The 115,343-nt window shown below is 43.4% G+C and carries 91 protein-coding genes and 4 tRNA genes (2 of these 95 running past the window's edge); 45 read left to right on the top strand and 50 right to left on the bottom strand.

Annotated elements, in window-relative coordinates:
* The 8 genes from ACTQ9T_RS09150 to ACTQ9T_RS09115 form a co-directional block, all read right to left on the bottom strand.
* Positions 1–4,492 carry the 5' portion of a DNA repair ATPase gene (locus tag ACTQ9T_RS09150; RefSeq protein WP_440464846.1) on the bottom strand. It extends 1,697 nt beyond the left edge of the window, so only the first 4,492 of its 6,189 coding nucleotides appear in the window; the start codon lies at positions 4,490–4,492; the stop codon falls past the left edge of the window.
* 373 nt (positions 4,493–4,865) lie between these two features.
* Positions 4,866–6,875, bottom strand: a complete 2,010-nt coding sequence (locus tag ACTQ9T_RS09145) for a hypothetical protein (RefSeq protein WP_440464845.1) — start codon at positions 6,873–6,875, stop codon at positions 4,866–4,868.
* Between the two features lie 336 nt (positions 6,876–7,211).
* Positions 7,212–7,862, bottom strand: coding sequence for a hypothetical protein (locus ACTQ9T_RS09140; protein ID WP_440464844.1), 651 nt, complete (start codon positions 7,860–7,862; stop codon positions 7,212–7,214).
* A 199-nt stretch (positions 7,863–8,061) separates the two neighbouring features.
* Entirely contained in the window at positions 8,062–9,078 is a 1,017-nt protein-coding gene (locus tag ACTQ9T_RS09135; RefSeq protein ID WP_440464843.1) for a Xaa-Pro aminopeptidase, read from the bottom strand.
* Between the two features lie 160 nt (positions 9,079–9,238).
* Complete coding sequence (locus ACTQ9T_RS09130; protein WP_440464842.1) at positions 9,239–9,727, bottom strand: META domain-containing protein; 489 nt, start codon at positions 9,725–9,727, stop codon at positions 9,239–9,241.
* Between the two features lie 613 nt (positions 9,728–10,340).
* Positions 10,341–10,472 carry a hypothetical protein gene (locus ACTQ9T_RS09125; RefSeq protein WP_264623034.1) on the bottom strand — a complete coding sequence of 44 codons (132 nt, stop codon included), beginning with the start codon at positions 10,470–10,472 and terminating at the stop codon, positions 10,341–10,343.
* 173 nt (positions 10,473–10,645) lie between these two features.
* Entirely contained in the window at positions 10,646–11,749 is a 1,104-nt protein-coding gene (locus tag ACTQ9T_RS09120; RefSeq protein WP_201593517.1) for a lipase secretion chaperone, read from the bottom strand.
* Between the two features lie 29 nt (positions 11,750–11,778).
* Positions 11,779–12,855, bottom strand: a complete 1,077-nt coding sequence (locus ACTQ9T_RS09115) for an esterase/lipase family protein (protein ID WP_010196527.1) — start codon at positions 12,853–12,855, stop codon at positions 11,779–11,781.
* Between the two features lie 296 nt (positions 12,856–13,151).
* Here ACTQ9T_RS09115 and map point away from each other — a divergent pair, with 296 nt between their 5' ends.
* Positions 13,152–13,946: a type I methionyl aminopeptidase gene (map, locus tag ACTQ9T_RS09110; protein WP_440464841.1), complete on the top strand. Its 795-nt coding sequence runs from the start codon at positions 13,152–13,154 to the stop codon at positions 13,944–13,946.
* A 228-nt stretch (positions 13,947–14,174) separates the two neighbouring features.
* Positions 14,175–16,922 (top strand): [protein-PII] uridylyltransferase, encoded by a 2,748-nt coding sequence (gene glnD, locus ACTQ9T_RS09105; RefSeq protein WP_440464840.1) that lies wholly within the window; start codon positions 14,175–14,177, stop codon positions 16,920–16,922.
* Between the two features lie 180 nt (positions 16,923–17,102).
* Here the strand turns inward: glnD and ACTQ9T_RS09100 are convergent, their stop codons facing one another.
* Positions 17,103–17,774 (bottom strand): hypothetical protein, encoded by a 672-nt coding sequence (locus ACTQ9T_RS09100; protein WP_010196520.1) that lies wholly within the window; start codon positions 17,772–17,774, stop codon positions 17,103–17,105.
* Positions 17,775–18,030: 256 nt separating this feature from the next.
* On the opposite strand from ACTQ9T_RS09100, the gene dapC reads away from it, so the two are divergent.
* The 6 genes from dapC to ACTQ9T_RS09070 all read left to right on the top strand — a co-directional run bounded on the left by dapC (position 18,031) and on the right by ACTQ9T_RS09070 (position 25,481).
* On the top strand, positions 18,031–19,245 hold the full coding sequence (dapC, locus tag ACTQ9T_RS09095; RefSeq protein ID WP_440464839.1) for a succinyldiaminopimelate transaminase: 1,215 nt from the start codon (positions 18,031–18,033) through the stop codon (positions 19,243–19,245).
* A gap of 135 nt (positions 19,246–19,380) precedes the next feature.
* The gene (locus ACTQ9T_RS09090) at positions 19,381–21,321 is read left to right on the top strand and encodes a DUF294 nucleotidyltransferase-like domain-containing protein (RefSeq protein WP_440464838.1); all 1,941 of its coding nucleotides are present in this window, start codon (positions 19,381–19,383) and stop codon (positions 21,319–21,321) included.
* A gap of 51 nt (positions 21,322–21,372) precedes the next feature.
* Complete coding sequence (locus tag ACTQ9T_RS09085; RefSeq protein ID WP_440464837.1) at positions 21,373–21,978, top strand: 3'-5' exonuclease; 606 nt, start codon at positions 21,373–21,375, stop codon at positions 21,976–21,978.
* A 118-nt stretch (positions 21,979–22,096) separates the two neighbouring features.
* The gene (locus ACTQ9T_RS09080) at positions 22,097–24,238 is read left to right on the top strand and encodes a D-alanyl-D-alanine carboxypeptidase/D-alanyl-D-alanine-endopeptidase (protein WP_440464836.1); all 2,142 of its coding nucleotides are present in this window, start codon (positions 22,097–22,099) and stop codon (positions 24,236–24,238) included.
* A 43-nt stretch (positions 24,239–24,281) separates the two neighbouring features.
* Positions 24,282–24,797: an ABZJ_00895 family protein gene (locus ACTQ9T_RS09075; protein WP_210541542.1), complete on the top strand. Its 516-nt coding sequence runs from the start codon at positions 24,282–24,284 to the stop codon at positions 24,795–24,797.
* 144 nt (positions 24,798–24,941) lie between these two features.
* Entirely contained in the window at positions 24,942–25,481 is a 540-nt protein-coding gene (locus ACTQ9T_RS09070; protein ID WP_440464835.1) for a DUF421 domain-containing protein, read from the top strand.
* 239 nt (positions 25,482–25,720) lie between these two features.
* Here the strand turns inward: ACTQ9T_RS09070 and ACTQ9T_RS09065 are convergent, their stop codons facing one another.
* Entirely contained in the window at positions 25,721–26,167 is a 447-nt protein-coding gene (locus ACTQ9T_RS09065) for a DUF2147 domain-containing protein (protein WP_201593523.1), read from the bottom strand.
* A gap of 250 nt (positions 26,168–26,417) precedes the next feature.
* Here ACTQ9T_RS09065 and rlmH point away from each other — a divergent pair, with 250 nt between their 5' ends.
* The gene (gene rlmH / locus ACTQ9T_RS09060; RefSeq protein WP_010196493.1) at positions 26,418–26,906 is read left to right on the top strand and encodes a 23S rRNA (pseudouridine(1915)-N(3))-methyltransferase RlmH; all 489 of its coding nucleotides are present in this window, start codon (positions 26,418–26,420) and stop codon (positions 26,904–26,906) included.
* Positions 26,907–27,150: 244 nt separating this feature from the next.
* Positions 27,151–28,053 carry a DODA-type extradiol aromatic ring-opening family dioxygenase gene (locus tag ACTQ9T_RS09055; RefSeq protein WP_440464834.1) on the top strand — a complete coding sequence of 301 codons (903 nt, stop codon included), beginning with the start codon at positions 27,151–27,153 and terminating at the stop codon, positions 28,051–28,053.
* A gap of 33 nt (positions 28,054–28,086) precedes the next feature.
* Here the strand turns inward: ACTQ9T_RS09055 and ACTQ9T_RS09050 are convergent, their stop codons facing one another.
* Positions 28,087–29,580, bottom strand: a complete 1,494-nt coding sequence (locus tag ACTQ9T_RS09050) for an amidase (protein WP_440464833.1) — start codon at positions 29,578–29,580, stop codon at positions 28,087–28,089.
* A gap of 216 nt (positions 29,581–29,796) precedes the next feature.
* Complete coding sequence (locus ACTQ9T_RS09045) at positions 29,797–33,117, bottom strand: DNA translocase FtsK 4TM domain-containing protein (RefSeq protein ID WP_440464832.1); 3,321 nt, start codon at positions 33,115–33,117, stop codon at positions 29,797–29,799.
* 549 nt (positions 33,118–33,666) lie between these two features.
* Here ACTQ9T_RS09045 and trxB point away from each other — a divergent pair.
* The 3 genes from trxB to ACTQ9T_RS09030 are packed head-to-tail and all read left to right on the top strand — an operon-like array spanning position 33,667 to position 35,973.
* Positions 33,667–34,689: a thioredoxin-disulfide reductase gene (trxB, locus tag ACTQ9T_RS09040; protein ID WP_010197136.1), complete on the top strand. Its 1,023-nt coding sequence runs from the start codon at positions 33,667–33,669 to the stop codon at positions 34,687–34,689.
* Positions 34,690–35,508, top strand: a complete 819-nt coding sequence (aat, locus tag ACTQ9T_RS09035) for a leucyl/phenylalanyl-tRNA--protein transferase (RefSeq protein ID WP_440464831.1) — start codon at positions 34,690–34,692, stop codon at positions 35,506–35,508. It abuts the gene before it with no gap.
* Positions 35,509–35,541: 33 nt separating this feature from the next.
* On the top strand, positions 35,542–35,973 hold the full coding sequence (locus ACTQ9T_RS09030) for a MerR family transcriptional regulator (protein ID WP_415196446.1): 432 nt from the start codon (positions 35,542–35,544) through the stop codon (positions 35,971–35,973).
* A 63-nt stretch (positions 35,974–36,036) separates the two neighbouring features.
* Here ACTQ9T_RS09030 and rimI read toward each other — a convergent pair whose 3' ends face one another.
* From rimI to ACTQ9T_RS08975, 11 genes are all read right to left on the bottom strand, one after another.
* Positions 36,037–36,516, bottom strand: a complete 480-nt coding sequence (gene rimI / locus ACTQ9T_RS09025; protein ID WP_440464830.1) for a ribosomal protein S18-alanine N-acetyltransferase — start codon at positions 36,514–36,516, stop codon at positions 36,037–36,039.
* 304 nt (positions 36,517–36,820) lie between these two features.
* A complete protein-coding gene (tuf, locus tag ACTQ9T_RS09020) occupies positions 36,821–38,011 on the bottom strand; it encodes an elongation factor Tu (RefSeq protein ID WP_010201720.1) in 1,191 nt (396 codons plus the stop codon).
* A 436-nt stretch (positions 38,012–38,447) separates the two neighbouring features.
* Positions 38,448–38,522, bottom strand: a tRNA-Thr gene (locus ACTQ9T_RS09015).
* A gap of 119 nt (positions 38,523–38,641) precedes the next feature.
* Positions 38,642–38,715 (bottom strand) — tRNA-Gly (locus tag ACTQ9T_RS09010).
* Between the two features lie 81 nt (positions 38,716–38,796).
* Positions 38,797–38,880: transfer RNA gene (locus ACTQ9T_RS09005), tRNA-Tyr, on the bottom strand.
* A gap of 67 nt (positions 38,881–38,947) precedes the next feature.
* Positions 38,948–39,023, bottom strand: a tRNA-Thr gene (locus ACTQ9T_RS09000).
* A gap of 193 nt (positions 39,024–39,216) precedes the next feature.
* Positions 39,217–40,713: an anthranilate synthase component I family protein gene (locus tag ACTQ9T_RS08995; RefSeq protein WP_440464829.1), complete on the bottom strand. Its 1,497-nt coding sequence runs from the start codon at positions 40,711–40,713 to the stop codon at positions 39,217–39,219.
* 195 nt (positions 40,714–40,908) lie between these two features.
* On the bottom strand, positions 40,909–42,222 hold the full coding sequence (locus tag ACTQ9T_RS08990; protein WP_440464828.1) for an FHA domain-containing protein: 1,314 nt from the start codon (positions 42,220–42,222) through the stop codon (positions 40,909–40,911).
* 79 nt (positions 42,223–42,301) lie between these two features.
* On the bottom strand, positions 42,302–43,156 hold the full coding sequence (locus ACTQ9T_RS08985) for an RsiV family protein (protein WP_440464827.1): 855 nt from the start codon (positions 43,154–43,156) through the stop codon (positions 42,302–42,304).
* 313 nt (positions 43,157–43,469) lie between these two features.
* Positions 43,470–45,065 (bottom strand): peptide chain release factor 3, encoded by a 1,596-nt coding sequence (locus ACTQ9T_RS08980; RefSeq protein WP_010201724.1) that lies wholly within the window; start codon positions 45,063–45,065, stop codon positions 43,470–43,472.
* Between the two features lie 190 nt (positions 45,066–45,255).
* Positions 45,256–46,161, bottom strand: a complete 906-nt coding sequence (locus tag ACTQ9T_RS08975) for a hypothetical protein (RefSeq protein ID WP_240216465.1) — start codon at positions 46,159–46,161, stop codon at positions 45,256–45,258.
* Positions 46,162–46,470: 309 nt separating this feature from the next.
* On the opposite strand from ACTQ9T_RS08975, the gene ACTQ9T_RS08970 reads away from it, so the two are divergent.
* The 3 genes from ACTQ9T_RS08970 (at position 46,471) to ACTQ9T_RS08960 (ending at position 51,153) form a co-directional block, all read left to right on the top strand.
* On the top strand, positions 46,471–46,884 hold the full coding sequence (locus ACTQ9T_RS08970) for an Ohr family peroxiredoxin (protein WP_194621251.1): 414 nt from the start codon (positions 46,471–46,473) through the stop codon (positions 46,882–46,884).
* Positions 46,885–47,201: 317 nt separating this feature from the next.
* The gene (gene polA, locus ACTQ9T_RS08965; protein ID WP_440464826.1) at positions 47,202–50,168 is read left to right on the top strand and encodes a DNA polymerase I; all 2,967 of its coding nucleotides are present in this window, start codon (positions 47,202–47,204) and stop codon (positions 50,166–50,168) included.
* 448 nt (positions 50,169–50,616) lie between these two features.
* A complete protein-coding gene (locus ACTQ9T_RS08960; RefSeq protein WP_440464825.1) occupies positions 50,617–51,153 on the top strand; it encodes a hypothetical protein in 537 nt (178 codons plus the stop codon).
* 51 nt (positions 51,154–51,204) lie between these two features.
* Here ACTQ9T_RS08960 and ACTQ9T_RS08955 read toward each other — a convergent pair whose 3' ends face one another.
* Positions 51,205–52,509 (bottom strand): right-handed parallel beta-helix repeat-containing protein, encoded by a 1,305-nt coding sequence (locus ACTQ9T_RS08955; RefSeq protein WP_440464824.1) that lies wholly within the window; start codon positions 52,507–52,509, stop codon positions 51,205–51,207.
* 193 nt (positions 52,510–52,702) lie between these two features.
* On the opposite strand from ACTQ9T_RS08955, the gene ACTQ9T_RS08950 reads away from it, so the two are divergent.
* Positions 52,703–53,035, top strand: coding sequence for a hypothetical protein (locus tag ACTQ9T_RS08950; protein ID WP_440464823.1), 333 nt, complete (start codon positions 52,703–52,705; stop codon positions 53,033–53,035).
* A gap of 101 nt (positions 53,036–53,136) precedes the next feature.
* Here the strand turns inward: ACTQ9T_RS08950 and ACTQ9T_RS08945 are convergent, their stop codons facing one another.
* Both ACTQ9T_RS08945 and hemH read right to left on the bottom strand, forming a co-directional pair.
* Positions 53,137–53,976: a BPSS1780 family membrane protein gene (locus ACTQ9T_RS08945; protein ID WP_440464822.1), complete on the bottom strand. Its 840-nt coding sequence runs from the start codon at positions 53,974–53,976 to the stop codon at positions 53,137–53,139.
* 191 nt (positions 53,977–54,167) lie between these two features.
* Positions 54,168–55,187 carry a ferrochelatase gene (hemH, locus tag ACTQ9T_RS08940; protein ID WP_189582626.1) on the bottom strand — a complete coding sequence of 340 codons (1,020 nt, stop codon included), beginning with the start codon at positions 55,185–55,187 and terminating at the stop codon, positions 54,168–54,170.
* A 300-nt stretch (positions 55,188–55,487) separates the two neighbouring features.
* On the opposite strand from hemH, the gene metX reads away from it, so the two are divergent.
* From metX to ACTQ9T_RS08920, 4 genes are all read left to right on the top strand, one after another.
* Positions 55,488–56,996, top strand: coding sequence for a homoserine O-acetyltransferase MetX (gene metX / locus ACTQ9T_RS08935; RefSeq protein WP_440464871.1), 1,509 nt, complete (start codon positions 55,488–55,490; stop codon positions 56,994–56,996).
* Complete coding sequence (gene metW, locus ACTQ9T_RS08930; RefSeq protein WP_010201738.1) at positions 56,993–57,610, top strand: methionine biosynthesis protein MetW; 618 nt, start codon at positions 56,993–56,995, stop codon at positions 57,608–57,610. The genes metX and metW overlap by 4 nt, the downstream gene beginning before the upstream one ends.
* Before the next feature lie 402 nt (positions 57,611–58,012).
* The gene (locus ACTQ9T_RS08925; RefSeq protein ID WP_010201739.1) at positions 58,013–58,594 is read left to right on the top strand and encodes a tetratricopeptide repeat protein; all 582 of its coding nucleotides are present in this window, start codon (positions 58,013–58,015) and stop codon (positions 58,592–58,594) included.
* A 375-nt stretch (positions 58,595–58,969) separates the two neighbouring features.
* Positions 58,970–59,185: a hypothetical protein gene (locus tag ACTQ9T_RS08920; protein ID WP_440464821.1), complete on the top strand. Its 216-nt coding sequence runs from the start codon at positions 58,970–58,972 to the stop codon at positions 59,183–59,185.
* 120 nt (positions 59,186–59,305) lie between these two features.
* On the opposite strand, the gene ACTQ9T_RS08915 is transcribed toward ACTQ9T_RS08920, so the two are convergent.
* Entirely contained in the window at positions 59,306–59,650 is a 345-nt protein-coding gene (locus tag ACTQ9T_RS08915; RefSeq protein WP_440464820.1) for an ArsR/SmtB family transcription factor, read from the bottom strand.
* 197 nt (positions 59,651–59,847) lie between these two features.
* Between ACTQ9T_RS08915 and ACTQ9T_RS08910 the strand changes: the two genes are divergently transcribed.
* The 4 genes from ACTQ9T_RS08910 (at position 59,848) to trhO (ending at position 62,754) form a co-directional block, all read left to right on the top strand.
* The gene (locus ACTQ9T_RS08910) at positions 59,848–60,828 is read left to right on the top strand and encodes an acyl-CoA desaturase (protein WP_440464819.1); all 981 of its coding nucleotides are present in this window, start codon (positions 59,848–59,850) and stop codon (positions 60,826–60,828) included.
* On the top strand, positions 60,825–61,223 hold the full coding sequence (locus ACTQ9T_RS08905) for a hypothetical protein (protein WP_440464818.1): 399 nt from the start codon (positions 60,825–60,827) through the stop codon (positions 61,221–61,223). The genes ACTQ9T_RS08910 and ACTQ9T_RS08905 overlap by 4 nt, the downstream gene beginning before the upstream one ends.
* Positions 61,220–61,423: a DUF3885 domain-containing protein gene (locus ACTQ9T_RS08900; protein WP_440464817.1), complete on the top strand. Its 204-nt coding sequence runs from the start codon at positions 61,220–61,222 to the stop codon at positions 61,421–61,423. Before ACTQ9T_RS08905 ends, ACTQ9T_RS08900 begins: the two co-directional genes overlap by 4 nt.
* 242 nt (positions 61,424–61,665) lie before the next feature.
* Positions 61,666–62,754, top strand: a complete 1,089-nt coding sequence (trhO, locus tag ACTQ9T_RS08895; RefSeq protein ID WP_440464816.1) for an oxygen-dependent tRNA uridine(34) hydroxylase TrhO — start codon at positions 61,666–61,668, stop codon at positions 62,752–62,754.
* A gap of 210 nt (positions 62,755–62,964) precedes the next feature.
* Here the strand turns inward: trhO and serA are convergent, their stop codons facing one another.
* Positions 62,965–64,191, bottom strand: a complete 1,227-nt coding sequence (gene serA / locus ACTQ9T_RS08890) for a phosphoglycerate dehydrogenase (RefSeq protein WP_201593260.1) — start codon at positions 64,189–64,191, stop codon at positions 62,965–62,967.
* 336 nt (positions 64,192–64,527) lie between these two features.
* Here serA and ACTQ9T_RS08885 point away from each other — a divergent pair, with 336 nt between their 5' ends.
* A complete protein-coding gene (locus tag ACTQ9T_RS08885; protein WP_440464815.1) occupies positions 64,528–65,970 on the top strand; it encodes an FAD-binding oxidoreductase in 1,443 nt (480 codons plus the stop codon).
* An 86-nt stretch (positions 65,971–66,056) separates the two neighbouring features.
* Here ACTQ9T_RS08885 and ACTQ9T_RS08880 read toward each other — a convergent pair whose 3' ends face one another.
* On the bottom strand, positions 66,057–66,683 hold the full coding sequence (locus ACTQ9T_RS08880) for a BLUF domain-containing protein (RefSeq protein ID WP_440464814.1): 627 nt from the start codon (positions 66,681–66,683) through the stop codon (positions 66,057–66,059).
* A 615-nt stretch (positions 66,684–67,298) separates the two neighbouring features.
* Here ACTQ9T_RS08880 and ACTQ9T_RS08875 point away from each other — a divergent pair.
* From ACTQ9T_RS08875 to lspA, 4 genes are all read left to right on the top strand, one after another.
* Positions 67,299–68,936 (top strand): carbon-nitrogen hydrolase family protein, encoded by a 1,638-nt coding sequence (locus ACTQ9T_RS08875; RefSeq protein WP_210541170.1) that lies wholly within the window; start codon positions 67,299–67,301, stop codon positions 68,934–68,936.
* 120 nt (positions 68,937–69,056) lie between these two features.
* Positions 69,057–69,608 (top strand): protein disulfide oxidoreductase, encoded by a 552-nt coding sequence (locus ACTQ9T_RS08870; RefSeq protein ID WP_440464813.1) that lies wholly within the window; start codon positions 69,057–69,059, stop codon positions 69,606–69,608.
* Between the two features lie 433 nt (positions 69,609–70,041).
* Complete coding sequence (gene ileS / locus ACTQ9T_RS08865) at positions 70,042–72,903, top strand: isoleucine--tRNA ligase (RefSeq protein ID WP_440464812.1); 2,862 nt, start codon at positions 70,042–70,044, stop codon at positions 72,901–72,903.
* Complete coding sequence (gene lspA / locus ACTQ9T_RS08860; protein WP_440464811.1) at positions 72,896–73,552, top strand: signal peptidase II; 657 nt, start codon at positions 72,896–72,898, stop codon at positions 73,550–73,552. Before ileS ends, lspA begins: the two co-directional genes overlap by 8 nt.
* A gap of 115 nt (positions 73,553–73,667) precedes the next feature.
* On the opposite strand, the gene ACTQ9T_RS08855 is transcribed toward lspA, so the two are convergent.
* On the bottom strand, positions 73,668–74,357 hold the full coding sequence (locus ACTQ9T_RS08855) for a S24 family peptidase (RefSeq protein ID WP_440464810.1): 690 nt from the start codon (positions 74,355–74,357) through the stop codon (positions 73,668–73,670).
* Positions 74,358–74,395: 38 nt separating this feature from the next.
* Positions 74,396–75,055 (bottom strand): DUF1294 domain-containing protein, encoded by a 660-nt coding sequence (locus ACTQ9T_RS08850; protein WP_440464809.1) that lies wholly within the window; start codon positions 75,053–75,055, stop codon positions 74,396–74,398.
* Between the two features lie 150 nt (positions 75,056–75,205).
* On the opposite strand from ACTQ9T_RS08850, the gene ACTQ9T_RS08845 reads away from it, so the two are divergent.
* Both ACTQ9T_RS08845 and ACTQ9T_RS08840 read left to right on the top strand, forming a co-directional pair.
* Positions 75,206–75,703, top strand: coding sequence for an FKBP-type peptidyl-prolyl cis-trans isomerase (locus ACTQ9T_RS08845; RefSeq protein WP_010201752.1), 498 nt, complete (start codon positions 75,206–75,208; stop codon positions 75,701–75,703).
* Between the two features lie 62 nt (positions 75,704–75,765).
* On the top strand, positions 75,766–76,806 hold the full coding sequence (locus tag ACTQ9T_RS08840; RefSeq protein ID WP_415196527.1) for an aldo/keto reductase: 1,041 nt from the start codon (positions 75,766–75,768) through the stop codon (positions 76,804–76,806).
* Positions 76,807–76,940: 134 nt separating this feature from the next.
* Here the strand turns inward: ACTQ9T_RS08840 and ACTQ9T_RS08835 are convergent, their stop codons facing one another.
* On the bottom strand, positions 76,941–77,741 hold the full coding sequence (locus ACTQ9T_RS08835) for a lysophospholipid acyltransferase family protein (protein ID WP_413189993.1): 801 nt from the start codon (positions 77,739–77,741) through the stop codon (positions 76,941–76,943).
* 323 nt (positions 77,742–78,064) lie between these two features.
* Here ACTQ9T_RS08835 and hflX point away from each other — a divergent pair, with 323 nt between their 5' ends.
* The 6 genes from hflX (at position 78,065) to ACTQ9T_RS08805 (ending at position 83,223) form a co-directional block, all read left to right on the top strand.
* Positions 78,065–79,525 (top strand): ribosome rescue GTPase HflX, encoded by a 1,461-nt coding sequence (gene hflX / locus ACTQ9T_RS08830; RefSeq protein WP_194620839.1) that lies wholly within the window; start codon positions 78,065–78,067, stop codon positions 79,523–79,525.
* A 175-nt stretch (positions 79,526–79,700) separates the two neighbouring features.
* Positions 79,701–80,054 (top strand): IS630 transposase-related protein, encoded by a 354-nt coding sequence (locus ACTQ9T_RS08825; protein WP_440464615.1) that lies wholly within the window; start codon positions 79,701–79,703, stop codon positions 80,052–80,054.
* A complete protein-coding gene (locus tag ACTQ9T_RS08820; protein WP_440464614.1) occupies positions 80,005–80,547 on the top strand; it encodes an IS630 family transposase in 543 nt (180 codons plus the stop codon). The genes ACTQ9T_RS08825 and ACTQ9T_RS08820 overlap by 50 nt, the downstream gene beginning before the upstream one ends.
* A gap of 307 nt (positions 80,548–80,854) precedes the next feature.
* Complete coding sequence (locus tag ACTQ9T_RS08815) at positions 80,855–81,283, top strand: CidA/LrgA family protein (RefSeq protein WP_189582666.1); 429 nt, start codon at positions 80,855–80,857, stop codon at positions 81,281–81,283.
* Between the two features lie 22 nt (positions 81,284–81,305).
* On the top strand, positions 81,306–81,995 hold the full coding sequence (locus ACTQ9T_RS08810; protein ID WP_010201757.1) for an LrgB family protein: 690 nt from the start codon (positions 81,306–81,308) through the stop codon (positions 81,993–81,995).
* 406 nt (positions 81,996–82,401) lie between these two features.
* The gene (locus tag ACTQ9T_RS08805) at positions 82,402–83,223 is read left to right on the top strand and encodes a lytic transglycosylase domain-containing protein (protein ID WP_010201758.1); all 822 of its coding nucleotides are present in this window, start codon (positions 82,402–82,404) and stop codon (positions 83,221–83,223) included.
* Positions 83,224–83,370: 147 nt separating this feature from the next.
* Here ACTQ9T_RS08805 and tsf read toward each other — a convergent pair whose 3' ends face one another.
* From tsf to ACTQ9T_RS08755, 10 genes are all read right to left on the bottom strand, one after another.
* Positions 83,371–84,255: a translation elongation factor Ts gene (gene tsf, locus ACTQ9T_RS08800; protein WP_010201759.1), complete on the bottom strand. Its 885-nt coding sequence runs from the start codon at positions 84,253–84,255 to the stop codon at positions 83,371–83,373.
* A 392-nt stretch (positions 84,256–84,647) separates the two neighbouring features.
* Positions 84,648–85,451: a 30S ribosomal protein S2 gene (gene rpsB, locus ACTQ9T_RS08795; protein WP_010201760.1), complete on the bottom strand. Its 804-nt coding sequence runs from the start codon at positions 85,449–85,451 to the stop codon at positions 84,648–84,650.
* Positions 85,452–85,900: 449 nt separating this feature from the next.
* Positions 85,901–86,350: a chemotaxis protein CheX gene (locus ACTQ9T_RS08790; protein ID WP_189582673.1), complete on the bottom strand. Its 450-nt coding sequence runs from the start codon at positions 86,348–86,350 to the stop codon at positions 85,901–85,903.
* A gap of 48 nt (positions 86,351–86,398) precedes the next feature.
* Positions 86,399–86,848 (bottom strand): chemotaxis protein CheX, encoded by a 450-nt coding sequence (locus ACTQ9T_RS08785; RefSeq protein ID WP_189582676.1) that lies wholly within the window; start codon positions 86,846–86,848, stop codon positions 86,399–86,401.
* Between the two features lie 30 nt (positions 86,849–86,878).
* Positions 86,879–87,241, bottom strand: a complete 363-nt coding sequence (locus tag ACTQ9T_RS08780) for a response regulator (protein ID WP_189582679.1) — start codon at positions 87,239–87,241, stop codon at positions 86,879–86,881.
* A gap of 20 nt (positions 87,242–87,261) precedes the next feature.
* Positions 87,262–89,505, bottom strand: a complete 2,244-nt coding sequence (locus ACTQ9T_RS08775; RefSeq protein ID WP_440464808.1) for an ATP-binding protein — start codon at positions 89,503–89,505, stop codon at positions 87,262–87,264.
* Between the two features lie 17 nt (positions 89,506–89,522).
* On the bottom strand, positions 89,523–90,395 hold the full coding sequence (locus ACTQ9T_RS08770; RefSeq protein ID WP_240216482.1) for a transporter substrate-binding domain-containing protein: 873 nt from the start codon (positions 90,393–90,395) through the stop codon (positions 89,523–89,525).
* A 419-nt stretch (positions 90,396–90,814) separates the two neighbouring features.
* Complete coding sequence (locus ACTQ9T_RS08765) at positions 90,815–92,074, bottom strand: multidrug effflux MFS transporter (protein ID WP_440464807.1); 1,260 nt, start codon at positions 92,072–92,074, stop codon at positions 90,815–90,817.
* A 244-nt stretch (positions 92,075–92,318) separates the two neighbouring features.
* On the bottom strand, positions 92,319–93,131 hold the full coding sequence (locus tag ACTQ9T_RS08760) for a crotonase/enoyl-CoA hydratase family protein (RefSeq protein ID WP_439292767.1): 813 nt from the start codon (positions 93,129–93,131) through the stop codon (positions 92,319–92,321).
* A 166-nt stretch (positions 93,132–93,297) separates the two neighbouring features.
* A complete protein-coding gene (locus ACTQ9T_RS08755) occupies positions 93,298–96,870 on the bottom strand; it encodes an ATP-binding protein (RefSeq protein ID WP_440464806.1) in 3,573 nt (1,190 codons plus the stop codon).
* A gap of 577 nt (positions 96,871–97,447) precedes the next feature.
* Between ACTQ9T_RS08755 and cysM the strand changes: the two genes are divergently transcribed.
* The 6 genes from cysM (at position 97,448) to ACTQ9T_RS08725 (ending at position 105,578) form a co-directional block, all read left to right on the top strand.
* Positions 97,448–98,407, top strand: coding sequence for a cysteine synthase CysM (gene cysM / locus ACTQ9T_RS08750; RefSeq protein WP_440464805.1), 960 nt, complete (start codon positions 97,448–97,450; stop codon positions 98,405–98,407).
* A gap of 24 nt (positions 98,408–98,431) precedes the next feature.
* Complete coding sequence (locus ACTQ9T_RS08745) at positions 98,432–99,256, top strand: 3'-5' exonuclease (protein ID WP_440464804.1); 825 nt, start codon at positions 98,432–98,434, stop codon at positions 99,254–99,256.
* A 68-nt stretch (positions 99,257–99,324) separates the two neighbouring features.
* Positions 99,325–100,866, top strand: coding sequence for a 23S rRNA (uracil(1939)-C(5))-methyltransferase RlmD (gene rlmD / locus ACTQ9T_RS08740; protein WP_440464803.1), 1,542 nt, complete (start codon positions 99,325–99,327; stop codon positions 100,864–100,866).
* 397 nt (positions 100,867–101,263) lie between these two features.
* A complete protein-coding gene (locus tag ACTQ9T_RS08735) occupies positions 101,264–103,816 on the top strand; it encodes a RelA/SpoT family protein (RefSeq protein WP_010201773.1) in 2,553 nt (850 codons plus the stop codon).
* Between the two features lie 63 nt (positions 103,817–103,879).
* Positions 103,880–104,830, top strand: coding sequence for a bifunctional DNA-formamidopyrimidine glycosylase/DNA-(apurinic or apyrimidinic site) lyase (gene mutM, locus ACTQ9T_RS08730; protein ID WP_440464870.1), 951 nt, complete (start codon positions 103,880–103,882; stop codon positions 104,828–104,830).
* A 307-nt stretch (positions 104,831–105,137) separates the two neighbouring features.
* Positions 105,138–105,578, top strand: a complete 441-nt coding sequence (locus ACTQ9T_RS08725) for a hypothetical protein (RefSeq protein WP_189582712.1) — start codon at positions 105,138–105,140, stop codon at positions 105,576–105,578.
* 191 nt (positions 105,579–105,769) lie between these two features.
* Here the strand turns inward: ACTQ9T_RS08725 and typA are convergent, their stop codons facing one another.
* Positions 105,770–107,617: a translational GTPase TypA gene (gene typA, locus ACTQ9T_RS08720; RefSeq protein WP_010201777.1), complete on the bottom strand. Its 1,848-nt coding sequence runs from the start codon at positions 107,615–107,617 to the stop codon at positions 105,770–105,772.
* 357 nt (positions 107,618–107,974) lie between these two features.
* A complete protein-coding gene (locus ACTQ9T_RS08715) occupies positions 107,975–109,252 on the bottom strand; it encodes an OmpA family protein (RefSeq protein WP_440464802.1) in 1,278 nt (425 codons plus the stop codon).
* A gap of 582 nt (positions 109,253–109,834) precedes the next feature.
* Between ACTQ9T_RS08715 and ACTQ9T_RS08710 the strand changes: the two genes are divergently transcribed.
* On the top strand, positions 109,835–110,560 hold the full coding sequence (locus ACTQ9T_RS08710; RefSeq protein ID WP_440464801.1) for a GspH/FimT family pseudopilin: 726 nt from the start codon (positions 109,835–109,837) through the stop codon (positions 110,558–110,560).
* A gap of 42 nt (positions 110,561–110,602) precedes the next feature.
* Here ACTQ9T_RS08710 and recO read toward each other — a convergent pair whose 3' ends face one another.
* The 6 genes from recO to lepA form a co-directional block, all read right to left on the bottom strand.
* A complete protein-coding gene (gene recO / locus ACTQ9T_RS08705; RefSeq protein WP_189582718.1) occupies positions 110,603–111,373 on the bottom strand; it encodes a DNA repair protein RecO in 771 nt (256 codons plus the stop codon).
* A 47-nt stretch (positions 111,374–111,420) separates the two neighbouring features.
* A complete protein-coding gene (gene era, locus ACTQ9T_RS08700; RefSeq protein WP_440464800.1) occupies positions 111,421–112,554 on the bottom strand; it encodes a GTPase Era in 1,134 nt (377 codons plus the stop codon).
* 198 nt (positions 112,555–112,752) lie between these two features.
* Positions 112,753–113,550, bottom strand: a complete 798-nt coding sequence (gene rnc, locus ACTQ9T_RS08695; RefSeq protein ID WP_010201782.1) for a ribonuclease III — start codon at positions 113,548–113,550, stop codon at positions 112,753–112,755.
* A 140-nt stretch (positions 113,551–113,690) separates the two neighbouring features.
* Entirely contained in the window at positions 113,691–114,086 is a 396-nt protein-coding gene (locus tag ACTQ9T_RS08690; RefSeq protein WP_010201783.1) for a DUF4845 domain-containing protein, read from the bottom strand.
* Between the two features lie 174 nt (positions 114,087–114,260).
* Positions 114,261–115,163 (bottom strand): signal peptidase I, encoded by a 903-nt coding sequence (gene lepB, locus ACTQ9T_RS08685; protein ID WP_440464799.1) that lies wholly within the window; start codon positions 115,161–115,163, stop codon positions 114,261–114,263.
* Positions 115,164–115,243: 80 nt separating this feature from the next.
* Positions 115,244–115,343, bottom strand: partial view of a translation elongation factor 4 gene (lepA, locus tag ACTQ9T_RS08680; RefSeq protein WP_189582726.1) — the end only. The gene runs 1,697 nt beyond the window's last position; 100 of the gene's 1,797 nt are visible here — the last part of the coding sequence; its start codon lies off the right edge, out of view; it ends in the stop codon at positions 115,244–115,246.

Here is a 115,343-nt window from a genome sequence, read left to right as displayed (position 1 = left end):
CGAGGTTGTCACCGATAAGTGGCAGATAGCTCTCGTTAATCAGACGGTTACGCACAAATGAGGACAATGGACGCGGCATAAACTCGTCCAGTCGTAACGTCTCTTTTGAGTCATGCAATATCTCTGAGCGCATGGCCAGATAACGTCTATAGGCAGGGATGACTTGCGTATCATGATGATGCAAACGATTTAAGAAATCATCTACGGCAAAGGTTAACGTCTGCTGATGAATACGTATATGCTCACCTAGCAAATTATTAACCTGACTCTCAAGCGATACCTTACCCGTGCTACGCTCAAAGCTTTGCACTTGATTGAGCGGATTATTAATACTGTTCAATGAAGGCGTTGACGAGGTGATTGAGGAAAATGACAAGGCCGATGGTGTGGCACTTGCGCCTTGATTGCTTAAACCTTGATTACTCAGATTTTTATTACCTAGCCCTTTAACACCTAATCCTTTATCGAAAGTCGCACCTGAATCAATGAGGCGCTGTACCAAAGCTTCACGCTGAGCATCATTTAACTGCGTCAGTAAGACAGCAATGGCTTCGGGCACATAATGACGGCCACTTTCTAAGTGCTGCTTGCGTAGCGCATTTTGTGTTTCAATCTCGGCAAGCTGAGCTTCGCTGAGTGCTTCACCTGCTTCGTTGGTGCCATCAGTCACTACGTTAGCCGATTCATTTCCACCATAAGTTTTCTCAAGCAATGCATGGAACCAAGTTGCCAGTAGCTCATAGGCTGATTTGGGTTGGAATCCAAGCTTACTGATAGAAGACTGTAGTTGGTCAAAACTGGCGGTATTTTGCGTGCTACCTGCAGCACTATTCAACGTTTGGCTTAGCTGCTCACACAACTGCTGGGCTTGTTGGCTGGTTTGCCAGTTTATTGTGTTATATGCACCTGCATTCAATTCAGTCGACTGCCCCATGACGCTCACCAAGTATTCACAGGCAAGCTGCACATAGCTTGGTTTGAAAATATTGGCATTATGAACATCACTGGTATTTGCATCTGACTCTGGTTTTGATGTTAACTGCTTGCCAGCACCGTTATCAGCGCTAAGACTGTCGTCATTATGAGCCATAACAAAATGACGCATCACTTGGCTCATGTCCTCGACCAGTAAAGATTTAGCCGTATCACTGCCCAATGCACGGCGCAGTTGCTCGGCGGTAGCGGCTCTATCCGTCCAGTTATTTGCACGTGTCAGCACTGATTCATTCAACCAAGCGTCATAACCAAATTGACGCAAGCTGTCTAGACCAAGCGCTTGTACGATGTTTAGTTGCCAATAAAACAACTGAGCCAGGGCACGTACTTGCGGGGTATAAATCAGTAGCCCTGCTTCACGCAATGTTGGCAGGATTTGCATCAGTAATAGCGTGGCATCATGGTCATGAATGCCTTTGTCATAGCCAAGCTGATAGCGAGGGGTGGCGTAAGCTTTGACCAGTTTAGACAATGGACTGTCATTATCAATGTCACCATTAACATCGAGGGTAATGATAGTCGCATCATATGCTTGATATAAACGGGCTTCGGTCAGTCCATCTTGGCTGTTCTTAGCACTTTCAATAATGCTATACGCCAAGTACTCGGCGCGGTACACCTTGTCAGACTCGGAGGCAATATTCATGTCCCAATACGGGCGCAAGGCGTTTAGCTCAGTGTTATTAAGCACTTCATAATAGTCGGTACCCGTTAGATGCAAGTTCAGCACACGCTTGCCATCTGACTGTTGACGGCTCAATAAGGTCAAATCCAGTGGCTGAGTATTAACCGAAAAACGATGCTTGCCCAGTTTGATGATTTGACCACCATCTTCAAACAAGTCCGACTTGTCTTTTAGACTCTTATAGCTCTCGATTTGAATGGCTTTTAGACGGGCATCGATATCATCGGCTTTGACACTAAAGCCCATCGCTTGCAACTCTTTTGCGATGTTGCGGACTTTTTGCACCAGACCATCAGCCGCAAAGTAGGTGTTGAGCGCTTCCTCTTCTGTAAAGCCGGTAACACCAGTACTTTGCGTGCGTTTCTTGATACTTTCGAGCATTCGCAGCGCGCCATCACCTAAGTTTTGCGCTTTACGGTTACGGGCATCGAGCAATTGCTGCTTATGGTTTTCAAAGGTCTCGTAAATTTCTTCACGCTTACTGATGATATCGGCTAAAAACTGATCGCCACTATTGGTCTCTGGATCAGCGAATTGGCTCTCTAACTCTTCTAGCTGCACCAATAATTTCGCCATTTGCTCATCTGATTTCTCAGGGGTATTGGCAATGGATAACGCATTGGCAATAGATTGACCAAACAGCTTAAACTGAGCGCCAAATTGCGCGACGGCCTCAGCTGAGCCTAGATTTTTGCGTTTATGATTGAGCTTGGCTTTGCTCTGATTTAGACTCGCATAAATGGTCGATATGTCATCGATGATTTGCGTACGCACGGTGGCATCGGCCACATCTAATGTGCCTAACAACTCGGTCAATAAATCTAACCCTTGCGCTGTCTCATCGATTTTTTCTAGTACGGGTTTTAGTTCAGCATTGGTTTCAGCGGTGTTTAAGCGCTCACTGACATCGACCAATATGCCTTCGTAGCTTGATAGTGCCTCTTCACCACTTAAAAACAGCACCGTTTTTTCGGCAAGCTCGCTTTCGGCCTCTTCTAATTGCTTTTGCAGCGCTTGTAGCTTATCAGCATCTAGATAACGCAAATCCTCCAAGCTGACCAAACGGCCTTTTTGGCGTCTTAATGCTGACAACTGATCGACATAATCACTGGCCGACTCAAAACTAGTGACGCGTATCTGCCGCAAAATCTCACTTTGCTGCGTATCAGCATCGGCTAGCGCAGTTTGGGTTTGTTTCTGGATACTTTGTACTTTAGCGAACTCATCAATGACCAGCTCAGCCGTTGCCGTCACTTCTTTAATACTACTGGCGACTTCGCTCAGCTCAGGTTCAGACAACCAGTAATAGCTGTCAAAGAGTCGGCTGGTATTATTGGTAAGCTCTTCATAGAGCTTCTGTGACACGCTTTGATTATCAATCAGGCGAGTAATGCTATACAGGTCTGAGATACCACGCACCAACTCTTTATTGCCAATCTTGCCATAGAAACTCGTGCTCTCTGGCAGTTCACTCACATACTCATGCGAGGCGTAAGGCGTGTGCCATATCTGCATTGGGTGAATACGAGACGGCTCGCTTTGGTCGCTAAACAGCACCAAACGGCCATTCTCTGCCAAAGCCATACCGTTGCAATAAATAGGATTTGCCAATTGCTTTTTAATCAAGTTATAAGGAAACAGCCCCGTGACGCCCAAGTCTCGGTCGTAAAATAAGAATAAAACATCTTCCCCATTCGGCGATACAATTTTACGCTTAAACCGTAAGTCAGTAGCACCAACATTATTGGCCTCGAACAGCTTATACTCACCTGTCTGTAGATAATAACCACCCGGGAACATGATGCCGTGGTCTTCTGGTAGCTGAACACACGACTGTCCAATCGCATCCAATCGTAGCACCGCTTCGGTCAAGGTGTTATAAACGAAATAACGGTAGTCCTCTTCACGATAAGGCAATATTTTGAGCAGTATTAAACTGCCCACTTTGGCATACGCAATCTCAGCATCGGTCAGCGACTGGGTACGGTCATTGACTGGTTCACTATAAATACCTTGCCCTGACTGCGTATTATCCTCAATTTTAATGGTCAAATCACCACCGACGGTTTCCACAAATATCGTATCCAAGATATTCATATGGGGATATTTGCCATTCACCATTTGATCGCGTGTGGTCTCAATCCAGTCAAAATCATAAGCAGGCGGCAGCTCAATATCACGCTCGCCTCGATTGTCCACATAAGCGACTTGCGCTGACTCTGGTGTGCCTTGGCTAAAATCTAGCGCAAAACGAAACACTCGAATATCGGTGATACGCTCGCCAATCTGAAACGCCAATAGCAATTTGCTGTCTTTCACCGTTATTTGAATCAGGCGCGTTTGCTTGTAATATCGATACAACTCATTGAAATCTTGAACAAAGGCATCTTGATCTAAAAACGTTCCTTTTAAATCGACTTCTTCGAGCTGATACTCTTCTTCATTACCAACTGGCTCGTTCAGACGATATAACGACAATACGTCTTTAATATTGCTCGCGCGTTTGAGCCCCATAAAAACGTTGTAGCCAAACAGCAAATAATCACCGACCTGCACCATGTCTTGTGCCACACAGTTGTATTCGGTACGAATACGGGTACGGGCGATGACTTGCATTTGAGTGCTGCCAAACTCTTCGAGACGCGCATTATTTAGCGTCTGCGTTTGCGTCTCTAAACGGCCGCCTTGTTCCGTCAGACGTTTTTTGATGAGCTCATAAGCATTGCCTGAAGCAACTGCCTGATCGGTTTGGTTGGCTTGATTAGCGTTATCGTTGCTGTCTGAATTTGTTGAGTTTTGCGTGTCCGCCATCGTTGCTCGTCCGTTTCTGTTTTTACGTAATATAGTCAATCCTTTATAAAAGAGCTACAGCGTTAACCTCGCTTGAAGTATCACATATACATCTGCACTCGGTTGCCTGGTATCTCTTTTAAACTGAATCCACTATAAGAGAATTTTGGGCAATAAAGAATCATTGAAAGTAAAGAAGCACTTGGCTAATCTAAAAAAACGAGTGGTCACTGCTATTTTTTTTAGATTAGCCAACTCATCATGATTCGTCGTTCTGAGTCACCATGAGTTAGCCAAAAAAATCTGCCGCCTACACGACAGATAATTTACTGATATTAATGTTGCTTACTAATGCTAGATATATAAATATCAGTCAATTCGACCTGATATAGAATTAAACCGTTTTATCATCATTTTTCTGGTTTGACTTCATGGCTTGACTGGCCATCACACCATTGATGATACCGCTCAATGTGTCTGACTTACCCGCTAGGCCATCGATGGCTTTACCGATAGACAGAGACTTGGCAAAGTTATCAAAGAAATGCGCTTCGCCGCCAACAATATCGATTTTGGCTTTCTGTAGCGCGACTGCCAATACTTCAGCATTTTCTTTCGCAATCTCTTTACCAGCATCAATCGATGCCAATGCTTCTTGCAATGCCGTCTCAAGGCTCATGCGGAACTCTTCGTGCTCACGTGCCTCTTTACTCATGCTACCCATGGCATTGAATTTCTCAACCAGACCATCTGCTTCGGCTTGGAAATGTGCGCGAGTAACTTCGGCTTTTGCCAATCCAACTTCACGCTCAGCTCTGGCATTTGACTCACCGCGAGCCGCGATGACTTGAGCATCTGCCATACCAATATCACGCTCAGCTTTAGCGGTAGATTCGCCACGAGCGGCAATAATCTCAGCATCTGCCATGCCTTTTTCACGATTTGATTGCGCTTCAGCTTGTCCAGTCGCTCTAATAACATTAGCTTTCGCAATGCCTTCTTTTTCCAACGAAGCCGCTTTGACTTCTTGGATAGCCGCTTCAGCGAAGCCATGTGCTGACTCTTCTGCTTTAGTACCTTCGGCCATTTTAATTTTGGCTTCTGAATCTTTGGCAGATGCTTCAAGATTCGCGGCAGCCAACGTGGTGATTTCTACGGCTTTGTGCTTGGCAGACAGCTCTTCTGCTTCGGCTTTTTTCACCTGACGTACTTTGATTTCTTCCGCATCGGCTTCTGCTGCTAGGACGCGTGTCTGCTTAGAACGCTCAGCTTCGCTAATTTCGCGAACTTCTTTGATACGCTCTTCTTCTTGCGCGACCGTTTTATCTACCGCGATACGCTCACGAATGACGTTGGCAATTTCTTTTTTCTCAAGCTCAATCGCACGTTCAGCTTCGATACGTTGCAAGTCAACTTCACGCTCACGAGAGACAATTTCTAGATCACGAGCACGCGTCACTTTTTCTTCTTCGATGACGACTGCACGCAAACGATTTTGACCTGCTACTTCGATTTCACGCTGCTGATTCTCACGCTGAATGGCCAAATCCTGCTCAACCGAGATGACAGCTGTTTCAGATTTTTTACGCTCTTCTTCTTCAATTTTGCGGGTTTCAGCCGTTTCGCGTGCAATCACTGACGAGATTTCACGTTGCTGTTTGGCTTCGGCATCGGCTTGCTGACGCTCTAGCTCTAGCATTGCCTCTCTGGTTTCAACGTTCTTTTTCTTAACAGCCAGCTCTTCGTCACGCTCAAGCTCGTTGGTAATGACGTTTTGGAAAGCCGTTAGCTGAGTAATCTTTTTGATACCTTCAGCATCTAAAATATTACTTGAATCTAATGACGCTTTTGGCGTTTGCTCTAAGTAATCAATCGCCACATCTTCTAAGACATAGCCATTCAGATCGTTGCCGATCTCTTGAACGATACTGTCGCGAAACTCGCTGCGATTTTCAAACAGTTTGACGAAATCAATCTGCTTACCGACTGTTTTTAGGGCTTCTGAGAACTTGGCATTAAACAGCTCATTGACGGCGACTTTATCTGAGGCTCTTTCAACCCCAACCGATTTGGCAACTTTTAATACATCTTCTTCGGTTTCATTGACGCGTAGATAAAACGCGACTGTGATATCAGCACGCATGTTATCGGCGCAAATAAGCCCTTCTTTACCGCGTCTATCGACTTCTAAAGTGATAAGTGAGATTCTCATCAACTCTTTTTTGTTGATAACCGGCCAAACAAAACCACCATCAAAACGTACGGCAATTTTACTCACACCGTTGATAATGAGTGCTTTGCCCTGCTCGACCTTAAAGTAAAAGGCCTTGAGCATCAGTAGTGCGACCATCATAAAAACAAACGCCAGCACTACAACCACGCCGACGATAATGAGTGTGTCCATATCCATTCCTTTAATTAAAACATTCCATAATCAATTCTATATAAATCAGATACGCTATCAGGTTTGTTAAATTTACTGTTTATAACACCTTTTATAGCACGTGTGCTTTGTAGCCCTGTCACGCACCATTCTTATATCTGCATTATTCTGAATCGACTATAACCAAATTTAAAACCGTTTAAATCATTGCTAAAAATATTATGCCTAAACCAGAGATTCTTCTAAAACCTCTGACTAAATCGCTGTTCATTCTGTGAACTTATTCTGTGCTAATAGCGATAATGATGTGCTGAAAATAATGATAAAGAGCCCTAATGGTCAAATCATTGATGAGAGTTACTTGTCTTTTACAGCGGCGACGCGATAGGTATTGGCTGCCTCTAAATACTCCACTAACATCACTCGATCGCCTTGTTTCAGCGAGCCATCATTGACGTCTGAGCGAATTTTGAGTATCAATCCTGCACCACCATCATTCAATTCCACTTCGCCGTGTTTGTCCGTGACACTAAGGGTACGCACAACCGCGATTTTGCCGATATTGCTAGCGGCATTGCGTCTAGGTATTTTGGCTATTTTGTTGCGGATGGGAGAGATGATGATACCTGTCAGCCACATGGAGATGACCAATACAAAGATTAGCGCTCCGGTGCCGAATAGGTAATATAAAATGCCTGAGTCAAAATTTTGATGTAAAAAACTGGTATAGAAGTAACTTAACAACCAACCAATTAAACTGATTAAGCTAAGAATAACGATAAGCGGCACGCCATACAAACCGAATTTGAGCAGCAGACCCGACACAAACCCTGATGAGGTCAAATTGCTACCCTCGCCACTTGCATCGCCAATATCTACTGTATCCATATCTGCCATACCAAGTAGAGAAACCATCCAATACAAGGTCACAAACATCACCAATCCTGTAAAGACTATCGTCGGGTACAAGCTGATTTTGGTGATGAATATCAAAAACGACTCTTGCATTACGTACTTTCTCCTTTTGCTCACCCAATCCAGTATCTCTATATACAGTATGTTTATATATAGTGTTTTGATACGCAGAATCTTGATGAGCCATTTATAAAATTTATATGATGTTCATGAAAACTTAAGCTATAGAATCAACTTATGTTTCTTTATTAATTATATAGACATCTCACCCTATAATACATAGATTTCGCCATTAGCGTCCCCAAATCGGTGAACGCACCATCCCGCCAGCGTCACTATTAATACTGTAGCTTGTGTTGGCAGATAACGAGCGGATAACGAGGCTGCCTATATTTCTAGTGCCTTGGCTGCTCACTTGCGAGCTGCGCATTGGATAAACCGCATACTGTCCAGACGGTGATAACCGTGCAGGCTCATCGAGTCCTGTTTCTGCGAGATCGATGGTTTGACGAGTAGCCAATGTCATAACCGCAGCCTTGCGACCGTTGAGATACGCTAACTGCTGACCGTCTGCACTGAGTTGAGGACTCGCGACATAGCCACTAGTCGGCATAGGCGTCGCATTGCCAGTGGCAAAGTCATAGCGATAGATGCTTGGGCGTCCAGCACGGACTTTATCACTGGTATAGACAAAGCTTTTGCCATCAGACGCATAGCTTGGCTGTACCTCAGTACTTGATAGTGTAGTCAACTGTTTGGTATTGCCATCGTTCAGACGCATCTCATAAATATCTGCGTTGCCGCCGACGGTTGAGCTATAGAGGAGTTTTTGACCATCAGGTGAGAACGACGCTGACATGTTACTGCCTTCAGAATTTACCACTAGATTGCGCGTATCGCTGCTACGATCATAAATATAAATTTTGGGGTTTTGACGTGGTGCTTGTTTACTATAGGCGAGCCATTTACCATCAGCTGACCACGCAGGCGCATAAATATAACCCTTCAACTGATCAATCAATTGACGATCGCTACCATCAGGACGGATGCTATACAGTGTCGATATTTTTGCGGCACCTGTGCCCTGCTCATCCACGTAGGCTATGCGCCCTTGACGGTCAATCACAGGCATTCGAGCCGTCAACGGATTGGTCTCAACTGTACTAATAGGCTTATTGACTGATGTGCTGTTCAATGTCTGACAGCCTGTGAGTACCATAGCTATGGCTATCGTCATAGCGCCTGTTGCTGTGAGCCTATTCATGGCTAGTTTTGACATGACTGGTTTTGACATAACTGTTTTAAACATAAAGTGATATCCAATAGAACCTGATGATAAAATATATTACAGAAACATTACTCTAGTGTATCCTAAACCGGACTAAATTTTGGATAAAAAAATGCCCCACTGATTAGTGAGGCATTATTAAATTCAGCCGAAATATCTGATTTTTTACTCAATCATCAAATTATTTAGAAATAGCTTTGAAATACGCAACTTGATCGTCATTGCGGATAGTCAAGATAGGCACATTATTCGCATTGTTATTGATACTATACTTACCTTGTACGGTTGCTATGGTTGCCGTATCGAAACTTGCTTGTGGCTCAGGACACGCCATCATAGTACTGATGCCGTTTTTGATCTCTACATTGCCATTGACAACGCTATATCCAGCACTCATGTTGTTGCAGGTGTTCATAAATGCCACGTAATCTCTACCGTTGTCATTCATGAAATTCAAAGTTAAGGGTTTTGCTGGATTAAAAAATAGCTGAGTTACCTTATCACCATTGCTGCGTTTGGCATCAACAAGCTGCCAGTGATGAGCTTGTAAAATATCTGAAGTGATTGGCTGACTGACTGGCGCAGGTAGATTGGCGGTAGTCTGGCAACCAGCGGCAAGCGTACCAACGGCCAAGATAGCTACCATCATTACTTTAGTCATACTTTTCATATAAGTTCCTCGTCTTATTGAACCTAAAATTTTCACTACTTATAAATCTTGCACTGGATGCACCCTTTACAGACCTAGTGAAAATTTTGGTTTTATTATGATTCGTTTATTGTCTTATTCATTGTTTTAAACAATGGCGATATTTTGTATGACTCACAATGAGCTGTCATTATGAATTGAGTGGTTGCTTGAAGGAGGTTTTGTTGCAATGCGAAGTCGACCGGATGTTTGCTATTGACCTTATTCACTAACGATGCTAACACCTTACTGATGTCTTGTCTAAAGCAGCTAGGACGTGTCCTCAATTAGCACATTGATATAGTTAGTGTTCTTAAAATGATGATACACCTTATAGTCAAGGAATTTTAGAATCGCTACAAGGCGACCGACCGCAGATAGTACACTGAGTACATCTAGGACGGGTAACACCGTAGCGGTTTAAAAGTGCTCTGACTATGGTGTCAGGTGAGCGCTGACATAAAAAAACCCCACTAAATAGTGAGGTTTTTTTATGTCGTATAACTATAATGTGGCACTGCATATGACTGCTAGTGCCGCTTACTGATACCTTAAATAATCAATCTGGGTTTCAGTAAAATTATTAGCCACCACTTTAGATAACGTCTGTACCAGTTATATTTGGCTGATCAGTAGCGGGTGCCGTCATACTTGACATAGATTGGCAACCTACCAATACTGTCACCATTAAAATACCTGTCATCAATGCTTTGGTCATGTTTTTCATATAAGCTCCTAGAATAGTTTTAAAACACTTTTGGTTCAAATGAAGTACAAATATCATTGTACTAAAGCTATAGATAGTGGGCTGTCCTTCTCCCAATGACCATAACTTATTTGCACTTTTAGCATACTTGTCTCTTACATCACTGTAAGTTAATTAATGTTAATGAAATACGCTTATTGAGTCTTCGTCTCTTGTAGAGCCGCATAACCTGACAAGCGTTTACGCTCAGCATCGTCAAATAGCTGCTGCTCAAGTTGGTTTACTTGAATTTGCGCTTGAGCTTGATCTGCACTTTGGCTTAACAAACGCTGTTTTTGTGTTTGATATTGAGTAAAGCGCTGGTCAAAACTGGCATCCTCTTGGTCTACTTGCGCCAGTCTCTTTGCTGCTGGCGCACCTACTAGCTCTCGGCGCATATTGTATAGTGCTTCAGGCGTCGCGCCACGAGCTTTCATTTGTTCAGTACGAGCCATAAGCTCACCAAGATTGGCTTGCTGCACGATATTGGCTTTGGTGACACTATCTGGCAAGCGGCTGATATAGTCTTGTCTGGCGGCTTCTTTTTGTGCCTCAGAGGTTTGTTTGTTTTGGTTGATTCTGACCATCTCTACACTATAGTCATCATAGTCATCTTCTGTACCAAAAAACGCACTAATGGTGTCCTTTGCAAAATATTGCTGACGTAGCTTGGTTACATCTTGTTGTTGCTGTGCCACAGCGTTTAAATCTAGTTCACCACTTTTTGTCGCTTGTAGTTGTAGATTGCCATAACGCTTTTCTATCTCTGGGAGTGCTTTGAGATACGCAACATACTTGCCAAATATAGCGACCGCTTGACTGGCCGCAGGCTCTGGGGTGTGATGACGAATGTAACTCTCAACACGCGCAAATATAACGGCTTCGTCCTCCTCTCCTAGTGCGGATAAAAAATAATCAAATAAACGCCGTAATCCTTGAGTGACGACCAACTGTTTGTTTTCATCAATGATGATTTCGCCATCAATTTGAGTACCCTTTAAGGAACGCGGCAAACGCTCCAATCCTGTGACAAATAAAGACTGATTTTGGGTCGCAGTCGTTGGTAGCATTTGACCCGCCGCCAGCGCAGTTGATAGAGTACCCTCAGCCTCCTCGCCCAGAGCATTGGATGCTGGTTGCGCTAGAGCCATACTCGTATGATCAGGTTTGAACCACATAATAACCGCCGCCGTCACGACTATGGTGACCACGGCAATTATAACGATTGATAAATAGGCTGGACGGCGATTATTCGACATAAATGAGAGTTCTTATCTTATAAGTCAGCTTAAAGGTTGGCATTTTTAAGACGATTAACCTGAGTACGATAAATAGATTTTGGCTCAGACTCTCCCCATGCTGTCAAACTTAGCACTTGATCGGCTGAATCTAAGTGATTCATTCTATAATTATCACGAATCACATAACCAAGACGACTTGAGCAGGCAGATACCAAACCATCGTTAGACTCGCCTGCAAACGGTACACCCGTTACTGCCAATATATAATCACTAGGATCAAGTACGCTCGTTATTTGTCCAACACCACTAAATGAATAGTATTTGATGCCATTGGCAGCAGTGCTAGTCGGCTGGCCACAATAACTGGTTGGCATGGCAGCAGGGAATTTAGCGTTAAATTGAGCAGCACCATCGGTCGATAGCGCCATCAATGTTTGCCAGCCATCTTGTTCTTGAATCTCTGAGAAGCTGATACCAGAGCCGATATCTGTAAAGCCACCAATCAAATTAAACAGCCCTGATACTAACTCTGTGGTGATGTTTGACGGGCTTCCAGTATTGTTATTTGGCTCAAGCGTGTTTTTGACAAAATCTGCCGTTTTTGACCCTTGCTCTGGACTTGATACTGCTGTCACTGACGCCACATATTTTGGCGCAACACCAGCGACATAACGGATGTCTATACCGCCTTGACTGTGCCCAAATAGATTGACTTTAGATTTGCCTGAAATGGCAGTGATGGTCTTGACCTGTTGTAGCAGCTGCTCTCCACGAATCTCACTGTTATTGACGGCTGATGTTTTGGTGGTATATACCTCTGAGCCACCTTTCATCAATTCTCCAGGTATTCCATTAAAGTAATCAACGAGCCCAAACATCGTAGTGAAGCCACCAAGTCCATGAGCCATGACGACCGGATACTGAGTTTTAGTGTAGCTCGAGGTGAAGTACTTACTATCAACCAGCTTGCAACCGTTGGCATTAGCACAGTTATAATACTGTCCAGCTGCTTGAGCAGATGTGGTTTGCAAGGTCATCAGGAGGATGCCGGCAGCGATAGCACCGAGTGAAGGTAAAAATGCGCTGGGCGTAACAGCTGCAGCAAAAGAGGTCTTTAGAGTCATAACAACATCCTTGTCATCAATAATTTTGGTTATCTTTACCTCCCAAAAGGAGAAAAGATTGCTGCTAATCCCTTTAGCAGACAAAATTACATTACTTATATATTCTGTAACATTCAACTAATTTGTCAAAATATGAATATATTACCGTGACTGAACAGTCATAACCGCCCTTATTTGGCTGTAAAGCAATTATTATCAATCACAATGATAGGTTAGCTATCACTTAACGTAAAACTGTCATCAACCCATTTATGGTATAATCTACTCACATTAAACCCATAATTATAAGATAGATGATGATGATTAAAAAATCTCTTATCCAGTCCCCAGAAGCCATAGAAAAAATGCGCGTGGCCGGTAAACTTGCTAGCGATTTGCTGGTAATGTTAGACGAGCACGTTAAAGTGGGCGTCAGCACCGAAGCATTGAATCAAATTGCTCATGACTATATTGTCAATGTACAAGGTGCTATCCCAGCGCCTCTCAACTACAATGGCTTTCCAAAATCAATCTGCACCTCGGTCAATCATGTGGTTTGTCATGGTATCCCAAGTGAAAAGAAACTGCTAAAAGATGGCGACATCATTAATATCGATGTGACGGTTATCAAAGATGGCTATTATGGCGATACGTCAAAAATGTGGATCGTGGGCAATGGCTCCATTATGGCAAAGCGTATCTGTAAAGTGGCACAAGATGCCCTCTATGCTGGCATGAGTGTTGTCAAAGATGGCGCACGCCTAGGCGATGTAGGTGCTGCGATTCAAGAAGTGGTCGAGCCTGAGCGTTTCAGTATCGTTCGTGAGTTCTGTGGGCATGGTATCAGTAATGAATTCCATCACGAGCCACAAGTCATGCACTATGGCAAAAAAGGCACAGGGTTCGAGCTAAAAACAGGTATGACCTTCACCATCGAACCCATGATTAATGAAGGTAAGTGGCAGACCAAAATCTTACCTGATGAATGGACGGCAATCACCAAAGACCGCAAACTGTCTGCACAGTGGGAGCACACCATGGTCGTCACAGACAATGGCTGTGAAGTGTTTACCACTCGTCCCGAAGAAGACTTAAGCTTTTTAACACAGTAACATCATAAAAGATCGCCTAGGCGGTCTTTTTTTTGGCCAACAATTAGGTCATATTGAGTATTGTGCTTACCTACTTTTTATCTTTATACTCTGATGACTTAATAACTTATATTAATAACTTATATTAGTAACTTCTATTTGTGGCTTTTATCAGCTACCAGCACATTGGTGATTCTACGCTTTTCAGCTGAAACGTTTTATTTTTAAACTCTTAACGGGATAACACTCATGTTTACTTGTGATGCCGCATCGATTGATCTGACACCGCTCCCTTCATTTTCATCTAAGACCGCGACTGTCGACTCCTTGCAACCGGCGACGAATGCAACGGAAAAAACCCTACTCGGTATTCCTGAATGGTTAACCCAAATAAATTTGGATATCAGCCGCGCGCTTGAGCGTGGTGTCAATATTCGTCAATTAGTGGCAGCACGCGCGTGTGCTATTGATGGCTTACTCATCGCCTTGTTTAAATGGTTTGAGCTGGATAAGACCGATTTGGCATTATTCGCCACCGGTGGTTATGGTCGCGGTGAGCTGTCGCTTTATTCAGATATTGATATTTTACTACTCTCTCCTGATGAGGTTGGCACTGATGCCAGTGGGAAAATCGATCGGTTGGTGGCGCTGTTGTGGGATATAGGGCTGGAGCCCGCCCTCTCTGTACGTAGCGTGAATGATGCTTTGGAAGCTGCGCTCGATCATACGATTGCTAGTGCGCAGTTAGAAGCTCGGCTCCTGATTGGTAATGACGTTTTGCAAGATTTTCCGGCTCAAATTGTCAATAAGCAATGGTCGCCGCGCGCTTTTTTTGAGGTAAAAACCGAGGAAGCCAGAGCGCGTTACTTGCAGCATAATGCGACGGAATATAATCTAGAACCGAATATCAAAACAGCGCCTGGCGGCCTGCGTGACATCCATATTATCGGCTGGGTAACCAAACGTTATTTTCGGGTCACTAAGCTCTATGATCTGGTACAGCAGAACTTTTTGACCGAAAAAGAGTTCGACGAGCTGAGCTTTGCCGAAGGTTATTTATGGCAAATACGGCATCACTTGCACGAATTGACTGGACGTAACGAAAACAAGCTACTGTTTGATTATCAGCGTGACATTGCCCAGCTGATGGGTTATGAGGCACAGCCGGATGATCAACCCAATGCCGCTGTTGAGCGCTTTATGCGCGACTATTATCGCTGTGCCATGCAGATATCAACGCTGTCTGAGATGCTGACCAATCACTACTATGAGACAATCATAGAGCCCAATCTACCTGATGATGAGCGCCCAAAAAAGCAGCCGATTAATGCGCGTTTCAACCAAGTTGGCGACCAAATCGCTATGGCGCATCATCGCGTTTTTGCTCAGCATCCTGAATCAATTCTAGAGATGTTTTTACTCATGGGTCAGTACGGTATCAAAAACGTCCGGACGCATACATTACGAGCGCTAAAAATCGCTGCGCGCGGTATCGATCAAACTTACCGCGACAACCCTAATCACCAAACGCTATTTTTGGCCAATTTAAAAGAACAAAACTACCTGTTTCATCGCCTGCGTACCATGAATCGCTATGGCGTTTTGGGCAATTATATTCCTGCTTTTTCCCAAGTCACCGGTCTGATGCAGTATGATTTATTCCATCGTTATACCGTTGATGCCCATACGTTGTTTTTGATCCGCATCTTGCACCGCTTTACCGATCCGAATTTTTATGAAGACTTTCCACTGGTCAGTTCCCTCTTTCAGCGTATTGAGCGCAAAGAAATTTTAGTATTAGCAGCCATGTTTCATGATATTGCGAAAGGTCGCGGTGGCAATCATAGCTTGCTTGGTGAGACTGAGTCGATTGAATTTTGCTTGGCACATGGCATGAGTAAAGCAGATGCCAATTTGGTTGGTTGGCTGACCCGCTACCATTTATTGATGTCGATGACCGCGCAGAAAAAAGACATTTCAGATCCAGAAGTGGTGACACTTTTCGCTGATTTGGTTGGCAACGTCACCCACTTGAATCATCTGTACGTACTGACCGTCGCCGATATGAACGCGACCAATCCACAGTTGTGGAACAGCTGGCGGGCGACCTTGATGAAACAGTTATACTCGCAAACGCGTCGTATTTTACGTGCTGATATCGATGCGCCAACCAATCGTCAAGACATGATCAGTGCCACGCACAAGCAAGCAATGGTCATGTTGGATAACGTCGATAATCAGCACATGAACCGCAGTGAGGTACTTAGACTGTGGGATGACTTAGGTGATGAGTACTTCTTGCGTGAGATTGCTGAAGATATTTTATGGCATACCGAAGCCATTTTGAACCATCCACCGATTGGGCTTGCCTCTAATGCCGATAGCCCACCATTGGTGGTACTGCGAGAGCATCGTGAGCTGGCACTGGATGCTGTGCAAGTCTTCGTTTACACCCAAGATCAGACAAACCTATTTGCCGTCACTATGGCCGTATTTGATCAAATGAATCTAGATGTTTTAGACGCACGCATCATCACTGCCACTCGTGATTTTGCCTTGGATTCTTATGTACTGCTAGATCCTAGTGGCACATTATTGGTCGATGAAGACAGTCAGCAAGAGCTTAAGCAGCGCTTAATCAATGCCTTTAAAGACCCCACCGTACTGAAGCTTACGAATAAACGAATGCCGCGTCAGCTCAGACATTTTGAGGTGAAGACGGTGATTAATTTTGAGTTTAATGAAGCATCAGGTCAGCACATTATGAGCTTAGAAACCCTCGATCAGCCAGGGCTACTGGCACGGGTGGGACAAGTATTCTTGCAGGAGAAAATTGAGGTACATGCGGCTCGCATTACCACACTAGGCGAGCGTGCAGAGGATATGTTTTATATCAGTGATCAAAATGACGAGCCTTTGTCTGCCGACAAGCTAGAAACGTTAAAAACGGCATTGACAACGAGTCTGAGCTTACATAGTGATAGTGCTGCAACTTAAGCAGTATGGTCTATTAAGAAGTTTAACGAGTAACGAATATCGTGGATTGGGATTGGTGCTTTAACGTACAAAGTAGATTGGTGCTAGATAAGCAAGTCATGCCATTTAGCATCAACCTATTTTTCATACAGTAAAAATCTCACTTTCATAATAAAAAGTTATCGGAATAGATAGCAGAGTTTATAGGATACTTCTATATATCATCTCGCTGGCATGAGCGTTGAGCTCGTCATCAGCCAAATCTGGTGGCAAGATATTTGCCTCTACCTGTTGTTCACCTAACAGTAACCGTCCAGCATCGACCTCTTTTTTTAGCAAGCACTGCAAACTTGAAAGATGGAACTTGGCATCATAATGCTCATAAAGCGCTTGCAAGGAAATAGGTGCTTTGGCATGAACATCGAGATAGAGACTGTCATCTGCCAAGATAATCATCTCGTTTAGCGCCTCTTCACGCAGTACTTCCTGTTCATTAATTCGGCGTTGCAAGTTGTTGGCCAATCGACCTTTGAAAGCCAGCATAATGATGAAAATCAGCGTTTGTAGCACAAATAAAGCGACATACTGCCACAAAGGTAGCGATATGCTAAATAGCCTACTAAGTAACATAAGTACCGTAGCCACGACCACATAGCTGACCAACTGCCACAGTAGCCACATCATAAAGCTGTTGTCACCGAACCAAAACATCTGCCGCTCTTGCAGGCGAATCAAATGATGGCGCGCCTGCCACCAATGATTCTCACGCTGTTTCAATTGTTTGTATAACTCTGCGCGCGGCGTACTGTTACCCAAATTTTTATTCTGGATATTTTTGGCATTGAGATCATCAGTTTTTGAGACACTAGCCATGTCAAATTATCCTTACCATAATCTGTCGTTACCGCTGACAGTCACTTTTATATTATTATCAGTTATAAAGCACCAAACTTATGCCAACGTCTTAGATTTACTTATCACGTCACAATTTTGCTGTGAGCCTCTATTTGAGAGGAGATAAATTAGCCAAGATAAGCAAAAGACAAAAAATAAGAGAAGTGCTACACTGCTTGAATGTAAATTTTCTTTATAACTTTATTATTAATTGTCTATTATAGTTACCCTACTTATGAATCACAACTTAACCTCTCTGCATCCTTACCCTTTCGCTAAAATGGCAACGTTACTTGCTGATAGCACGCCAGCCCATAACCACAGTGCAATCAAGCTCGGCATTGGTGAACCAAAACATGAACCACCTGAATTTGTACTGGACGTATTACGTGAAAACTTGGACAAAATAAGCCGTTATCCCACCACTAATGGTACTTTTGAGCTACGTCAAACCATCGCCCATTGGCTAGAAAAGCGATTTTTCTTAAATCATGTCGATGCCAACACGGAAGTATTGCCAGTCATGGGCACGCGCGAGGCGATTTTTAGTTTTGTACAAGCGGTTGTTGATCATGACGTAGCGAATCCGGAGAGCAGTCTATCTCCTACCGTGGTCATGCCCAATCCGTTTTATCAAATATACGAAGGTGCGGCGATACTGGCACAAGCAACGCCTTACTTTGTGCCTTGTACACTAGACGATGATTTTAAAGGTGACTATCGCGCGGTACCAAAAGAAGTATGGATGCGCACGCAGTTACTATTCGTTTGTAGTCCGAACAATCCAACAGGTTCGGTCATGACAATGGATGATTGGGAATATCTCATTCGCCTATCAGATCAATACGACTTTATTATTGCTAGTGACGAATGCTATAGCGAGCTATATTTTGATACGGTGCCGATTGGTCTATTGCAAGCCTGCGCTGCTTTTGGACGCCATGACTTTAAAAACTGCGTGGTATTCCACTCGTTGTCCAAGCGCTCAAACTTGCCGGGTTTACGCTCTGGATTTGTGGCAGGCGATGCCAAAATCTTGCAGGCTTATTTGCAATATCGTACCTATCAAGGCTGCGCAATGCCAATACCCCATCAGCTTGCCTCTATCGCGGCTTGGCAGGATGAAAAGCATGTTGAGCATAACCGTGCGCTGTATCGAGAAAAGTTTGCCTTATGGATGTCTGAGCTTGGTGAGCTACTAGAATTGCGGATGCCAGAAGCTGGATTTTACTTTTGGATCAAAGCGCCTGAACAGTTCGATGGTGATGATGAACTATTTGTCAAAGCCTTATACGAGCAGGCCAATATCCATGCACTGGCTGGGCGTTACCTGTCACGTGAAGTCAATGGCAAAAATCCTGGGCAAGGTTATGTACGCATTGCGCTTGTCGCTAGTGTCGATGAGAGCCGTGAAGCGATCAGCCGTATTCGTAAACTACTGGGTGCGTAGGCAGTCTATTTAAAAGTATTAAGCGAGATATTAACCTCTAATAACCACAATTTAACTGTGGCTATTAGAGGTTTTTTGCTTTAATAATGCTATAGTAAAGTGGCTTTTATCAAATATGCCATCAAGGATGATGCCATGCCCCATCTTGATTTTACCCAGCCGCCCTTTGATGTGTTGAGTCTGGCTGAACGCCAAAGCATTAGAAAAAACACTCAAATTCGCTACCTTGCCAAAAATGAGCATCTAACTGCCGAAGAATTGCAGTATCTGTATGTCGTCATCAAAGGACAGATTGAGCAATTGCTTGACGGTGAGTTTGTGGCCTCTTATTTGGGTAGTAACCACTCCGACCAGCTCAATAATAACGACTGGTTCGACAGCCGTCGTCTGCCTGAATCATTGACTGAGAACAGCCCTAATACTGGAGCATCACAAACCTATCAGTTTCGAGCCGCTGAAGATACGTTGCTGCTCCAAGTCGCTGGTAGCGCAGTGGATAAAATCAGCGCCCAAAACCATCTAGTCCGTCAAATGCTGTCAGATAAGCTGCCCGAACGGCTAAAAGCATTACAGCAACGCCGTCACAATAAAACCATAGACCTTGCCAGCTACAATGACCAACAAGAAGTGCAACAGATCATGTTGCAGCCTGTCATTGACGTCAATCTATTGCCAGTCCATATCGTCGATGCCAATAATAGTTTATACGAAGCCGCTTCTATCATGACGAAAGCGGGGCTAAAACATGTACTAGTACGTCCATTGAACCATCTAGAGCATAGGAAAGAAACGCGACATGGTACTGGTCATCTGTTAGGTATTTTAACCGACACCGATATTTGCCGCGCCGTGAGTGACCAGCAAAACCCTGCCACGACTACATGCCAGCGCTATGCTAACTTTAACCTGCGTACCATCAAAGCCAGTGATGAGATTGGCGATGCATTATTGACCATGACCCGCTATCGCATCCATCGGCTACCAGTGATTGATCGAAATGGGGATGTCGTCGGTATACTCGGACAAAGCGATATGCTTGCGCATATTGGCCATCACTCTCAGCTCATTAGTATCCAAATCGAGCAAGCAAAAGACTTATCGAGCTTAGATACCGCCGTCGAGCTTATCGGTCGTTACATTCGCGCACAACATCAAAACGGCGTCAAAATCGGTAATATCAGCCGTATGGTACAGACCTTGAATGCACAAGTATTTACCAAGCTTTGGCAACTTATCGTGCCTGCTGAAGTCATGAATAATACCTGCTTAATCGTGATGGGGTCAGAAGGTCGAGGTGAGCAAATCATGCGTACTGACCAAGACAATGCACTCATCTTACGTGATGGCTATACTCATCCTGATCTGGCGCAATTTGCGGATACTTTTAATCACCATTTAGCAGACCTCGGTTATCCGCTGTGCGATGGCAATATCATGATGACCAACCCGATGTGGCGACAGCCGCTAAAACAGTTTAATGCTCAGATTGGTTTATGGTTTAAAAACACCAATCCTATGCATGGTATTTATTTGTCCGCCATACTTGATGGCGAATACGTCTGCGGAAATGAGTCATTATTGACTCAGGTGCGTCAACATTTAAAGGTCGCCCACAGACAGTCAGACCCTATGTTTGTACGCCAGTTTGCACGTGCCGCGCTACAGTTCGGTGATGTCAATCAGTGGTGGCAAAAGTTCGTGCCTTTGCTCGGTGGTAAATCCGGGTCAGAAGACATTGATCTAAAGAAAGCCGGTATCTTTCCACTGGTTCATGGTATTCGTACCTTAGCGTTAGAAAACGATATCTTAGACGTGCCCAGTAGTAAAAATCGTCTTAAAGCTTTGGTACAAGCGCGCGCCTTGACCCAAGAGCGAGCGGATACTTTACTAGAAGCCTTGGAATTTTTTATGGCACAGCGCTTATCAGTCGCCCTATCAACCGATGATAAACATGCGCGGCAAGTCAACCCAATGACCTTGACCGCGCTTGAGCGCGACTTATTAAAAGAGTGTTTGGCTGTCGTAAAAAGCTTTAAAAACCAGCTACGTCAGCATTATCAATTAGAAATTGCATAAGCATGAAAATCGTATAAGTATAGAACTCGCATCAATGGATGAATGACAAATATGAGTTGGCTAACACAGTTATCCTGCGCTTGGCAAAAAAAACAGCTACAGCGTCCAGAATTGGCATCGATGTTTACCAAACCCTTGGCTAAGCAGTGGGTAGCGATTGACTGCGAAATGACGGGACTCAATCCAAAAAAGCACCACTTATTGTCTGTCGCCGCGATTCATATCAATGGCAATACGATTGACACCGGTAATGGCATGCATATCATATGCAAGCCTCCAGTGATGCCAGACCGTGACACCATTGTGATTCACGGTCTACGTACTGCCGACGTTGAGCATGGTATGAGCTACGATGAGATGCTGGCGCGATTGCTGCCATTTATAGGTAATCGACCGATTGTGGGGTTTTGTACGAGTTTAGACACAGCGTTTTTAAACCCTCTAGTCAAACGCTATATGGGCACGGCACTACCCAACGAAATCATCGATTTGCGCCACTTATATAGTCGGCGCATGGGTGATCGCACTCAGGGTGTCCCCAACCAATCACAACAGCTGCGCAATATTTTAGCGCACTATAATATCCCTGATCTGGGCGCTCACGATGCTTATAACGATGCGATCATGACCGCCATGGCGTTTTTACATGTACGCTAGGGCGTATTCTTATTTTGAGAATCAAGCTAAAAAAAGTTTTCAACCACGCCTGCCATCTACGCGAAAACAGTAACTCATGTTAGTATAGGCGGCTTTTGCTACCGAATAAAAGATGCTCATGCGACCTACTTCTAGACTCTGTCATTCCTCCGTGCTTACCGCCAAATTATCGCCTGTTTTTAGTCATTTGCGATCGTTTAATCAGACTCATAAATGGTTGGTTGCGCTGACATTAGTGGCAGCCCCGCTGTATGCGCAAGCAGCATTGCCCAAAGCTATTCAAGCGGCATTATCACGAGCTGACTTAACAGAAGCTGATATTAGTATCATCATCACACCAGTCGGTGATAAAAACGCCAGTCACCTGCCCGCTCCGATTCAGGTCATCGATAGCAGCTCGGATAGCTCCTCTAAAAGGGTTTCTCAACCGAAACAAACCGCTAACGTAAATGCTGATATAAAGGGTAACGCCCAGACAGCCACGCAAAATAATAATGACAAACTCAATGAGAACAGCCACCTGCTCCAACAGAGTACATTGGTTACCATTGAGCGGCGAACCATTGAAAGACATGAGCAAAAATTGCATGCTTACACCGATGATCCTTACACTTATCAAAGCTTAGAAAGTATCCCAACGATATTGGGCGATAAGACAAAAACAACCATCATTAACAACGATGGTAGTAATGCCAATATTACAGAAAATAGCGATAAAACCAGTAACATTAATACTGATGCTGCATCCATAAAGATTTCATTTTCACCAATATTGAATCACCAATCCGATATCGCTCGCACGCCTGCCAGCACCATGAAGCTCGTTCCCAGCTTTATTGCTTTAGACACCCTAGGCGCTGATTTTGTCTGGCATACCCGTGTCTATCATACAGGCCTTGTCATCGGTGACCGCTTACATGGTGATCTGATTATTCAAGGCAGTGGTGACCCAAAAATGACCCACGAGCGTTTAAAACAGCTTCTCTATAAAGTAAAATCATCAGGTATTCGTCATATCGAGGGTGATATTATTGTCGACAGTGCCGTCTTTAAAAATGTCACTAAAGATCCTGCCGCCTTTGATAACTCACCACTGCGCCCTTATAACGCCAGTCCCGATGGCTTTTTGGTTAATTTCAGTACCATTGGCATTAAAAGCTATCCGTTAAACGATGACCAAGCAAGCCTGACTTATACACCGCAATTAGCAAATTATGATTTGCCCAGCATAATAGATACGCGCTCAGCTGCTTGTGGACAAGCGCGTTATAGTCTCGCACCGCAGTGGCAAACAAAAAAGCTTGTGTTAAATACCGGTTTGCCCAATAGCTGCCAAGAACACGCTTTTTATGTCGCTTATCCTGATGCCAAAGATTTTTCGGCACGTGTTGTCGCCGCAAAATGGCAAGAGCTAGGCAATACCTTAAGTGGCGATGTCATCACCCAAGAAACGCCTTACACTACAGCAAAAAGTACTAAACCCACGCATGGTTTGTCAGCACTGTCTATGTCCCCGCTGCCTATTGCCAGCTATCCGTCCTTGAATTTGACTAAGCAGATTTATGATATCAATCACTTCTCAAACAATGTCATGACTGAACAAGTAGCGCTATCGATTGGCGCTTATAGCCAATCCACTATGGTGAAAAATAAAACCAAAGCAGGTGGCATTGAAGCAAATAGCATTGAAGCCATTAATATTAAAAGCAACGCAGAATCTGATATAACTAGTGCAAATAGCGATACACCAAGCAATGTCAAAGCCGCAAATAATAAACCCATAAATAAGCAGACAACCAGCTTATATCAATTTGGCAAACCTGCTGTTACGGACTATTCTGCTGCCTTACAAACGATAAATCAGTGGTGGCAGAGCCATCTGAACACCCCAGCACCGTATCTAACCAATGGCTCAGGACTCTGCCGTGATTGTACGATAACGGCTGCCAACTTAAGCGAGCTATTAACTTACGCTTATAGCCATCCAAGCTTCGATGCTTATGTCAATTCGTTAGGCATTGCTGGAGTCAGTGGTACCATTGCTGCTCATGGCGCACGCTTACCCGATTCAGCCGCCACAGGGCGCGCATGGATAAAAACAGGCACTCTAAATAATGTCACCTCAATGGCAGGCTATGTCAAAGGGTTGTCGGGACAAGATTATGTCGTTGTTGGACTCATTAATAGTGAGCAAGCATTAAACGCTTATACGGCTAGACCCGTGTTAGATGCGATGCTTGATTGGACAGCGCAACATTAAGTGTTTTTAACATCCTATTTTTCACCTTTATAAAGGGTCGCTCATGTCACGCAAGACAACCAATCTCAATAAACCCAAGACTCATTCAGACCGCAGTGCGCTACCGAAAAATCATGAGTCAGCTCAATCCCAACTGGCACAATATGTGGGATTTTTTGCGGTGGGCTATATTCTTGCCAGCGCAATATTTATGATGATTCAAACCAAACTTGCTCTGAATTCGCAACTGGTGACGGTGCTCTCTATCATTATCGGTGCTTATATTGCGGTCAGTAAATTTATTAAGCATCAACAGCGCGCCCTTAGTAAAAGTGAAATCAATCGTTTAATGTTTGGCGGGGTCGCAGTAGTTTGGTTACTCACTGCTATTTATTTCTTAGGCATATGGTTCTTTTTGTTTGATGCAGTGAATCGCGAAGTATTGATTGAGATGGCTATGCAACAACCTCTCCCGCTCATTTCTGCCTTAGTCATGATATTGGTACTGACTTTTATCAGTGCCCGCATCAGTATTTTGGCGCTGAATCATCTCCTTAACCCCAAACGTAAAACAGGGTGAACACGCGCTGCTGTCTACAACGTACTACAAAGTTTATTCACCATTAGGGCGTGAATTCCGTTACGCTGGTTTTAGCTGGTGTGATATTTAGCAGCTGACCTTTAAACATTGAATTACTTTGTGCTATTGATAGGAGTCAATATTATGGACATGCTATTTTTTGACAGTATAGACAAGCTTGGACGCATCGTCTTAACGACCGTCATGGTTTACGTCTTAGTCGTGCTGACCACCAAAATCTCGGGTAAGCGCTCCACATCACAGCTCAATAACTTTGATTGGATCGTCACCGTAATGATCGGCTCATTGGGCGCTAGCACTATTTTGCTCAAAGACATCCCTTTTATCGAAGGCGTGGCCTCTATCTTGGTGCTATACCTACTACAATTTTTGGTCACCAAATACGCTTCCATCTCACCGCAATTTAGCAATTTTATTTTATCTGAGCCGCGTATTGTCTTTTATCAAGGGCAGTTTTTGCCCGATGCTATGCGAGATGAGCGGCTGACCCGTCAAGAAATCGAATGTGCCATGCGCTCTGAAGGCATGAACAGCTTCGATGATATTGAAGCCATTGTCTTTGAATCTGATGCTAAGCTGACCATTATTCCAAAACCAAGCGATAATACTGATAGCCAAAATACAGAAGACAAAGTCTCGCAAACCATTGCTTCACTTATGTAATGTCACTTGTATAATGTCACTTGTATAATGTCACTTGTATAATGTCACTTGTATAATGTCATTAGAGAGTAATAGCAATTGGTTAGGGTCTGTTGAACAAACAGACATAAAAAAGGATAGCCAATCTAATCGGCTATCCTTTCTGGTTAATTTATATCTCAATGATACGCTTGCTTCAATGGCAAGCTTGCTGAAATGACAGTCTTGGTCAATAGTCTATCCAACAGGCATTACACACGTTACTTGATACGTTGCCACGTTTGCGAACGACCAAAGAGTGGCGAACCGACATAACCTCGTAGATCTAGGCTTTGACCGTTGTCACTTAACGTGAGTTTGCCAGAATACGTCTTGCCGGATTCAGGGTCTACTAACTTGCCATCGCTCCATTTATTGTTACCGTCAGCCTTTAAGCCCGATAGAATCTGTAAACCTTCGATTGGCTTGTTTTTGAGGCTGCCAGGACATTTGGTACAAACAGCTTTAGCCTCTTCCTTATTGAGTACTTTGATGATTTTTCCTGAGACTTTACCGTTGCTTTCATTCAGCTGAATGATGGCCTTTTTTTCACCAGTTTTATCATCAATGGTTTGCCATTGTGTGCCGTTTAAAGAGGCAGCAAAGACAGAGGTAGACAGCAGAGCACCAGCAGTAAGGGTAAGTGCAATAGATATAGTACGACTCATGAACGACTCCTTTCGTTAAAAAAACTTTCAATTGAACTTATGGTACATCAAAAAATTAGCATAAAAATATTGCATAAAGACATTGTATAATTGCTCATCACTTCTCAAGATGATTGCGAACTAAAGAACAACTGTTTGTCGAATGCTAGTAAAGCATAAAAAAAAGCTTTGTAAAAGAGGTCTTTGTTACGGCAACTTAAGCTTAGATTTTTTTTGTTACATTTTCTCACGTATTGACAGGGTAGGTATTATGAAAGTAAGAATTTTGACCGTTGGTAACAAGATGCCGAGCTGGGTACAGACTGGCTTTGATGAATATTTCAAACGTATCCAACCGATGCTCAGTACAGAAATTGTTGAACTTGCTGCCGCCAAACGTGCCAAAAACCCTTCGGATGCCAATCTTGCTCAGTATCGCGAGCAAGAAGGTCAGGCGATATTGGCCGCTCACAATGCAGCGGGACGTGAGCAATTATGGGTATTGGATGTCAAAGGAAAAATGCTCTCGACAGAAGGGTTGGCAGATAAGTTGGCCGATGCCATGCAGCAAGGCGATGATATCGCCCTAGTGATTGGTGGCGCTGACGGCGTATCACCAGAAGTATTGGCAAAAGCCGATGTGAAATGGTCGTTATCCGCGCTGACGTTGCCGCACCCATTAGTACGTGTGGTCTTGATGGAGCAACTATATCGGGCGATGAGTGTCAATCACAACCACCCTTATCATCGCGGCAACTAGAAATAGCATGAGCAGATGTGTTAACGAATGACTGTTTGCTTAAGACAGATATAGTCGATTCAATTTAAAAAGAATACAGTGCTGCTGCGATGAGTTTTTCGAAACCTCTGAAGGGCAAAGCGCACAGCAAGCAAGGAAAACTCATGCCAGCAGAACGCTGTTTTTAGCATACCGTTTTTATTTTGAACTGGTTATACCTCATCAAAACGATTGAAAAACGAGCACATGCCCTAATAAACGGAACATGAAATATCCAAAACGAGCGACACCTAACGCCCCTTATGCGCATCAGCAACGTGAGCAACTTCACCAAGAGACGCATACGCCCATTACGACCACAGCAGCTTTGGCAAACGCCCAAGCTGAACGCTCGATTACGCCTAATTTAGCCAAGCTACCAGCGGTATTTATCTCGCATGGTGCCCCAACGCTGGCGATTGAGCAATCGGCCACAACCAGTGCACTGGCTCGTATCGGGCAAAACCTACCCAAGCCACGTGCCGTCGTTATTATGTCGGCGCATTGGCAGTCGGCGAAGCTAGAAATCAGCAGCAACCCACAACCAAAGACGTGGCATGATTTTTCAGGTTTTGCACCTGAACTGTATGAGCTACAATATCCTGCTGCCGGTCATCCGGCACTCGCTGAATCGCTAGCACAGCAGTTAACGGCACGCGGTATTACCTGTAGCGTCAATCCGATGCGCGTCAGCGACCATGGTGTCTGGGCACCGCTCAGACATCTCTATCCGCAGGCCGATGTGCCTATCGTACAAATATCGTTGCCACGGCACTATGACAGTGCTGCCTGCTATCAGCTGGGCGCGCAACTGGCGCAACTGCGCGAGGAACAAATACTCGTCGTTGGCTCAGGCAATATCACTCATAATCTACAAGCCCTACGCTGGGAAGCCGAGAGCATAGATGAGACCGCACAAGACTTTAAGCTCTGGTTGCTACAGCAGCTCAAAACAGACATCCCAGCGGCATTAGACTGGCAGCAGTATCCCAACTTTCGCGACATACACCCAAGCGACGAGCATTTACTACCGCTGTTTTTTGCCCTAGGAGCCGGTCAACGCGTCTCCGTCGTGCATCAGAGCATGGCACATCATAGCTTGGGAATGGATATCTATCGCTTCGATTAGGCAACTTTTAATCAAGCGATAGCAAAAATAAAACTACTTCTCAAAAGCTGCCTTGGTAAACAACCCTGCGCGCTCCATTTCGCCAGCGATACTAAATAAAGTAGTCTCGTCATTCATACGCCCAATCAGCTGCATGCCAATCGGCAAACCCTTTTTGCTCATGCCTACTGGCAATGACATGGCAGGCAGCCCAGTGACATTCCCCAGCAAGGTAAAGGCCATTTTTCCCAGTACCGGCTGACTAAGCTTTTCGATCATGCCTGAGCTAAAGGCATATTTCCCCATATCAATGCCTTTATTTAGTAAGCCCGCGCTGCGCATGAGCATTTCATCCATACGACTTGGTGGCAGCACGCCATGTTTAACCGCAGGCGTCGGTATGGTCGGGCACAGAATCATATCGTAGGTCTCTAATAATAGACCCGTTTGATATTGGCTATCATGCCAGCCATGCTTAGCGTGTGCCAAGTCAACGGCAGAGAGCGAGCGTCCTAGCATCGCCATATTATACGTTTGCGGCTCTAGGTTCTTTATATGTTCTGCACCAAATTTGCGTTCGATATTATCAATGGTAAAGGCTGTATGGGTACAAACCACCACTAAAAAATCATGCCAAAATTGTTCGATATTAATATTCGGCTCAGCAGGCACCACACGATGACCCATACTTTCTAATTGCTTTGCCGTCTGCTCTAGTACAGCCAGTACTTCTTTGTCCACTATTGTATTGGCGACTAATGGCTGCTGGTGCAAAGCTATCGTTAATTGCCGAGGGGCACGCATCGCTGCTTGCAAAAATGTCCCATCAGGTGGCGCAATCACATAAGGCGCGCCAATCTCAGCGCCACTCGTGGCATCGAGCATCGCAGCACTATCACGCACACTACGGGTAATCACGTGATCAGCGACCGCGCCTTCCCAACCTTCACCAAATGACGGGCCCATTGGGTTACGTCCACGACTGGGTTTGAGTCCAAACGCCCCACACCATGCTGCCGGAAAACGTATCGAACCGCCACCATCGCCAGCACCTGCCATCGGTACGATACCGCTCGCCACCGCTGCCGCGCTACCACCTGATGAGCCACCAGAGCTATAGCCTTTTTTGAATGGATTGTGGGTGGCACCGTGTGCTTTGGGTTCAGTGGTGATGATTAAACCAAACTCTGGCGTATTGGTCTTGCCGAAAGTACTGACACCCGTCGCTTTCATACGTTTAACGATTTCGCTGTCGTTTTCTGGCACGACATTCACGCTACGACTGCCCATTGTGATGGGTTCGTCAGCAAAATAAAATGATAGGTCTTTGAGTAAGTACGGCACACCATTAAATGCACCTGCTGGCAATCCTGCTTGCGCAGCATTATAAGCACGCTCATCAAAGCGATGAATGATTGCGTTTAACTTAGGATTCAGTGTGTTGGCTTGATGAGTCGCAGCGTCTAATAGCTCTTTGGCACTGACCTCACCTAAATTGACGAGCTTGGCTAAACCTAGGGCATCGTATTGGGTGTATTCTTTAAACATAACTAACCTTCCTTGGAGAGTAATTGGACTAAGCATTTTTGAAATTAAGTGATATTTATCCCATAACCTTCTGTCAGTTTAGTATAAAAAAACACTGCTGATAATCGATAAACAAACTCACTAGTCATTTAAGCAATAGCGCTACCATATATTCCTAATAAAAAAACGAGCCACTCTCGTGACTCGCTTTTTATAATTCATCAAACTTATCATCTTTTACATCAATAACTCACGCTTGCCGCTTTTACCCATCGAGCTGACCAATCCAGCCTCTTCCATTGAATCAACGATACGAGCGGCACGGTTGTAGCCGATACTAAATTTACGCTGGATACTAGACGCTGATACTTTTCGCGTCTCCATGATGAAAGCCACGGCATCATTATATAAGTCATCGTCCTCACCAGAAGCGTTGCCGCCACTACCACCACCGCCAGGACTAGACAATTCAAAGTTGCCTGCCATGTTATCAATATAATCAGGCGCACCGCGCTCACGCCAAGCATCACAGACACGATTGACCTCTTCATCGCTGACATACGCCCCATGTACACGGTCTGGCTCAATTTGCCCTGGGCCTAAAAACAGCATATCACCATTACCCAGCATGTCTTCTGCACCGCCACTGTCTAGAATCGTCCGTGAATCCACTTTTGAGTTCACTCGTAACGCTGCACGAACAGGGATATTGGCTTTAATTAGACCGGTAATGACATCGACTGATGGACGCTGAGTGGCAAGCATTAAATGGATGCCTGCCGCGCGTGATTTTTGTGCCAAGCGCGTGATCAATTCTTCAGCTTGTTTACCGACTTGCATAATCATATCGGCAAACTCATCCGCGACAATGACAATCATCGGCAAGGTTTTGAGCTTTGGTGCTTGGCTGATGCTCACGCTATCATTAGGTCGCCACAATGGATCGAGCATTGGATTGCCCGATTTTTCAGCAGCGATGACCTTTTTATTGAACTCGTTAAGCTTACGTACCTTTAATAAGCTCATCAGCTGATAACGGCGCTCCATTTCTGCCACACACCATGACAAGGCACTGGCGGCTTCAGTCATATCTGTGACGACTGGCGTCAGTAGATGCGGGATATCATTGTAGTTTGCCAGCTCAAGCTGCTTTGGATCAATCAAAATCAGGCGCAGCTCGTTCGGTGTATATTTGAGTAACATAGAGAGTAGCATTGAGTTGACCAATACCGATTTACCAGAGCCTGTGGTACCCGCAACCAACATATGCGGCGCGCGCGCAAGGTCAGTAATAATAGCATTACCACCGATATCTTTACCCATTGCCATGCTGATTTGGGCTTTAGGATCTTGGAATTTTTCGGTATTCAACAGCTCAATCAAACGCACCATTTCGCGTTGTTTGTTCGGCACTTCGATACCGATATAAGGCTTGCCCGGAATGACCTCAACCACACGCAAAGATGCCATTGATAATGACCGTGCCAAATCACGTGAAATACCGGTGACTTTACTGGCTTTTACCCCAGCAGCAAGCTCGACTTCAAAGCGTGTAACGACTGGCCCCGGAATGGCATTGACTACTGCGGCCTTAACATTGAATTCTTGTAATTTAATCTCTAATAGCTCAGACAACTTATCAAGCTCAGCGATGGTATAGCTTGGCTTACGATCAGGATCTGGCTTATCTAAAATAGAGATCTCTGGGATAGGCGTTAAGCTGCTGCGATAGGCGGCGGTTTGCATCGAGCGTGATTTTTGACTAAAAGCGCCATCGTCACTGATATGCGGCATAACGGGCGTATCGCTATTATCATCGCGGCTGTCATCCTCAGGCATCATATCCGTAATATGGTTGCCGCTATCACCCTCTGGCACCGCAAAGCTGACCGTTGGCTTAGATGCGGCTATCGGTTCAGCAGCTGGCGCTGAAACGTTAGTTTCTACCTTAGGAGGTAATGTTGGGTTGGTCGGTGGCGTATTGGTCGGGGTCATATCAGCGACTGGTGCGACGATACTTACCTCATCCTCTTCTGGAGCAGGACTTTGTATTGACAATGAGCTTTCCCATTGCTCTTCATTTGATAACTTGTTTGATGATCCAGCAGAGGCGTCATAAGTATTATCTGCTGCCGTCTTTAGTGCTGGCTGATCGGGTTCATTAGTATCTTCTTCTGTTTCTTGAGAAGGTGAAACAGGCGCATGTTCTGACAACCAAGATTCTGCCAATGTATCAACCGTTTCGTTCGTTTCATCTGTTGCGTGGCTGTCATCTGATGCCATAGTCTGAGGCGCATCGGCAAAATTAGGCGCGATTTGCTTGCTTGCTGTCTCTGTAATTCCTTGCTCGACCTCTTCTTTATTAGGATTGACAGTAGAGCTCGCGCTTGGTGTCTCCAGCTCTAGCGTTGCCATGTCTGTTGACGTATCTGTTGCCGTGTTTGTAGACACTGCTGTCTCTTTTGGCGACTCAGCATTATTGATATAAGCAGGAGTAGCAGAATCATGAGTGGCGCTGTGGATGCTCTGATCGTAAATAGCCATATCGCTTGCCAATAAGTCATCAACAGTATTGGCATCATTCCAAGCAAAGCTCGGCTCTACTTTACGGCTAGGAGTCGTGATAGGGCTTGGGGTAGCAGATACCTTGTTATCACTAAAGTTGCTTACGCCAGCGCTACTAGGCGTGGCAGGTACGCTTTGTAAATGCTCGCTCTCACCCGCTGCTGCCATAGAAGCTTTCACACTGGCACCCAAGCCAGAACTCGCTAAAAATTCGGTGAGTACATGATTAAAGCGACCACTGGTATCGGATTGTTGCGTATTATCCTCATGCTCAGTTGCTTGCAGCTCAAGGGGTAGCTGGTCATACTCTGGAACAGCGTGCGATGCCTTTTCGTCGGTTAGGGTTTCATCATGCTGCTGATGACTCTTTTCAGCGGCCTGCACACTCTCATACTGACTATCTTGGTTTTTTACACCAGAACCAAGCCATGACAGGGTCATGATTTTTCGGTATATCGCGAGCCAATGAATATTAAAAGCAAAGGTCGCCGTAATAATTACGAATACCGTTAAAAAGACCACACTCCCCCACTGCGACAACAATTGAGCCAAACGCGCTTGCAGTTCGAGACCGATGATACCACCTGCGACCCCTGTCAGACCTGTGGTAACTGGATCTGCTATTTGCTGCACTAAAGCGACCAACTGTGCAAATAAGGCGCTGGCACTTAGAATCAAAAACACGTAAGCGACTACACGTAGCAACCAAAACGTCGGCTTATTGTCCCACCAAATAAGAATAGACTCATAGACCACAAACGCCAACAACCACCATGCGCCAAAACCAAAAAAGCTATAAAGCAGGTCAGACAACCACGCCCCCATCTCGCCACCCATATTATTAATGGTGGTCATGTCACTACTAATGTGCGACCAACTAGGATCGTTGCCTGTATAGGTCATCAAAATGACAAACAGATAAACGGCCAGTATTAACCCAAGGAGGGTAAATATTCCCTTTTTTAAATACTCAATAAGCGGTGCTGATATCACGTAAAATCTGCCTTGTTATTAATACTAAATGGTCGCCAGTGCATGACTAAGCCTAATCATGCTGACATAAAGTGTTGACATAAATGTACCGAGCGAAGTGTTTGTATGGCATGTGCCGATCATAGAGACTTTAAACAACCGTTATCGCTTGGCTCCTACTACACTTGGCATAACTTCTTATAATAACAAATACATAGGTGCAGTGGCGACAGTCTTATAAAGAAAGCGTGTAAGAAAGTAAATCAATAGATACTTTGCGCAAGAAAACAGCTGGTTAGCGAAACACTAGTGGCAAAATATTGCTCACTGTATTGCCTAAATTCTATAAAATAGCCTCTGTTTTTTGCACTTATATTCCAAAGCTATTTATTCTTTGATTCTAATGATACCTGTGTTTGTTTTAGCAAACTTGCACTTTGTGCGCTGTGCCCTTATGTTATTATCTCATAGCAATTAGAAAAACTATATTAGTCGCACCTTTTGACGTTTGTCTTTTTATTACATTTATCACTCACATTTTTAATTCGTATATTTTGCAAGGAACCACTCATGGCAACTGATACTACTGCTCCACGTCACGAAAAGCTCATTATTTTAGGCTCAGGACCTGCGGGTTACTCTGCCGCGGTCTATGCTGCGCGCGCTAACCTCAAGCCCGTTATGGTCACTGGTATGGAAGTGGGTGGACAATTAACGACCACCACCGAAGTCGACAACTGGCCAGGCGATGCGCATGATTTGACAGGCCCTGCACTGATGGAACGCATGAAAGCTCATGCTGAACGTTTTGGTACAGAATTGGTTTATGATCATATCAATGATGTCAATCTGAGTGAACGCCCTTTTCAATTGACAGGTAACAATGGCACTTATACTTGTGATGCCTTGATTATCTCAACGGGTGCGTCTGCACAGTATTTGGGGCTAGAGTCAGAAACCAAATTTAAAGGCTTAGGCGTGTCAGCTTGTGCCACTTGCGATGGGTTCTTTTATAAAGACCAAAAAGTCGCGGTGATTGGCGGTGGTAACACAGCAGTCGAAGAAGCACTATATTTATCTAACATTGCCTCTGAAGTCACGTTAGTGCATCGCCGTGATGGTTTACGCTCTGAAAAAATCTTACAAGATAAATTGTTCGAAAAAGCTAAGAATGGCAACGTCAAAATCGAATGGAACCATCAAGTAAAAGAAGTCGTCGGTGATGACATGGGCGTCAATGGTGTCGTTATTGAATCTATGATTGATGGCAGTACCAAGCAACTAGATGTATTTGGTATGTTTGTCGCCATTGGTCACAAGCCTAATACCGATCTATTCAAAGGTCAGCTCGACATGAAAGACGGCTATCTTATCGTTAACAGTGGCCTAAATGGTAATGCCACACAAACCAGTATCGAGGGTGTGTTTGCAGCAGGCGACGTGGCTGATCACGTCTATCGTCAAGCCATCACTTCTGCTGGCACTGGCTGTATGGCCGCACTTGATGCTGAAAAATACTTGGATGCGATTGGCGAAGCCACTGCGTTAGACCATACTTATGCGTCAACGCTGACTGCTGATCAAGAAGACTAAATGAACAGCTTCTCACAATATAACGCCAATACCAACGAGCAGCTTATCACGCCTGAGACCTTAAAAAGTCTTGGGCGTTATGACTTTCCTGAGCCTATTTCTATTGATCCTGATGGAGTCGGTATCGTCGCCATGGGCGGTGACTTAGCGCCCGAGACGCTCATCTCTGCTTATGCGCAAGGCTTGTTTCCTTGGTTTAATGAAGATGAGCCTATCGCTTGGTGGTGCCCTGAACCGCGCTGCGTGATTGTGCCGACCGACTATCAACCCAGCAAATCTCTGCGCAAGCAAGCAAGCCGCGCGCGTTGGCAAGTGACACTCAATCAAGCTTTTGATGACGTCATTCACGCCTGTAGTTTACCGCGCAGTGATGGTCTCAATACTGACCTACCTGAGGGCGAGCACACGTGGATTCATGATGAGATGATCGAGGCTTATACCAAACTACATGCTTATGGATTTGCACATAGTATCGAAGTTTGGGATGACGCAGGCACACTCATTGGTGGATTGTACGGATTAAAAATAGGCAATATCTATTTTGGCGAGTCGATGTTTCACCGTGCATCCAACGCCTCTAAGTTAGCATTTTGGGGTTTGATGCGCTTATGTGAGCAGAGCAACGTTGCGCTCGTAGACTGCCAATTACCCAATGAGCATCTCATGAGCTTAGGCGCGACCACCCTACCACGTGCTGAATTTCTTTCCCAATTGGATACGCTAATAGCCACTCATTCAGTCAAATGGCAAAAGAACTCTCACAAGTCCCTAAGTGTATCGCTCCTTGATAGCAAGGAATCTTGGCAGCTCAAATCATGATAGTTGTGACAGCGACAAAACAACGAGGTTATTATGGCACCTGATACATCATTTTTATTAATTGGAAAGCTGGCGAGCGAAGCCAATACCACCAAAGACACCGTGCGTCATTATGATGAGCTAGGGCTACTTAAGTCGCGTAAGCGGCAAGCAGGCTCACGGCTCTATACTGAGTTTCATCCTGAATGCATTGAGCGCATTGAATTGATTAAGAGCGCACAAGCTATTGGCTTTACACTCACTGAAATCAAAGACAGTCTTAATGACTATTATGATGGGCAGCTCGATATTGATTTACAGCTAAGTCTCACTCAGCAAAAACTGGCTCAAGTCAAAAAACAGCAGGCCAATATCAATGTCATGGTAGAGCTCTTAAGCGAGCGCATCGAAATATTAGAACGCATGCAAGCAGATAGTGACTATGAGCTCGATATTGAAGTCTGCAAAAAGACAATCCCCGAGTAATCTAGAGCCTGTCTTCATTCCTAACGTTTATCAATTCAATAGCATCTGTGCTATTTATGGCTATTAAAGATGCACACGCTGCATAATCAACGCATCAATGGCTGGGCGATGAGGCATTTGGTAGTAGCCTTTACGCCGATGAATCACTGCCAACCCTTGCTGCTCGTACAAAGCAATCGCTGAAAAATTATCTGCGCGTACTTCTAATAGTAAATTTTCCACCTTATTATTCATCAATTCAGTATTCAATTTAGCAAAAACTTGCGAGGCAATACCTTGGCGTTGGTAATCAGGATGCGTGCCGATGCGCAGTATCTCTGCTTGCTCAAAGATAACTTGATAGAGACAGTAGCCAACGACTTTATCAATTTGATAAACGACCAATAAATCAATACTATCTTGCTCAAGCAATTCTATTATTGTCTGATAACCCCAAGCATCTTGCGGCTGTACCATAGTTTCAATATTTGCTACTGCTTGAATCACGTGTCCAAACTCTATTGTATCAATTAGCAGCTCTTCTATATTTTCTATAGTGAACATGGCCTATCCTTTATTCTTATTAGGGTCTATTTTATCGTAAATACTGATTTTTATTTGCTCATATAATCAAAATACCCCAAAAACGCTACGATACTGCTGATATCAATTTTTTGTAGCCTCTGTCTGCACAGGCACAGCAAGCAAGAAAAATTGATATCAGCAGTGCGTGATGTATCGATATTACTTTTTACTGACTATATCCCTCAATCAACTTCTATCACCCAAAAAAAAGCCACCCTCAATGAAGAGAGCGGCTTTTCACGAACTGCTTAACGACTATCAGATTACTCTGACAGGTTAATGCTTAGTTCAATACGTTAGCAACAACACCAGCGCCTACAGTACGGCCGCCTTCACGAATAGCGAAGCGAAGACCTTTGTCCATAGCGATTGGGTGGATAAGCTCTACGCCCATCTCAACGTTATCACCAGGCATTACCATTTCAGTACCGTCTTGTAATTGGATTGCGCCAGTTACGTCAGTAGTACGGAAGTAGAACTGTGGACGATAGCCGTTTAGGAATGGTGTGTGACGACCACCCTCTTCTTTGCTAAGCACATATACTTCAGCGTCAAACTTGGTATGCGGGGTGATTGAACCTGGCTTAGCAAGTACTTGGCCACGTTGTACGTCTTCACGCTTAGTACCACGTAGTAGTACGCCACAGTTTTCGCCTGCACGACCTTCGTCAAGCAGTTTACGGAACATCTCTACACCAGTACAGGTGGTTTTTTGAGTGTCACGGATACCGACGATTTCGATTTCGTCACCAACTTTAACGATACCAGATTCAACACGGCCAGTTACAACAGTACCACGGCCTGAGATTGAGAATACGTCTTCGATTGGCATTAGGAATGCTTTGTCGATGTCACGCTCTGGCTCTGGGATGTAGGTGTCAAGAACGTTTAGTAGTTCTACGACAGCTGGTTGGCCATATTTTTCTTGTGAGCCTTTTAGGGCTTCAGTGGCTGAACCATGGATGATTGGGGTGTCATCACCTGGGAAGTCATAGTCGCTTAATAATTCACGAACTTCCATTTCTACTAGTTCAAGCAATTCTTCGTCATCAACAACGTCGCATTTGTTCATGAATACGACGATGTACGGTACGCCAACCTGACGTGAAAGCAGGATGTGCTCACGTGTTTGTGGCATAGGGCCGTCAGTTGCAGATACGACTAGGATTGCGCCGTCCATCTGGGCTGCACCGGTGATCATGTTTTTAACATAATCGGCGTGACCTGGGCAATCAACGTGAGCGTAGTGACGTGCTGGGGTGTCATATTCTACGTGTGAGGTGTTGATGGTGATGCCACGTGCTTTTTCTTCTGGAGCTGAGTCAATAGACGCGTAGTCTTTGGCTTCGCCACCTGAGGTGATTGCTGCTACGGTTGCGATAGCGGCTGTTAGGGTTGTTTTACCATGGTCAACGTGTCCGATGGTACCGACGTTGACGTGTGGCTTGCTGCGTTCAAACTTGGCCTTTGCCATGGGTATTTCCTCTTTTTTTGGTGAATCTTTATCAGTCAAAGATCGATGAATAGCTGTTTGACGGCTTATGATGCGTATAAAACCATCAAACCGTTGACGCTATGGCTTATCTACTAAAAATTACTTTATCGTGTTGCTGTTAAATGCTTTAGTACAATGTAAACACCATACTTTTATATGCAGGCATTATACCTACTTTTCAATCACTAGCTTTTCAAGCATTACACTGTATTATACAACATTGTCATTACAGTATTTTTTTGTGAATGCAATTGATTTAGAAATTGACAGCACTAAAAGGCAACACCTCAGTGTCACCCTTAAATTTTTATTTACCGTACCAATTTTTTATTGTTTTCAATATTCTATAATTTCGATATCGACATAAAGCGGTGTGTTAAAGTAGCAAAGCAAACATAAAAGGCTAAATAATAAATGGAGCTCATATCGAGAATTGAACTCGAGACCTCTCCCTTACCAAGGGAGTGCTCTACCGCTGAGCTATATGAGCATGCTTTTAACAACTACAGTAGCCAACCAGTGGGTTGCACTAAAAAAAATATCACGATACAGCAATAATATACTGACTGTCGTGATGAATGTTTAATAGTTTTTGCGATTGTGCCTATATGGAGCGGGTGGCGGGAATCGAACCCGCGTCATTAGCTTGGAAGGCTAAGGTGTTACCATTATACCACACCCGCATTTACTCTTCTGTAAGCTCACTCTAGTAAAGAGTGGTTATATATCGAGTATGCTTGGCGCTATGACAAACTTAGAAAATATGGTGGTGGGAGAAGGATTCGAACCTTCGAAGCTTTCGCGACAGATTTACAGTCTGTTGGGTTTGACCGCTCCCCAATCCCACCTTAGGTTGCTTTGAATAAAAATGGCTTTAATTCAAGACATATTCATAAAAAGCTACTTTGAGAGAGATGGTGCCGACTGCCGGGATCGAACTGGCGACCTACTGATTACAAGTCAGTTGCTCTACCAACTGAGCTAAGTCGGCTTGTTCTCTCAAAGTGGTGGCTATTCTATCAAATATTTGGACAGACGCAAGCTCTTTTTCATGTTTTTTCCAATTATTTTAATAATAATATTCAAGGCATTGATTGTATTGCTATTTTTTTCAGATAAAAATTCAAGCTTGATGGCTCTTTATGCTTGCGACTCTTATTTTTGCGATACAACTGACAATATCGCTAACGAATATACAATCCATTACAAGCCATTTTTACCGCTTTTACCAATATAAGTGCTTTTTTATTGGTTTCATCCCACTTCGCCTCTGGTACAGAGTCGGCATTGATCCCTGCCCCTGCTTGGATATGTATTTGGCCACGGCGCATCACCGCTGTTCGGATAGCGATAGCCGTATCCATATTCCCATTCCAGCCCAGATATCCTACTGAGCCACCGAACACTGTTCGACGCACCGGTTCTATTTTGTCAATGATTTGCATGGCACGAATTTTAGGTGCACCTGATAATGTACCAGCAGGAAAGGTAGCGCAAAACACATCTAGCGTATCTTTATCAGGCAGCACCTTGCCCTCAATATTGGACACAATATGCATGACTTGTGAATAACGCTCGATAGACATCTTTTCAGTGATTTTCACACTGCCATCTGTACAGACACGGCCAATATCCTCGCAGCTTAAATCAATGAACCTTAAATGCTCGGCAGTCTCTTTTTCATCGTTGAGTAGCTCTTGCTCGAGTGCTAGATCTTCTGCTTTATCTCGGCCACGCTTACGGGTACCAGCCAGTGGACGCACCGTCACTTTGCCGTTTTCGATACGTGACAGGCTTTCAGGAGAAGCGCCAATGATATCAAAACGCTTGTGATCATCAAGCGTATAGCCATGTACCAAAAATAAATAAGGTGATGGATTAAGGTATCGTAGCGCACGATAAACAGCCAGTGAGTCACCTGTATAATCTGCCGTCAAACGCTGTGATGCGACCACTTGCGTCACAGCGCCTTCTTCGATGTGAGCTTTTATCTTTTTGACGTCGCCAACATACTTTTCTACACTTGTCTGCGAGGTAAAAGCTGGAGTCGGCATAACTGGCGCAGATAAATTTGACGGCTCTGCCAACTTCTCTTCGATTTTTTCTAGCTCACGTATGGCCATGCTATAACCATCCTCAGCCTGACAATCAGCATAAACAATAATTGATAAAGTATTTTCTAAATTGTCAAAGACAATGACGCTCATCGAGAGCATCAGCCACATATCTGGCATTAACATCGGATTAGGCGTATCAGACAGGCCTACACTAGGCTCAATGACCCGCACCATGTCATAGCCAAAGTAACCCACCAAACCGCCACTGAAGCTCGGTAATGTGGGAATATCCTTAACTGTTGGCATCTGGTACTGAGCCATTAACTGACGAATATATTCAAATGGATTTTCTACTGACTCGGTGTCCGTATGATCGTTTTTTTTGGTCGTCATACTACCGTCGGCATACTGTACAATCAGATCACTGCCCAAGCCTATCATAGAGTATCGTGCCCAGCGCTCACCACCTACCACGGACTCAAACAGATAAGCAGAACCATTCAGATCACGTACTTTAGAGAATACCGACACGGGCGTTTGCGCATCCATCAAACGCTTTTTTACCAAAGGGGCATGACTAAAGCCTTGATTTTTGAAAGCTTGATATTCTACAAAGGTCATCATAGTAGCTGTCTCTTAACACAGTATTGGCAAAAGGCCATAAATTTAAAAGCAATCTTAAAAAGAGAGTAAAAGTATAATTAAAATATAGCGTCAACACTCTCATGAACGTTGACGCTATAGAACGCTAGTTATAAGTACAAAGACGTTAGCCTTAATGCATCTCAGCATGACATGATGGACATGACAAAGCTTGGCTTATACACCGCCCATATTGAACAGCCATAGCGCTAAGCCAATGATAAGAATGACGGCAAACACCCATATAAACCAACCACCGCTGGGCTTCTTCTCTACGTATCCAGCATTGGCAGGGTTATCAACGGCTTGATCCATGGCATTGTTGCCTTCGGTACCGAGATCGTGATCCTGTCCTAGATTGGCCGTACCTGAAAACTGAGCAGTTGCTGCTTGCTTAGCACGTAAGACATCCGGATCAGCCTCTTCCTGTAGTTCGGTTTTGGTGGTTTTGTCATGCTCTGTACTGTCTAATGCTGGTTGCTCGACAACAGGCTGTTTGGCTAAAGGCTTCTCAGCAACAGGCGTCTCAGTTATTGTTTCTTTAGCCATGACCTCTTTAGACATGGCATTCTCTTGCTCAGTAATGGGCGTCGGCTCATCTACTGCGGCTGCGGCAACTGGAGTCGCTTGCACAGGTGTAGTATCCACAGTGTCTTTGGCGGTCAAGACTTCTTCGATCATCGTTTCTTTAACGACTGGAGTAGCTGCCTCATTAGTCTTATCAACCTTGCTTTCGGTAATATCAGCTGGTTGAACAGGTGTGCTATCTGAGCTATTCACTGATGACAACACATCTGCAATGATGGTTTCTTTCACGATAGGCTCAACCTCTACAGGCGGCTCAGGATTCACTTCTGGTGTATCAGTAGCCATCTCTGGTTTGTCAGCAGCAACAGTCGGTGCTACCTGCTCTTCTACGATAGGAGAAGGACTAATCTCAGAGTCAATGGTTTTGGAAGCAACAGTTTCAGAATCAACACTGCTCGAATCGGCAACGCTAGACTCAGCATCATGGGCATTAGTAGAATCTGATGCGAGCACTGGCGCAGCAGTAACATCAACGACAGGTTCGTGGTCGACTATCGGTTCTTCAGCGATGACTGGCTGCTCTACAGCTTCATCCACTACAGCTTCATTTACGACACTCAACGGCGTTACTGTGAAGGCAAAACTGGCAAAGCCAAGCGTATCATTGGCCTCAAGGTGCTTAGACTTATTGCTATCAATACGTTGCTCATTAATAAACGTCCCGTTAGATGAGTCCAGATCTTTGACGTACAGCTTACCGTTTAGTACGCTCAGCACCGCGTGATTGCGTGATACTTCCTTGCTGCCAAGTACGACGTCATTATCACTACCACGCCCCACAGACAAGCTGTCGCTCACAGTTAGTGCCAGATCACCCAGCGCTACTGTTAAGGCGTTGAGACGCCAAGTATCTGTAACTGTTGACTCTGTTGTCGCTACTGTGTTTTCTATATCGCTCGTCATAACATCGCTCCTTAATTTATTATTAAATGTTCAATGGTTCTCTAAAATTTATGACTCATATTATTTCGGGATAAAACGGTTATTTGGGCATAAAACGCGGCTTGATCACACCACCAAGCTTACTGTAAGGGATACTTAAGACTGGCATCCCATAAGCATAAGGTCCAATAGAATAATGTTGATAGCGAATATCGACGCCTTTATCCGTCAATGTGACGTTATCACTCAGGGTAAATGGCCAGTTCTTCTCATAGCTGCTTAGGTCATTGTCGACCGTTTTTACCCATGTTTTATAGGCGGCGTAAGCTTGCGCCTCAAAACGTGATTTTTTGCCTGTCTGCAACATATCTGCCAGTTGGATTTGTTTTTTGCTGCTGGCATCGAATATTAAATACTCACTATAGGACATGCCATGCGCGCCACCTGTAAACACATACGAGTTGATCTCAAACAATTCAAAATCACTCACATGCCCCAAATAATCAGGCGTGACCATCAAATTATACGACCCTGAACTGTCGTTTGGCATATCTATAAATTGTGAGCTCGCAAAGTCATCGATAGCTGCCTTGACAATGGCTGGCGTCGCTCTAGTGTTAATGGATGCTGACTCAGTCGGTTTACTATTGACGACGAAATGATTGATACGGGCATTGGTAATATCGTTTATCCAATCATGATTGGTTTTGAGATACTTAATCTCGATCTCTGGACAATTTTGTCGTTCGGCACATTTCTCTTGCACATCGTTGGGCAACTCATAATCCAAATAATCGGTACTGCTAATGAGATTACCCGCATTAGCTGACAACCCTATTGCCCCAAATAGTAGGCCAGTCACTAACGTACCAACTCGGCGTAGACTGGTCTTTCTCAGTACTAACGATTGGTTGGCTTTTGGTGTGGCGCTACTAGATTGAGGCATGACTGTCATAATTTTTTCCATAAAAAAACAATGGTTAATAATATAATGGTTAATAATATTCTACCGTAACTACTGTGATGTATTGTTGAAACACTGTTTGTGTTTTTGAGGTATTAATCTTTTGAAGTGCCAGTTTCAAAAGACTGGTTTCAAAGTGCCAGTGTCAAGGTGCTAGTTCCAAAGTATTGATGTATCGATGTTTATGAGAAGTAGCGATTTAATAATGGACTAAACGACAGGCAATAAAAAAGACACGGCTAGCGTGTCTTTTAAAAAATAGAAAATAGGTTTTGACCATTTACTCATACTTAAATAACAGATATTAATGCTCGCGAGTATTGCTAAAAGTCACTTCTGGATAACGATCTTGCATCAGCTGCAAGTTGACTCGCGATGGCGCAAGATAGGTCAGATAACCACCGCCATCGATTGATAACTGATCGTGGGCTTTTTTCTTAAACTTAGCCAAGGCCACATCATCATCGCAATGGATCCAACGTACCGTTGCAATCGATACTGGCTCAAAAATACATTGAACCTTGTATTCTTCTTTGAGACGATGCGCGACCACTTCAAACTGTAGCACACCCACCGCGCCCAAGATTAAATCATTGTTAATCTGCGGCATAAAGACCTGTGTAGCGCCCTCTTCACTTAACTGCTGTAGACCTTTTTGTAGAGCCTTGGACTTCAGAGGATCTTTTAGAACGACACGGCGAAACAATTCAGGCGCAAAATGAGGGATACCGGTAAAGTTTAGCTCTTCGCCTTCGGTAAAGCTATCACCAATAGAAATCGTCCCATGATTATGCAGACCAATAATATCACCCGGATAAGCCTCTTCTAGCGCTTCACGGTCACCGGCGAGAAAGGTCAGTGCATCCGCAATACGCACGTCTTTACCCAAGCGTACATGCTTCAGCTTCATGCCCTTTTCGTACTTACCTGAGCACACGCGTAAGAACGCAATGCGGTCACGATGACGCGGATCCATATTTGCCTGAATCTTAAAGACAAAACCTGTAAAGTCTGTCTCAGAGGCTGAGACTTCACGCTCAGTAGTCGGATGGGCTTTTGGGGGCGGTGCATATTTCACAAGGGTATCGAGTACCATATTGACACCAAAGTTACCCAGTGCCGTACCGAACAATACTGGCGTCATCTCACCCGCTAAAAATGCCTCTTCGCTAAAGTCTTCTAGCGCCATTTGTACCAGCTCAAGCGACTCTTCGAAAGCATCAAACATCAGCTTCCCAAGACGCTCGCGTATATCCGGATAATCATAACCGTCACGGGTCTCAGAGACCGTCATCTTGCCGCCATTACCTTTTTCGTAAAGGTAAGTCTTATTTTCGGTCAAATGATAGACACCAACGAAATCCTGCCCCATACCAATCGGCCACGTCAACGGAATACATTTAATTTTAAGCACCGTTTCAATTTCACTCAGCAGCTCAAGCGGCTCGCGAATTTGACGATCTAGCTTGTTCACAAATGAGATAATCGGTGTGTCACGCATGCGGCAAACTTCCATCAATTTGATGGTTCGTTCCTCGACACCTTTCGCACCATCAACCATCATTAGCGCGCTATCGACAGCGGTCAACGTACGATAGGTATCTTCACTAAAATCGGCGTGACCCGGAGTGTCTAGTAGATTGACCATATGGTCTTGATAAGGGAACTGCATGACTGAAGTGGTGATAGAAATACCACGCTCCTGCTCCATACTCATCCAATCGGAAGTGGCATGACGGTCAGTTTTTCGGCCTTTTACTTCGCCAACCACCTGAATCGCTTGACCCCATAGCAGCAGCTTTTCGGTCATGGTGGTCTTACCCGCATCGGGATGCGAGATAATGGCAAAGGTGCGGCGTTTGGCCACTTCTTTGTTCAATTTCTTTGGATCTACGCTCATAATTTTTGGCTTCAACCTTAACTTCAAAAAGGCTGTCTCTTAGACAGTAACTTTCTTTTGGGTATTAATTTCAATAAATAAAATAAATAATGGGCGTATTGTAGCGGATTTAGCGTGAGGGTGCAGAATTAGCGCATAAAAAAACACTCTCTAGATCGTTAAATAGAGAGTGTCAGTCATTTTTTGGAATTTAATAATAGCGCGTGATTTGCGCTGCCAAGAAGTCCCCTGCCACCTCATTGACTAGCGTACAGTCAACGACACCGCGCACACTGTTGGTATTCGGGTCAATGCGGCCTTGCGCCACATAATCGGCTTCATAAATATCATTATCATATTCAACACCATTGTATCGATAAGCAGGCTGGTTGTTAAACTCAAAAAACGTCACTTGCGCCGCTTTTTGGTCGTTGTCAAAACCCACTCCAAAGCGCGAGGTGCTAAAGTCTCTATCGTCATTAAAACGTTCTTCGGCCGCGTCAATCCATCTGTTTAGCGTACTATAGCCCGTTTTATTACTGTCACTAAAGGCTAAAAACGAGCGCTCGCTAGTGACAACTGGAATATAACAAACCGAGCCAGCTGGGAACGTCACATTGGCTGGAATATCAGGATAGTTGTTCAAATCAGTAATGATGCCGCGGCTGTTGTCTATATTGGTGCCAGAACTATAACTACCAGCGTTCAAACCTGCTAAATCAAGGGTTTTATAGGTGGTCTCATAGTTCAATTTATTGTTGCTGTTTGTCTCATAAATAGGACGTTTAACCGTGCGACCATTGACTTCAATATCGTTATTTTCCAGCCTGCCTTCAAAATCATCTGCCAGCACGGTTCTGTCTAAGTTATTAAGACTTTGGTTGTTGTAACTGTTGACCAGATTTTTTATTTTTATTTCACGTCCACCAGTACGGTAGGTCTGTTCGATTCGCGCAATGGCGCTCGCGTTGGCTTGGTTGTCATAGCTATTAGAAAAGCTCGTCAGCGTAATTTTATTGCCGCCTGAACCGTAGACACCGTCATCGTCTTCGCCACATCCCACGAGTGCCATCGCGAGCAAAGATAAGGTCATAGGCAAAAATACTGTTGCTTTCATAATAAGGTGTCCTTACGGTTAGGATGTTTTGCACATCTCTGCTGATAATGTGCGTATGAAATTGGTATGAAAACCATGTTACTAGTTTACATCAATGTCGCCATGACTTATATATCTAAAGCCATTAATTGTGTAGCAGGGCTTATTGGTGAATGTTAAAAATATTCTCATTATCCATGCAAATGCTCACTTACAAAGTCGTAGCATATAGTTACGACTGACCTATGGAGCTAGGCGCATAGTTTGTTATGCTTAATGGCTGATTGAATTTAACAATTATATAAATAAACCAATTACAAAGGATTTGTTATGAAAACTCTATACTCTACTCAAGCAACCGTCACTGGCGGTCGTTCTGGTAAAGCTAGTTTGCAAGATAGTGATTTGACCATTAATATGGTCGCACCGGGTTCAGGTAAAGACGGTAATAATCCAGAGCAATTATTTGCCATGGGTTATGCGGCTTGCTTCGATGGCGCACTTGCGGCAGTCAAAGGCGAAGAAAAAGCAAAATTTGACTCGACCACTCAAGTATCGGTAGATTTACGTAAAGGTGAAGGTCTAGACTTTCAATTGGCGGTGAAAATTCATGTGGCTGCTGAAAACACTGGGCTATCTGCTGATGAATTTCAAAAGCTGGTCGAAAAAGCCAATAAAGTTTGCCCATACTCGAAAGCCACACACGGTAATATCGATAGTGAAGTGACGTCAGAAGTAAAATAATTCCTGATCAATGACAGTATCAGTAATAGATATAAAAGAGCTCAGTTAACGCTGGGTTCTTTTTTTTCTTAAATTTTGGTCAAAAAACAATAACGCTATAGTGGATTCACTTTAAAACAGATACAGTGCGACTGGGATGAATTTTTCGTAGCCTCTGTGATAGCAGCAAGCAAGGAAAATTGATATCAGCCATACCGTCGCGTTTTTATAATGTTTTAACTATAGAACCTATCATAACTTTTAAGCAGTTCGGCACACATCATTTTTATCGTTATAATAAGCACATATTTCTATCTAATAGCTGATAAGTGACCTCTATGACCGACTCCATTACCGACAGTGACCACAACTCCCATCAAGCGATTGATCCTGCCGCTTTGCCAAACTTTGATACCATGCCCAATGTAGCGACCATGGACACCAGTCATGTGGACAGCAATCAGCCCCCTTTTATTTTGGTTGATGGCTCTTACTATCTGTTTCGCACTTATCATGCCTTACCAAAGACCATGCAAAACTCGCAAGGCCTGATAACTAATGCCATCCGTGGCACGCTCAATGCGTTACTCAAGCTGATGCGTCGTTATCATCCCACTCATATGGCCGTCTGTTTCGATACCAAGTCACCGACTTTTCGCCACCATATGTCTGCTGATTACAAGGCCGCTCGCCCGCCCATCGATATCGAACTGCTAGAGCAGATTCCTTATATCCATCGCTTGGTGACCGCATTAGGTATTCCGCTGTTACGTATCGAAGGTGCAGAAGCCGATGATATCATCGGGACACTGGCGCATCGTGCAGTTGAACAAGGCCATCATGTGGTTATCTCAACTGGCGATAAAGACATGATGCAGCTGGTTAATGACTGCGTCATATTGGAAGACAGCTTTACTGGCAAAGTCACGGACACTCAAGCGGTCGTAGACAAACTTGGTATTATGCCAAACCAAATGATTGATTTTTTGACATTGATGGGCGATGCCTCAGACGGTATCAAAGGCGTGCCTGGTATTGGTAAAAAAACAGCAAAAGACTTACTCGTTGAGTATGGCGATATCGGCAATATGTTAAAGCATATTGGTTTTATCAAAGGTCGCGGTGCCAAAGGTTTGATTGAACACGCTGATGACATTCCTTTTAATAGGAAGCTTGCCACCATCGTGACAGACTTAGCTATCGGTCAAGATTGGAACGATCTAAAAATCAATACCGATCCTTGTGCTCATATAGACGAATTACGCGAATTGTATAATGAGCTTGAGTTTAGAAACGAGCTAGCGTCTCTTGACCACCCAAATCATCCTGCAAATGGCTCGCAGAGTGTCGCTGACAGTCAAGCAAACACGGAATCACAAGCGCAAATCGCTAAGTCGCTACAATCAAACAAGATGGATAATATCAAAGACAGCCAAAATTCTGATCGAGCGTGGCATACTGTTTTAGATGAGCCAGCTTTTGAAAGTCTGGTCCAACTACTAGAGGCTGCGCCGCATTTTGTCATTGATACCGAGACCACTAGCGTTTATTGGCGTCAAGCTGAAATCGTCGGCTTATCTTTTGCCGTACAAGCGAATGAAGCCTATTATATTCCGCTGACACATGCGCTAGAGGGTGACGAGCTGACGGCTAAACAGCTCGACCGTGATACCGTTTTGACGCGCTTAAAGCCAGTTTTGGAAAATCCAAACATTGGTAAAATCGGACAACACCTAAAATACGATGCGCATATCCTCAGTCATTATGATATCGACTTGTTAGGTAGCATTCATGCCAATCCTAATAATTGGGCGATGGATACCATGCTTGCCAGCTACGTGATTAATGCTGCGATTACTCGCCATGGCATGGACGATTTAGCACGTCATTATTTACAAACGCAAACTATCAGCTATGAAGACGTCGCTGGCAAAGGCGCTAAGCAAGTCACCTTTGACCAAGTCGCCATCGATATAGCTAGCGACTATGCTTGTGAAGATGCTGACATCACCTATCAGTTATTTGAAGTGTTTAGCGTTGAGCTGGCGAACGATGCCAATAATACCAAGCTGCTACATGAGTTAGAGATTCCAACGGCAGAGATACTTTGTCAAATGGAAGCAAATGGCATTCTCATCAAGCGTCCATTCTTAAACGAATTATCTAAGCGCTTCGATGAAGAAATTATCGCGCTTGAAAAACAGGCTTATGAAATCGCTGGCGAAGAATTTAACTTAGGCTCACCCAAACAATTGGGCGAAATGTTATTTGAGAAACTCGGTGTTCCGGGTGGCAAAAAAACCAAATCCGGTCAATACTCTACTGGTGAAGCGGTATTATCAAAAATAGATCACCCATTGGTCGATATCACCTTAGAATATCGCGGACTATCTAAACTAAAGAGCACTTATACCGATGCGCTTGATAATGTCGCAGATAGCGAGACTGATCGTGTGCATACCAGCTATCATCAGGCATTGACCAGCACAGGTCGTTTATCTTCAACTGACCCCAATTTACAAAATATTCCTATTCGTACGGCAACTGGTCGCCTAATTCGCCAAGCCTTTATCGCACCAGAAGGTCGCGTGATTTTAGCAGCGGATTATTCACAAATTGAATTGCGTCTCATGGCACATTTCTCAGGTGATAAGAACTTAACTGACGCCTTTAACGAAGGGTTAGATATTCACGCTGCGACTGCCGCCGAAGTGCTTGGCAAAGACGTCGTAGATGTCACGCCAACTGAGCGCCGTAATGCCAAAGCCATTAACTTTGGTCTGCTATACGGTATGAGCGCCTTTGGTCTGGCTAAGCAATTGCAGATGAGCCGAAATGAGGCGCAAGACTATATCGATATGTACTTTGATCGCTATCCGGGTGTGAAAAACTATATGATCAATACGCGCGCCAGCGCTCATGAGCAAGGCTATGTCGAGACGATATTAGGTCGTAAACTCTATACCCCTGATATCACCCATAGCAACCGCATGGTCAAGCAAGGCGCTGAACGTGCGGCGATTAATGCGCCACTACAAGGCTCAGCGGCAGATCTAATTAAGCTTGCTATGATTGCCGTCGATAAGATATTGCCAAAAGAGCAAGCTAAGATGCTGCTACAAGTCCATGATGAACTGGTGTTCGAAGTCGATGCCGATAAGGTCGATGAGATTAGCCAGTTGATTACCGATGCAATGCAAGATGTCTTAAGGACGACAGCCGTGGAAAAAGGCTGGAACGTCAATTTTGCAGTGCCATTATTGGTCGAGACTGATAGTGGTCAAAACTGGGATGAGGCGCATTAATTACAGACTGTCACTCGCTTAGACCTGAGATAAGTGGTCTTTAGATGCTTAGAAAAAGTAAAAATTTCTAATAACCAAGACTACAATGAATGATTAGGGCGTGTCTTCATTTCAAAAATGGTGATAAAAATGAGATAAATTGCCGTCAAACAAGAAAAATAGTGCAGATAATATCGGGATATTAACCAGCTATTTGACGATGTTTGGCAAGATTTAGCCATTTTTAGCCCATTCAGATGACTATCGAGTGAATTGAAGACACGCCCTAACTATTATTCATATTAACAATAACTTATGACCAGTTGGTTATATTTTATAACGGTAATATCTCAGTATAGGCGTTATAATGGTGGCACATTAAATCATAATTATTCATTCATTATTTTTTGCTTTGAAGTGAGCCTTTGCGCTCACTTTTTTGTTTTTAAAAAATCGGGAGTCATTTATTTTGAGTTCAGATGGCATCATTGAAGCCCCTGGCATTATACTGTTGATAGCATGTTTATTGCGCAGCTCACAGTATGTTATACAGAGCCATGTCAGAAAAATTAAGGCTTTTTGGTTGGCAACAGTGCTGGTTTTTGTCGCTGTTATTCGTCGAGAGTTGAACTATCTACCAGATTTACTGGTTCCCAGTGATTTTTCATTTCTCAATCAGTCTTATGACTGGTGGGAGGACGCAGCTCTTTTGACCCTGTACCTGACGAGTGTCGGTTTGCTGATTTACTCGAGGCGTTATCTTTGGGCAGTACTAAAAAATGTTGATGTGTCGCTCTATCTTGGCGTCGCCACATTGGCGATATTACAATATATGGGAGAGAACGCTATCGTGTTCCCTCACACTTTTGGTGGGATAGTTGAAGAGCTGGCTGAAACCCTTATTTATTTGATTGCCTTGCTGTATTTATGGAAGTTTACATTAAGCGACTTTGAATCCTGCCTGTTGCACAAGTTAAATGATGGATTGAGCCACGCCAATCACTAAAACCGTCAGTGCGGTGTTTATGGTCTATCAATATTGCTTAAATATCTACGGCTACTCAATATGAGTAGCCGTTTTGCTTGCCTCACGAATCTTTATGGCTTGCTCAGTGGTCTTATCGATAAAAACATTGTTGCTGATAACCGTCCCTTTTATCACCCCTGCTGCGCTTTGTTCACGAATCTCAGAACCAACACTGATAGGTAAGCGGACGTTTGCTGCAAACTTATTGCCCTTAATCAGCGTGCCGTCATCCTCTACGATAATCCCCTGCTCGACTTGCTCAAAACGGTTATTAATGATCTGATTGTCTTTAGCACTGTCTAAATGATAGCTGGCAAATGGCGTTTGCTTAACCAAATAAGCACCGCATTCAAAACCTTTTAGATTGCGTGACTGTCTTGATGCCACCCATACACCAACTGGCTCATCTTCAAAAATATTGTTAGCGACAATATTGTCACGGCTCGATTCAGTACGTTTAAAATGGTTGCCCCGCGTCGGGTCATCGGCATGCTCAAAGCAATTGCGATATAACAATATACTGCCTGCGCCATTATGGATAAATTGGTTGTTTTCGATACGATTGTTGCTCGATGAATCGACGGCGATGGCTTCACGATTGGGTTTAAACGTACGAAAACCATTCCCGACGAACACAGAGTTTTTAATCACGTTATCGCGACTACCAAACTCTAGATAGAGCCCAACGGTGCCTGCGTTTTGGATATGCACTTTATCAAAAGTGATGTCATGCACATGATCGCCGACGAACATCCCACTATTGATACTATTGCGACTGCTGACATTAATGACGCGGATATTACTTGGCGCAAGAGCACGGTTGGCAGCAGGCTTGGTAAAGCCACGCGCGTAACGCTGATTGGGATTGCTATATTGGCGAATGTGCAGCGCATGACCGTAGCCCTCCACATGACAATTGGCAACGGCAATATTGTCGATAGCCACATCCGCTTTAGGCTTAATGGTAATCGCACTGGTCTTTGATGGGTCATCAGCCGTGGTACTAAGCCGTGCGCCTCGACAGTCGAGTGAGCTGTTTGAGTGGTTCAGCTCAAAGCGTATCGACTTGCCTGTCAAATCACAGCCGTTACTGAGTGCGCTATGACCTTTTACCGTCACTGTCTGCTTAGGTTTCAATGGTGCACAATTTATTATCGTCGTAGCTTTTGGTAGCTTGGCATCGATTATAAGCGGCGGCTGTACATGACTCGTTTCTCTCATACCCTCAGGATTAATAAAAGGCAAACGTTCGCAAGCTGTCATGCCTACCGTGACACCCATCAATGAGGCTGTTATTAACGAGAATGTGAGTAAACCCTTCTTGCTGGCTACCATTAAGCACCTCTTATTTATTGTCCGTCTTACATTTTTTGAACATCCTGTGACACCTTACTACTATCAGTAGCTATCATAACGCGTCACACTAACTTTGATAAATGAATCTTGATAAACAAAATCAACAATAACAGCTGATAATTATTTAATAACCGCCGATCTAATAATAACCACCAATAATAAGGAAACCACTATGGACAATTCAAAGAGTCCGCTACCAGAAAATATGGATCACATTGAAGGTGATACAAACATCAATGATAACAGTCAAGAAGTGAATCTAGACAATCCTATGCTGCACACGATTGATAATGATGACGTGATTGACAATAGTGCTGGGTTTGATAATTCAGAAGTCGGTACAGATGCCACGCAAGGACTAACGCCCATGCATCGCCAAAATATCGACGAATCACGTGTCGATGAAGTCTTGGTTCAAGACAATCTAGATGACAGTGATTATCCAGATGCAATGGATATCGCTGATAGAGAAGCAGCAGAACGTAGTAACGATGATGCTTTTTAGAACAACTATTTAGTCATAAAAAATCCCGCTCGATAGCATTGAGCGGGATTTTTTGTTTCTTAGAAGGTATTTAAATTTTAAGGTTTTATCAAATTCAAAAACTACACTGCTGACACTGGCTGATCGGTCCAAACATCTCGGTAGCTGGTGTAGTAAGTGAGCAACATAATTGGCAGTATCAACAATACACCCAGTCCCAAGGTCAGCATAGTCAGGATAGGTAATAACAACACCGATATTAAACCATACACTAAAATAGGCACAACATTAACTTTGCCTGCTTCAAAGCTTTTTTTCATGGCGGCAATGGGTTCGAGGTTATGTAGTACCACTAACGCTGGCGCAAACCACAGTGCCATATAAAGGGGGATTATCAGTAGCATAGACAACAGATAACCAAGGAAAATACTTCCTAAAGAGATATCATTCATCATTCCGTAACTACTACCCATACCGCCTGTCATCATAGAAAACATCATACTACCCATAGCGATAAACAGCGGAATCATACAAATAATAATACCCACTAAATATAATAAGCCAAGGATTAGCAAGGGCTGCCAATGACTTTTAAATGCTGAAAATAAATGGTCAAAACGCAGCTCTGCCCCTGCCGATTGAGCTGCTGCACCTTTAATAAAGCCCCCAAGAAACATAAACACGGTCGGTATGATCAGGATATTTAATAAAGGTATTGAAGAAGCAATGCCAACGATCACTAGAAATGTCACACTCATGCCAAACCATAATAATGGTTGATCTTTAAACAGTCCAAACGCTTTAACAATCCAGCTCATGCCAGCCGCTGCATCACATTTTCTTGGACTTGCCAATAACTGCGGTAATAGGCCGCCATACTCATCAGTTGGTGGTAAATTTGGTGGTTGTCCGTTAGGTTTTTGTAGAGACACATTGGATTGTGAATGGTTAGAGCTAGACATAGTCATCCTTAAAGACAAAGTTAAGCAAATATAAAATTAGCAAAGGTTTTAAATAGTTATTTGGCATATTCTCACACATTGATAACGAATACCCCAACTTTATTTCATTCTAGTCAATTCAATTAAAACCATTTAGGCAAAAAAATACCGGATGTTATGTCCGGTATTTTTTGATTTGCAAATTTAATCAATTAAGCCCAACCATCCAAAGTGCCTGCCCAACCTTTGACCAATGGCGCACTCATGGCTTCTAATAAATCAATATGTGCCTCATCGGCATTCAGCGCTGGGATATAGTGATATTCTTGCCCGCCAGCATGAAGAAAGTTCTCCCGGTTCTCAATCGCCAATTCTTCTAAGGTTTCTAGACAATCCGCTGAGAACGCTGGACTGAGAATTTGTACTGATTTTACACCTGATTTAGCCCATTCATCGAGTATGACATCGGTATAAGGCTTAACCCATTCTTGCTTACCAAAGCGTGACTGAAAGCTGATAATCCATTCATCATCTTTTAGGCCAAGCGCTTGTGCCACTTGCGCTGCGGTACATTTACAGCGTCTAGGATAAGGGTCGCCTTTATCCATATACGGCTGCGGAATACCGTGGAAGCTAAACATAAGCTTGTCAGGTTTGCCATGTACCGCTTGAAAGCGACGAATACTATCCGCTAATGCTTTGATATATAAAGGATGCGCGAAGTAGTCTTTAACTATCGTAATATTAGGCAAGTTACGCTGCTTTAGAGACCATTTAGTAATGGCATCGTACACTGCGCCCGTTGAAGTCGCTGAATACTGTGGAAATACGGGTAACATCACAAAGTGGTCAACGCCTTCGCTACGCAGTTTGTCCATCACATCGGGCAAACCTGGATTACCATAGCTCATTGCAGAATGGACAGAAACGCGAAATGGTGCAGCCTGCTCAGCCAAACGCGTATCTAACATCGCTACTTGTTGGTTCAGGATATTGCGCATTGGCGAGTCACCATCCCAAATACTGGCATAAGCTTCTGCCACGCGTTTAGGACGGCTTGGCAACACAAACAGATTCAGGATAATCGCCCACAGGAATTTTGGGATTTCAATCACACGCGGGTCTGATAAAAACTGCTTTAGATAGCGACGCACGGCAGGCGCTGTCGGCTCATCAGGCGTACCAAGGTTGACCAATAGAACAGCAATACGTGGGGGCAGTTTTGGTTTCATAAAGTACTATTTTATTATTAGGTTGATTAAAAAAGAATATAGGATAAACGATTATTAGTGTAGCATTTTATAGCGCGATAACGCATGGTAAAAGTAGCAACCCTACAATTTGATACGCACTGAGTTTTTACTGTGCGCGAAAGACTCAACTCGAAGGTTGTGCTCATCCACGCATCGCCATACAATAGGCAAGCATATTGCCGTCCTATTTTTTATTGATAATTGTCGTCTTGCGAGGTAGCTTTGAACGCACGTCCTGATAGTACTACCAGTGACCACTCCCCAAAGGATCACGCTCATGTGGATAGCTCAGTCGATACCGTTGGCTCAGTTGGAATCGTCACACCACAGAACTTCCATTTCGCTGAACCCTTGACCTTGGAGTGCAATCGAACCTTGCCCTCGTTTGACTTGATGGTAGAGACTTATGGCACCCTCAATAGCGATAAATCAAATGCGATATTAATTTGTCACGCCTTATCTGGTAACCATCATGCGGCAGGCAGGTACAGTGCCGATGATAAAAAGGCAGGCTGGTGGGACAATATGATTGGCCCCAATAAAGCCATCGATACCAATCAATTTTATGTGGTGTGCCTCAATAATATCGGCAGCTGCTTTGGCTCGACAGGTCCAACGACGATTAATCCAGACAGTATGGATTCAAATAACGTCGATTCAGAAAAAGCAGACGACGCTAGCGCATCAGAAGTTTACGGCCCTGACTTTCCGTTAGTCACCATCAAAGACTGGGTCAAAACCCAAGCCATGCTCTCAGACCGTCTCGGTATCAATGTTTGGCATGCTATCGTCGGTGGCTCTATGGGCGGTATGCAGGCGCTGCAATGGTCGGTCGATTACCCTGAGAGGCTGAAACGCTGCGTGGTCATCGCCAGCACACCGAAGCTTTCCGCACAAAACATTGCCTTTAATGAGGTCGCACGTCAGTCGATTTTATCGGATCCTGACTTTAAGGACGGACGCTATTTACAAGCTGGCACCTACCCTCGTCGCGGACTGATATTGGCTCGCATGGTTGGTCATATCACCTATTTGACCGATGATGCGATGAAAGCTAAATTCGGTCGTGATTTAAAATCTGGCAAATTTATGTATGGCTATGATGTCGAGTTTCAGGTTGAAAGCTATCTACGCTACCAAGGCGAGCGCTTTAGCGAAAACTTCGATGCCAATACTTATTTGCTTATGACCAAAGCCTTAGACTACTTTGACCCAACGCGTGGCTATCTGTCAGTACAGCCATCAGCACAGTCATCAACACCATCAGTAGACTCTACAAATCCGTCGGAGTCTGGAGCGCTACTTGAGGCCTCAATCGCGGCGTCTGTCGAAACGACCAAAAATGCGACCGAAAAATCCGCTAAATATGAGCTTGCAGATGACTTAGTCACTGACAATGTAGCCACTGAAAACTTAAAAACTGATAATGAAACCGACAATGACAATGATGCTCAAACTGACAATGAAATTGATCGTCAGCAAGAATTAGCGGCGCTCAAAGCGGCCTTCGCCCACACTCAGTGTCAGTACTTAGTGGTGTCGTTTACCACCGACTGGCGCTTTGCCCCTGAGCGTTCGCAAGAGATTGTCGATGCCTTAATGGCGACTGGCAAACCCGTCAACTATATCAATGTAGATGCACCGCATGGTCATGATTCTTTCTTATTCGACATCCCACGTTATATGGGTGCCGTCAGAGGATTTTTGACCGCGCCATTCATCACGGACAGCCAGTCAAAAAACAGTCAGTCGAAAAACAGCCATCAGAAAACTGGAGAGCACTCATGAGAATGGATCATCAATTGGCTGAGCGTTGGATTGCCCCGCAGTCCCATGTACTAGACTTAGGCTGTGGCAATGGCGAATTGCTCGCGCATTTGCAACAAAATCGCGGCGTAACGGGATATGGGCTTGAGATCGACGAAGAAAAAATCAATGATGGTATCGCCAAAGGGTTGTCCATTATCGAGCAAGATCTGAACGATGGTCTCGCGCGTTTCGCTGATGATAGCTTCGATACCGTCGTCATGGCGCGTGCCCTGCAAGCAGTCAAGTCACCAGATGTGCTCTTGCTCGATATGCTGCGAGTTGCCCGCGAAGCAGTTATCACCTTCCCTAACTTTGCCCATTGGCAAAACCGTCTGCATTTAGGGCTTAAAGGCATGATGCCCGTTTCAGAAGCGCTGCCTTATGAATGGTATAACACACCAAATATTCATCTATGTACCTTCAAAGATTTTGAGCAGCTTTGTGCCAAGCATGACATTCATATTATTAACCGCTTTGCCGTTAGTGATTCAGAAAAAGGTCACACACCGCTCATGAAAGCATTGATACGCCAAGCGCCAAATCTGCTGGCAGACGTCGCTATTTACCGCGTGACCAAACAAAAACCCGTATAGTCATAGGCAATTCTACTTCCTTTTAAGCTATTTAATGATGGCTAATAAACACCTTTTTAACCTTAATACATTGTTAATTCTTTATTACCTCTTAGTAACTCTATGATTTTGTTGAGGACGCTAAGGTAGTATTGAGGATTAAATCGTGTAATTAGTATTTGAGTTTCGTAAGTTTGGGTGTTAAGCTAGCAAAATAGTGTCAACCGCACCCTGATTTCGACCGTTTATCGGTCCGACTAACGGTGATTGCGACACTCAACGATTAATTATATTGCTAATAATTAGGTAGGTTTATATCGCAAGATTTCACCTAATTGTTATCACCGTCTAACTGTCTTTAGCGAGACAATGTTTAGCGGTACAACTCTTTTTGCCTATTAACTGCCTAATTTTGGAGCTGCTATGAAATTATTAAAAGCTGCGTTGTTCACTGCCTTGTTTTCTTGTGCCGGCCTTGCCAACGCTGAGTTAATATCAAACGTGCCACTTGATACCTCACGTTTTGAGCTAATGCCTGTCAGTGAATTGTCTAATCGTGCTGCCCAAGGCAACGATCACGCTCAGTTTTATTTAGCCAAACGTTTGCAAAAAGGTGAAGGCATTGCCCAAAACACCCAGCAAGCCATCCAATGGTATACCAAAGCTGCTCAGCAAGGCGTTGCCCCTGCTCAGTTGAATCTTGCCATCATGTACTTGCGCGGTGAAGGTGTGCAGCCTAACCTACAACAAGCGAAAGTTTGGTTAGAGAAAGCCGCGATGCGTGGCGATAACCGTGCCAGCTATACGCTTGCTTTGTTAGATGAGAAGCAAAAGAATTTGGTCGATGCTTATAAATGGTACGACTTGGCTGCCCGTGATGGCATGCTAGATGAAAAAGTCCGTAACAAGGCTCGTGGTAAAATCGGCCAATTGGCATTGAACTTATCAAGCTCAGATATCGCTAGCGCTCGCAGCAAAGCGGATACTTGGTTTCAGAGCAAGTAAATCTAGCAACATACAGTTTTAGTTTAAAAATAAAAATCCAGCCTTTGAGCTGGATTTTTTGTGTTTGTAATATCATCAAGTTCTTTGCTTGAGTTAAAATGATCTATCACTTCTTTAAAACACTGGGAATCATCCGCTTAAAGCAAAACCTTCATTAGTATCGAATTGAAATGCTCCCTACCTCAGTTATTTATGTGTCTTTACAATTGTAATGAAACAAATGTTTATATATAATATTTTTTAAAAACCCAAACTTAGTTTGGAGTGTGGTTTTAGGCTTATTTTGCGCTTCCTTTTATAAGCTTAACCCTACTTCATCATCATATTATCAAAGACATAGCAGCCAATGTTCTTGGAAGCTTAAAGGATTAACACATGAAAATTGCACTTATTATTGTCGGTGGCATCTTATGCTTATTCGGTTTAGCCGATTTGGTCAGTAGCTTTATGGAGATTGACCTTTGGGGTGGCGTTTTGGGTATACAATTGCCTGAGATTATCTGGAAGTTTTCAGCGTATATTGAGATGTTAGTGGGTTATTTGTTATTCCAAGCGGGTATTTCTGCAGCTGAAGACGCCACTGAGGCGTAGTATTTCAATTAATGGCTGTGAATTTAGTTATAAAAAACTTTAGCCTATAGATTTCAAAACAATAAAAAATCCAGCCTTTGAGCTGGATTTTTTGTGTTTACACGGTCAATGCTGTTGTAGCTATTGGCTACTAGTTAACTCTTTCTTCTCTTGAGCTATTCTTTTGCTTTCCTTCTTTAATGGACTCCCGACTGGGCAAAAGCTCGCCGTAAAATTGACTAAAGTCGTGACCAAATTATCCTCTACGATAGAATAGTGAACGTACTGACCACGTTTATCACTTTTTACTAACCCTGCATTTTCTAATACTTTTAAATGCTTTGAAAGCGCAGGCTTACTCATCTCAAATCTATCGGCAATCTCACCTGATGTCAGCTCTGTACTAGATAAATAACTTAAGATTTGACGCCGAGGCGTTGAGGATAATGCCTCAAACACTTTTGCAGAATCTTCTTTTTCAGCCATAACGTGCTCCATTTTTTGATACTTATGTTCTAATCATCATACTTTTAATCATTGTCATTCTATTTTGCTGATTGAATAAATTCTTGCATTTATCCTAAATAACATTAAACTATTTAACTAATGAGTTAAATAACTAATTAACTCTTCATTACCTAGTTATTATCATACTCGAAAAGTCATGACTAAGGAACAGTGCGATGATTGATATTAATAAGACAGTAGTAATAGAAGGCACACCTAGAATGGTTGAGAGCGGTTTAACCAATGCTGAAAAAGGCCGAATGGTTTGGTCACCGCTAAAATCAACTTGGTATCTATTCCATACATCAATCGCTATAGTTGCAGGGTTTCTGACTTTTTCATGGAGCGCATTACTGGTTTTCGTCTTATTGACAGGTATCACCTTATGCCTAGGTCACTCATTAGGCATGCATCGACGTTTAATTCATAACAGCTATGAGTGTCCACTGTGGATAGAATATTTATTCGTCCATTTTGGCGTTTTGGTCGGTATGGCAGGACCACTCGGCATGATGCATCAGCATGATCTGCGAGATTGGGCACAGCGTCAGGCTAAGTGTCACACTTATCTAAGACATGGTAATAGCTTTGCAAGAGATGGTTGGCAGCAATTAAACTGTGATTTAGTCTTAGATAATCCCCCAAAGTTCATACCTGAACCACGTGTCAAAAATAGCAAAGTCTATCTACTAATGGAAAAGACATGGATGTGGCAACAACTGCCCTATGCTCTATTACTATTTTATTTTGGTGGCATAGCATGGGTGGTTTGGGGGATATCCATGCGTATCTTTGTATCGGTAACCGGACACTGGTTAGTCGGTCATTTTGCCCATAACCAAGGTCATAGAGACTGGCATATCGAAGGTGCAGCTGCACAGGGTTATAATATCAAGTTTGCAGGGCTTCTCTCGATGGGTGAGTCTTGGCACAATAACCATCATGCCTACCCTGGCTCTGCACGTCTAGGACTATACAAAGGACAATCTGATCCGGGCTTTTGGGTATTAAAAGTGCTAGAGCATTTAGGACTGGTTGGGAATATTAAATTACCAGAGGATTTAGCTTATCGAGCTGAGTTAGTACCTGTAGTAACTATGGAAAAACAAGACTTTGTCAAGATTACATCGGAATTAAATGTTTCGGAGAAGTCATGATGGATATTATAAAAGCGGTTATCTACAGTTCACTTGCCCCATCCATTATCATAATGACTTTATTAATTTTTGGTTTAAATATCTACTCGTTACTATCAGTAGTTTTGATAGTTTTTTCTATAAGCTTTGTAAGCTCAATATTAATCGGTATTCCTACTCATCTAGTTTTAAAAAAGTTAAATATTAAAAATGGCTTTGCCTACATATTTATTGGCTTTATATCACCTACAGTTCTATTGTTTATAAGCACTTTCCTAGAACTACAGTCGCCTCAACCTCTACTATCTATGAGCTTAATATTAGGCTGCTTTGGCGCATTTTGTGCTTACGTGTTTTGGTTGTGTGTAATGCCAAGTGAATCTATTGATGAATTACGAGCAAGAACTAATAATTGAGTATCGAAGATCTAAATTTAGAAAGCCCTCTTTTTTATAATAATGAGTTTGGATTAAGGTTTGAGATTGGTTTACCTACTATCAATACTTGGAGTGAATCTAGAACAGAATTGAACACTGTATATTTTGATACCGCATTAAACAGAGCAATAAGTATTTTTCAGCAAGTTTTTGCGCAGGGTGATGCCATTCGCTATTAAACTATTCAAAATCTTACCAAAATTTGCTACACTACCCGCGCATTAGCTAATCCCACAATAGGGCTAGTGTTATACCTCATTCTAAACCAACCAAGTCTATTTCAAATGATTGCGATATAAGAAAGCCGAGCGCAGATTGTACCCAAAGTACATCAAGCGAGGATGACACAATAGCGTGTTTATTTGAACCAGACTGTTAACCCAACGCACTAGGTTTGCGACCTAGCCAGCAGGAGAAACACATGAGCACCACTCAAGATAGCGTTACCAAAAACAGTAGCATCCAAGACAACACGGTAACTGATAACAAGTCAGCCCCCATTTACGATAGCGTCACCAACAATATCGTCGTTGCCGCTCTTTATAAGTTCACGCGCTTCGCTGACTTTGAGCAACATCGTGAGCCAATCTTAAATACCATGCTCGATAATGACGTCAAAGGCACTTTGTTGATTGCCGCTGAAGGCATTAACGGGACGATTTCTGGTACACGCCAAAGTATTGACACCGTCCTTGACTACCTGCGTAGTATCGAAGCGATTGGCAGTTTTACCTTTAAAGAATCTTATACTGATGCTCAGCCTTTTTATCGTACTAAAGTGAAGCTCAAAAAAGAAATCGTCACGATGGGTGTCGAAAATATCGATCCTTTGCAATCGGTCGGTCGCTATGTAAAACCAAGCGAGTGGAATGCGCTAATCTCTGATCCTGAGGTTATGCTCATCGATACGCGTAACGATTATGAGGTAAAAATCGGTACGTTTCAAAATGCGGTCAACCCGAATACGGAAACGTTCCGCGAGTTCCCAGAATACGTGGCAAAAGAAATGGATCCGGCGAAGCATAAAAAAGTCGCGATGTTCTGTACGGGTGGTATCCGCTGTGAGAAATCTACTGCCTACTTACGAGAGCAAGGATTTGAAGAGGTTTATCATCTAGAAGGCGGCATCCTAAAATATCTAGAAGAAGTACCTGCCAGCGACTCTATGTGGCAAGGCGATTGCTTCGTCTTTGACAATCGCGTGTCGGTCAATCACAATTTAGAAAAAGGCAGCTATGAGCAATGCTTCGCTTGCCGTATGCCGATTACTCAAGAAGAGATGCAAAGCAGTGCTTACATTAAAGGCGAGTCATGCCCACATTGTATCGATAAAGCAACTGATGAACAAAAGGCGCGCTTTCGTGAACGCGAGCATCAAATGCAGCTAGCGAAAAAACGTGGTGAAGCGCATATCGGCAGCGACGTGATAGATGTGATAGAGAAACGCAAAGCCGCTAAGGTTGAAGCACAACGATTAGCCGATGCAGCAAATCAAGCCAAAAATAGATAAACAGTCTTACTTCAAGCTAAACAAAAAAGAGAGTGCTCATTTAATTGAGCACTCTCTTTTTTTATGACAAATTGTCAGTGCTTATCGCAACAATCAACGCTGATATAGTTGATCCAATTTGAAAGTGGTACAAGGCAACCGAGTGCAGATGTATATCAAATACTTCAAGCGAGGTTAACGCTGTAACTCTTTTATAGTGGATTGACTATACTAGAATAAGATACGTACGCGGATAGTCTCTTCTACGTCTTTCAGCTGATCTAACGCAGCAGTCGAATCATTGTAATCGACATCCATGACCAGATAGCCGACATCGCCTTCCGTCATTAAGCTCTGTGCCAAGATGTTGATATGCGCTTCAGCAAACAAGCGGTTAATCTGTGACAGTACGCCCGGTACGTTCTTGTGAATGTGCAGCAGACGATGCGAGTTTTCTTTGAATGGAACAGACACTTCTGGGAAATTGACAGCGGTCGCCGTATCACCTTGATCAGAGTATCTGACGAATTTATCCGCCACTTCTAAACCAATATTAGCCTGCGCTTCTTGAGTTGAACCACCAATGTGCGGCGTCAAAATAACATTGTCAAATTTACGTAGTGGTGACTCAAACTCTTGGTCAGCAGATTTTGGCTCTTTCGGAAACACATCAATCGCCGCGCCCAAGATTTTACCAGACTCAAGCACAGCAGCTAGGTCGTCAATTTCGACGCACGTACCGCGTGCAGCATTGATAAAGTAACTGCCTTCTTTCATTTGTGCGAACTGTTCAGCTTTCATCATATAGCGCGTGCTTGGCACATCAGGTACATGCAAGGTCACGATGTCAGCCGTTGATAACAGCTCCTCTAAACTTCCCACTTGTACCGCATTACCTAATGGCAACTTGGTGACAGCATCATGATAAATGACTTTCATACCGAAGCTTTCTGCCAATACTGACAGTTGTGAGCCGATAGAGCCGTAACCGACGATACCGATGGTCTTACCACGCACTTCATGTGAGTTGGTGGCAGACTTACCCCAACCGCCGCGATGCACAGTCGCATTCTTTTCAGGAATGCCGCGATACAGCATAATAGCTTCGGCCAATACCAGTTCAGCCACCGAGCGGGTATTTGAGTATGGCGCGTTAAAGACTGGAATACCCAGTTCACGAGCGGCTTCTAAGTCTACTTGGTTGGTACCGATACAGAAGCAACCAATACCGATCAGCTTGTGCGCATGCTCAAGTACTTCACGAGTCAGCTGCGTGCGCGAGCGAATACCAACAAAGTGAGCGTCTTTAATCTTTTCGATCAGCTCATCTTGATCCAGCGCGTGACTGATATTTTCGATGTTATGATAGCCAGCACCTTCCAATACTTTTAGAGCATTGGCATGTAGACCTTCAAGCAATAAAAAACGTATTTTGTCTTTCTGTAGTGATAACGCCATATGAGAACTGTCCTATAATTGTCTTATAAAAATCATCAGTGGGATAAGTCTGAGGGATGAAACGAAAACAGTCCCGATATCTTACACAAAATTCGACGTCGATGTTAGGAGATTAGATGAATTATTGGTTATCAAGCCTGAAAAATTTTTATGCTATAGTGAATCATTCTGTTTGAAACTGACCAGACCATTTTTTTGTGATTTACAGCCTGCCATATAGACAGATTATCACCTACTTATTGCCATCACGAGCTGACTGATCACTGAATTTAGAGATATTTCGTTATATAATAGTCAACCCCAGCATCGTGTTTACGCTAATATTGAGATTTTATCATGACGCCAACTACCGCTCAGCCTACACCCGAAACCAATACAGCTGCCGTCCAAGCTATTTTGAGTACTTTAATTGATACTCATGACTTTGATGCGAGCCAAATCAAAACCGACGCTGAGAGCTTAGAACATTGGGGCAAGGACTGGACCAAGCATTTTGCGCCTGCCGCTGCCGCCATCGTCTTTCCAAAGACCACCGAACAAGTGCAATCTATCGTACTCCTTGCCAACGAGCACAATGTTGTTCTGACTCCAAGTGGTGGTCGTACTGGACTGTCTGCTGGCGCGGTCGCTGCCAATGGTGAAATCGTCGTTAGTATGGATAAAATGAACCGTATCGGACAGTTTTATCCTGCGGATCGCATGATCGAGATTGAAGCAGGTGTTGTCACTCAGCAGTTGCAACAGTTCGCAGAATCAAAAGACCTATATTACCCTGTCGACTTTGCCTCAGCAGGCTCAAGTCAAATAGGTGGCAATATCGGCACCAATGCTGGCGGTATCAAAGTCATTCGTTACGGCATGACCCGTCAATGGATTATGGGGCTGACTGTGGTCACTGGTAAAGGTGACATATTGCATCTCAACCGCGGTATGGTAAAGAACGCCACGGGTTATGATCTGCGCCAATTATTTATCGGTAGCGAAGGGACACTAGGGTTTGTCACCCATGCACAAATCAAGCTTGAGCGTCAGCCGCAAGACTTAAATGTCATGGTCTTAGGCATGGACAGCTTTAACGATGTTATGAATGTATTGTCTGCCTTTCAAGCACAAATTGACTTAACAGCTTTTGAGTTCTTTGATGACGTGGCGATTAACAAGTTAATGGCACATGGTCAAGTACAAGAGCCGTTTGAGTCGCGTACCAAGTTTTATACGCTATTAGAGTTTGAAGCACCATACGAGCCGATCATGGATAAGGCGATGGCGATATTTGAGCATTGTATGGAGCAAGGTTGGGTCATCGATGGGGTGATGAGTCAAAGCCTCGCGCAGGCTGAAGAGCTGTGGAAATTGCGCGAATATATCTCTGAGACCATCTCAGTATTTACCCCTTATAAAAATGATGTCTCTGTACTGATAAGCCATGTTCCTGAATTTATCACCAAGATTGATCATATTGTCAGCAGTAACTATCCTGACTTTGAAGTGTGCTGGTTCGGTCATATCGGCGACGGTAATTTGCATCTGAATATTCTAAAACCTGAAAACATGAGCAAAGATGATTTCTTTGCAGAGTGTCAGATCGTCAACAAACACGTGTTTGAGACGGTACAGAAGTATGGCGGCTCAGTCTCTGCCGAACATGGCGTGGGCATGACCAAGAAGCCTTACTTACACTACAGCCGCAGCGAGACTGAGATTGATTACTTACGAGAGGTCAAAAAAGTCTTTGATCCCAATAACATTATGAACCGTGGTAAGATTTTTGATATGTGATTTGTATTTTAATCGCTTACCTCAAACAAAAAGACGCTAAACTCAAAAGTTAGCGTCTTTTTTAGCTCAGCTATAAAACTTATAATTTATAAATATAGCAGTATCAGCGCTACTACCAGCAATATACTCAAAAAGCCTTGAACGATCAAAAAGGCCTGATGCGGTGCCGCGATATGACGAAACATATTGCCCAGTGCATTATAAGTAATGCCAGCGGCTTTTATATGTGGCGGGCTATCAAACGTTTTGATAATCTGCAAAAATTGCTCCGTACGCTTCGAGGTCCAGCCATGCGGGGCAAACGGTAAAAAAGGCGACAACTGCATGGCTTGCTTCTTGGTCGCTGGCGACCACAACCAACGCTCCAAAAATAGCAGGCGCATACGCCAATCAGCAAAGCTACGCTGATCGATAACTTGTAATAGCAAGACTTGCACATTTTTGTGACGATTATCGGCAAAAATACGCTTTTGCAAAGCCAGCACGTTTGATTTTTTACCTTCAATACATTGTAAGAAATGACCATTGCCATAACATAAAGTACCCGTAATGCCATGCTGCTCATTATAGTCCCGAGCATGACCTTCTACTTCATCAAATATTGAGGCTTTTAAGCGCGTACTGAGGGTGATACTACTGACATACACCAATTGAACCAATGCTGAATCCTCTACTGTTTCTAGAGGGTCGACCGTATGTGTCAAGGGTGCCATAAAATAATCCTAAAAAGCCGCCTATAGACCGCAAAATGAAGTAAGTAGAACAAAAAACACGTTCAGACCAAGCAAAGACAGGGACATCGATTCACAAAAACGTAGCAAATATTTACTACGCAGGACTGTCATTGACCCGCTACATTGGTATGATAACTATCGAAATATAAAGTAATAAGCCAAGTCGTGATGAATAAGCGAAGCCAAAAGTAATAGGAGACGCTACAGAATTTCGATGCTGTTAGATTAGGTACTGTTAAAATAGAGACTGTTAGATTAGATACTAACTACCAGACTAGGTACTATTAGAACAGATGCTATTCATGCAAGTACGATTGATTCAGCTACTAACAAGGTCAGTCTTCTTAAATGTAGACACTTGCAAACCTGTTAAAGCCCTCATTAAAACTTTTATATGATATGTAATTCGTATAACTCATTGTAAATAAAAAGATAAATTATTGTAACGATTATATAAGCGTATTGGAATATTTTTATCGCTTTTGTTACACAAAAATATTTAGGTCTATATATAGCTATAGACACTACATCAGATACTACACCGCACAACGCATTAATTTTACGATATTCATTAACACCGCAGACAGGAACCTTATGAGTAAAATCGAAAAAATAGACGACTTTCACCTCACGATTGCTGAGATCAAGAAAAAAGATTATCCGCAGTTAAAAGCCTTGATGGACCGTGTTTATGTGAATTTGGGCGGCGCATGGTCAAAGACCACTATTCATACCTTGATTGATGCCTTTCCTGAAGGGCAGATTGCCATGTTTGATCATGATCAGCTGATCGGTATCGTTCTCTCTATGCGCGTGGACTATGCCAAGTTCTCGAATCCGCATACCTATGATGATTTGATCGGGCACAAAGAAATCATTAGAGACAATCCAGAAGGTGATGCTATTTATGGCTTGGATGCGCTGATTGACCCTGAATATCGTGGCTACCGTTTGGGTCGTCGTCTTTATGATGCGCGCAAAGAGCTGTGCCGCCAGCTGAACTTCCGAGCTATCTTGGCTGGAGGTCGCATTCCTAATTACTACAATCACAAAGATTTAACCCCTGGTGAGTACATCGATGCGGTCGAATCGCGTGAAATACATGACTCTGCCCTTTCCTTTCAGCTATCCAACGGTTTTATCGTTAAGCGTATTTTGACCGCTTATCTGCCAGATGACGCTCAGTCTAAAGGCTTTGCCACTCTACTTGAGTGGGCCAATATTTATTATGAGCCGCAAGATTATAAGCCGAATACCCGTAAGTCAGAAGTGCGTATCGGTGGTATCCAGTGGCAAATGCGTGAAGTTGAATCGCCTGAGGAGCTCTTGCAACAAGTAGAATTCTTTGTCGATGTCATGGCCGATTACAACTCAGATTTTGCTTGCTTACCAGAGTTCTTTAACGCGCCATTAATGGGTCTGTGTGAATCCACCGATCAAAACATCGCCATTCGCTTTTTGGCCGGTTATACCGAGTGGTTCAAAAACGAAGTCTCGCATCTGGCAGTCAGTTATAACGTCAACGTTATTGTCGGCTCCATGCCATTAATAGACGAAAACGATACGTTGTACAATGTCAGCTATTTGTGTCGCCGCGATGGTACGGTGGAAGAGCAGCGCAAAATCCATATTACGCCGCATGAGCGTAGCGCTTGGGTGATCGAAGGTGGTGATGAGGTCAAAGTATTTGACACGGATGCCGGTCGTATTGGCATCTTGGTCTGTTATGACGTTGAGTTTCCTGAGCTTGCCCGCTTACTGGCACTTGACGATATGGATATTTTGTTTGTGCCTTTTTGGACAGATACCAAAAACGGCTATTTACGTGTGCGCCACTGTGCCCAAGCGCGAGCCATTGAAAACGAGTGTTATGTGATGATTTGTGGTTCAGTAGGCAACTTACCGCAAGTTGAAAGCTTAGATATTCAGTACGCACAGTCGTCGATTTTTTCACCGTCAGACTTTGCTTTTCCGCATGATGCGATTATGGCCGAAACCACAGCAAACACTGAGATGATCTTTTTCTCAGATGTGAACTTAGATAAGCTGACTCACGTCCGTAACGAAGGCTCGGTACATAACCTGATTGACCGCCGTGATGATTTGTTTAGCTTAAAATGGAAACGAAAAGCAAAAATTCCAGCGAGTAAATTAACCGACGAAGAGCGCCTTGAAAACTCAGGCAGTGTGCTCATTGGTAATCCGTTACAAAATCGTGCACAAAAGCCTTAATCGGTTAACTTAAAAAGTAACCACTAAAAACAGTTACATAAAATTGATGAGTAATACGGCTGACATTTCAGCCGTTTATTTTTATCTATCAAACACATTTAGAGCAAAAATGTAGCCATTATGACGATTGATCTCACAAATAAAAAAGATACTCTCAAGAAGACACCAAAGCAAAAAGTGCTTTCTATAGTTAAAACCTTGCTGATATATGGTTTGATGTTTGCCGTCATTTATACTGCCGTTAATTGGTGGCGACAACCCGTCATGCCAGCCAACCCACAATTGCAATTGATAGACTACCAAGGACAAACGGTTGATTTAGCGGCACTGAGTCAGGAGAAGCCGACACTGGTATATTTTTGGGGTACGTGGTGTTCAGTCTGTAGTTTCACCTCGCCAACCATAAACAAACTTGCCGCCGCAAATAATTATCCAGTCGTTACGGTCGCCATTAAATCAGGCACTGATCAAGAGCTGCACCGCTACCTTAATGAAAACAGTTATCGCTTTACCACGGTCAATGATCAAGAAGGAGAGATATTTGCTGATTGGCAAGGGCAAGTCACGCCTTCTTATGTCATCTTAAAAGATGGCGAGATGACGCAAGGATTGACAGGTATTCAACCACTCTGGTCGCTTAAATTGCGCTTGTGGTTATCCTCCGTTTTTTAGACCTACGCCAATTAGGTATCATCTAGGGTCTGTTGAACATTCAAACTTGCCAGACCTATGATTGAATGAGCAAAGTATTTATGCTGACATAAATAATTGGTTTTGGCTAAAAACAGGACGATACTGACCAGCTCTTTTTACCCTTCCCGTTTTGTCATATAATAGCTGCCGTTATCATCGGTGCTAGACTAATTATTCTGATAAATGCATTTTTTGTTGCAATCGTCCCGTTAGTATTTATTATGGACGTAACTATTCACAAGCAACCTATTATAAGCAACGTTTTCTAAGACAAAAAACGAGTATCGATTATCAAATATTTGACCCCATATTATATTTAACGTTAAGCTTAAATTTCACACCTGACTCTACATCAATTTTTTAATCGCTTTTTAACCCATCTTTTAACCTACTTTTTAAAAAGACACCTTCTATGACTGATAAAAGTACTGATACGCCAAGCCAAGACTATAAAGACACGCTAAATCTTGCCGATACGCCCTTTGCCATGCGCGCAAACCTTGCCAAACGTGAGCCAGATTGGTTGGCTGCGTGGGAAGCGGATGACGTATACGGCAAAATTCGCAAGGCGCGTACAGGTGCGACCAAGTACATTTTGCACGATGGCCCTCCTTACGCCAACGGTCAAATTCACTTGGGTCATGCGGTCAATAAAGTACTCAAAGACATTATCGTAAAGTCAAAAACCTTATCAGGCTTTGATGCACCTTATGTGCCCGGTTGGGATTGTCATGGTCTGCCTATCGAGCAAAAGGTCGAAGCCAAGGTCGGCAAAGTCGGTCAAAAAGTCTCTGCGACTGAATTCCGTGGTCTGTGCCGCGAATATGCAAGCACGCAGATTGAGCTACAGAAGGCAGACTTTAAACGTCTGGGTGTGTTTGGTGATTGGGACAATCCTTATTTAACGATGAACTTCCATCAAGAAGCCAACATCGTGCGCGCACTGGCCAAAATCCATGACAATGGTCATGTCACTCGCGGTATGAAACCCGTTAACTGGTGCTTGGACTGTAGCTCTGCGCTGGCTGAGGCCGAAGTGGAATATCAAGACAAAGTCTCTGATGCAATCTATGTCAGTTTTAATGTGCTTGACACGCAAAAGGTTGCCGCATTGAGCGAAATCGACGGTAATATCGCAGCGGTCATTTGGACGACGACGCCTTGGACATTACCAGCTAACCAAGCCATCGCCGTACATCCTGAGCATGACTATAGTGTGGTGGCGACTGAAAAAGGCAACTTCTTATTAGCGACTGATTTGGTTGAAAGCGCACTGACTGAGTTTAAACTTAGCAATGAAGGTGTATTGGCAACTGTATCCGGACGTGAGCTTGAAGGTCTACGCGCCCAGCATCCACTGATTGTAGACCGTCAAGTGCCACTTATCTTAGGCGATCACGTAACCACGGATAGCGGTACTGGCTTAGTCCATACCGCACCGGGTCACGGTCTCGACGATTATATCGTTGGTCTGAAATATGATTTACCAGTTGAAAACCCAGTGAGCGGTACGGGCGTCTATTTAGACAGCGCAGCGGTATTTGCAGGCGAGCATATTTATAAAGCCAATCCAAAAATCATCGCTGCCCTACATGACAACGGTCATCTCGTTAGCCATACCAAGATTGAGCACAGCTATCCGCATTGCTGGCGTCATAAATCACCGATTATCTTCCGCGCCACGCCGCAGTGGTTTATCAATATGGAAACCAAAGGTTTACGTGAGCGCGCGCTTGCTGATATTCCAGCGGTCAATTGGACGCCAGCATGGGGACAGAACCGCATTGAATCAATGATGACGGGTCGCCCAGATTGGTGTATTTCGCGCCAGCGTACATGGGGCGTACCGATTGCCTTTTTTACTCATAAAGAAACGGGTGAACTACATCCAAACACGCTTGAACTCATGGAAACTGCCGCGCAAAAAATTGATGCAGGCGGTGTGGAAGCTTGGTTTGATGCCAGCTGTGAAGACTTCTTAGGTGCGGAAGCGGCTGACTATGACAAAGCGACTGACACATTAGATGTTTGGTTTGACTCAGGTACGACGCATTTTGCCTTACTGGAGCAACGCGATGAATTGACGAATCCTGCTGATCTGTACTTAGAAGGCTCTGACCAACATCGTGGTTGGTTCCAGACGTCGTTATTAACCTCTGAGGCCATGTACGAGCGTCCTCCGTTTAAGCAAGTATTGACTCATGGTTTTGTGGTCGATGAAAACGGTCGCAAGATGAGTAAATCATTGGGCAATATCATCACGCCACAAGAAGAGATTAACAAAACAGGTGCAGACATGCTGCGCTTGTGGATTGCGTCGAGCGATTATCGTTATGAGATGAGCGCAGGCAAAACGGTCTTTAAAGGCGCAATCGACATGTATCGCCGTATCCGTAATACCTTGCGTTTCTTGCTTGCCAATACCGATGACTTCGATCCAGCAACCAATAGCATTGATATTAATGAGCTGGTCAGCCTTGATAAGTTTATCATTGAGCGTACGCAAACGGTGCAAGCACAAATCATCGACGCCTATGATGCGATGGACTTCCACCAAGTCACGCAACTTATTGCCGCGTTTTGCTCGCAAGACTTGGGCAGTTTCTATTTAGATATTATCAAAGACCGTCAGTACACCACCCAGACTGATGGACAGCCGCGTCGCTCTGCACAGACGGCTATTTATCATATCGCCCAAGCGTTGATTCGCTGGATTACGCCGATTTTGTCGTTCACCGCCCAAGAAGCGTGGGAAGTGTTAGAAGGTAAAAACGGCAATGAAGCAGGCTATGTGTTTACCGAAGAATGGTATACCTTCCCAGAGTTTGAGCTAAGTGCGATCAGTACTGATGATTGGCAACGTATCATGCTAGCCAAAGATATGGTGAATAAGCATATCGAAACCGCACGCGGTGAAAAAATCATCAATGCTAACTTATCTGCTGACGTTGACTTGTATGCCGACGGTGCGATGCATGAAAGCTTAGCCAAGCTTGGTGAAGAGCTGCGTTTTGTACTAATTACTAGTAGCGCAACCTTAAAACCGATGAGTGATGCTCCTGCTGCTAATAAAGATAATGCCACAGAGCAAGCCGAAAGCAGCACTAAAGAAACGGCCGACTTAGTAATCAATGTTAGCGCAGCAACGGGCACCAAATGCGTGCGTTGCTGGCATATCCGTAACGACATTGGTACAGATGCCGCACACCCTGAACTATGTGCCCGCTGCGTCACTAATGTCACGGGTAACGGCGAGGTGCGCCACTATGCCTAATCCGACACCTAACTCAGCGCCCAACCAATCAGAGTCACCTGAAGACAAGCAGCCGCAGTCTAAGGTCGACCACTCGCCAACCCCTGCCCATGCAACAACGGGCAGTTCAACGACACCGAGAAGTCGCTTAACTAAAGCGCCAAAGATTGTTGCTAATGGCAGTCGTGCTTTTATGTGGTATCTGCTGTCACTGGTTGTACTTATCATTGATCAGTGGACGAAGTGGCTGGCTGAAACCAACCTGACTTTCCATGAGCCAGTTCCCGTTATCGAACCGTTTCTTAATTGGACTTTAGCATACAATTATGGCGCTGCTTTTAGCTTTTTGGCGGATGCAGGCGGTTGGCAGAAGTGGTTTTTTTCGGGACTTGCTCTAATTATGTCGCTGTTTTTAATCATTTATCTGATTAAAGCACCTCGTAAAGCCACGCTATTATCGCTCGGCCTGGCTTTAGTGCTTGGCGGTGCAGTTGGTAACTTAATAGATCGTCTGCTACATGGTCACGTGATCGACTTCATCCATGTACACAATGCTGACGTTTGGCATTATCCGATTTTTAACATCGCGGATATGGGCATCAGTATTGGTGTCGCGATGATTGTCATCGACATGCTATTTTTAGAAAAGAAGCGTGAAGTTAAATCGTAGTACTTATACTAAAATATGTCATTTAAAAGCCCCACTATAGCTATCTATAGTGGGGCTTTTAAATGACTTACATCATAAATACCAAAATCACCGTCATTATTTATTATTTGATAAGTTATCCAGCTCTGTATATTTGCTTACCAACAATGATTAGATTTTCCGTTTTATCTGATTTGACTAACTTATCTGGATAGTCTTTATTCAAGCTATGTAGCCGCAGCATATTGTCCGTTTCTATAAATATCTGTTTAAACATCGCATGTTTACCATTCAATATTATGGCATATATACTACCATCTTCTATAAAAGTAGAATCTATGGTTAACCCCACTCTATCTTGAATATTTATGTATGGCTGCATACTATTATCTGTCGCAAAAGTCATTCTAAAATAATCAGGCTCTATATCTTTGCTCTCAAAGAAACTAAGATGAAAGCTACATATATCTTTGACGTCTTCAAAATCACAACTCTTTTTTTCTTTATTAAAAGAAAAGTATTTATAAACTGGTATCTCAATTAGACTATCAATTATCTCTTTAGAAAGATTATTAACTACTTCCTGAGCTAAATCATTGTGTTCATGGTCTAGCCAGTTAGACGGCTTATTAAAAAACACTTCAATCTTACTTGCCGTTTCGTCACCAATAGCTTTGATGGGGTTCTTACCTATATAATGACCTAGCAATGCGTAATTGATCTTTGTCCCTTGTGATAGATCCATCCTCTTTGTTTTATATTGTTGCATAAGTCTTCTGACGTTATCACGTCTAATGTCGTCGATACTAGTAAATATTTTAGACATTTATATCTCCGTTAATTTTATTTCCGTGAAGTCCATTTTTATAGCAACTCTGCCAAAGTCTCCAAACCCCCACCTGCCAATAAAAACAATAACCCTGCCATGTTAATCACCACGGTCAAATAATACGCCATACGAAACTCAGGTTTTTGTGATTTATGCCGCAAGTAAGTCTGTGCGACCATTGCTCCTACCCAACCACCCAACGCACTGAGTAGATGCAACGTTGACTCAGGCGTGCGCCAAGCGCCATTTTGCGCAGCGGCTTTGTCTTTGGCATAAAACACATAAGTAATCAGCCCTAGTGCCGCATACCAACCGACCACTAGCCAACTTAGCTTATTCATGGCCGCTAATAAGATTAATACCCCATAAAATCCCATACCAAGGAACAAGCGTTTTTTCTGTCCTGCTTCAAACTCCGCTTGATGACTGCGTTTGGCATTACGCTGACGGATTTGCTGATTCTTTTGTGCCATTTTCTGTTGCACAAAGCTCAGCTCTTGCACGTCTTTTGCCTGCATCCGTCCTTGGCTATCTTGCCCAAGCGTAAAGACGACTTGCTCACCCACTTCAGGGCGACGGCGCACTTTAAATTCATTGATATGAAAGAATACTGAATCACCCTGCTCAGTGTCGATAAAGCCAAAGCCTTTATCATCTTGCCACTTTTTAATGTGGCCTCGTTGCTTATTTGCCATGGTTCCTCCAAACCCAATTTAGACTTGCCAAATATAGTACACTATTTGCGTTACACTATTTACGCTTACAACCTTTCTCAGATGGCTTATCATTTCTTATATTAATTTTTTGACCTGAACTTCTAATCCCGCAACAGATGGCTTTTGACTATGACCGACTCACAATTTATCAATCCCAATGAAGACACACGCATCACTTTTGGCAGTCTTGTAAAGCTGCATTTTGAAGTATCATTAGAGAACGGCACGATGATTGACTCTACCTTTAGCCGCGATGCACCTGTGACGCTGACCATTGGTGACGAGAGCTTACTACCCGGTTTTGAGCAAGTGTTAATGAACCTGCGTGCGGGTGACACACGCTCTGCCCACCTTGATCCAGAGCAAGCATTTGGTGATTGGAATCCTGACAATATTCAGCATTTTAGCCGCCCTCAGTTCGCGCTGGTCGCTGATAATCCAGAAATTGGCATGATGGTAGAATTTGAAGATAAAGGCAAAAATACCTTACCCGGTACCATCAGTGCGATCGATGATGATCAAGTCGAAGTGGACTTCAATCATCCACTCGCTGGGCAAGCCGTATTGTTTAAAGTAAAAATCTTTAAAGTGACACCGCCCGGTGTAACGGGAATAAAGCTCATGTAAAACAATTCATTTAAAAATACTCATTTAAAAATACTAGGTTAAATGAACGATAAGGATAAAAAATGCAATATCAAAAACTGCCACAAATTAATGAAGACGTTTCCAAAATCTGTCTAGGCACGATGACCTGGGGACAACAGAATGATGAGACCCAAGCGCATGAGCAGATGGACATGGCGCTAAGCGAAGGGGTGAACTTTTGGGACACGGCAGAGATGTATCCATCGCCGCCGGACAAAGACAAGCAGGGCGATACCGAACGCTTTATGGGCACATGGTTTAACAAAACCAAACAGCGTGACAAAGTGATTCTTGCCAGCAAAATGTCACCGATGGATTTTTTACGCGACGGGCAAACACGCTTTAATGCTGAGCAAATCAGCAGCGCCATTGATGGCAATCTTGAGCGTTTGCAAACCGACTATATTGATATTTATCAACTGCACTGGCCTGAACGCCAAGCGAATTTCTTCGGTCAGCGCGGTTATACTGAAGAGATGGCAGCGCAGTCACTAGACGATTTAACGCCTTTTTTAGAGACCATTCAAGCGTTAAATGATGAGATCAAAAAAGGCCGTATTCGTGCTTATGGGCTATCGAATGATACTGCGTGGGGATTGATGCGCTACCTATGGGAAGCAGACAAAAATGGCTTGATTGCCCCCATCACTGTGCAAAATCCCTATAGCCTGCTGAACCGCTTATATGAAGTCAATATGGCAGAGATTGCCCATCGTGAAAATGTAGGTCTGCTTGCTTATTCGCCGCTTGGTTTTGGTGTGTTATCTGGTAAATATCTCGATGGCAAACGTCCGACTGGCGCACGTCTGACGATGTACGACCGTTTTGGGCGCTACGTAAACGAACAAGCCAAATCAGCCACTGAGCAATATGCCAAGATAGCCGCTGATGCAGGTTTGGACATGGCACAGATGTCATTGGCTTTCGTCAACTCTCGTCACTTTGTCACCAGCAATATCATTGGGGCAACGACCACCGAGCAGCTCAAATCCAACATCGATAGTGTCAATGTAGAGCTGACAGCAGACGTATTAGAGGCGATAGAAGCCGTACATACACAGCAGCCTAATCCGTCACCATAATCCGCCATCTATCAGAGCGTATTGGATTAAATTAAGTACGCTCTATTGAAGCTCCCACCAAAAAGGGCGCAAATCGCTAGCATTATCACTGCGATTTGCGCCCTTTTTTTGACTATTACTTCAACTGCAAATATTCAGTCTTTAGCTGGTACGTTAAGTACTCTTGAATGTAGTTCAGCCAACCCCTCTTGCATACGTAACTGCAATACATTGGTCAGCTCGCTTTTGCTACAGCCTGCTGGATCTATCGGCGCTAATGGCAATACATAAGCGGTTACGTCTTTGCTATCAAGCACTTTTTTCATGCTGTCCTTCATCGTCAGCTTGCCATAATATGGCAGTGCTTCGCTTAATGTACCGTCTTTATTGACATAAGCGATAACGATGGGGCGAACCGGAACGTCTGCTTCTATCGCTGCTTGTAGCAATGTCCCATGAATACGTTTGATTTTTTTACCATCGGTAGTCGTCGCTTCTGGGAAAAATATCACCGAAAATCCTTTTGCTAAAAAGCTAGCAATCTGCGCTGCCACCGAGCCTGCATCACCGGAACCACGCTCAATAAATACCGTACCTGCCGCATGAGCCAGCTTGCCAAATACTGGCCACTCACCGATTTCGGCTTTGGATAAGAAAAAGGCAGGACTCACCGTGCCCACGACCGGAATATCCATCCATGACACATGATTGGATACCCATAGACCATGATGCTGTTGCACTGGCTCAACTTCAACGACCTTTACCCCAAAGGAGCCTGCCATCTTACGACAAAATACTTGAATGTAGCGTGGCAGTTTTTCGCGTGGTGGCTGCTTAAATGCGCCAATACGCTGAGCAGCCCTAAGACCACCAGCGATCGTCGTGGTCATTCCCGCGATTTGTTTACCGCGACCCCATTGTTGTTTGAGTGAAAAGCCTGACTTAGCTTGGCTCATCTTCGTCCCTCATGATTGAATGTTTGGTTTTTAGATAGTTAAAAAAACGAGCTAAGTATAACAAAGTTCTGTCACTCAGTGATAGCTTGTTCACTCAGTGAGTGTTTACTTTTATACAAATGGGTAATGAAGCAGATTTATAGAAAATCAGCCACCATAAATGCTGTAACATAAAATCATCGCTAATTATGCCAATACCCTTTAATATCAAGTGATAAGACCATATATAGACAACCATCTGAACGTTATATCAAAGCTTACTGAATCAAAGCTTACTAAATTGATAATAGCGATTTATTTACTTTATTAATAGGTGATACTCTTTGGATTATTTTGAAAGACATGAAGGTGGCGAACGCGCCATTATAGTACATTTAGACATCCGCCAAATTCAAGATCCTGACGATCTAGGTGAATTTGAGCTATTAGCAGACTCAGCAGGGGCTGATCGTTTGGCGTTGGTCACAGGCTCACGCCAAAGACCCGATGCCAAATACTTCGTCGGTAGCGGCAAAGCAGCAGAAATAGCAGAATTGGTGCGCGAGCATGACGCTGATATCGTCCTTTTTAACCACAGCTTATCGCCATCTCAAGAGCGTAATATCGAAGCCTTGGTGCAATGTCGCGTACTGGATCGTACTGGTCTGATTTTGGACATTTTTGCACAGCGTGCGCGTACCTATGAAGGTAAGCTACAAGTAGAGCTGGCGCAGCTGAACCATTTATCGACACGTTTGGTACGTGGTTGGACGCATTTGGAACGTCAAAAAGGTGGTATCGGTCTGCGCGGACCCGGTGAAACCCAACTTGAGACCGATCGTCGCTTATTACAGACTCGTGTGAATCAGCTAAAAAGCAAACTGGAAAAAGTGCGCCAAACACGCGCTCAAGGTCGAGCACGTCGGCAAAAATCAGACGTGCCGACTATTTCACTCGTCGGTTATACCAATGCGGGTAAATCCACATTGTTTAATCGCTTAGTCGATGAAAACATCTATGCGGCGGACAAATTATTTGCCACGCTCGATCCAACTTTGCGCCGTTTAGACTGGCAGGGTGTTGGGCGCGTGGTCTTGGTCGACACGGTTGGTTTCGTCCGTCATCTACCGCATGAGCTAGTCGAGTCTTTTCATGCAACGTTAGAAGAGACATTAGAGGCCGATTTATTGCTACACGTCATCGACTCTTCTAGTGAAGATATGCACGAGCAAATTCAAGCAGTCAAAGATGTACTGGCAGAGATTGACAATGATGTGCCGGTACTCAATGTCTACAATAAGATTGATTTGACGGATGAGCCCGCTCATATTGGTTATGCTAGCGAAGGTCAACCCAACCGTGTCTATGTTTCCTCTAGAGAGAACCTAGGCATGGAAGGGTTGTCACTTGCTGTGCAACAGCTGCTAACTGGTGCTTTAACAACCTTTGATTTGACTCTTCCTTATAATGCAGGTCAATTCAAAAGTACCTTGTATGAGCTGGGCGTCATTTTAGAAGAAAGCTACGATGATACAGGTCATGAATGCTTGACCATTCGTTTGCCAAGTGACAGACTCAGACAGCTCCTTGGTCAAGCCGACTTGAATCCTCTAGATGTATTGCCATTAGCACAAGCCACGCTACTGATGCCAGTCCTTGAAGAGTTCGAGCAGCCTGATGAAGATGAAGACGAAGACCAACTTATGACGAAAGCAGAAGAACAAGCTTTTGATGATTTTGATGCCCTTAACTCTGAGACGTTGAGCTCTGAGACATTGCACTCAGAAACATCAGAAGAAAAATAAGCGTAAAATTTGGGTGTATAGATTTGATTTGGATTTACAAATTCAAATAGCGTCTTCCCAAAGCGCTTGGCTTCTTAATTAATAGGCCTTTTCATCAGTGGTTTCTTAACATATAGTCAGTCTTTTATAAATAAGATACAATGCTTTTAAAATAAGCAAAGTGGCAGAAGAATCCATGACCTACTCAGCAGATTTCCGAGCGCAAGTGATTAAGAGCGTTAAAAACCAAGATATGACTATCCGTCAAGCTTGTATTTTCTATAACGTGAGCAAAACTGCATTACAACGCTGGCTGAAAAACCCAACTATCAAGCAATCTCGGAATAAGCCACCCAGTAAAATACTGAATGAAGCGCTATTAAAAGACGTTGAACAGTATCCAGACGATTATATGTACGAGCGAGCTCAACGTTTAGGCTGTAGCAAATCGGGTATTGAGATTGCCTTAAAGCGTTTGAGTATCAGTCAAAAAAAAGACCTTGGAGCATCCAAAAGCCTGTCCGATAAAAAGAGCGGCGTATCAGAGTAAGCTTAATAGGCTTACACAACAAGGCTATCCCATTGTTTATATGGATGAGAGTGGCTTTGAGGCAGAAACCATTCGTCCTTACGGCTATGCACCGATAGGTAAACCTTGTATTGATAGCTACAATTGGCAAGCTAAAAAACGTACCAATGTCATCGGTGCGCTTTATGAAAAAATGCTATTTGCGCTTGATTACTTTGAACAGAATATCAACAGCCATATATTTTATGACTGGTGCAAGTTCACTCTAATTCCAAGTCTTAAAACTAAATGCGTGATTGTCATGGATAACGCTCGGTTTCATAAAAGCAGACGTATCCAAAAATTACTGAACAGGCATGGTCATCGTATCCTTTGGCTACCACCCTATAGCCCTGATCTTAATCCCATTGAAAAGAAATGGGCACAAGCTAAGTTTCTACGCCAAGGATGGATGGAGAATAATTTGCCTAAACTGTTTCATGATATGGGCTGTATCTCTTTTATTCTGGATTGACTATAGAGTGTTAAATGATAAATGGACGGTATCAACGATATCGTCTATTTTTTTGACCTCCATTTTTTCACTATCATATGTCACTAGATTTTTCGACTAAAAACTTAGAAGATCAATAACCAGTCCTAGCGTTTTAGAGGCTTTATTAGTTGGTTTGCTCTCTATATAATCAACTTTTATATATTTAACCCATTTGGACGTTATCGACTACGTTGAAAACATAATCTAGCAAAAGCATCCCTCATTGCTATGCTCTTACCCGATTTTATGAACATACTCTCTATCTCTGACTTGGCCAGCACTGCTTATGAACTCCACTCATTCCTCGCGTATGCCCCTATGGATGGCCGTCATCCTAACGTTGGTCATGATCATTTTTGTCCGTGAATCTGCCGTTATTATCTGTCAGTGGGCGGGTATCGAAAAAGCCGCCAATATCGTCGGTTTAATCGCGATGTTCTTTATCTTGATGGCATGGCGTTTACTTAAAGGCCTGCCCAGTTGGCTTACCCAAGCCAGTAATGTCTTATTGGTCGATAGTGGCTTTGCTTTTTTGCCCGTGTCAGCTGGTGCAGGCTTGCTATTATTCGCCTTAGGTGATGAGCTGTGGGGCGTGATGCTGACCATGTTAATCAGTACGCTCATACCACTATGGGGACTGGCCATTCTTGCCAACCACTGGCTAAGCGATAGCGCAAATACCAATACTACTCATAAGCAAAAACAGCAGCCTTGAGCTGTATAACCAAGGAAATGTAATGACTTTTGATAGCGTATTGATGGCGACCCTCGCAGCGATATTATTAACCTTGACAGCACATGTCATTGCCCGCGTCTTGGCTCGTAAGCTATCGTGGTTGCCAATGGTGATTACCGCGTTGATTCTTGTTCTTTTGTTCTTGTTTATCCTGCAATGGGATTACAATAATTATTATAGCGTTGCCAAACCCGTATTTGACCATCTATTAGGCTATGTCACTGTCCTTTTAGCCGTGCCACTCGCGGCAATGAACTTCAAGGGTTTGCCAGTTAAAAAGCTGACTTTGATCGTAGCCATGGCCAGCGTCATTGGTGCATTACTACCTATGTCATTGGCTTATCTATTTTCCTTAAGCCACGACACGATACTCGCCTTTGCCACCCGTTCAGTGACCACACCCATTGGCTTGAGCATCGCCGATTTGATTAAAGCGCCACTGGCCATGGCCAACTTGATTATTATTGTCTCAGGTATAATCGGTGGCACTTTAGCGCGATTTTTGTTTCGCGGTATCGATGATGATCGTGCCAAAGGTTTGGCACTTGGCTTGGCAGCCCATGCTTTTGGCACAGTAGAAGCTTGGCAAATCAGTCACACTGCTGGTCGTTATGCTGCCTTTGGTCTGGCGGTCAATGGTTTGGTCACTGCCGTGTGGGTGCCTATTTTTATCAGTGCGTTTTCCATTTAATAGCTTTTAAAAATCCATCACTATCTTGAATAACTTTTCGTCTTTATTGATAATTTACCGTCGCAGTGAGCATATTGAAGCGTTTGTATCAGCTTAAAAACACTGAAGTAGACATGCAATCGATGCGCTTAAAAGCCTTAGCCTGTTGATTTTTTTACAAATTAAAGGCGGCTTTTGTGCTTTGTTCTGCTAATCCTATGCGCTAAAAAGTTATTATATGTTATAGTAAGCAACTATTATTTTTTGTATCTATCGCAAGTGGTTTCTTGTTAAGCGTGACCATTGCTAGGTAGCTATCTTCAATGTAGCTGTAAAATCCAGCAAACACGGTAACCGCTTTAACGCGCAACATGACGCGCCTATAGGCAAAACAATTTGCTATTATTCGATAAAAAGTGATATCTCTATGATAAGTATCTCCCCTTTGATTACCCGCTGTTTGTCTCCGCTTTTACTCAGCACCATTGCTAGTACACTTGCCCTCTCCACGCTTTCGATGACTGCTCACGCAGGCAATATGTATATCTATAAAGACAAAGGTGGACAAGTACTGCTCACCAATGTCAATCCTAGCGGCAACTTTGATAAATTCACCAAAAAAGTAAAGGTGACTTACTACAAAGACTCTAAGATGTATGATGGCAGTAATAGCAGCGGTAGTGATTATGGTAGCAGCACAGCAAGTAGTAGCGGTAGCCGCAATGCTTATGACAGTTATATTCGCGCCTCTGCCGAGCGTAATGGCGTAGATCCTGCCCTCATGAAAGCCATGATGCATACGGAATCCGCATTCAATCCCAACGCGCGCTCGCCTGTAGGTGCTCAAGGCCTGATGCAGCTAATGCCAGCCACTGCCCGCCGCTTCAAAGTGAGCAACCCTTGGAATCCTGCTGACAATATCGAAGGGTCTGCTAAATATATCGCTTGGTTGATGCGTCGCTTTAATAACAACGTCGAACATGCGGTGGCCGGTTATAATGCTGGTGAAGGCAACGTCGATAAATATGGTGGCATCCCACCGTTTAAAGAAACCCGCAACTACGTCAAAAGTGTGATGAGCCGCTATCACAGCTTATATAAAAATGACTCAGGTCTGTCTGGTAGTAGCATGAGCGCCAGCAACAGCAATACCACTGCTAGTAATGGCCTACAAAACGTCAGCTATGGCACTAGCAGCAATACCAATAGCGCCAGTTATGCCAATTCAGCGTATGCGGCATTACGTTAATATAACTGTTAATGATATAACTAAATCAGCAGACACAAAAAAGCCCGTTAATAAATAACGGGCTTTTTTATGCTTGATTGCTTCTTATGTCAAACAATCTATAAGTACTGAGCAAAAACAAACTCAGTACTTACTGCATTTTAAAACTTACTTATTAGCTAGTGCTTGAGTTGCAGCAACTTCAGCAGCGAAATCTTCTTGCTTCTTCTCAATGCCTTCACCAACTTCTAGACGTTTGAAGCCAAGTACTTTTACGCCTTCAGCTTTCAATACGTCACCAACTTTTTTCTCGTTGTCCATGACGTATGGCTGACGCAATAACGTTACTTCGTCTAGGTACTTACGTAGGCCACCTTCGATCATTTTTTCAACGATATTGTCAGGCTTGCCAGATTCTTTTGCTTTGGCTTCGATGATGTCTTTTTCGCGCGCTAGTACGTCAGCAGCGACGTCTTCGTCATCTACTGCAACTGGGTTGAACGCAGCGATATGCATGGCAAGGTTTTTGCCAGTGTCTGCACTGCCGCCTTCATAAGATACCACTACGCCGATACGTAGACCATGACGGTATGCAGCAATGTTAGCGCCTTCAAGTACTTCAACACGGCGGATTTGGATGTTTTCACCGATTTTTTGTACTAAAGATACACGTGCTTCTTCAACGGTTTGACCATCGCCATAAGGCAATTCAGAGATAGCAGCAACGTCAGTCACGTTGTTCTCTAGAGCAATGCTAGCCACTTTTTCTGCAAATGCATTGAAGCTGTCATCTTTTGCAACGAAATCAGTCTGGCAGTTAACTTCTAGCAAGAATGCTTTGTTGTCGCCTTGAGCGATGATGATAGCGCCGTCAGCTGCGATGTTACCCGCTTTTTTAGCGGCTTTGGCTTGACCAGATTTACGTAGGTTATCAATGGCAGTTTCGACATCGCCGTTTGACTCTTCCAACGCTTTTTTACATTCCATCATGCCAAGACCAGTACGGTCACGCAATTCTTTTACCATTTTGGCAGATACTTTTACTTCTGACATAAGAGTTACCTTTTATATTGTTATGTATGGGAGTGCTTAACTTCTATTCAATATTTTCATACTATCTATATTATAGAAACTATCTATAGGTACTATACTTTATAAGTACTATATTGCTCTTGTAGTGATGATTGCTATTGTGATGAAAGTACTCATCGTTGCTTGTGATAGCAGAAGTCGTTGTGATAACAGATCTTGTGTATCATGAGGGCAACTATAAGCGATAATACTCGCCTATTAACAAACAGTCCATCAACAATAAGGCATGACGAGTAAAACTACATCATGCCTATTGTGAGCTTATACGTATACGCTGTTAATACCTTTATATGGATGCTGAAAGCATAACTATCAATACATCCTTACAAAGGTAAACCTTTTAGGTCAGCTATTTATTCTGCTGGAGTTGCTGCTTCTTCAGTAGCCGCTTCAGCTGGTGCTGCTTCAGTAGCTGCAACAGGTGCTTCTTGCTCAGCTTTGCCGCCTGCTTGAGTCTGTGCGTATTCTTTACCAGCAATGATCGCATCAGCCATAGAAGTTACATACAAAGTCACTGCACGGATAGCATCATCGTTTGCTGGGATGATGTAATCAACGTTATCTGGGTTTGAGTTGGTATCAACGATACCGATAACTGGGATACCTAGATTTTTGGCTTCTTTGATAGCAATCGCTTCATGATCTACGTCTACAACGAAGATTGCGTCAGGTAGGCCGCCCATGTCTTTGATACCGCCTAGTGAACGCTCAAGTTTTTCCATGTCGCGAGTACGCTCTAACGCTTCACGCTTAGTAAGCTTAGCGAAAGTACCGTCTTCTGCTTGTTTTTCTAGCTCTTTTAGACGGTTGATTGACTGGCGAAGTGTTTTCCAGTTAGTCAACATACCACCTAACCAGCGATGGTCAACGTATGGCATGCCAGCACGGGCAGCTTGTTCACGGATGATACCGCTAGCAGCGCGTTTAGTACCAACGAACAATACTTTGTTTTTCTTAGCAGCTAAGCCGTTTACGTAAGTCAATGCTTCGTTAAACGCTTTTACAGTGTGCTCTAAGTTGATGATGTGAATCTTGTTACGTGCACCAAAGATGTATGGTCCCATTTTTGGGTTCCAAAAACGTGTTTGGTGACCAAAGTGAGCGCCGGCTTGTAGTAAGTCGCGCATTTCGATTTTGGTTGGATTCTTTGTAGCCATGTGAAATTCCTAGTGGTTGGGTTATGCCTCCACATCACAAAAACTGCCTATCTAGCGACACGCATCTGCTGAGGGTCAATGCTTATGAATACCGCATTAACTTTTTGCAAATTAATCAAGTCGCCAAACACCCAGCAATTTTTTGCCATGATGTGTGTGTCATTGGTTGATGGGTTGGTTTAAAAAATGAGCTATGATTTGAACTTAGCGATAAACACTAAATTATAAAATAGCTGCGCTGTATTTTATCATAAAAGTACAGCTTACTGCTAGCGCTATTATCATGAGCCGCACAAGCTAAATATCAAATAAATGAACAAGCTATGGGACAAACCTTTGGATAAAAACCATAAAAAAAACGACGCTTTAACGTCGTTTTTTCGCTGATTACTATCATTGGATCCACAGACAGCTACGTTCAGTGCCATGCTCAAAGGATCAGACACGCTCTAAGCGATACAAATACCAATCACCGCTTCGTAACCGCGCCAAGTAAATGGAGTCACATAGCTTTGGCGGTCTTTTGGTAAATAAGCGATGCTTGGCGCGCCCTCAATAATCTTAGGCGGTGAGATAATAAAATCTGAGCCAAACTCCGTACGTGCATTACCCGAGATGGTATTGGTCATCTCACCCAACAAGTCTTTCATCATCGTAATCGATGAATCTGGCTCGCCCATCACTTTTATGACTTCTCGCAACATTACGCTTGGCGCGCTCACATAGACGCAGCCTTCGATAGGTCCAGATATTTTAATGATGCCGCTATAATCATAACCAACGGCACTTTTATTACTGTTCAAATATGGCGTATCAATCGCCACTGGCGTATCATCAATCTGCGCAAAGAATGCGCTGATTGAGCTTAAAAAGACGCCTAATTTTTCTACTTTAACCATAATAGTGTATTGTCCATAGCTAACATCGATGATGTGTGGGTGCTTAGTTTAATCTTGCAAACAAACCACAATTTCACCGACTTGACCGCGCCAAGTAACAGGAATGATAAAAGAGCGCTCATCGTGCGGCAACACAATACTTTGCGGTGCGCCTTTAAAAACAAACGGCACAGAAATATGAAACTCTGAACCAAACTCTTTACGCGCATTACCCGCGATCGTATTGGCAACTTCACCAGCCAAATCGATGTAGTTTTCATCGCTTTTATCCGTTTCACCCATGCTGTCCAATATTGAAGACAGTAAATCACGGGTTGCCGAAAAATATACCACGCCTTTTTGTACCCCTGATATACCAATGACACCGGTATAGTCGTAGACTTTTGGCTGTTGATTTTCCAGCAAATAAGGCGTATCAACGATAAGTGATTCACTACCGAACTGATCAAAATAGTTGGTGATGATATTTAAAAAAATATGTAAATGTTGTTCTTTCATAATGACATCTGCTTAAATCGTTGGCTGAAGTTAGTCTTGCATAAGCTCATGTAAAGCTTCGACAAGCTCTTCTTCTGAAAAAGGCTTACATAAAAATCCACTTGCACCCAACGATAATGCTTCAATACCAGTCGATTTATCAGATAAGGCTGACACCACTAAAATACGAACTTCAGGATCGATCGCAATTATTTTTTCGATACACTCTAGACCGTCCATTTGTGGCATGGTCAAATCCATAGTAATGACATCAGGACGATGCACATTAAATTTCTCAATAGCTTGCACACCGCTGGTCGCCGTAGCCACCAACATAAACTCTCCTGAATCGTACGCACGCTGGATTCGGTTTCGAATGATATTAGAATCATCAACAATCATTAATTTATACATAACGTCTTTCTTATCCTCAATTAAGCTTTAGGCAAGGTAATGGTAAAGCGAGTCATTTTACCAAGCTCACTATTGACGTTGAGCTTACCGTCATACTCTTTTACTTGTGCTTTGATAATATCCAAGCCAACACCGCGACCACCATCTTCATCAGCGTGTTCTTTGGTCGAGAACCCCGACATAAACAGCTGCTTTAATAGCTCACCCTGACTCATTTGAGCAGTAGCTTCTGCATCAAAGCGACCTTTGGCGATGAGTTTTTGGCGAATGCTGTCGTAATCGATACCCTGTCCGTCGTCCTGCAAAGTGATAATGAGATCGCGGCTATCACTCTGTATTTCTAGATCAATAGTACCAACGGCTGGTTTGTCAGCTGACTGACGTACCGCAGGCGTCTCAATACCATGTACCACAGCATTGCGTAATAGCTGAATACTTATTTCTTTGACGACATTTTTAAGATGGGCTGGTATCGCCGTGTGCGCTAACGTCTGACTGCTCAACTGCACTTGCTTACCTTGTCTTGCCGCGATGTCTTGCGCAAAACTTTGATAATAAGACAACTGATCATCATCCGACTCATCACTCAAATCAATATCATTACCACTTGCCACAGGCATGCTCATGGCTGACTGATACGTTGATTGATGCGTTGATTGGTTTTCGCTAGCGGCTGGTGTCTTAATATTTGATGCAGGCGTGGCTGATGATGCTACCGATTGGGTCGCATGAGTATTGTTTGTTGCACTGACACTTTTTGGCGTGGCTTGGTTAATACGCTCACCCAATGTTTCGATGGTATTAGATAGGCTGAGCAAATCATCTAAATGCACTGCTAACGGCAAGAAGTTATTACCCGATAATTTGCCTTGATTTTGCAACGCATCCAGCTTGTCTTCCGCATCGGATGCAATCTTAGTAAAGCTGTGCAATTTCAGCGCAGAAGCTTCACCTTTTAAGCTATGCATTTCACGATAGATGGCTTTTAATTTACCTTCGAGCTCAAATTGTGAGCTACCTGGGTTTTTCAAAATGTTATTCATCTTGTCGATGTGCGCTTTGGTATTGGTAATAAATTCGTTAATGATTTTTGGATTGACGTTTAAGATGGTTGTTAACATCTCAATCTGCATGTCATTTTGTGAACGCTCTTTTTCTAGGCGCTGTTCTAAATATACGGCGTCTGAGACGTCATTGACGTTGACGAGAATACGAGCGATATCTTTATTTTCATAAACCCGCGAAAACTTGAAGTCTAAATAACGACTGTCGGCACCATCTGCTCCGTGAGCATTGTGCAACATGACTTTGTTCAGTGGGTTTAAAGAATCGACCAGCTTTTCTTTCACACGCGGATTATATAGCTGCTCAATGAATTGGCGAGTGGTATTTAGGTCTTTATCAGAAATACGACCACGCAAGACATTGGTAAAGTTTTCTCCTGCTAAGGTATCAGCACCGATAATGTTGGTCAGTGCGCGAGAATGCTGCTGACCGATATTCAAATCTTTGTCTAGCAAGAAGAGACCCGTATTCACCGTCTCCATAATTTCTTGGGTTTCACGACGAGCGGCCAAAGCTTCTGCATCGGTATCACGCAGACGACGAACGAAGAAGAAAACGAAAATCAAGAAGTAAGCAAAGATAGCTGCAACACCCAATACCTGAATTAAACGGATGGTGTCGGCTTGGCGCTCAGCGTTGATAAACACTTCATCAGTGAGTTCATCTAACGATTCGTTAATAAACAAACTAGAGGTTTTAGCCTGCTCAACCGCTTGAATCAACTCATCAGAAGAATCAACCATGATGTTATCAGCATCTTTGAGATAGCTTTGAATCTTTGGCTCTAAAAGCTGCCACTGCTCATTGGCGGCAGAAATTTTGGCTTGCGAATTTTCATTAATCTTTGGTAGCGTGTAGTCATTACCATCAAGATCTGTAACCTGTCCACCCTGCCCAATCGCCGCAATTGAGTTGGTAATAAGCGCAGTGTTTTGTTCCAAACGCTCTAAAACTCGTTGAATATGCGGAGAGTTGGTGTCTTCACCATAGCTGCTATCTAAGTCAAATAAATCTTTGATCACCGCTTGAGCGCTATTAGCGACTTGGTTGGTTTGGTCGATTAAAGCTGTATTTCTTTCTAATAAACTTGAGGTGTAAAAGGTAAAGGCCAGCAAAGCACCGATTAGAGATAAAAACAGTGCAATTGAAACAATCAGACCTTGATAGCGTTTATTGTCAACGTTAGATGTGGTTGCCATCTTCAGAATTCCTTAGTTCAATTGTTAGTAGTGTCAGAGGTTTCATTATCAGTAGGTTCGGCTTTCCCTAACCAGCGCTCTTCAATGTTTTTAAATACTCCTTTCTCTTTAAGCTTGATAATACCTTCGTTCACGGTCTTAATGAGCTTAGTATTTTCTTTTGCCATTAACACTACTTGCTGTGCTGAAGGCGCATCTGCAGCTTCATAAGGAACAATCGTAACTTTATGCTCTGGATAACCTTTTATAATATGTTGTAAGACTGGCATGTCATATAAAAAAACATCAGTATCACCTTGTACCAAATCTTGATACGCTAAAAAAGCAGTAGACCTTGAAATCAGCTCAACCGAATCACCCATTTCTTTTAGAGTATCTTCTTCTTTAGAACCCTCTAACGTACCTGTCTTCAAACCTTTGATATCATCTAGACCTTTAATATCGAATTTACCTTCCAAATACATAATAGTCGCTGGATTGAAAAAATAAGGCTCTGATAAACCATACCTTACTGCTCGATCATCTTTATAAGAAATACCCGAGATAGCTAGATCACGCTTTCCTGACTCCACACTATCGAACATATCTTGCCAAGTTTCTTTATAGAATTCGACTTTGAACCCCTGCTCTTCTCCGATGGCACGAATAGAATCAACATCAGTGCCTTGCATGTTTCCATAGTCATCTTGGAAAGAGAAAGGTGGTAAGTCACCGGTCATCGCAACTTTTAAGGTTGGCGCAGTATCAGGCAGTTTACTGACAAACTCATCTTTACTTTCTGCTGCTATCGCCTTGCCAGTCGAGTTGGCGCTCTCTTGTGTAGAAGAATTACCACATCCGAATAAGCCAACACTTAATACAATCGGTAACATCCGATATATTTGCTTCATATCCCATCCTTAAAGTTTAAGGTTTTTCTAAATTTTAGTGAATAACAATCTAGCAAGGTCGAATAATCATTGAATAATATTTGCTTACAGAAAGTTACTTAGGATGATAATTGAGCAACTCTGTGATTGCAATAATTATGTTTAGAGAATACATACAAATTGTTATATATAGCAAAGATTGCATATATTATTATTAAACATAAGTATATTTTTTATGCTTTTTCGTATTTTACGACTTAATAATAAGCATTATTTTAATTTTACAACGGATATTTGTTTATTTAAAAAAATAAAAATGTATATACATTTTTTAGTACAAAGCACACAAAAAAGCACTCACAACGCCTTTGACGCTTGAGTGCTTTTTAATAAGTAAGTGAGGAGTGATTTAATTGATCATTTAATGACTCTTTTGGGGATTATTCGGCATCATCAAGATTTAAATTGCGATCTATCTGCCAAATCAAAAAGCAACCGAGACTCATTAAAGAAAACATGGCAATACCGATTTTAAGTACTGGATTGACCGGAAATAGATTCAACAATAAACCGCCAAAAATACCCACTGAGAACATAAGCGAACCTTGCAATGCACTTGCCATACCTGCGCGGCGTTTTTGGAAGGCTAAAGCAATCGCAGAGGCATTCGGCTGCGTCAAACCAAGACCCGCAATACAAAAGAAAATACAGACCAATACTAGTGGTAGCCACGCATCAGTACCCAAAAACAGACCTATCACGAATAGCACGCCTGCAGAAATAACCTGCATCATCGCACCAAAACGCAGAATACTCAGGATACGAAAGCGATTGGTGAGCCATTGGTTCAGCTGCGTTAAAGCGACAAAACCAGCCGCATTCATGCCAAAAAGCCAGCCAAAATGGGTCGCCGATACCCCATATGTATCCATGATCAATTCAGAAGCTGAGCTGATATAAACAAACATCGCACCCATCAACAGACCGCCACCAATCGCAGGATAATTAAAGGTGCGATCTTTCAGTAAGTCCCAGTATTGACTCAGGACTTCTTTGGCAGGACGCACATTACGGTTTTCTTCAGTCAGTGTTTCAAAAAAGAAAAATTTGGTAAGTAATAAGTTGAGCGTGCCAAAAGCCGCTAAAAACCAAAAAATAGAGTGCCATGTAAAAAAACGCAAAAATACCGCACCAAGTGATGGCGCTAATATCGGCGCTAAACCCATCACCAATATCATGATAGAAAAGGCTTTGGCAGTTTGTTTGGCTGTTAGGCGATCGCGAATCGCGGCACGGGTAACCACAGCCCCCACGCAAGCACCCAGTGCCTGAAGGGTGCGTCCCACAAACAATACATATTCATCGTTCGTGGTTGCACAGATGATTGATGCGATGACATACAATGTCATACCTATATATAGAGGTTTGACGCGACCAACACGATCACTAAACGGACCATAAAACAGCTGACCAAACACCAAGCCCAAAAAATACGCTGGCACAGAATTGGCCATAAAAGCAGTGGATACACCAAAGTCATCTGCCATCGATGGTAATGCTGGCAAATACATATCAATAGACAGCGGCCCTACTGCCACTATGAGTCCGAGCATCATGATCCATGCTACAGGCAAATCGGCAGAGCGCACTCGTTCAGAGGCAAGTGGTTTATTGGGCAAAGAAGGCTTTGGAGCAGACATAGTGAGACCGTTTTGTATAATGGTTATTATTTTATTATTCAGGCTTTGCGTGTGGCCAGTTTTTATTCAGGATAAAGGTATTCAAAATAAAAAACTGGCAGCAAATCAATAATGCATATTTATGTACAGATACACAAGCAGACAGTGTTATATCTTACTGTCTGCTTGTATTTCAATAGCCATATGATGTTAATAAAACAAACACTAACAACAAAAACAACCTTTCACGAAGTACCTAATATTTCTAACGGAATTGGCGCTTGGCAAATGCAGTGCTGGCTTGCTTGGCTTTTCTGAGCGCAAGCTTACGGTTGCGACCTAACATCATCTTTAGCTGCCAGACTTTTTCTTGATATAACGTCAACGCTGATTGTTCGTACATCGCATTGATGACACGCTTACTGGCCAGTACGGCATCTGGTGAGCGCTCTGCAAATTCAGCAGCAAGCTGTTGTGCTTGTGCTAAGGGTGTCTCGCTACAATGACTGACGAGACCTAACTCTTTGCCTTCGGTTGCATCAATCGTACGGGCACTCATCGCTAGCTCTTTTAAGACATCGACGCGAACCACGCCCAATGCCGACTGGGTCAATCCCATATCAGGCACGAGCCCCCACTTGGCTTCCATAATAGACAAGTTACAATCAGGATGACTGATGCGCACATCACACGCCAGCGCCAGTTGTAGCCCTGCACCAATACAATACCCTTCTAGTACCGCAACCACAGGGACAGGCACATCACGCCAAACCAAGCAGACGCGCTGAAAGAGGCTCTGCCAAGGTTTCATTAACTCCCAAAGTGCAAAAGCTTTGTTTTTTGGATGGTTTAAGTCGCTCAAATCGATACCTGCACAAAACGTATCTCCAGCACCATTCAAAATCACCGCACGTATCGTTTTATCTTTGCTAATGCGCCCTGCTACTTTGATCAACTCATCTATCATCTGAAAACTCATGGCATTCTTTTTTTCAGGACGGTTTAAAGTAACGGTTAAAATATGGTCAGTCACACTCACTTGTAACGTTTTATACTGGTACGTGGCAATCGCGTTCATAACAATCCTTATTAATAAATAAAATAAATATGCTGCTAATGATGCCAATATAACAGGGTTATATCTGTCATATCGCATGAATAACTGACTGTCAGGATACCAGCCATCTATCTATCAATAAAAACCAGCCAATTTGCAGACAAAACCATCTGATATATTATCTGCCTCAGATCATCTTCCACGTCATATCATTTTCACTCAGACGATGATAATTCAGCTGCGCATAAGACGATAAATCCAGCGCTTGTAAGTTATTTAATGCCGTTAATAACGCTTCATAATACGGCTCAAGCATCGCAAACTGTGCAGGCGTAGTGTGCTGAATATTCAACAAGCTCTTATCTTCCAAATCTTGGCTGGCCTGACGTAGCTCTGGTACACCAGTATAGCGACTACCGCCTAAGATACGATGGGCAATTTGTGCAAGAGCACTACGGTCACGGGCATCCCACGCTTGAGTGAGGGCGCGTTTTTCCTCATTGATCGTATCGAGCATCATAATTATGAGCTTGGCTGCGAGATCCGGTTTATTCGCTGAGCGAGTCAGCGCATCTTGCCAGTCTAAGATATGGGAGGTGTTCGTATCATTAGCGCTTAGGTCGAGGTTTGTGTGCTCGTCTAACTTATCCTCGGTACTTGCTAGTACCTCAGGGTTGCTGCTGCCTGATATTTGGTACGGAGGGTACAGTAGCGATGCTTGTCTTTGCTGTTGATAACGCAAGCTTTCATAGCGTGGCTGGCTTTCGCGCAGCGTTCCTTGTCTATAGTCCTCACGAGGCTGGCTATCCTTTAAATAGTCATCACGGATTTTTTTTAATGATAAAGGTCGGGTTACTTTTTGCTGATTGATAGCTTCGGACACCTGACCATGATAATCGTCACTACCTTTAACCATTGGATAAGCCGGTGCTGTAGTGCCTACATACGAACCTAAAGGTTTTTCCACAGCGGTATTCGTTAAGGGGTCACTTTGTACATCAAAACCTTTTGCATCAAAATCTTTAGTACTGACATCAGTACCGATATTTTGAGTACCAGTATTTTGAGTACCAGCCTCTTGCTCTGCATTGACTCCAGCCACAGCGGTTAACTGCGGCACTGTCGTTGTGCGTCCTAGCCATTTTTGTAGCACTTGTAACAACTGTGGTTGGCTAATAGGCTTACCCACATAATCATTAATACCACTCGCCATGAGCTTGTCGCGCTCGTCAGCCAATCCATGTGCCGTCAACGCAATAATGGGAATACGATTATCAGCATTCTCGATATTACGAATCTGTCGAGCGGCTTCATGCCCTGACATCCGCGGCATTTGTATGTCCATAAATATCAAGTCGATGCTGTTTTTATCTTGATTACTGGTTTTACTCTGAGCATTGGTTGTACTCTGAGTAGTGCTTTTGTCTTCATTATTGTTATCTTCAGAGTATAGGGAACTGTTGGCGGCTTTACCCACTTCGTCGCGCGTTTCCGCTTTTGAAATCTGGGTTTTTTTCGACAAACTTTGCTTATCAGCTTTGGCGGTTTTGATGTTTTTGGTTTGTTGCTTGCTGATAAGCTCTATGGCTTCAAAACCACTATTCGCCGTAATAACCTGAATGCCAAGCTCACTGAGTAAGGCATCGAGCACCAGTAGGTTGGGCAGATGGTCATCAACTGCCAGCACGGTCACGCCTTTCCAGCGCGGCTCTTGCATGTTTTTGGGTGCGCTGCGCTTCTGCGTATCAAGCATACCGTAGAGTTGGCGTTTGTCTAATGGCTCATACAATATATTGGCATGATAACGATTTAACAGTGCTTGATCGGCAGCGACCTGATAACCAAACACCGCCAGCTTGCCTTGATAATGCAGACGAATCTGTTTGAGCAGCGCCATCATATCGTCTTGCGTGTCATCATCGACGATGACCCAATCCCAATAATTGCCGCGCTCTTTTAGTGACTCAAGCACGCCTGGCAACGAATTGGCTTGGGTCAGCTTAATCGGTAAGTACTGCAAGCTGGCTTTGAGTACCTGTATCGAAGCAGGATGATTAATCCATACCAACACATTGAACTCATCCGTGGCACTTGCCAGCGGTGCTAACACGGGTAGCGCAATCGTCTGCCCAGTAGCCGCCTCTAGCACATCGACATGGGCTGGCATTCGAAACCAAAACGTCGCGCCTTGATTGGCAATGTTTTCTTGTGCATTATCATAAAAACCAATATCACCGCCCATCAAACGGGTTAATTGCTTGGAGATAACCAGGCCTAGACCTGTACCACCATACTGGCGGGTAATTGATGGATCGCCTTGGCTAAAGCTTTGGAACAGCATTTTTTGATCGGCCAAAGAAATGCCTTTACCACTGTCTTGTACGCTAATCATTAAGTAATTGTCGCGATGGTCATCTAAGCTGACACGCACCACCACATCGCCACTGTCTGTGAACTTAATGGCATTGCCCACGATATTGGTCAGTACTTGTTTGAGGCGCAAGGCATCACCATTGACGCGCATCGGCACATCATTATAAAACAACACCGCCATGCGCAGCCCCTTTTCTGAGGATACCGGTGACAGCATGTCGACCACGTCATAGATGGTGTCATACAAATCAAACTCATGGCGGTCGAGCACCAATTTGCCCGCTTCGATTTTGGAAAAATCCAAGACATCATTGACCAAAGCAAGCAAGTGCGCTGACGATTTGCGTATGGTCTGCACATACAAGTCTTGTTCAGGATTGAGCTCGCCATGACGCGCCAGCAAATTAATAAAGCCGTCAATACTATTTAATGGTGTGCGCAGCTCATGGCTGATATTGGCCAAAAATGCAGATTTAGCTTGGCTTGTTGAGATAGCGGCATCACGTGCATTTCTAATAGAAATGTTTTGCATTTCCATCTCATCAAAGGCCAAACGCAAGTCATCTTCGGTTTGCTCAGCGTGGTCCTTAAGCTCTTGAAAGCTACCATGCAAACGGCGTAGAGTCCTAATTAAATCCTGTTGTAATAAATTCAGCTCACCAGTTGACTCGACCGAAGCGGGTTGGTATAGATTGTCGACATGGGTACGTTGTAATTGCAGGCGCAACTCATAAATTGGTGCAATCCAACGTTTTGAATAAATATTCAAACTCAGCAACAAGATTAAAATAGTAAACAAGCCAGTAATGACCAGTGCCATGGCGATACGGTAACGGGCGATATAGAGCGGCTCGTTGTCCATATCAATCATCAACCACAGTTGCTGACCGTCAAAATCACCCAGCATACTGCCATAGGCGGTACCGATAGGTGTTGGCTTTTGCGATAAAAACTCCCCTGTCGTGGCGATCAGAGGCCACGCTTCATTCGCCCCATAGCCTACCGTCACCAGTACTTGATTGCCCTCGTCAATAATCGCAATACGCTGTACATGCTGCTCAGACTGCATACGCCCAAGCCTATCTTGGAGGCCGCTGAGTGTAACAGCCGATTTTTGCGGTGCCTCGTTTGCCTCACTTGTATTGACCTCATCTATCGCTTGCTGACGCTGCTGCTCTAGTAGTTCGGGAATACGCTCGGCAATCGTGGGTGTATAACGAATAAGCATTGCCTCTGCTAATGCTTCTTGCTCTGAGTTGCTGGCACGCATGGTTTCGTGAAAGACCAAGATACCACCGACCGCTGCTAATAAACAGATCGGCAAAAACACCAATATAATCAGCTGACCATAAGCGCTACTGGTATCAAAACGTTTCTTGTATGCCATACTGGGATTACTCTCCACTGATATTTTTGTGATAAATACTCATGCTGCTTTCACGTCTTATGCCGCAGCCAATAACTGGTGCTCGATATTATCTTAACAGGATTTTATGAATGGCTGTTAAACATTCATAGCGCGTACCTTAACCTTTATAATCCTGATAAGAGAACCCTCATCCATTGCTAATTTTGACAGTATCCATGTTCAAGTCTTTAATATCAGTAGCAATGCATTTACCAATAATACCTGATGTCATCAGCGCGGCTGAAAACAAAATGATATAATGACGCAACTTTTTATTTGTCATCATTTATACCTCGTCATATGACCAGATTAACGGCGTAATTACGACCCTCGCACTGATGATTGACTGGCTGACGATTGAGTAACAACCTTTATAGTAGCAGTCTCAGAATTTATAGGGATGGTCTCAAGCGATTGTTGGACGATAACAACAGTGTGTTAATCAGCAAGCCGTTATTTAAAACGCGGTGCTTCAGACGACTGTTAAATGAATAACGCCCTAAAAAATACCTAACATTAAATAAATTGTCCTCTAAAAAACCAATAAGGATACCTTATGTCCACGACGACCACGTCAAATGCCAACTTTATCACGCAAGTGACTGCCCTTGCCGATTGCGTCGGTCAAACACCATTGGTGAAACTTCAGCGTCTACCTGAGCAGGAGCACATTACAAACGGTGCGGTTTTGCTCGCCAAACTTGAGGGCAATAATCCTGCTGGCTCTGTCAAAGACCGTCCTGCTTTTAATATGATTTACCAAGCAGAACAGCGCGGCGACATAAAGCCTGGAGATATGCTGATTGAAGCCACCAGTGGCAATACAGGCATTGCTTTGGCTATGGTCGCTGCGATGCGTGGCTACCCGATCACCCTACTGATGCCGACCAATTCGACTCAAGAGCGCAAAGACGCCATGATTGCTTATGGTGCGACGTTGATTGAAGTGGACGAAGGTATGGAAGCGGCGCGTGATTTAGCATTACAGATGCAAACGGATGGCAAAGGTATCGTCTTAGATCAATTTAATAACCTCGATAACAGACAAGCCCATTATCTAACGACTGGCCCTGAGCTATGGGCGCAAACTGCGGGTAAAATCACCCATTTTATCAGCTCGATGGGCACGACTGGCACCATTACTGGTGTCTCGCAATACCTAAAAGAACAAAACCCAGCGATCAAAATCATCGGGCTGCAACCTGACGAGGAAGCGTCTATTGCCGGTATCCGCCGTTGGCCTGCCGCTTATATGCCGGGTATTTTTGATGCAGACTTGGTCGATGAAGTGATGGATATTGAACAACATATCGCTGAAGTTTATATGCGAAAACTGGCCAAAACCGAAGGTATCTTCGCGGGTGTATCTTCAGGCGCCGCTGCATGGGCTGCCGTACAGGTGGCTAAAGAAAACCCTGATGCCGTTATCGCCTTTATTGTCTGTGATCGTGGAGACCGTTATTTATCGACGGGGCTGTATAGTATCGATGACAGCGTAGACAATGCAGCACCATAATCTCGAAATTAATTAGGTTTATCTATGTCACACGCCCTACCCTCCGACCCTATATTGGTCTTTGATATTGAAACTGTCGCGGATACAGCTGCCGCGCGCCGTATTTACCCGCAGCTGGCCGATCTAAATGATGCGGACGCACTGAGCGCATTGACAGCGCTACGTACACAAGAGGCTGGGCACGATTTTATGCGTTTGCCGCTGCAACGTATTGTTTGTATTTCGGCGTTATATATAAAAGATGGCAAGTTGTCGTTATTTTCGTTGACTGCAGATAAATTCAGCGAAAAGGACATTCTCGTTAAATTCTTTCGAGCGTTTAGTGACATTGAAAAATTGCCACAGCTGATCAGCTGGAATGGTTCAGGTTTTGATATTCCGGTATTGATTTACCGTGCCATGCAGTATGACCTTTCAGCACCATGGCTATTTGAAGAAGGCGCACGCATCAAAAACATGCGTTTTGATAATTATGTCAATCGCTTCCATACTCGCCATCTTGATTTGATGGACAGATTTAGCCAATACGGTGCCAGTCGCCGCGAAGCGATGGATATCGTCGCAAGCTTGTATGGACTTCCCGGCAAAACCAGTGTCGATGGCAGTATGGTTGGCGATCTTGTCAGCAATGATGATTGGCAGACGCTGTCTATTTATTGCGAGTCTGACGTGATGAATACCTGGCTAATCTATCTGCGCTGGCTGCGTTTGACCGGTCAACTGTCCTCAAAAGATTTTGATGCTTGGCAGCAGCAAAGCCATGACTATCTAGCAAAATACACCCAAGCCGATGGCAGTGCACGTCATCAAGAGTTTATTGCTGATTGGTCATTTACGCCGTCAGTATAAGCATGATTCTTTATACCAATTTCTGTACTCACCTTTTTAGTTATTCATTATTTATTTAAGGCAGGTTTATGCAACCCACCGATTCAAAAACATCTACCGCAGCTGATGCAACGCTGCAGGCGAACGATACCCAAACCATTACCATCCCGCCTAACAAGAAAAAATCCAAACCGTCATCAAAGACCCGTCGCCGTCTAAAAGAAGCTGAACCCTTACCGTTTAATATTGATGGGTTGTCGCATGATGGTCGCGGCGTGGCAGTATATGGCAATGGTTTAGGTGAAGCAGAAGGTCATGCAGTAGACAAGCATGGTAAAAAAGTCTTTGTCAGCTTTGCTTTGCCGGGTGAAAGCGCTTTGGTCAAGCTTACCAATAGCCGAACCAGCTTTGAGGAAGGTGACGCGATCAGCATCACTGCCAACCCAAATCCTGAACGTGTGGTACCGCCCTGCCCGCACTTCGGTGTCTGTGGTGGCTGTAACTTGCAGCATTGGCAGCCAGATGCCCAGATTAATTTTAAGCAGTCTGTCCTTGCTGAAATGCTGATGCATCAAGCCAAAGCCGAGCCTGATCATTGGCTAGCACCTGTAATCGGCGATCGCCTCGGTTATCGCACCAAAGCAAGAATGGGTGTGCGTTATGTGACCAAAAAAGAAACCGCCTTGGTGGGCTTTCGTGAACGCTCAAGTAACTTTTTGGCTGAGCTAAATGAGTGTCATATCTTAGATCCCCGTATTGGCTTTGAGCTTGAAAATTTAAAAACCCTTATCAGCACTCTAGAGAGCCGTGACAAGATTGCCCAGCTTGAATTGGCGATGGGTGAAGAGATGCCAGACCTACCAGATGGCAACCAGCCAGTCGCCCTCATTGTGCGCAACTTAGCGCCGTTATCTGATGCTGATGTAGAGAAGCTAAAGGTGTTTTTTGCCGCGCGCAATTGGCAGCTGTATTTACAATCAAAAGGCGTTGACAGCATCCAGCGTATCGCCTTGACGGATGCTGATGACCTGAGTCAGAAATTTGGACGTTTGTATTACCAACTGCCAGAATACGACCTTACTTTTGAATTTATCCCTACTGACTTTACTCAAGTAAATTTATCAGTAAATCGTCAGATGACCAAACTTGCTTGTGATTTATTAGACCTAAAAGCCGGTGAACGCGTACTTGATTTATTCAGTGGTTTGGGTAACTTTAGCTTGCCATTGGCACGATTGGTTGGCGAGACTGGCTCTGTCGTCGGTGTTGAAGGTAGCGAAGCAATGACCGCACGCGCCGCTGACAATGCACGTCGTAATGGTATCAATAACACTGAATTCTATAGCCAAGACTTAACGCAAGACTGTACTGATAAGCCTTGGGCCAATCAAGGCTTTGATGCGCTATTGATCGATCCGCCTCGCTCTGGTGCGTGGGAGATTATGCAGTATCTGCCGAAATTTAACGCCGAGCGTATTGTCTATGTCTCTTGCAACCCTGCAACGCTCGCCCGTGATACAAAAGCATTGTTAGAGCAAGGCTACCGTCTGACTCATGCTGGCGTAATGGATATGTTTTGCCATACTGGACATGTTGAGTCTATTGCGCGCTTTGAAAAGGTCGCTAATTAACATTGATTTTTTTCGCATATTTTCTTGTATGAGTTACTAGGCATGCTATAAACACATTTTGCCTATTCATAAATTAGGTCAAAGTATGCTATTAAAGTAGCCGATATGTTAATCGATATGTTAATCATAGTGACATGAGCATTACAGAGCCTCTCTTGATTTGTCCTCTTAAAATGAGATAATAATAGTCGTTCTTTCTATGCTTATTTAATCAGCATACAGCAGTTATTAACACTCATAATCTTACATATTCTACATACAACTCTATGGCTGCTAAAAATGGATTTTTAGCGGCTGTATTGATTTCTAGTTGCCCACTTATATATTGTATAAGTTTGGGTTTCGTACGTAGTAGATGAGGTTATAATCAATTCGAAATAGCTAAGAGGAGTCGGCTATGGTAAAAATTCGTGAAGGATTACCGTTGGTAGATGGACAGACCACACAAGCCGACAGTGCGACGTTAGCGGCACAACTGGTTGCGAGTCAACGCTCTCATCAGTCTGCTAATAGCTATGCTCAAATTCCACTCGATATCAAATACCAACTGGCCACTCACAAGCTGCATACGACTTTTGATCGCTCTGCACAGCATGCTTACCACAGTCATGACCCAAATCTTGAAAATGAATATTTGGACAACCAGCTTTTAGATGATGCTCATATTCTCTCAGAAGAAGAGCTTGAAGCAATCGATCTAGACAATGCCAATATTGATGTCCCTGCGTGGTTAGATAACGTGGCCAAGCGTATCGGCCAAGAGTCTGTCCCCAACCTCAGCGCTGCCTGTGACTTTATTCGTAGTCATATGAATACCAGCGAATCTGAACGCTCCGGTGCTTATGTCACTGGTATCGGTATGACTGATATATTGACCTACCTTTATCAAGATGAAGATGCGCTGGTTGCTGCGATGCTCTATCGCAGTGCCCGCAAATCAATCATCAGTCTGACTGAAATTGAGCAAAAATTTGGCAAGGATATATCCACCTTGGTCAAAGATACTTTGGCAATGGGTAAACTGTCGGAAATTATCGAAAGTAACAAACGCTTAGAAGATCACTTCGTAAACAATCAGCGTGACCAATTATCAAACATCTATAGCATGCTCATCTCCGTCACCAATGATGTGCGTGTGGTGCTTATTAAGCTGGCTGAACGTACCTTCGCCATGCGCGAATTGACCTTTTCTCACTTAGAGCGGCAAAATCGAGTGGCACGTGAGGTCATGACGATCTATGCGCCACTGGCCCATAGATTGGGTATCGCCCAACTAAAATGGGAGCTTGAAGACCTCGCCTTTCGATATCTCGCCCCTGAACGTTATAAAGAAATAGCCAAGCTATTGTCAGAAAAACGCAGCGAACGTGAGTCTTATATTCAGCGTGTGCAAGATAAGCTCAATGAAGCCTTGGCGGAAGCAGATATCGCGGGTGAAGTGTCAGGACGCGTCAAGCACATCTATTCTATTTATCGAAAAATGAAGCTCAAAGGCTTATCCTTCGATCAGCTTTACGATATTCGTGCGCTGCGTGTGTTAGTGACCAATCCTTCCGACTGTTATCACGTTTTAGGATTGGTACACGGTCTGTGGCGCTATATCCCTGAACAGTTTGATGACTATATTACCAATCCTAAATCAAATGGCTATCGCTCGCTGCATACGGCGGTGATTGCCGAAAACAAATCGCTTGAAGTACAGATTCGTACCCATGAGATGCACTTTGAGGCTGAGCTTGGCATGTGCGCGCATGTCAATTATAAAGAAGGGCTAAAAAACAAAAAAGACAATTATCTCAACCAGAGAATCAGCTCGCTGCGTCAACTGCTTTCTATCAATAATGAAACACGCAATCAGCCACGCTCATCCATGTTGACTGGTGATGAGCTAGAAGAAATAGAGTTCGACGAAGAAGAGCAACTGGTTGATTTTGATGAGCTTGAGCGCATTTACATCTTTAGTCGTGATGGTGATATTACCGAACTTCCGAAAGGCGCGACCGTCCTTGATTTTGCCTACTATGTACATACTCAGGTCGGTAACCGTGCGCAAGCCGCTCGGGTCAATCAACGCTATGTGCCTCTGACTTATCAGCTCAAAACTGGTGAGCAAGTTGAGATTATTACCAAAGCTTCTCGCGAGCCCAATCGTGATTGGCTGGTTGCCTCACTCGGTTATATTCATACCAATCGAGCACGCTCAAAACTGCGTCAATGGTTTAACAAGCAAGACCGCGACAAAAATATTGAGATCGGTCGGCACATGCTAAGTAAAGAGCTGGAGCGTTTATCCGTCCACCCTAACAGTATTGATTTAAATGATTACACTCAGTTTTTTCACGTTAATAATACAGACGACGTCATTGTTGGTTTGGTTACAGGTGATATCAGCCTAAACCAGCTGACCAGCCATATCTCTCGTCAGCTACACTTAGAGCCAGAGAGACCTGAGGAAGATTTCACACCCAGTGTCGATGCTAGAGATGCTGGCAAAATTGATGCCTATAAAATTCATATCGACGGTCTGGACAATATCGAAGTCAACTTAGCAGGCTGTTGTCATCCTGTACACGGTGAGCCGATTGCAGGTTACATCACTTTGTCACGCGGCGTTAGTGTACATAATCGGGGCTGTCCAGAATATTTGCGCCTTATTGAACGTGACCCTGAGCGCCAGATAGATGCTGCTTGGCGCGTAAAATCAGGTCGTTACCAACCCGTAGACATTCATGTAGAAGCTTATGATAGACGTGGATTATTACGTGATTTAACTCAAATTATCGACAAAGAAAACGTCAATATTCGTCAAGTTGAGACCCTGAGTAATGATGACAATATTGCCTTTTTAAAGTTTCATATTGAGGTGTCAGGATTGGCGCATTTGTCCAAGCTCTTAGCCAAACTTGAACAGCAGCATGGCATATTACATGCACGGCGTGCGGTTGCTTAAGTAAAATGCTAAGGCTTTGTGCAAACCTATCCATTTAATAATCGAGTTATTACCAAAAACACTATGCCTGAATTGCCTGAAGTAGAAACAACCAAAACCAGCTTAACCCCTCTATTGGGGCAACAAGTGATTGATGTAAAAGTATTCCAGCCAAAACTGCGCTGGTCTATGCCTGACGATTTAGATGCCTTGGATGGTTATACCTTAGGCAGCATCGAGCGACGAGCGAAGTATTTGATATTAAATTTCTTACCGCCCTTATCTAAGAATAACGCTACTACTGAGCTTGCTACATTGGCACCGCGGCAGCTTCTCATTCATTTGGGTATGTCCGGTAGTTTACAGCAGCACAGTAAGGGTACAGAGAAGCGAAAACATGACCATTTAGTGATGGTATTTGGTAGCACTGATAAAAAGCAAATACAATTACACTATCATGATCCTAGACGCTTTGGCTCGGTGCTGTGGCATGAGGATTATGCTGCGAAGCTGTTAGATCACTTGGGTGCCGAGCCTTTATCAGAGGAATTCACTGCTGATTACTTGTATCAGCTCATCCAACGCACGGATCTATCTGATAAAACCGCTATTAAAACTACGGCTGGTAAAAAAACAGCGAGTAGAGCTAAATCGAAAAAGCGGCCAATCACGCGAGCTATTAAATCTGTCATTATGGAGCAGCAAGTGGTCGTTGGCGTTGGCAATATATACGCGACCGAAAGTCTGTATCTATCAGGGATTCATCCTGCGACCCCTGCTCATCAATTATCGTATGATGATATTTTTATTTTGGTCGATCATATTAAAACCATTCTACAAAAAGCGATAGCGCTGGGTGGCTCGACCTTACGAGATTTCACGGTCGCTAGCGGGCAAACTGGATATTTTCAACAGACTCTAAATGTCTATGGTAGACAGGGTGAAGCTTGTCCGCACTGTCAAACGACGCTAGAAAATATCAAGCTAAATGGACGTGCTAGCGTTTACTGCCCCAACTGCCAGCCCCTAGCGTAGTAAGTGAAATGCTACGACATACTTGATAAGCATTAATGTTATCAAGCCTCACTGATACAATAGAGAATATTTTTTAAGGTTAGTAAATTTTGTGATTACAGTAGCTGTATCACACGCATTTTTGTTGCTTATTGGCCTACGTCTTGCTTTAATAGTGAAAGAGCTTACATAAATAGTGCAAACCATTTATTTATCTGTAATAATTAATCTATTTATCGTTGCCGCATTGCTTGTATAGGGAAATTGTCTCTGTATGAAAATAGCAGCAGCCATCCATTATACTGCTTACGAGTTTTAGGATATCATTATGACTGTTAAAGCCCATACACAACGCACCGTCAAGCGCAAAATTTTTACCCTGATTACAAGCGTAAGCTTGATTGTGGCCAGTATGCAACCTGCTTTGGCAGCGATAGAAATTGATGAAGATGACTTTGGGCCTTCTTATGGCACTATGGCAGTAGATACTATCGTTGGCAAGCCACTGGGTTTAGTGACTGCCGTGGCTGGTACGGCAGCTTATATTGTCAGCCTGCCTTTTTCTCTAATCGGTGGTAACGCGGATCAAGCTCAGCAGAAGCTATTTGTAGAGCCTTGGGATGCGATGGGACGGTGCTTAGGCTGTACGGTTGCCGAAGACAACTACTATAAGTCACAAGTCAGCGATAACAATATCGTACGTATTGTCGTTGATCAACCGTCAGAGATTTTGATCAATACAAATGATTATGTGATAGTTACCCCTTAAGACAATCACTCCATCAAGCGATCATTCTACAAGATGAGCATCTGCTAAATATTCAAATTTATTTCAACACTGTCTAATTACTACTTACTGCCAACTAATTACTCCTAACAATTATTTATAGACCGACAATAAAAAAGGCTAACATGATGTTAGCCTTTTTTTTAGAAATTTATTGGTACTAATATAAGCTACTAAGCACCTTTCTTACGACCATGACGCTTACGCTCGCTTTCAGTCAAGTAACGCTTACGTAGACGAATTGCTTTAGGTGTTACTTCAACCAATTCGTCATCTTGGATGAACTCAAGTGCTTGTTCAAGCGTAAACTTAACTGCTGGAGTCAACGTCAATGCTTCATCAGTACCACTAGCGCGAACGTTAGTTAACTGTTTAGCAGTCGTTGGGTTAACAGCCATATCATCGTTACGTGAGTTAAGACCAACGATCATACCTTCATATACTTCAAGCTGTGGCTCAGCGAATAATTTACCGCGCTTTTGCAAGTTAAACAATGCAAAGCCTAGGCAAACGCCTTTAGCCATAGAAACGAGTACGCCATTAGAGCGGCCACCAACATCACCAATTTTCTGTGGACCATAATGTGAGAAGCTTGACGTCATGATTCCTGAACCTGATGTTAAGGTCAAGAATTCAGAACGGAAACCGATCAAACCACGTGCTGGCATCGTTGCTTCAATACGCATACGACCTTTGCCATCAAGTTCCATGTTAGTCATCTCGCCTTTGCGTAGACCAACCTGCTCCATGATAGAACCTTGATGCTCATCTTCAATATCGAACACAACGTTTTCATACGGCTCTTGTAGTTTACCGTCAACTTCTTTAACGATAACTTCTGGGCCTGAAACACCCATCTCAAAACCTTCACGGCGCATGTTTTCGATTAGTACAGATAAATGAAGCTCACCACGACCTGATACTTTAAATTTATCAGGAGACTCTGTGTCTTCTACACGTAGTGCAACGTTATGAATCAATTCACGCTCAAGACGCTCACGAATATTACGTGAAGTCACAAACTTACCATCACGACCAGCGAACGGTGAGTTGTTTACTTGGAAGTTCATTGATACGGTTGGTTCATCAACCGTTAGTGCTGGTAATGCTTCAACGTTAGCTGGATCACAAATCGTATCTGAGATATTAAGTGCATCAATACCAGTGATACAAACGATATCACCAGCTTGTGCATCTTCAACATCAATACGATCAAGACCATGATAGCCCATGATTTTTAGAATACGGCCATTACGCGTGTTGCCATGCTTATCAATAACTGTTACTTGCGTATTAAGCTTAACTTTACCACGCTGGATACGACCAATACCGATAACACCAACGAAGCTATTGAAGTCAAGGCTTGAGATTTGCATGCGGAACGGTGCATCTGCATCCACTTGTGGTGGCTGCACGACATCAACGATAGTTTTGAACAGTGGCGTCATATCATCAGCTAAATCATCAGCTTCTAAACCCGCAATACCATTCAATGCTGACGCATAAACAACTGGGAAATCAAGCTGTTCATCAGTTGCGCCTAGGTTATCGAACAAATCAAAAATTTGATCCATTACCCAATCAGGACGCGAACCAGGACGATCAATTTTGTTGATAACAACAATAGGCTTTAGACCTTGCTCGAACGCTTTTTGCGTTACGAAACGAGTCTGTGGCATTGGACCATCAACAGCATCAACCACTAGAAGTACGCAGTCAACCATCGACATGACACGCTCAACTTCACCACCAAAATCGGCGTGACCTGGGGTGTCAACGATGTTGATGCGATACTCTGTATCCGAAGATTTATCTGTCCAGCGGATAGCTGTGTTTTTAGCCAAAATGGTAATGCCACGTTCTTGCTCAATATCGCCTGAATCCATTGCACGTTCAGCAATGTTTGCACGATCGCCAAAAGTGCCAGATTGATGTAATAGTTTATCAACCAAAGTTGTCTTACCGTGATCAACGTGGGCAATAATTGCGATGTTACGCAGGTGTTTGATATCGTTCGCCATATAAAATGCTCTTTTCGTCTTAAAAAAAATGCAGTAGCAGTAAGCACCGCTGGATAAACTTTTACCATCAACCAGAGAGATATGACTACAGGACTTGTAAATGAGTACACAATAGGTGAATTCATTTAATTAATAGTAGTAAAATCAAATACCTATGCTGGAAAATCCATCGTACAGATAGCTATGCTAATGTACACTTTGTCAATCTACAAAGTGTTTGGGTCGATAGTATAACATTATTGCACGATCAATTTATGTAATAACTTACTTTTCTCAGTACATAAATAAAAAAAAGCCACCCATTGGGTAGCTTTTTTTGTAACGATATAACTTAGAAGATAACTATCTAGCTATTATTTACTGAACAACCATATCTTTAGTTTGTTCAACAGTCATAGTTTTGTCACCAGTAATGATGGCATAAACACGACGGTTCATAGCGCGACCTTCTTCAGTGTCGTTTGGTGCGATTGGTTGGTCATAACCATAACCAACTGTTGATAGACGGTTTGGAGCAATACCAAATTCGTTAGTCAACATAGATTTCACAGCAACAGCACGGGCTTCAGACAGACGTTGGTTATAACGTGCTGAAGGACCAGTTTTAGAAGCATGACCTTCTACGCGTGCAGTTGAATTAGGATACTCACGCATCTTCTCTGCTACTTTAGCGATTTCAGGCTTGTATTGGTTTTTGATAGCTGATTTATCGTTATCAAAGAATACACGAAGTTCCATTTTCAGTTCGTCAGTAATATCTACTGGTACTGGGCAACCACGTTCATCAACAACAACATTCATTGGAGTGCCTGGGCATGCATCGATGCTATCAGGTACGCCATCACCGTCAGAATCAAGATCAGATTCAACAACAACGATTGGTGCAGTATCAACCATAGGCTCTTCCATTGGAGGAACAGCTACTGTAGGTGCTAAATGGCCACCAAGTACAACTTCTAGACCGGCTAGAGCCATGCCTTCCCACCAGTTGTTGTCGAAGTTATGAATCGCACGAGCTTCACCACGTAGGCTTAACGCGTCGTTGATGCGATACATAGCACCTAGACCTAGGTTACCGATAGTGTCTTTTGAGCTTGATACCTCAGTACCAGCGTCAACAATGTCGCCATTAGAAGCAGTGTAACGCTCTTGGTTTTCTACTTCGATCTTAGACTGACCAGCACCAACTAATACATAAGGCTTAAGTGCACCATCAGTATAACCAGTAAATTCTTCAGTACCGATTAAGAAGTTACCAGAGATCATGGTTTGTTCAACGTCAAAACGGTTGATACCAGACTTTGCAGAATCTTCAGATGCTTCGCCGTTTGCATTAGATACACCGTACTCTACTTGGAACTGAGTAGAAGGAGTTAATTCAATACCTAGCGCAGCACCAGTATATAGGCTACTTTCTTTAGCTACACCACCGTTAGGATTGCCAACACGGTCAGTATTGTCTTGTAAGTTCTTACCGGTACGTAGGATTTCACGCTGTTTGTCAGCTGTATCACTGAATTCGTCATCAACCATGTGATAACCAAGTAACAATGGGCTAATAGTAACGCCAGCGTTAGCTGCTAGAGGCGCAGCTGCTACGGCAACCAGAGCTAGAGCGATTTTATTCAATTTCATGGACTTCCTCCAAAGGATAATTTTAGTGATGCGTTAAGCAAAACCACTTCTCAAGATGCTCCAGAATAGACATCTTTTACGAATTTTAAATGACAAAGCAAAACTAATTTAGAAGTAGCTTAGCGATTATCGATTCAGTTTACAACTTTTTTCGTTAACGAGCTACACATTATTACACGATAATGTCGTAACTAAAACACAATAGCCAGCTTAAGTTACTGAGAACAAACACACCTTACGTTTTTTGCCTTTTGTGTATGAGTTCGCAATAGACTTTCAACCGAAGTGTCTCTTTTGGTTGAGGGTATTTTAATACAACTGGTACTTTTTCTCTATTGTTAAAACTACCTGTTCACTAATTGAAACATTTTTTGACAGTAGACATATATTCTGTTTATATTGTAATAGCAAACATTAATCTAATTTTTTATATTTGGCTAAAATGATGAGTACATAGAGCGATTAATATCGCAGGAACCTAAATATTCTTAACAAAAATATTTATGAGGCTTAATCACAGGTATTGGTCACATTCATTCTGACAAAGTGTCAAATACATTATTTGTTACAAGTAATAATCCTATGGCTATAGTATATAAAATATCGTCAAATTACCAACAACTATCTGCATGTAGTTTACTTAAATTGGTTTTGGGTAGAAATAAGCTTACTAATCCAGCCGTCATGATGCAAGCGCCAAAGATTTGCTCTATAAGCACTGAACAGACTATCTTAAACGAGAAATCCACACTCGATAAGCGCGTTTTTAAACACTCACATCAAAATGGCTTTACATTAATAGAGCTCATGGTGACCGTAGCAGTATTAGCAATTATCATGATGATTGCCGCACCCGCTATCTTGACACAATTGGCACGCATGGAAGCTCAGCGTATCAGGTACGGAATAACAGACACGCTAAAATTAGCGAAAGCGGAAAGTGTCATTCGTCGCCAAAACTTATTAGTGTGTTTGTCGGACGGCAATGGTTTATGTCATAAAAACAGTAATAAAACCTTGTTGCTCTTTGTAGATAACAACGATAACCAGAATTTTGATAAAGGGACAGACGATTTGTTAGAAGAACAAACCTTAAACCCTAAATATGGCACTTTGCATCTGCGTGCAGGAAAACGTCGTTACGTCAAATTTTATGGTGATAGCGGTAAACCACGCGGGCATTTTGGGCATTTTAAGTATTGTGCAAACTCTACATACAGCCAGGTGATGTATCAAATATCATTCAGTCAAGGCGCCAATATTACTTTTAAGCCTAATGACAGCCATCCGACTGGGTGTGGTGACTAACATGCTTTGAGGTTAAAGCTTTTAAATTTTTTCATACTTTAGCTATAACTGATAGCGCTGTTGCTGCTGCCAAAGCAAGCGACTTTGTAGCGGCTGATAATCTAGGAGGTGGTCAATCAGTTGTCGATGCAAACGCGACCAAGCATTAAGTGTGACATCGCTTATTCCTTGCTCCACCATTATCACTATCTCACTACCCTCAAAAACTGCTCGCCCCATATCAGCACTTTCTAAAAACTCACCTTGCACAATCGGCACCAAACCGGCATCGGGTAAGAATCGATAAATACTCTGAGGCTCGATACTATCTTGAACATTATCCTGCGTTAGTGTCAAGGCAAAACCCAATTCGTTAAATAGATACTGCTCAAACTGCCGCAAACACAAGCGCAGCTCATTAGCCGTTAATGGCTGTTTTAACCTATCTAAACTGTCTTGGTAATGTTGCCATAGTTTTGGCATCGGATCTTCGGTGGGCAATAAGCGCCATAGTATTTCGTTTAGATATAAGGCAGCGTATTGATGTTGACCAGTGATGTTTTCGTAGGGAACGGCTTTTAACGTTTTCGCGGCATCGTCTTCTGGAAGCACGTCTGTCTGTACGACGTGCTGAGGTGCAATATTAATCTGACTGAATGTCTTTAAATCCCGCTTACCCGTGGCAAACAGTTGTAAAGGCATAAATAAAGGCGCGCCTTTTTTACCAATCCCATGTATGACACCATGCTGCTGAGAAAATAAATAGTATAAGGCACGTTTTTCTTGGTAAGGGCGCTGGTGTAACAAATAACCAATCAATGCTTCATTACGCATCTATCATTACCTCAGCACTGATTATAAAAGGCTAATTTTAATCGCTATTAATAGCCCAAACTGGTCAATGCACGTTCGTCATCAGACCAACCACGTTTCACTTTCACCCACAGTGTCAGCATAATTTTTTTATCAAACAACTGCTCCATATCTTTACGAGCATCCATACCCACTTGCTTGATACGCTGACCTTTATCACCGATGACAATGGCTTTTTGACCACTACGCTCGACGTAGATAGTTGCATCGATGAAAGTACAAGCCTTACGTGGACGACCTGTTTTTGGATCGGTATGCGCAGGTTCATCTTTGAAACCGTCAATCTGTACCGTTAAGTCATATGGCACTTCGTCACCGGCGCTACGCATGATTTTTTCGCGGATAATTTCACTGGCTAAGAAACGCTCTGAGCGATCAGTGATTTGCTCGGTATCATAAATAGGGGCAGCAATAGGTAGATGTGAGGCGATTACTTCTTGCAGGCGATCTAGATTTTGGTTTTTTAAAGCAGATACTGGTACGATATCAGCAAAATCAAAGCTGTCATTAAAGGTTTCCATCAGCGGTAAAACGCTGCCTTTGTCTTTTAAGGTATCCGCTTTATTAATCACTAAAACTACAGTTAGATTAGTATGGCCAAGCTTTTGTAAAACTAACAAATCATCATCACGCCATTGATCTGAATCAACAACGAATAATACCAAATCAACATCTACTAATGCAGATACTGCGGCTTTATTCATACGCTCATTGATAGCACGTACTTCATTGCGATGAATACCTGGTGTGTCAACGAATACTGCCTGCATTTCATGATTTGACAAAATACCGTGGATACGATGACGGGTTGTTTGCGGCTTACGTGACGTAATAGATAATTTTTGACCCAATAAATGGTTCATCAAGGTCGACTTACCCACGTTTGGACGTCCAACGATTGCCACATAGCCAGCTTTAAAATCATCAGCCATACTCGCATTATTATTTGGCGAGAAAAACTCTTCGATGGCCAGATCGTTTTCTACATCGTTGCTTTCTGCTTCATTATTTTCTGAGTGCTCGGAATTTAAGTCAGCACTTTTTAATTCAGCATTTTCTAGTATTGGTTTTACGTCTGTTTTTTGGGTCATAGCGTTGGTATTATCTTCATTGTTTGATGGCAAGTCAGTATGATTGCTCATAGGTTTATCCTGTGGGGTTTATCATCAGCTCAACAGTTCTACTGCTATCTAAAATAAAGTAGTATCAAATAAGATAGCAGCACCATGCTTGGCTTGAGAATATTTGCGGTTTTAAAATAAGTATTATTTAAAAATAACCCTTACTTAAAAAATATTATAAATTCATTTTTTGGTTAGAACATGCTTGGGATATCTAGATTACGAGCGAGTTTTAGGCAAGCTTGGCAGTTTATGCAGCTGATTAATCATCAGCTCTGCTGCTTTTTGTTCAGCAATACGGCGACTTTCACCCGATTCAGTAATATCAGGGCAGTTACTAATATTTACCTGACAGCGCACCACAAAAATTTGATGCGGTGCATTGCCACGGGTTTCCATAAGCTCATAATGCGGCAAATCAAATTGCTTAGATTGTAGCCATTCTTGCAAGCGGCTCTTAGCATCTTTTAGAGCTTTCTGGTCATTGACATTATCAATCAGGTCTCCATACCATGAGAGCACGCAATCACGAGTAATAGTCATATCCTGACTGTCTAAATAGATAGCACCAATCAGCGACTCTACGGCATCTGCTAATATAGAAGCACGATTACGACCACCACCTTTACGCTCCCCTATCCCTAATATTAAATGATTGGAAAGCTCTAGATTTTGAGCAATGATGACCAGCGATTCTTGGCGTACCAAAGTGGCACGCATACGCGTCAAACGCCCTTCGTTTTGACTGGGATAACGATGATATAAAGCCTCACCCACAATCATACCCAATAATGCATCGCCCAAAAACTCTAAGCGCTCGTAGTTTTTTTTGCTATCAAACGAGCGATGAGTCAGTGCCAGCTTGGGAAGTGTTAGATTATTAAACACATAACCCAGTTTGCGCGTTAATATGGCCAAGCGTTGGATGAATTCTGAGCTAACAATAAGCGTGTCGACAGACGTGTTATTTGTTTGGGGAGTAGGAACCGCCTGAGAGTGCTGCGAAGTTGGTTTCATGCGTGGCTTGTGGTTATCCCTTTTGTTTTACTGAGGTAATTGGTTAATAATGACTGGTTAATAACGATTAATTAATAAAAAATATGGTCGTAAATGATGTTTGACGAATAAATAAGAAATGAGCTATACACTCATTCAGGCTACTCTGCCATGGTTGCGTCAATATCACCTTCGAAGCGATTGACAATATCGACATTACCGAAAAGATTATTGGTTTGCTCGTATTTCTTATAGATAGCCAACTGACCCGTCTTTTTATTAGTGAAAGTAAACACGTCTTCTGCATTGGTATCATAATCAGCATTGATAGATAACTGCCGATTCACACGCTCGACGAATTGCTTGGCCGTCTCACCTTTGTCATTGGCTTCTTTAAGCTCCATTCCTAAAAGCTTAGTCAGCTGATAATCACCGATCTGTGCTGGTACAATAGCAATCATCAACTTGACGGCAATACCGAGAACAATGATAAATAATACAATGCTAGTCACGCTAGCGCCGCGCTGGGTAGACAAACCAGATAACTGCTGCACCATAACACCTCTCAACGGGTAAATTGCTATATTTTTATTAGATACCTCAATAACACTAAGTATCCACTTATTAAACCATTAGACAGTCACAATGATTGGATATTTAACATTATCGGATCATCATAATAGTAGCACGAAACTATTGTCCATAAATAAACACGCTGTTGTTCCATGACTTTAATCAATAGAGCCATTACGCGAAAAGGTGGGTACGTTGAGACCAGGTGGCTTATGCATCCAAATATAAACGGCCTTGCCTGCTAGGTTTTCATCAGGGACAAAGCCCCAAAAGCGACCGTCAGCACTGCGATCACGGTTATCACCCATCACAAAGTAATTCCCTTCAGGAACCGTAATACGCCACTCGTTCCCTTCTGAGCTAACCACTTCTGGTGACTGCTGCTGCAAAAACGGCCCGTACTGCGAACTATTCATACCTTTCAAGTAGCGAACGAGATGCTCATGCTCACCTTGTGTTTCTTGAAAATACTGCGCCTCACCTTCTTCTTGTTGACCCATTGCTGCAGCGTTTTCTTCCGTAAGTACTTGCCCTGGTGCAATTTGTCCTGGGGGATACAGCTGTGCAGTGAGCTCAGCATTGGCATCAAAATCGATTGATTTGGTTGCTACCGGTACGTCATTGATAGCAAGCGTGCCTTGATCATAGCTGACCGTATCACCCGGTAAGCCAATGACGCGCTTGATATAATAAATACTTGGGTTTTCTGGGTAGCGAAATACGGCCACATCGCCATGTTCAGGTGCGCCTGTATCCAATACTTTATTATAAGTCAGTGGCAAACGCACGCCGTAGGCATACTTGTTGACCGCAATAAAATCGCCTGTATATAACGTCGGCACCATAGAAGATGATGGGATATTAAAAGGCTCAATCAAAAACGAGCGTACTATTAATACCACTGCCAATACAGGGAAAAAATCATAAGCCCAGCGTACCAATAAGCTCTCTTGACCGCGACCACGTGTTTTGCGCTGTTTAAACGCTAGCTTATCTAATAGCCAAATAATACCCAAGCCAATAGTTAATGGCACTAAAATCAAATTAAAATCGAAATCCATACTAAATTGCCTATTAACGAGCTGCTTATCTGACTATTTTAATTTATAAGACTAGCGATGATTATACGTATGTCAATATCTTAATCGACTTGCAATACTGCTAAAAAGGCTTCTTGTGGAATTTCCACATTACCCACTTGCTTCATGCGTTTTTTACCTGCTTTTTGTTTGGACAGCAGT

Origin of the sequence: Psychrobacter sp. ASPA161_6 (assembly GCF_051970285.1) — a bacterium.
Taxonomy (GTDB): Bacteria; Pseudomonadota; Gammaproteobacteria; order Pseudomonadales; family Moraxellaceae; genus Psychrobacter; species Psychrobacter glaciei.
The sequence above is the reverse complement of the archived record's forward strand: the minus strand, read 5'-3'. Positions and strand labels throughout refer to the sequence as shown.

Excerpts from the sequence above, each read along its gene's own strand:
- ACTQ9T_RS09125 (WP_264623034.1), bottom strand. The coding sequence starts at position 10,472 with ATGAAAAACATGACCAAAGCATTGATGACAGGTATTTTAATGGTGACA.
- ACTQ9T_RS08925 (WP_010201739.1), top strand. The coding sequence starts at position 58,013 with ATGAAATTATTAAAAGCTGCGTTGTTCACTGCCTTGTTTTCTTGTGCC.
- rlmD (WP_440464803.1), top strand. The coding sequence starts at position 99,325 with ATGCAACCCACCGATTCAAAAACATCTACCGCAGCTGATGCAACGCTG.
- dapC (WP_440464839.1), top strand. The coding sequence starts at position 18,031 with ATGAATCACAACTTAACCTCTCTGCATCCTTACCCTTTCGCTAAAATG.
- ACTQ9T_RS08855 (WP_440464810.1), bottom strand. The coding sequence starts at position 74,357 with ATGTCTAAAATATTTACTAGTATCGACGACATTAGACGTGATAACGTC.
- ACTQ9T_RS08755 (WP_440464806.1), bottom strand. The coding sequence starts at position 96,870 with ATGGCATACAAGAAACGTTTTGATACCAGTAGCGCTTATGGTCAGCTG.
- ACTQ9T_RS08880 (WP_440464814.1), bottom strand. The coding sequence starts at position 66,683 with ATGGCACCCTTGACACATACGGTCGACCCTCTAGAAACAGTAGAGGAT.
- ACTQ9T_RS08975 (WP_240216465.1), bottom strand. The coding sequence starts at position 46,161 with ATGAAAGCAACAGTATTTTTGCCTATGACCTTATCTTTGCTCGCGATG.
- ACTQ9T_RS09050 (WP_440464833.1), bottom strand. The coding sequence starts at position 29,580 with ATGTTTAAAGAATACACCCAATACGATGCCCTAGGTTTAGCCAAGCTC.
- ACTQ9T_RS08955 (WP_440464824.1), bottom strand. The coding sequence starts at position 52,509 with ATGGTAGCCAGCAAGAAGGGTTTACTCACATTCTCGTTAATAACAGCC.
- serA (WP_201593260.1), bottom strand. The coding sequence starts at position 64,191 with ATGGCGTTATCACTACAGAAAGACAAAATACGTTTTTTATTGCTTGAA.
- recO (WP_189582718.1), bottom strand. The coding sequence starts at position 111,373 with ATGCGTAATGAAGCATTGATTGGTTATTTGTTACACCAGCGCCCTTAC.
- polA (WP_440464826.1), top strand. The coding sequence starts at position 47,202 with ATGACCGACTCCATTACCGACAGTGACCACAACTCCCATCAAGCGATT.
- ACTQ9T_RS08765 (WP_440464807.1), bottom strand. The coding sequence starts at position 92,074 with ATGTCTGCTCCAAAGCCTTCTTTGCCCAATAAACCACTTGCCTCTGAA.
- ACTQ9T_RS08875 (WP_210541170.1), top strand. The coding sequence starts at position 67,299 with ATGAGTAAAATCGAAAAAATAGACGACTTTCACCTCACGATTGCTGAG.
- ACTQ9T_RS09055 (WP_440464834.1), top strand. The coding sequence starts at position 27,151 with ATGAAATATCCAAAACGAGCGACACCTAACGCCCCTTATGCGCATCAG.
- metW (WP_010201738.1), top strand. The coding sequence starts at position 56,993 with ATGAGAATGGATCATCAATTGGCTGAGCGTTGGATTGCCCCGCAGTCC.
- trxB (WP_010197136.1), top strand. The coding sequence starts at position 33,667 with ATGGCAACTGATACTACTGCTCCACGTCACGAAAAGCTCATTATTTTA.
- ACTQ9T_RS09090 (WP_440464838.1), top strand. The coding sequence starts at position 19,381 with ATGCCCCATCTTGATTTTACCCAGCCGCCCTTTGATGTGTTGAGTCTG.
- ACTQ9T_RS08980 (WP_010201724.1), bottom strand. The coding sequence starts at position 45,065 with ATGAGCGTAGATCCAAAGAAATTGAACAAAGAAGTGGCCAAACGCCGC.
- ACTQ9T_RS08815 (WP_189582666.1), top strand. The coding sequence starts at position 80,855 with ATGAACTCCACTCATTCCTCGCGTATGCCCCTATGGATGGCCGTCATC.
- ACTQ9T_RS08915 (WP_440464820.1), bottom strand. The coding sequence starts at position 59,650 with ATGGCTGAAAAAGAAGATTCTGCAAAAGTGTTTGAGGCATTATCCTCA.
- ACTQ9T_RS09120 (WP_201593517.1), bottom strand. The coding sequence starts at position 11,749 with ATGTCGAATAATCGCCGTCCAGCCTATTTATCAATCGTTATAATTGCC.
- ileS (WP_440464812.1), top strand. The coding sequence starts at position 70,042 with ATGACTGATAAAAGTACTGATACGCCAAGCCAAGACTATAAAGACACG.
- ACTQ9T_RS08775 (WP_440464808.1), bottom strand. The coding sequence starts at position 89,505 with ATGGCAACCACATCTAACGTTGACAATAAACGCTATCAAGGTCTGATT.
- era (WP_440464800.1), bottom strand. The coding sequence starts at position 112,554 with ATGAGCAATCATACTGACTTGCCATCAAACAATGAAGATAATACCAAC.
- ACTQ9T_RS08735 (WP_010201773.1), top strand. The coding sequence starts at position 101,264 with ATGGTAAAAATTCGTGAAGGATTACCGTTGGTAGATGGACAGACCACA.
- ACTQ9T_RS08945 (WP_440464822.1), bottom strand. The coding sequence starts at position 53,976 with ATGTCTAGCTCTAACCATTCACAATCCAATGTGTCTCTACAAAAACCT.
- ACTQ9T_RS08725 (WP_189582712.1), top strand. The coding sequence starts at position 105,138 with ATGACTGTTAAAGCCCATACACAACGCACCGTCAAGCGCAAAATTTTT.
- ACTQ9T_RS09080 (WP_440464836.1), top strand. The coding sequence starts at position 22,097 with ATGCGACCTACTTCTAGACTCTGTCATTCCTCCGTGCTTACCGCCAAA.
- ACTQ9T_RS08870 (WP_440464813.1), top strand. The coding sequence starts at position 69,057 with ATGACGATTGATCTCACAAATAAAAAAGATACTCTCAAGAAGACACCA.
- tuf (WP_010201720.1), bottom strand. The coding sequence starts at position 38,011 with ATGGCAAAGGCCAAGTTTGAACGCAGCAAGCCACACGTCAACGTCGGT.
- ACTQ9T_RS08985 (WP_440464827.1), bottom strand. The coding sequence starts at position 43,156 with ATGACAGTCATGCCTCAATCTAGTAGCGCCACACCAAAAGCCAACCAA.
- ACTQ9T_RS08840 (WP_415196527.1), top strand. The coding sequence starts at position 75,766 with ATGCAATATCAAAAACTGCCACAAATTAATGAAGACGTTTCCAAAATC.
- tsf (WP_010201759.1), bottom strand. The coding sequence starts at position 84,255 with ATGTCAGAAGTAAAAGTATCTGCCAAAATGGTAAAAGAATTGCGTGAC.
- hemH (WP_189582626.1), bottom strand. The coding sequence starts at position 55,187 with ATGAAACCAAAACTGCCCCCACGTATTGCTGTTCTATTGGTCAACCTT.
- ACTQ9T_RS08780 (WP_189582679.1), bottom strand. The coding sequence starts at position 87,241 with ATGTATAAATTAATGATTGTTGATGATTCTAATATCATTCGAAACCGA.
- ACTQ9T_RS08715 (WP_440464802.1), bottom strand. The coding sequence starts at position 109,252 with ATGAAATTGAATAAAATCGCTCTAGCTCTGGTTGCCGTAGCAGCTGCG.
- ACTQ9T_RS08785 (WP_189582676.1), bottom strand. The coding sequence starts at position 86,848 with ATGAAAGAACAACATTTACATATTTTTTTAAATATCATCACCAACTAT.
- ACTQ9T_RS09135 (WP_440464843.1), bottom strand. The coding sequence starts at position 9,078 with ATGTTTAAAACAGTTATGTCAAAACCAGTCATGTCAAAACTAGCCATG.
- rpsB (WP_010201760.1), bottom strand. The coding sequence starts at position 85,451 with ATGGCTACAAAGAATCCAACCAAAATCGAAATGCGCGACTTACTACAA.
- ACTQ9T_RS09075 (WP_210541542.1), top strand. The coding sequence starts at position 24,282 with ATGTCACGCAAGACAACCAATCTCAATAAACCCAAGACTCATTCAGAC.
- ACTQ9T_RS08970 (WP_194621251.1), top strand. The coding sequence starts at position 46,471 with ATGAAAACTCTATACTCTACTCAAGCAACCGTCACTGGCGGTCGTTCT.
- ACTQ9T_RS09070 (WP_440464835.1), top strand. The coding sequence starts at position 24,942 with ATGGACATGCTATTTTTTGACAGTATAGACAAGCTTGGACGCATCGTC.
- ACTQ9T_RS08760 (WP_439292767.1), bottom strand. The coding sequence starts at position 93,131 with ATGAACGCGATTGCCACGTACCAGTATAAAACGTTACAAGTGAGTGTG.
- ACTQ9T_RS09140 (WP_440464844.1), bottom strand. The coding sequence starts at position 7,862 with ATGCAAGAGTCGTTTTTGATATTCATCACCAAAATCAGCTTGTACCCG.
- ACTQ9T_RS09130 (WP_440464842.1), bottom strand. The coding sequence starts at position 9,727 with ATGAAAAGTATGACTAAAGTAATGATGGTAGCTATCTTGGCCGTTGGT.
- ACTQ9T_RS08835 (WP_413189993.1), bottom strand. The coding sequence starts at position 77,741 with ATGAGCCAAGCTAAGTCAGGCTTTTCACTCAAACAACAATGGGGTCGC.
- ACTQ9T_RS09115 (WP_010196527.1), bottom strand. The coding sequence starts at position 12,855 with ATGACTCTAAAGACCTCTTTTGCTGCAGCTGTTACGCCCAGCGCATTT.
- rlmH (WP_010196493.1), top strand. The coding sequence starts at position 26,418 with ATGAAAGTAAGAATTTTGACCGTTGGTAACAAGATGCCGAGCTGGGTA.
- ACTQ9T_RS08745 (WP_440464804.1), top strand. The coding sequence starts at position 98,432 with ATGTCACACGCCCTACCCTCCGACCCTATATTGGTCTTTGATATTGAA.
- ACTQ9T_RS08885 (WP_440464815.1), top strand. The coding sequence starts at position 64,528 with ATGACGCCAACTACCGCTCAGCCTACACCCGAAACCAATACAGCTGCC.
- ACTQ9T_RS08990 (WP_440464828.1), bottom strand. The coding sequence starts at position 42,222 with ATGACGAGCGATATAGAAAACACAGTAGCGACAACAGAGTCAACAGTT.
- aat (WP_440464831.1), top strand. The coding sequence starts at position 34,690 with ATGAACAGCTTCTCACAATATAACGCCAATACCAACGAGCAGCTTATC.
- mutM (WP_440464870.1), top strand. The coding sequence starts at position 103,880 with ATGCCTGAATTGCCTGAAGTAGAAACAACCAAAACCAGCTTAACCCCT.
- ACTQ9T_RS09030 (WP_415196446.1), top strand. The coding sequence starts at position 35,542 with ATGGCACCTGATACATCATTTTTATTAATTGGAAAGCTGGCGAGCGAA.
- ACTQ9T_RS09100 (WP_010196520.1), bottom strand. The coding sequence starts at position 17,774 with ATGGCTAGTGTCTCAAAAACTGATGATCTCAATGCCAAAAATATCCAG.
- lepB (WP_440464799.1), bottom strand. The coding sequence starts at position 115,163 with ATGGATTTCGATTTTAATTTGATTTTAGTGCCATTAACTATTGGCTTG.
- typA (WP_010201777.1), bottom strand. The coding sequence starts at position 107,617 with ATGGCGAACGATATCAAACACCTGCGTAACATCGCAATTATTGCCCAC.
- cysM (WP_440464805.1), top strand. The coding sequence starts at position 97,448 with ATGTCCACGACGACCACGTCAAATGCCAACTTTATCACGCAAGTGACT.
- ACTQ9T_RS08825 (WP_440464615.1), top strand. The coding sequence starts at position 79,701 with ATGACCTACTCAGCAGATTTCCGAGCGCAAGTGATTAAGAGCGTTAAA.
- rnc (WP_010201782.1), bottom strand. The coding sequence starts at position 113,550 with ATGAAACCAACTTCGCAGCACTCTCAGGCGGTTCCTACTCCCCAAACA.
- ACTQ9T_RS09065 (WP_201593523.1), bottom strand. The coding sequence starts at position 26,167 with ATGAGTCGTACTATATCTATTGCACTTACCCTTACTGCTGGTGCTCTG.
- ACTQ9T_RS09085 (WP_440464837.1), top strand. The coding sequence starts at position 21,373 with ATGAGTTGGCTAACACAGTTATCCTGCGCTTGGCAAAAAAAACAGCTA.
- ACTQ9T_RS08905 (WP_440464818.1), top strand. The coding sequence starts at position 60,825 with ATGATGGATATTATAAAAGCGGTTATCTACAGTTCACTTGCCCCATCC.
- trhO (WP_440464816.1), top strand. The coding sequence starts at position 61,666 with ATGAGCACCACTCAAGATAGCGTTACCAAAAACAGTAGCATCCAAGAC.
- glnD (WP_440464840.1), top strand. The coding sequence starts at position 14,175 with ATGTTTACTTGTGATGCCGCATCGATTGATCTGACACCGCTCCCTTCA.
- ACTQ9T_RS08710 (WP_440464801.1), top strand. The coding sequence starts at position 109,835 with ATGGCTATAGTATATAAAATATCGTCAAATTACCAACAACTATCTGCA.
- ACTQ9T_RS08850 (WP_440464809.1), bottom strand. The coding sequence starts at position 75,055 with ATGGCAAATAAGCAACGAGGCCACATTAAAAAGTGGCAAGATGATAAA.
- ACTQ9T_RS08950 (WP_440464823.1), top strand. The coding sequence starts at position 52,703 with ATGGACAATTCAAAGAGTCCGCTACCAGAAAATATGGATCACATTGAA.
- ACTQ9T_RS08805 (WP_010201758.1), top strand. The coding sequence starts at position 82,402 with ATGATAAGTATCTCCCCTTTGATTACCCGCTGTTTGTCTCCGCTTTTA.
- ACTQ9T_RS08690 (WP_010201783.1), bottom strand. The coding sequence starts at position 114,086 with ATGGTGCAGCAGTTATCTGGTTTGTCTACCCAGCGCGGCGCTAGCGTG.
- ACTQ9T_RS08910 (WP_440464819.1), top strand. The coding sequence starts at position 59,848 with ATGATTGATATTAATAAGACAGTAGTAATAGAAGGCACACCTAGAATG.
- ACTQ9T_RS08810 (WP_010201757.1), top strand. The coding sequence starts at position 81,306 with ATGACTTTTGATAGCGTATTGATGGCGACCCTCGCAGCGATATTATTA.
- ACTQ9T_RS08920 (WP_440464821.1), top strand. The coding sequence starts at position 58,970 with ATGAAAATTGCACTTATTATTGTCGGTGGCATCTTATGCTTATTCGGT.
- ACTQ9T_RS08845 (WP_010201752.1), top strand. The coding sequence starts at position 75,206 with ATGACCGACTCACAATTTATCAATCCCAATGAAGACACACGCATCACT.
- map (WP_440464841.1), top strand. The coding sequence starts at position 13,152 with ATGATGATTAAAAAATCTCTTATCCAGTCCCCAGAAGCCATAGAAAAA.
- ACTQ9T_RS08995 (WP_440464829.1), bottom strand. The coding sequence starts at position 40,713 with ATGATGACCTTTGTAGAATATCAAGCTTTCAAAAATCAAGGCTTTAGT.
- lspA (WP_440464811.1), top strand. The coding sequence starts at position 72,896 with ATGCCTAATCCGACACCTAACTCAGCGCCCAACCAATCAGAGTCACCT.
- ACTQ9T_RS09145 (WP_440464845.1), bottom strand. The coding sequence starts at position 6,875 with ATGGACACACTCATTATCGTCGGCGTGGTTGTAGTGCTGGCGTTTGTT.
- ACTQ9T_RS08770 (WP_240216482.1), bottom strand. The coding sequence starts at position 90,395 with ATGAAGCAAATATATCGGATGTTACCGATTGTATTAAGTGTTGGCTTA.
- ACTQ9T_RS08790 (WP_189582673.1), bottom strand. The coding sequence starts at position 86,350 with ATGGTTAAAGTAGAAAAATTAGGCGTCTTTTTAAGCTCAATCAGCGCA.
- rimI (WP_440464830.1), bottom strand. The coding sequence starts at position 36,516 with ATGTTCACTATAGAAAATATAGAAGAGCTGCTAATTGATACAATAGAG.